Raw genomic sequence first — 112,409 nt, forward strand, 5'->3', positions numbered from 1 at the left:
CGAAAGTCGGCTTCTGCCGCGCGCGCGTCGGGGTGGTAGCGAAACGCACCGCCGGGGCGGAAAGGGAAATACGACAGCACCCCGAGGCTGGCCACGCGGATCAGCAGGAGCGGCACGGGAATGGCGCTCTCCCAGGGCACGAAGGGCACGGCGGCAATCGGGGTGACGCCCGAGGTCAGGCTCAGGCTCTCGACCGCCAGTGGCGGCCCGCTGCCATCGAGCGAGGCGGTGAGGCTTGCGTACACCGTTTGCGTCAGGCCGTTATGCGCGCGGTTGCGCCAGGCGTCCAGGGCATCGAACTGCAACAGGGCCTGCGCTGCCACGCCCATCAAGCGGCGCAGCGTACCCTGCTGATCGAGGGTGGCCTTGATCTTCACTTGCAGTTGGTGGCCCAGGTCCAGCTCGCGGGCGATGGCGATAAACTCCCGGGCCTTGAGGCTGCGATCGCCGTCGGGGCCCACCACTTTGCTGGCGTCGACGAGGCTGTAGCCGGAGTCCTGGCGCAGGCCTGAGGTGAAGCCGAAGTTCACACAGGCTGCTTCCCACAGGGACATGCTCTTGACGTGTTCGATTTCGCGGTAATCGATATCGGAGCGGCGCGGCGTGCGGATGTGGCTGCCGGGCTGGCGATCCCAGGGTAAGGGTTGCTCGATTTTTTCAATGTAGGTGGTGTCGAAGCGGTACTGCTCGGGATCGCGCCCGCCGATCCGGCTGCGCAACTGCGCCAGGCCATCGGCCTTGAAGGAACGCACCACCCGTTCTTTTTCGCTTTCAACGGCCGCCAGCGCCGCGTGGGCCTGGCGTTGCAGTTGCACGAAACGCTGTTGTTCTTCGGTGTCCAGGCCCTGTAGGGCTTGGGTCACATTGCGCTGGATCAGCTCCAGCGCCTGTTGCTGGGCCCAGGAGGTGCTCGATTGCAGATTGCCGGACAGGCCGTTGAGTAAATGATGAGTCGGCATGCGCTCTACCTTTCACGATAAGTGGAAGGCAGATGGAAGCACTGCGCATGCGCGCCCGGGGCCTAACTATTTAACGGGCGGCCCTCACTGCGTTGGGCCTGGTTCAACTGCTTGTTGAACTCCAGCCACGCCGCCAGCCCGGCCATCAACACCAGGCCCAGCAGCGCACTGAATATCTGCATCGGCCAGGCGTCGTCGACCTGAGCGTTGAGCATGTCAGCCAGCGGCGCCAGCAGCACCCCCAGGCAGAACACCTCCAGGGAGTAGCGCCCCATGCGGCAGCTTTGTTGCGCCAGCCAGTTTTGCGTCCAGCCCCTGCCGGGCAGCAGCTTGGCGGTGACATAGGCCAGGGCCAGGAAGTGCAGCAGGCGTACCGGCGACAGGTCGGTCTTGCTGATGGGGTACAGCAGCTCGCTCAACACGGCCGGCATCACGGCATCGTGGATTTCGGGCCAGCGCCAGGACAGGGTGATCACCCCAGCCAGCAGCGTATAGGCCGCCGCGCCAAGAAACAGCGGCTGCCTGTGCAATGGCCGGGTTTGCGGTGCGCGGGGCATACCTGCGCGGATCGCCGCCGCACCGCCGAGGACGAACAGGAACTGCCAGGTCACCGGATTGAAGTACCACACGCCATCGGCAATCGCCGCCAGGTTCCAGCCCAGCCGTGGCGCCAGCAGGTACACCACCATCGACACCACTACCACCGCCAGGGGCTTGCGTACCAGCACCGGCAGCACCAGCGGCAAGCCCAGCAGCAACACGATATACAGCGGCAACGGGTCCATCAGGTTGGGCTTGAAGCGCAGCAGCAATTCATCGGTCAGGGCTTGTTGTGGGTTGGTGATGAAGTGGGTCAGGCCCATTTCCTGCACCAGGTCGCGGGTTTCTACCTTGCTGTTGGCGAAGAACACGATGCCCATCAGCATCGCCAGCAAAAAGATATGCACCACATACAACACCCAGGCGCGGCGCAGGATTTTCAGGCAGGCCATCGGGTAGCCTTCGCGCTGCAACACCTTGCTGTAGGCCAGCACCGAGGCGTAGCCGGCGAGGAACACAAAGACCTCGGCGGCGTCGCTGAAACCGAAATTGCGCAGGGTGATCTGACCGAGCGGGTTGTGGGGCACGTGATCCCAGAAAATGAAGATCAACGCCAGGCCCCGAAAAAAATCGATGCGCGGGTCGCGTCCGTTAAGCATGGCTGCGGGCTCTTGAACAAGTCGTTAAGTAATGACCCGGGATGGTCGGCAATGGTACGCGCCGTACGTCGGGCCGGCGCAGGTTGGCGGTATTTGTAAGCAATTGCAAAGGTTGGGTATTACTGAATGTCTCAATTGCCCGAAAGGGTCATGCCGTTGGTCGTATAAGCGCTGCTACCTGTTATTTCTGACAGTAGACGGGCTTTTGTGAGCATGGCTTGCTTGCCTATCGGCTGCGATAGGCAACGAGGCGTGATGGTGGCATGAGCAGACTATGGATAGGGTTCTCCAGCTATACGGTGATTGGCATCGCCAACACAGTGATCCACTGGCAGCTTTTTTTCGTGCTCCGGGCAGCGCTTGACCTGAGCCAGGCCGTGAGCAATTTCCTGGCGTTTTGCGTGGCGGCGAGCTTCTCGTTTTTTGTGAATGCCACGTTCACCTTTGGGGTATCCGCTTCGCTTGGCCGCTACCTGTTATTCATGCTGTGCCTGGGCAGTTTGAGTCTGGTGGTCGGCTGGATGGGTGACTATTGGCGATTGCCCGGCCTGGTCACGGTGGCGGTGTTTTCCCTCAGTAGCCTGTTGTGTGGCTTCCTGCTGTCCAAGTACCTGGTGTTTCGCAGGCCTGAATCATGAGGCTTTCGCTGATCGTGCCGTTGTTCAATGAAGAACTGGCGATCGAGCCGTTCTACCAGGCCATACGCCGCGAACCATCGCTGCTGGAGCATGAGGTCGAGATCGTCTTTATCAACGATGGCAGCACCGACCGCACGCTGGAGATCGCCAGGGATATCGCGCTGCTTGATCGCAACGTGGTGCTGATCAACTTTTCGCGCAACTTCGGCAAGGAGCCGGCGTTGTTTGCCGGCCTTGAGTACGCCAGTGGCGAGGCGGTGGTGCCGATGGACGCCGACCTGCAAGACCCGGTGGAGGTGGTTGCTTGCCTGATCGAGAAATGGCAGCAGGGCGCCGATGTGGTCCTGGCCAAACGCCGCGACCGCTCCAGCGATGGCTACCTAAAACGCCACAGCGCCTCGCTGTTCTACCACCTGCTCAATCGCATCGCTTACACCCATATCGAAGAAAACGTCGGCGACTTCCGCCTGATGGATCGCAAGGTGGTGGACGTGATCAAGGCGCTGCCAGAGCAGCAACTGTTCATGAAGGGCGTGTTGTCCTGGGCAGGGTTCACCGTGGCGATTGTCGAATATGACCGGGCCTCACGGGTGGCTGGCCAGAGCAAATTCAATGCCTGGAAGTTGTGGAACCTGGCGCTGGAGGGCATCACTTCGTTCAGTACCTTGCCGTTGCGGTTATGGAGTTATATCGGTGCCGGTATTTCGTTATTGGCACTGGGGTATGCGGGGTACCTGATTGTCGACAAGTTGCTGTTTGGCAATGAGGTGCCGGGGTATCCGTCGTTGATGACGGCGATCCTCTTTCTGGGCGGTGTGCAACTGATCGGAATAGGCATATTGGGGGAGTATGTGGGGCGGATCTATATGGAGGCTAAGCATCGGCCGAGGTATGTAGTGAAAGAAGTAGTTCGGAACATGGCTCGGAGGTAGGTGCGATGTGGAATCAAAGGGAGTTGAGCCGAAAAGAAATAATGATAGTGTTTGTAGTGCTTTCCTTCGCTTATATTTATCCACTTGTTCATGCGGACTATGCCTATGTCGATGATAATTGGCGAGCTTTGCATCAGGCGCAAGATGCGTGGAAAAATCAAGGCCGGATCTTGCTTGAAGTGTTGCATAGGGTCTTGACGTTTACCGGTGGTACAACCAATATATTTCCTCTGCCGCTGTTGATATCTGTATTCGCACTTGCATTGGCCATGACGCAGTTGACCCTGTGGTATTTTACTCGCCCCTGTATTTTAAGTTGCCTGGTGGTGTTGCCAATTTTATGTAACCCCTTTTTCTTGGGCAATCTGACTTATCAGTTTGATGGTCCAGGCATGGTGTTGGCGGTTGTTGCGATCATTTATGCAATTACCTGCACTATTGAGCATGTGGTTTATCGGGGTTTTGCATCCGCATTATTGATAGCTATTTCATTGAGCTTGTACCAGCCCACCCTGTCGCTGTTTGTTGGCTTGAGCATTGTTGAATTCGTCTGTGGAGTAAAAAATAGGATTTCTACCGTTAAAGCTTTGTCATTAGCTACGCAGAGGTTTGTGCAACTGACTGCAGGAAGCCTGATCTATGCTCTGACTGCCTACCAGTTGACTGTGGATGGGCGAGGAAACTTGAGTGTTTTTGACGCTAGATGGCTTGAGGTAGCGGGTCAAAAACTGATCTTCGCTATGGAACAGGTTGGTCTATTGGTTAACCCTGGGGCAATTTATTTTACTGTTTTGTTGCTGGTTGTCGCGACGTTTGCGTTTGTTTTATTTATGAAAAATATCGTTGATATGCCAGGAGGAGTACTCAGCAGAGTTATAGTGCTGGCTGTGTATTTGCTTGGTTTTCCAATATTGCTGTTAAGTATCCCTGGCGTCATGCTGTTTCTCGTGGAGCCAAATCTGGATGCAAGAAATTACATCGGATTTTCCGCTGTCTTGGTTCTTGTCTTGTATTTGAACTATGAGGTGCTGGGGCGAGCTTGGCTAGCCGCTCGATGGGTGTTGGTAGTTCCAGTGTTGTTCATGTTTGCCTTTTGTTATGCCTATGGTCAGGTAATTATCGCGAAAAAAGAGCTTGAGATGGCGATGGCTCAATACATTGCAAAAGACATTGTTTCGGAAAAACAGCTGGGATTGGTACCGGTATTTTATTTTGTAGGTCCACAAACGGGGGGTAACTGGCTACCTCGGGGGCACGATGCCATGACCTATATGCCAGCACTGAGGTATATTTTGAGTAATGCTAACGTCTTGCTGCATCCTCACTTTTTTCCTCGGTTGGGAATCAATAATGTTGTTGGCGGTAAGCGTGATGTTTTTAACAAGTTGGTTGCTTTAAATGGCGTGGGTTCGCCTGTGGTGGACAGTAAGTTCTATTCGATTTATGTGACCTCTGAAGGGGGATACATTGTCATGAAAGAAATACGCGATTCCGAAAACTACAATGACATCCCCTAGAGCCGCTGCCGAATCGATGATCGGCAGCGGGAGATTATTTAAAACCCATCCATCAACAACACCCGGCACGGCCTGGCCTGATACGCATTGATCTGCGGCACCAGGCGGGTGAAGTGTTCGGTCTGGCAGTGCGCATCCAGCGCGGCCTGGTCGGGCCATTGCTCGATAAAGATAAAGTGCCCCGGGTCTTTCTGGTCGATGAACAAGTCGTAGGCAATGCACAGCGGTTCCTGGCGGGTTTTTTCCACCAGTTCGGCGTACCAGGGGCGCACTGTGTCCAGGTGTTCGGGTTGGATAAAGTCTTCAGCAATAACTTTCAACATCAGATCGGTCCTTAGGCAGCTTCTACTTCATGGGGCTCGAAACTGTCGGCTCGCGCCATCTGCCACATACGCGAATAAAACTCGCCGTTCACTTCGCCGGTCAGCAGTTCCCCAGGCTTTAAGAACACATGCAACTGCGAAAACAGTTTGATCTCGGTGGCCGACATGCGCCGCACCAGGTGCTTGGCCGACAATTGCGACGGATGATCAAGGCCGGCCGCCGCGAGCATTTCCGCCAGGGCCTTGAGGGTGTTGCGGTGGAAGTTGAACACCCGCTGGGCCTTGTCCGGCACCACCAGTGCGCGTTGGCGCAAAGGGTCCTGGGTGGCCACGCCGGTCGGGCATTTGTTGGTGTGGCAAGACTGCGACTGGATACAGCCGATGGCGAACATAAAGCCCCGGGCCGAGTTGGCCCAGTCGGCGCCGATGGCCAGCACGCTGGCGATATCGAAGGCGCTGACGATCTTGCCGCTGGCGCCCAGTTTGATCTTGTCGCGCAGGTTCAGGCCCACCAGGGTGTTGTGCACAAACAGCAGGCCTTCGCGCAGGGGCACGCCGATGTGGTCGGTGAATTCCACGGGCGCAGCGCCAGTGCCGCCTTCCTTGCCGTCGACCACGATAAAGTCCGGCAGGATCCCGGTTTCCAGCATGGCCTTGGCAATGCCCATGAACTCCCACGGGTGGCCCAGGCAGAACTTGAAGCCCACCGGCTTGCCGCCCGACAGCTCACGCAACTGGGCGATAAAGTGCATCAGTTCAATCGGCGTGGAAAACGCGCTGTGGCGGGATGGCGAGATGCAATCTTCGCCCATCAAAATGCCGCGGGTCTCGGCGATTTCCTTGGTCACCTTGTGCTTGGGCAGAATCCCCCCGTGACCGGGTTTGGCGCCCTGGCTCATCTTGATTTCGATCATCCGCACTTGCGGGTTTTGCGCCTGCACGGCAAAGCGTTGCGGGTCGAAACGGCCGTCGCTGGTGCGGCAGCCGAAGTAGCCGCTGCCCAGCTCCCAAGTCAGGTCGCCGCCGTTTTCCCGGTGGTAGGCACTGATGCTGCCTTCGCCGGTGTCATGGGCGAAGTTGCCGAGCTTGGCCCCCTGGTTGAGGGCGCGGATGGCATTGGCGCTCAACGAGCCGAAACTCATCGCCGAGATATTGAACACCGACGCCGAATACGGCTGCGTGCACTGCGGGCCGCCGACCACCACGCGAAAGGCGCTGGGGTCGCTCAACGGGGCCGGGCGCATGGAGTGGCCGATAAATTCGAAGCCGGACTGATACACGTCGATCAGGGTGCCGAAGGGTTTGTCGGCGCTTTCATTCTTGGCCCGCGAATACACCAGCGAACGCTGGGCCCGGGAGAAGGGCAGGGCATCGCTGTCGGACTCCAGCAGGTACTGGCGGATTTCCGGGCGGATGCCTTCCACCAGGTAGCGGATATTGCCCAGGATCGGGTAATTGCGGCGCACCGCGTGGGGGCTTTGCAGCAGGTCGAACACGCCGATCAGGCTGAGCACGCCGGTCACCAGGGTAAAGGGCCACAGCCATTCGTGTTGGATAAAGGGGAGGCTGGCGAGGGTGAAAATCACACACACGGCAAAGAATGCATAACGGCTAAGCAACGACAGGCTCATACGGTTTCCTTGGGTTCGGACTCTTTCTAACCTGCGGGAGCCGGCTGGCCGGCAATGGCGTTTTCGATCGCGCTATCGCTGGCAAGCCAGCTCCTGCAAGGATCTCCAGGCTATGGATGCCTGTGCTCTCACGGAGTCCCAGCTTACGGGCGAGGTCCTTGCCGGGGCAACCACATAGAACCCGGGCGTCTATCGGTATTGCAATACGTTCTCGTTTGGGTGCATTATCTGTGTTACTGTATAACGTATTGATTCTGCCCAAACGCCCTGGAGGCCCTATGAAAGCTGGTATCCATCCCGACTACCGCACCGTGCTGTTCCACGATACTGCCGCCGATGTGTTTTTCCTGATCGGCTCCACAGTCGACACGGACCGCACCTACCAACACAGCGATGGCAACACTTACCCCTATATGGCCCTCGACGTGTCCAGCGCTTCCCACCCGATCTACACCGGCCAGCAGCGCAAGACCCAGGTCGAAGGGCGGATCGCTGGCTTCAACAAGCGCTTCGCCTCGTTCAGTTCGTCCGGCAAAGCAGCTGAGGCCTAAGGGGCTTAAGGCACACTGGTGGCAAATGGCATCATTTGGCCACTACCGACTGAAAACTGACTAAACTACTAGGTAATAGCCAGGAGGCTGTTACCTTGACCGTAGGAAGCGCACACCGACGCGACTAGATCCGAGGTGTCCCGTGGGAGAGTCAGTTACCTTTTCTGAAACCGATCGTCCCGTGGTGCTGTTGATCGACACCCACCCGGACGTGCATGACCGCCTCGCGCAGTTGCTGCGCCTGGAGCCCTTTGAACTGTGCAGCGCCACCACGGCGGCCGAGGCCCTGGCCATTCTGGCGCGCCAGCCCGTGGACCTGGTGATGAGTGCCGCACGCCTGCCGGATACGGACGGGGCCACGCTGCTGGCGCAGATCCATCACGCCTATCCCCAAACGGTGCGCCTGTTGTTGACCGGCGAGACTGACCTGACCCTGATCATCAAGGCGATCAACGAAGGGCAGATCTACCGCTACCTGAGCAAACCCTGGAAGGATGAAGAACTGCTGCTGGCCCTGCGTCAGTCCCTGGCCCACCAGCATTCCGAACGGGAGCGCCTGCGTCTTGAGCAACTGATCCGCCAGCAGAACGAGGAGCTCAAGCAACTCAATGCATCCTTGGAAAAACGCGTGGTTTCGCGCACCAGTGAATTGCAGCAGACCGCCGACATGCTCGACCTGGCCTACGAAGAACTCAAGCACAGCTACGCCACCGGCACCGAGGTGTTCTCGCTGCTGGCCAACCTGCGCCTGCCGCGCAGCAAGCAGACCAATCGGCAGATCATCGAGCTGGTCCGCACCTGGTGCGTGCTCCATGGCCTGGACGATGCCAGCAGCCGCGACCTGACCATGGCTGCGGCGCTGTACAACATCGGCAAGTTGAGCTGGAGCGACAGCATGATGGTCGCGCCCTCGGACTTGCTGCACAGCACCGACCGCGAGCGCTTTCGCGAGTACTCCACACAGAGCGAGTCGCTGTTGATGACCCTGGAGCCGATGAAGGACGCCGCGCGGCTGATCCGCCATCACCAGGAACGCTGGGACGGCAGTGGTTTCCCCGACCATCTCAAGGGCGAGGCAATTCCCTTTGGCTCGCGCCTGCTAAAGCTGGCGGTGGACTTTATCGAACTGCAGCGCGGCCTGATCCTTGAGCGGCAGATGAACAGCGACGAGGCGCTGCTGTACATCCGCAAATACGCCGGGCGCCTGTATGACCCGGACATGGTCGAAGACTTCGTCCAGGCCTGCGCGGCCTTCCTCAGCGACGTGACCCTGGGCGACCCGATGGTCAAGGTGCTTGGCACTCGCGAACTGGCCGAAGGCATGGTCTTGGCGCGCAACCTCAATGCCGACAACGGCATGCTGCTGCTCAACGCCGGCAAGGTGCTGAACCTGCCGCTGGTGGACAAGTTGATCGCCTTTGAAGCCATGGAGGGCGCCAAGTACAGCGTGTTCATCAAGGAAGCCGAGTAACCCGAAACTCTGTAGGAACCGGCAAGCCGGTTCCTACATTCATTGCGAGGAACAGGGCAGCCGTGTGATCCTTTGCGCCCTTTACTCCAAGGCGTTTTTTTCATGTCCAAGACCATCCGTATCGCCGCCGCCCTGTTGATCGGCAGCGACGGCCAGACTCTACTGGTGCGCAAGCGCGGCACCCTGGCCTTCATGCAGCCGGGCGGCAAGATCGACGCGGGCGAGCAACCGGCGCAGGCCCTGGCGCGTGAGCTGCACGAAGAACTTGGTCTGCGGATCGACCCGGCAGCGGCGCAGTACCTTGGCCACTTCTCGGCGCCAGCGGCCAATGAGCCGGGGTTTACCGTGGAGGCCGAGTTGTTTGAAGTACGGATCGATGTGCCGGTGACACCCGCCGCCGAGATCGAAGAAGTGCGCTGGATCGACCCGGCCGGCGATGGCGGCCTGCAGTTGGCGCCCTTGACACGTGACCTGATCCTGCCGTTCTATCGCGCATCGCTGACTACCACTGCCTGAACTGTCGGGCGCAAAGGACTGAGCCGTGATCCCCCTCAATGACCTGCTGATTTTTGCCGCCGCCTCGCTGCTACTGGTGCTGACACCCGGCCCGAACATGATCTATTTGATCTCGCGTTCGATCTGCCAGGGCCGCAAGGCTGGGGTGACGTCGTTGCTGGGGGTGGTCGCGGGTTTTTTTGTACACCTGTTTGCCGCCGCTGCCGGTTTGACCGCGGTGTTTCTTACGGTGCCGGTGGCCTATGAAGTGCTGAAGTGGGTCGGCGCGCTGTACCTGCTGTGGCTGGCCTGGCAGGCGGTGAAACCGGGCGCGCGTTCGCCGTTCGAGGCCCAGCAACTGCCCGCCGACTCACCGCGCAAGCTGGTGACCATGGGCTTTTTGACCAGTGCGCTGAACCCGAAAATCGCGGTGTTCTACCTGTCGGTATTCCCGCAGTTCATCACCCCGGAGCACGGCTCGGTCTTCACCCAGAGCCTGATGCTGGGCTTTACCCAGATCAGCGTCAGCTTTGTGGTCAACCTGCTGATCTCGCTGTGCGCCGCCAGCATCGCCGCCTGGTTTATCCACAACCCCACGTGGCTGGCGGTGCAGCGTTACTTCATGGGGTTTGTGCTGGCCGCCCTGGCGGTGCGCCTGATGCTGGAGCAACGGCGCAGCGCGTGAGCAATCAACGGACTGCGCTGACCCCATCCAGGGTCGAAAACGACGTGTCCTTGGCCGTCAGCAAAAAGTCGCGCATGTACGGCGCATCCAGCATATCTGCGCGGATCCCGGCGTACAGCGTGGCAAACAGACCCTTCTCCCCCAGCCGCTTGGCCTTCACATAACCCCGCGAGCTGTACTCGTGCAGCGCCCAGTGGGGCATGCCACACACGCCGCGTCCGCTGGCCACCAGTTGCATCATCATCACCGTCAGCTCCGAGGTGCGCACCTGGGCGGGTTCGACGTCGGCCGGTTCCAGGAAGCGAGTGAAGATGTCCAGGCGGTCGCGCTCCACCGGGTAGGTGATCAAGGTTTCGCTGAGCAAATCCTCGGGCACGATGTATGGCTTGTTCGCCAGGGCATGCTGGTTGGCCACGGCGAGCATCGCTTCATAGGTGAACAACGGCACATAGGTGATGCCCGCCAGCTCTAGCGGGTCGGAGGTCACCACCAGGTCCAGGTCGCCACGGGCCAGGGCTGGCAGCGGGGCGAAGGCAAAGCCGGAGGCCAGGTCCAGCTCGACTTCCGGCCAGGCATCGCGGAACTGGTCGATGGTCGGCATCAGCCACTGGAAGCAGCTGTGGCATTCGATCGCCATATGCAGGCGCCCGGCAGTACCGCCGGCCAGGCGCGCAATATCCCGTTCGGCACCGCGCAGCAGCGGCAGGGTGGCATCCGCCAGTTGCAGCAGGCGCAGGCCGGCGCTGGTGAAGCGCACCGGCTTGGTCTTGCGCACAAACAGCGGCATGCCCATGCGCTCTTCCAGCTCCTTGAACTGGTGGGACAACGCCGACTGGGTCAGGTGCAGGCGCTCGGCGGCTTCCACCAGGCTGTCGGCTTCGCGCAAGGCGTGCAGGGTCTTGAGATGACGGATTTCGAGCACGGGCTCTCCATGAAGACAATTTGTGACAAGTTCGGATAGCGTGAGTTTGTCTCATGTTGGCAAATCTGTCGACCATGACCGCTGGGCGCTCTTCATCAAACTGTCACGTAACTGTGGCAGCGCGCTTGAACAAACTTCATCAGACTTGCGCTCTACTGGGGTTCTGCGTTTCGGTGTTTTTCATGCGCGTGTTGCTTTTACTGGCTACCTTACTGGTCGGCCTGCCGTCTTTTGCGGCGTCTCGATGTGATGTCAATGTCCTGACTGAGCGGGTCGACCTGGACCAGGTGAGCCTGGCGTACCAGAGCATTGGCCGTGCTTCTGACCCAGCGTTGCTGCTGGTGATGGGCTTGGGCGGGCAGTTGATCCATTGGCCGGACGAGGTGGTGGTCGCCCTGTGCCAACAAGGTTTTCGGGTGATCCGCTACGACAACCGCGACGTCGGCCTGTCCACCTGGCGCCAGGCCCCGGCCAGCGCCAACCTGACCTTTGAAGTGTTGCGCTACAAACTCGGCCTGCCGGTGGCCGCGCCCTACACCCTGACCGACATGGCCGACGACGCCCTGGGATTGATGGATGCGTTGCAGGTGCGCCAGTTCCATGTGCTGGGCGCGAGCATGGGTGGGATGATCGCCCAGCACCTGGCGGCCATGGCCCCGCAGCGCGTGGAAAGCCTGACCCTGATCATGACCAGCTCCGGTGCCGAAGGCCTGCCTGCGCCGAATGCCGCGCTGGTACAACTGTTGTCACGGCGCAGTGCGCCCAACCGCGAAGTGGCCCTGGAGCAGCAGGCCGACTTGCTGGCGGCCCTGGGCAGCCCCGAGGTCAAGGATGATCGCCAGGCGTTGTTGCAGCAGGCTGCGCAGTCCTATGACCGGGCGTTCAATCCCGAGGGTGTGAAGCGCCAGATCATGGCGATCCTTGCCGAACCGAGCCGCGTGCCGCTGCTCAACCAACTGCGGGTGCCGACCCTGGTGGTGCATGGCACGGCCGATCCATTGCTGCCGGTGATGCATGGGGTGCACCTGGCGGCGCATATCCAGGGCAGCCAGTTGCGGCTGATCCCGGGTCTGGCCCATCGGTTCCAGGAAGCGTTCAAGGCGCCGTTGCTGGCGGCGGTGTTGCCGTACCTGCAAGCCCACCGCGAAGAGGCGGCGCATTGGGCGCAGGTTGATCCCGCGCCGCCTTCCAAGGTTTTATGAGCGGCGCGTAGGGGTGTATGGTGCGACATTTATGGCGTGTAATGCCTGCGAGGTTGCCTGAATGAGTACTTCCCTGAAAATCGATTTCGTCAGCGACGTGTCCTGCCCCTGGTGCGTCATCGGCCTGCGCGGCCTGACCGAGGCCCTGGACCAGATGGGCGCCGAAGTGCAGGCCGAGATCCACTTCCAGCCGTTCGAACTGAACCCGAACATGCCTGCCGAAGGGCAGAATATCGTGGAGCACATCAGCGAGAAATACGGCTCCACTGCCGAAGAGTCCCAGGCCAACCGCGCGCGCATCCGCGACCTGGGCACCGCGTTGGGCTTTGCGTTCCGTACCGATGGCCAAAGTCGTATCTACAACACCTTCGACGCCCATCGCCTGCTGCATTGGGCTGGGCTTGAGGGCTTGCAGTACAACCTCAAGCACGCGTTGTTCAAGGCTTACTTCAGCGATGGCCAGGACCCGTCCGACCACGCCACGCTGGCAATCATTGCCCAGAGCGTTGGCCTGGACCTCAAGCGCGCAGCCGAGATTCTGGCTTCGGACGAGTACGCCGCAAAGGTGCGCGAGCAGGAGCAACTGTGGGTATCGCGCGGGGTGAGTTCGGTGCCGACCATCGTGTTCAACGACCAGTACGCGGTCAGCGGCGGACAGCCGGCTGAAGCGTTTGTGGGGGCGATCCGCCAGATCATCAACGAAGCCAAAAGCTAACAAACACCACCGGCCAAAGGTGGGAGCGGGCTTGCCCGCGAAAGCGGTATATCAGCTAAGTATCTCTTAACTGACCCGCCGCCTTCGCGGGCAAGCCCGCTCCCACATTGGCTCCTGGCCCATCCCTTGCATTACCCCCCTAAAGCCCAGCCGGCATGCGGTTGGGCACTGCCAAGGGGTGAAACATTACCTTGAATATTCTCGATCTCGACCACAGCCTCACAGCCCAGGCACCCATTGCCCGGCGTCTGGCCAGTGGTCAGGCCACGCGCCTGGATTTGCTCGACCTGGGTCCGAAACTGCGCCTGTGGTCCACCGAAAAAACCTGGAAACGCTTTGCCCAGCGCCTGGCCCAACGGCCCCGGCCAAGCACGGCGCGGCCGGAAATCTTCTTTGTCGGCTCCGGCGACTACCACCACCTGACCCCGGCCTTTCTCGCCGAAGTGCAAGAGCCGATCAGCCTGATCCACTTCGACAACCACCCCGACTGGGTACGCCTGGCCCCGCGTCGGCACTGCGGCTCGTGGGTCAACCAGGCCCTGAAGATGCCGGCGATCAAGCGCATCGTCACCCTCGGCCCGTGCAGCGATGACCTGCACAACCCGCAACTGCGCGGCGGCAATCTTGGCGCCCTGAAGCGCGGGCACCTGCAGTTGTTTCCCTGGCAGCACGCGCCGTCGAAAGTCTGGGGCCGGGTTGGGGATGGCGCCGGCCATGCACAGCAGGAAAACCACCTGCACTGGCGCAACCTCGCTGAGCTCGACTGGCCTGCATTCCTTGAGCAAATGATCGCCAGCCTGCCCACCGAGGCGGTATGGATCACCCTCGACAAGGACGTGCTAGCCAGCGAAGACGCGGCCACCAATTGGGACCAGGGCGGCATGCGCCTGACGCACCTGTTGCAAGCCCTGCGTGCGTTGGCGGCGAGCAAGCGGATTATTGGCATTGACGTGTGTGGCGAGTTTGCCCGGCCTGCGTTCAGCAACGCGTTCAAACGCTGGGAAGCCAAGTCCGACCAGCCACCGGCCGAACGCTGGAGCGACGACGACCTGCTGCGTAACGCGACCACCAATGAAGCGTTGATCAACCTGTTCGAGGAGCTGTTTCCGTGACCCTGACCGTGGTGTTGTTGGTGGCCTTTTCCATCGTGCTCGATGTGATCGGCCAGTTGTGTTTCAAACTGGGCCTGGACCGCTTGCCGGAGCTTTCCGGCGGGTTTCGCCTGAGTGCCTTCTGGGGCCAGGTGTTCAATGCGCCGTTGCTGTGGGCGGGCATCGGCGCCTATGTCATCGAATTTTTCGTCTGGCTCGAAGCCTTGTCCCGCGCGCCGTTGAGCCTGCTGTTCCCGGCCGCCGCGCTGGCCTATTGCGGGGTGGTGCTGGCGGGCAAAGTGGTGCTGGGCGAAACCGTCAGCCGCCGGCGCTGGTTGGGCACGATGGTGATTACCGCCGGCGTGATGTTGGTGGCTGTAGCAGGAGCACAATCATGAGTGCGCAAGAGATGACTATCCGTCCGGAAGGCTGGCTGCATGGGCGCCTGGGCACGGTCGTGTTATGGGCGCTGTTGATCCTCACCGAAAGCGCCGGGCAGCTGTTTACCAAGGTGGCCGGCGATCAAATAGGGCAGATGGATTTCAGTTGGCAGTGGTTGGCGGCGGTGGCGGTCAACCCGGGGATCCTGGCGGCGATTGCCTGCTATATCGGCGCGTTCTTTGTGTGGATGCTGATCCTGCGGCGCAGCAGCCTGTCCCTGGCCTTCCCCTTGAGCTCGCTGGTGTTTGTGGTGGTGTTGCTCGGCTCCTGGCTGGGGTTGGGCGAGCACATCAGCTTGCTGCATTGGGTGGGCGTGGTGGTGATTATTGGCGGGATTGCACTGCTGGCCGAGGGCGAAGAAAACTGAGTTCCCTGTGAAATACGGACTAAATGTGTGAGCGGGCTTGTGTGGGAGCTGGCTTGCCTGCGATGCAGGCGCCTCGGTGTCTCAGTTACACCGCGGTGATGCTATCGCAGGCAAGCCAGTTCCCACATTTTGATGGGTGTCGCCCTTGAGACAATCAATCGAAGGTATAGCTGATCGCCGTCTGCACCTGTCCCTGGTTGACCTCGCCGGTCTGGCGCACGATGCTGCTGTCGGCCGCCGATCCCAGCAGATGCACCCAACTGGCACTGGTCAGTAACGTCCACTTCGGTGCCAGGGGGATCTGCAAGCTCTGGGTCAGGGTCAGGTTCTGGAACCCGCCGCTGGCGCTGTACGGACGGATCCCGGAGTCTGTCGCCTCATGCTCATCCACCCCGAAAAACGTCTGGGCCTGGCGGCCGTCGGCAAAATGCGCGACCAGGCCCGTGCTGCCAATCACTGCGCCGCCCAGCGGGTAGCCCAACTCCCCACCCAACTTGCCGAGCACGCCGCTCTGCTCGCGGGCACCGCCCACGGCCCGGCCCAGTTGCGCATAGACCCGCCAGAAGTCGGCAGGCGCGTACTGGATAAACCCGCCGACCTCGGCCATGTCCGACACATCCCGCAAGCCCTGTAGCGGCCCGTTGGCCGTGCGTCCCGGCAAGTAATTGAGGTACGGCCCGGCACTCAAGCCATTGCTGTTGAGCGCGCGCCAGGTCAGGCCGTCATCGGTATCGAGGCTGACATCTCCCCAATCCAGGTCGAAGTAGGGCACAGGCACAGTCTGATAACGGCTGGCGGCGGGTTCCCGTGGCTGATAGCTCAAGCCCAGGCCCACCTCGCCGCTGATGCCGGCCGCCGCTGCCGAGTCCATCCACAGCCCCAGGACGCCGGCGAATACCAGCGAAGTCACCCTGAACATATTGCTTGCTCCTCTTGCAAAACATGCGCGCATGAACGCGCAGGCGCGGGGGCTTGTGCAAGCACTCATGTTGTTTGTAGCGACCTACAAAATTTGTAGCTTCGCCGCAGCCTTTATCACCCATCCATGCCCGCTAGCCCCAGCCCTGCTGGGTTTCGCCCACTTGGCACAGTCCCTGCTCTATCCCTGGTAACGGCGCATCAGCGCGCTAGCATCCAAGGTAAACGCAGATGAATGACTGGCATATCGTGTGTGACTTCGATGGGACCATCACACCCACCGATGTCATCGACAATGTTCTCCAACGCTTCGCCGGCCCCGAATGGGAAACCATCGAGCAGCAATGGCTGGATGGCCATATCGGTTCGCGCGAATGCCTGAGCCGCCAACTGGCGCTGATCAAGGCGAGCCCGGCCGAACTGCTGGCGTACTTCGACACCGTCGAGATCGACCCGGACTTCCCGGACTTCGTCGACCATGTCCTGGGCCAGGGCGCGTCCCTTGAGGTGGTCAGCGACGGCATCGAGCAAGGCATCGCGCGGATCCTTTCGCGCAACTACGTGACCTTGCTGCCGATCATCGCCAACCGCCTGCGCCAGGTTGACCAGAACAGCTGGCGCATCGACTTCCCCCATGCCAGCGACGCCTGCCGCGCGGCCTCGGGCAACTGCAAATGCAAGTCCACCCCGCGTAACAAACGGGTGTTGGTGATCGGCGACGGCAAGTCCGATATGTGCGTCTCGACCACCGCCGATTTTGTCTTCGCCAAGGGCAGCCTGGCGCAGTACTGCCAGGCCCACGAGATCCCCCATCTGCGCTTCGACACCTTTGCCGAACTGCCGGCCTTGCTGGCCAAGCTGCCCCAGGGCATCGCCGCCAACGCCACCCATTTCACTTTTGAAAATCAGGAACTCTTTCATCATGTCTGATATCCGTATCGCTACCGCCGAAGACCAGGTTCTGCTGGATAAAGAAGCCAAATACTGCTCCTACGGCGACACCGTCCACTACATCGACCCTCCGCGTATCTTCAGCCGTTGCGAAGGCTCCTACGTGTGGGACACCGAAGACCAGGCCTACCTCGACCTGCAAATGTGGTACTCGGCGGTCAACTTCGGCTACGCCAACCCGCGCCTGAACAATGCGCTGAAACAGCAGATCGACACCCTGCCGCAAATCGCCAGCCAGTACCTGCACAAGGGCAAGATCGAGCTGTCGGAAATGATCGCGGTGGACGCCAAGAAAAAATTCGGCCTCGATGGCCGGGTGCATTTCAACGTCGGCGGTTCGCAGTCCATCGAGGATTCGCTCAAGGTCGTACGTAACGCCACCAACGGCAAGAGCCTGATGTTCGCCTTCGAGGGCGGCTACCACGGGCGCACCCTTGGCGCGTCGTCCATCACCTCCAGCTACCGCTACCGTCGTCGCTACGGCCACTTTGGCGAACGCGCCAACTTCATCCCGTTCCCGTACCACTTCCGTGGTCCCAAGGGCATGACCAAGGAAGAATACGGCAGCCACTGCGTGCAGCAGTTCGCGCGCCTGTTCGAGACTGAATACAACGGTGTGTGGGACCCGAAAGTCGGCCAGAGCGAGTACGCAGCGTTCTACGTCGAGCCGATCCAGGGCACCGGCGGCTACGTGATCCCGCCGATGAACTTCTACAGCGAACTCAAGCAGGTGCTCGACCAGCACGGCATCCTGATGGTGGTCGATGAAATCCAGATGGGCTTCTGGCGCACCGGCAAGTTGTGGTCGATCGAACACTTCGATGTGCAGCCGGACGTGATCGTGTTCGGTAAAGCCCTGACCAATGGCCTCAACCCCCTGGGCGGCATCTGGGCCAAGGAAGAGTTGATCAACCCGAAAGTCTTCCCGCCGGGTTCCACCCACTCCACCTTTGCCTCCAACCCGCTGGGTACGGCGGTGGGCCTGGAAATGTTCAAGATGACCAGCGAAGTCGACTACGGCGCGATGGTCATGGCCAAGGGCAAATACTTCCTGGAAGGCCTGCAAGAGTTGCAAAAGCGCTTCCCGATCATCGGCGACGTCGATGGCCTGGGCCTGGCCCTGCGCTGCGAAATCTGCGGCCCCGATGGCTTCACCCCGGACAAGGCGACCCTGGACTACATGGTTGACGAGGGCATGAAAGGCGACATGCTGGTCGACGGCCAGAAACTCGGGTTGATCCTCGATGTGGGCGGCTACTACAAGAACGTGATCACCCTGGCGCCGTCCCTGGAAATCAGCTACCCGGAAATCGACCTGGGCCTGAAGCTGCTGGAGCAACTGCTGACCCGAGCGATGAAGCGGTGAGCCTGGCCGATATCGATCTCGGTGAAGGCAACGCCGGCTTCGTTCTCGGCAACGGTCCGGTCGGGATCCTGTTGATCCACGGCCTGACCGGCACCCCGACCGAGTTGCGTCGGGTCGCCCAGGGCCTGGCCAAGGCGGGCAACTGCACGGTGTACGTGCCCACCCTGGCCGGGCACTGCGGGGGCAACGAAGACCTGCAGGCCACCGGCTGGCGCGACTGGTACGAGGGTGTGCGCAAGACCTTTGTCGGCGTGCAGCAGCGCCATGCGCAGGTGTTCGTCGGTGGCTTGTCCATGGGCGCGGTGATGTCGATGTACCTGGCCTCGGAGTTTGCGGGCCAGGTCGCCGGGTTGCTGATGTACTCCACGACCCTCAAGTACGACGGCTGGAGCATCAACAAATTTGCCTTCATCACGCCGTTGCTGATCCGTATTCCGTTCGGCGTGCGCCTGTTCCGTTTTACCGAGAAGCCGCCCTACGGCATCAAGAACGAACGCCTGCGGGCCATCGTCGAGCGGCAGATGAAAGAGGGCGAGAGCAGCGAGGCGGGGTTGTTGACCATGGAGGGCGTCACCGTACGCGAGCTGCACTGGATGAACGCGGTGGTGAAAAAACGCATGCCGTCGATCAAGACCCCGGCGCTGGTCCTGCACTCCATCGAGGACGACATCACCAGCCGCTGGAACGCCGACTACGTGGAACGCCACCTGGGCGGCCCGGTAACCAAGATCCTGTTGGATAACTGCTACCACATGATCACCGTTGACCTGCAATACCGGCGGGTGATCGAGCTGAGTGCGGACTTTATTGAACAACACACCACCCCTGTGGACGAATATCTCCGGGCTTGACACCGCCCCCTGTGGGAGCGGGCTTGCCCGCGATGGTCGTGAACGATGACGCATATGGCCCGGTTTACGCGGTGTTTTTAGATGAAGGAAACGCTGTGATCAGCACTAAAGCCTATTCAACTATCCAAGCCATCGACCGCAGCGCCTGGAACGACTGCTTTCCCCAGGCCCTGGAAGATTGGGACTACTACGTTGCCGTGGAAAACGCCGCCATCGAGGATTTCCAATGGCGCTACCTGGCCCTTTATGAGGATGGGCAACTGCTGGCCGTTGCCCCGGCGTTCATCACCCATTACCGCCTCGACACCACCGTGTCGGGCATCGCCAAACGCTTTACTCAACGCCTGGAGCGCTGGCGGCCCGGGGTTTTGCGCCTGGGCCTGTATGCGATCGGCTCGCCGGTGGCCGAGCAATGCCATGCCGGTGTCGCCAGCCACGTGCCCGCTTCACGCCGTGGCGCGTTGTTGGCACACCTGCTGGCCGCCGCGCGCCGGGATGCCGATGCCTTTGGCATCGGCTTGCTGGCCGTCAAGGACGCCCCAACCCTGGACCCGGACTGGGCCGACAGCTGCAAGGCTGCCGGCCTGCACGGCATGCCGAGCCTGCCTACCGGGCTGTTGCCGCTGCCCTACGGTTCGGTGGATGCCTACCTGGGCTCCCTAGGCAAATCCACGCGCAAGGACTTGCGGCGCAAGATGCGCGCGCCGGGGCCGCAGGTGGAGTGGCGGGACAATATCGATGATGTGCTGCCGGATATCATGCGCCTCTACGAGGCCACGCTGGCCCGCGCTGACTTGCAATTCGAACGCCTGCCCGCCGGGTATTTCAGCCAGGTGCTCGCCCAGCTTGAACAACGGGCGCGCTGTGTACTTTACTGGGTGGACGGGCAACTGGTGGCGTTCAACCTGGTGCTGCTGGACCAGCACCGGCTGATCGACAAGTTCTTTGCCCACGACCTGGCCCACAGCCGCGAACATAACCTGTACTTTCGCAGTTGGCTGACCAACGTCGACTACTGCATCGCGCACAATATTGCGTTGTATGAGTGCGGGCAGGCCGGGTATGCCAGTAAGCTACGCCTGGGCTGCGAGTTCGCGGGTAATGCGCTGTTCTTCCAGCATCGCAACCGCCTGCTCGACACCCTGCTCAAGCTGGTAAGAATGTTTATTCGCCCGGACCGATCCGACCCTGCCATGGCTGCTGCAATAAGCGAAACCCGATGATTGCCAAAACCCGCCAGAAAGCCCGCCCGTTTGCCATTTCCCGCTGGAGCCTGCAGCGCAAGCTGGTGTTGGCGTTCTGGCTGGTGACGGTGATCCCGACGATGATCGCCGCGGAGCTGGCAGCCACCACCCTGTCGCAGATTTTCGACAGTAACGTACGCATCTGGCTGCAAGAGTCGACCCGCATCGTCAAGGATGAAGTCAGCGACATCCTGCACGACAACGCCCGTGTGGCGCAGATCTTCCTGCGGTATGTGCGTCCGCCCTCCAGCCATGAAGCGATGCGTCATGACCGTTTGATCGCGGACATTGCCAGCGCCACTGATATTGACGTGGTGACGCTGATTCGCAGCAGTGACAGCAAGGTGATGTTCAGCACCGTGGGCGATGATGTGGTGAAACAAATCAGCCTCGCCCCCAATGCCGTACTGCAAACCGTGCAGGTCGGCGGCGTGGCCACCGGGGCCGTGATTTCGTCGTTCGAGACCAGCCAGGATGGCGTCGACTATGAACTGCTGGTCGGCACCTACCTGGACAGCAGCTTCCTGACCAGTGTCGCCGAGGTGCATTCCCTGGACTTGCGCCTGTACCTGGCCAATACCGATGGTTTCTCGGAGATCTTCTCTACCCAGCGTTTTGAAGACCACCCGACCCGCGTGCCGAAATCCGTGGAAACCCTGCTGCGCAGCACCAAGCAGCCCAGCGAACAGTTCACCAGCAACTACAGCGGCCTGTACTGGCCGATCTTCAATGACACCGGCGAGTTGCAGGGTGTGATCTTCAGTGGCCTGCTGCGCCACACCAGCCTGGTGGGGCTGGTGAACCAGAGCAATCTGTTCGTGCTGATCTTCCTGCTCAGCTCTGCCTTGTCCCTGGGCGCCGGGGTGCTGGTTTCCCGGCACCTGACGCGGCCGCTGCGCGAGTTGTCCCAGGGCGTGAGCGCGGTGATCAGCGGCAACTACCAGCACCGCGTGGCCGTCACCGGCGGTGACGAGCTGGCGCAACTGAGCAGCACTTTCAACCACATGACCGAACGCCTGGGTGAGTTGCATCACCTCGAAGCGCAACTGCGGCGCCGCGATCGCCTGCATGCCCTGGGCGAAGTGGCGATGGGCCTGGCCCATGAAATCCGCAACCCCCTGGGCATCATCAAGACGGCGACCCAACTGCTGCACCGCCGCGCCGATCTACCGGAGACCGACAAGCGCCACCTGGAATACGTGATCAGCGAAGTCAGCCGGATCAATGACCTGATCACCGACTTCCTCGACTTTGCCAAGCCCAGCGAACCGCTGCGCAGCCAGCAACTGGCGCGGCCGCTGGCGCAAGAAATCCTCGGTTTCTGCGCGCCGGAGCTGGCCAGTCATGCCATCGACGCGCACCTCGACGACCAGGCGCCCGGCGCGACCCTGTATGTGGACGCCAAGCAAATCAAGCAGGCGTGCCTGAACCTGATCCTCAATGCCGTCGATGCGATGCCCGAGGGTGGGCGCCTGACGTTGGGTATCAGCCGCGTCGAACACTTCACGGTGATCAGCATCAGCGACAGCGGCCCGGGCATCGCGCCGGAAATGATCGAGCGGATCTTTACCCCCTTCGTCACCACCAAGGCCTCGGGCACCGGCCTGGGCCTGGCGAAAGTCTACTCAATCATGGAAAGTCACGATGGCCGCATCGAGTGCACCAGCGAGAAGGATGCGGGTGCTACCTTCAGCCTGTACATACCGGCCAACGGTGAAGATGACGGCGACGACGAGGACAGTCATGACGCATAACATATTGGTGGTCGACGACGAGCCCAAGCTCTGCGACTTGCTGGCGTCGGCCCTGAGCCAGAACGAGATCCAGGTGTTTATCGCCGGCAACGGCCTGCATGCCCTCAAGTTGCTGGAGCAGGAAGACATCGACCTGGTGATCAGCGACTGGCGCATGCCCGGCATGGACGGCCCGCAACTGTTGGCCGAGATCAAGGTGCGCTACCCGCAGTTGCCGGTGATCGTGATGACGGCCTACAGCACGGTGAAAAATGCCGTGCAGTCGATGCGCAATGGTGCCTACGACTACATTGCCAAGCCCTTCGATATCGACGAGCTGGACATCACCGTGGCCAAGGCCTTGCAGTTTCGCGACATCATGCGCGACAACGCACGGCTGCGCGCCGAGCTTGATGAGCACGCCCAGTTCGACAGCCTGGTGGGTGACAGCCCGGCGTTTCGCCGGGTGTTACAGGCGGTGGATTCGGTGCGCGAGAGCAATGCCACCATCTTGCTGACCGGCGAAAGCGGCACCGGCAAGGAAATGGTCGCCCGCGCCATTCACAAGCATGGCAACCGTGCAGACAAACCCTTTGTGGCGGTCAATTGCGCGGCGATCCCCGAAGGCTTGCTGGAAAGCGAAATGTTCGGTCATCGCAAAGGCGCGTTTACCGGCGCCGTGGCTGACCGGGTAGGGCGCTTCATGCAGGCGGACAAGGGCACGCTGTTTCTCGACGAAGTAGGCGATATGCCCTTGGCGTTGCAGGCCAAGATCCTGCGCGCCTTGCAGGAGCGGGTGATCGAGCCGGTGGGTGACCCGCGTGAACGCAAGGTGGATGTGCGGGTGATCGCCGCCACCAACAAGAACCTTCTGGATGCGGTGGCGAACAAGGAGTTTCGCGAGGATCTCTACTACCGTCTCAACGTCTTCCCGATCCCGCTGCCCGCCCTGCGCGAGCGTGTCGAAGACATCGCCCCCCTGGCCCGGCACTTTGCCCGCAGCCTGAGCGCCACAGCCGGCAAACGCATCACCGGCTTCAGCGCAGATGCCTTGCAGGCCATGGCCGCCTACAACTGGCCGGGCAATATCCGCGAGCTGCAAAACTGCGTGGAGCGCGCGACCATCGTGGCGGCCAGCCCGGTGATCGAGGACATTGACCTGCCGGCCTATCTGTTTGCGTCCCAGCCGACGGCGGGTGATGTGACGACGATTCTCAGCGAAGGCCCGGGCGTGCCTCGGGACCTGGATGCGGCGCTGGCAGAAGTGGAGAAGGCGTACATCCTGGCGGCGTTGCAGGAGAGCAATGGGGTGCAGGCGGCTGCGGCGTCAAGGATCGGGATCTCCGAGCGCAGCTTCTGGTACCGCTTGAAAAAGCTCGGCATCCAGATTGACAAGATCGTGCGCTGAGCCCTGGGAGTCACACAGCTCCCACAAGGGATTGGGGAAGCACACTGAGCAAATGTAGGAGCTGTCGAGCTTTAGCGAGGCTGCGATGCGGGCAACTGGGTTTTGCAGGTGTACCGAGTCGATCCCATCGCCGCCTCGCCGGGGGCTCGACAGCTCCTACAAGGGATTGGGGAAGGACACGGAGCAAATGTAGGAGCTGTCGAGCTTTAGCGAGGCTGCGATGCAGGCAACTGGGTTTTGCAGGTGTACCGAGTCGATCCCATCGCCGCCTCGCCGGGGCTCGACAGCTCCTACAAGGGATCGGGGATACACACTGAGCAAATGTAGGAGCTGTCGAGCTTTAGCGAGGCGGCGATGCAGGCAGCTCGGTTTTGTAGGTATACCGAGTTGATCCCATCGCCGCCTCGCCGGGGCTCGACAGCTCCTACAAGGGATTGGGGAGGCACACGGAGCAAGTGTGGGAGCTGTCGAGCTTTAGCGAGGCGGCGATGCGGGCAACTGGGTTTTGCAGGTGTACCGAGTCGATCCTATCGCAGCCTCGCCGGGGCTCGACAGCTCCTACAAGGGATTGGGGAGGCACACGGAGCAAGTGTGGGAGCTGTCGAGCTTTAGCGAGGTGGCGATGCAGGCAGCTCGGTTTTGTAGGTATACCGAGTCGATCCCATCGCCGCCTCGCCGGGGCTCGACAGCTCCTACAAGGGATTGGGGAAGGACACGGAGCAAATGTAGGAGCTGTCGAGCTTTAGCGAGGCTGCGATGCAGGCAGCTCGGTTTTGCAGGTGTACCGAGTCGATCCCATCGCCGCCTCGCCGGAGCTCGACAGCTCCTACAAGGGATCGGGGAAGCACACTGAGCAAATGTAGGAGCTGTCGAGCTTTAGCGAGGCTGCGATGCGGGCAACTGGGTTTTGCGGGTGTACCGAGTCGATCCCATCGCCGCCTCGCCGGGGCTCGACAGCTCCTACAAGGGATTGGGGAAGGACACTGAGCAAGTGTGGGAGCTGTCGAGCTTTAGCGAGGCTGCGATGCAGGCAGCTCGGTTTTATGGGGGTATCGAGTTGGTCCAGTTCCCACAGGGGAGCGGTGGAGTGTCAGGCGTGGATTCGAATCCACACACTCACCAGCACCGTCGCCGCCATCAACCACGCCACTGCGGCCACCGCCAGTGAGGCCTCCAGGCGCATGCGATCGACCATCACGTACAGCGTCGCCAGGTACACAAAGTACGGAATGATCGACCACATGCCGAACACAATGGTGGTCTTCAGATCGTCTACCGACCGGCCCTTGCCGACGATGTAGTGGGCGATCAGGGCAAAGGTCGGAAACAGCGGCACCAGGCCGGCGATGTAATAGTTCTTGGTTTTGGCCAGCACCGCCAGGAGCAATACCACCGCCGCACCGAGGGCGGCCTTGAAGATTAGGTCCACGCACGACTCCTTAATGGCTCAGCCCGTATTTCTTGACCTTGTCGAACAGGGTGGTCTTGGCCATTCCCAGTTCCAGGCTGGCCTGGGTCAGGTTGCCGCCGCTGCGTTGCAGGGCGTCGCTGAGCAGGTTGCGTTCAAAGGCTTCCACCGCCTCGGTAAAGGCCAGGCCATGGTTGTCGGGGCTGGTGCCGCTTTTCTTGAAGGCCGGCAGGCCCAGGGCAAAACGTTCAGCGACGTTGCGCAGTTCACGTACGTTGCCAGGCCAGTCATGGCTCATCAGGCTGGACAGGGTCTGGTTGTCCAGTTCCGGGGCGATGCGGTCAAAGCGCAGGGAGGACTGCTGCAGAAAGTGTTCGAACAGTTGCAGGATATCTTCACGACGCTCGCGCAGCGGCGGCAGTTCCAGGGTGACCACGTTCAGGCGGTAGTACAGGTCGCTGCGGAACTGGTTGGCGCGACTCAATTCGTCGAGGTCGGACTTGGTGGCGGCGATCACCCGGCAATCCACGGCCACGCTCTGGTTCGAACCCAGGCGTTCCAGGGTGCGCTCCTGCAAGACCCGTAGCAGTTTGATCTGCAGGTTCATCGGCATGCTTTCCACTTCGTCGAGGAACAGCGTGCCCTCGTGGGCATGTTCGATCTTGCCGATCCGCCGTTTGCCCGCGCCGGTAAAGGCGTTGGCTTCGTGGCCGAAAATCTCGCTTTCGAACAGGTTTTCCGGCAGGCCACCGCAGTTCAGGGCGACGAACTGGTGGGCGTGGCGGCGGCTGAAGTCGTGCAGGCAGCGGGCGACCAGCTCCTTGCCGGTGCCGGTCTCGCCTTCGATCAGCACGTTGGCCGAGGTGTCGGCGACGTTGGCGATCAGCTCGCGCAGGTTCTGCATCGCCGGCGAGCGCCCGATGATCCGGCCTTCCAGGGAGTCACGCTCGGCCAGTTGGCGGCGTAGCGCCCAGACCTCCCGAGCCAGGCCGCGCTGTTCGAGGGCGCGGCGCACCACGTCTACCAGGCGCTCCGGGGAAAAGGGTTTTTCCATGAAGTCATAGGCACCGTTGCGCATCGCGCCCACGGCCATGGAAATATCGCCGTGGCCGGTGATCAGCACCACCGGCAGGCTTTTATCCAGGGCCTTGAGGCGGGTCAACAGCTCCAGGCCGTCGATACCGGGCAGGCGGATATCGCTGATCACAATGCCGGCAAAGTTCTCGCCGACACGTTTGAGAGCCTCTTCGGCGCTGGCCACGCCGACGCTGGGAATATCTTCCAGGGCCAGGGCTTGCTGGCAGCCGAGCAACACATGGGGATCGTCTTCGACGATCAGCACGGTCAGTTCGGTATTGGGTTGGCTGTTCATATCGATTCGCCGGGTTGATGGCCTGCCAGGGGCAGGCTCAGGACAAAGGCCGTACCACCAACGGCCGGGTGCTCGACGGCCAGGTTGCCGCCGGTGGCCGCTGCAAGGCTGGCCGACAGGGTCAGGCCCAGGCCCAGGCCTTGCTCGCCGGGTTTGGTGGTAAAAAAGGGTTCGAACAGATGCTTGCGGGTCTCAGGGTCGATGCCGTGCCCGTTGTCCCGCACCCGCAGGCGATATTTTCCGTCGCTGATATCGCTTTCCAGCCACAACTCGGGGGCGGGTTGGGCGTGCATCGCATCCAGGGCGTTGCCGATCAGGTTGACCAGGATCTGCTCCAGGCGTGTCTGGTCGATCTGCAACAGGGCCTGGCTAAAACCACGGTGGACGGTCAGCGGCAGGCTGTCGAGGCGGCTGCCCAGGACCTGGAACGCCGCATCCACGGCCTTGCCCAGGCTGGCTTCGCCCTGGTCGTCGCCGCGTCGGGCAAACGAGCGCAGGCTGGCGGTGATGCGGCCCATGCGGTCGATCAGTTCGTTGATGGTCTTGAGATTGGTGCTGGCAGTATCCAGGGCCCCGCGTTCCAGGAAGCGCACGGTGTTGCCGGACAAGGTGCGCAGGGCCGCCAGGGGCTGGTTCAGTTCATGGGCGATGCTGGTGGACATCTGGCCGATGGCCGCCAGTTTGCCGGCCTGGACCAATTCGTCCTGGGCCCGGCGCAGGGTTTCTTCGGCCTGGCGGCGTTCGCGGATCTGCGCCTTGAGCCGTTCGTTGCTGGCCCGCAGGTCGGCGGTGCGCTCGGCAATCCGCCGCTCCAGCTGGTTGTTGGCTTCTTGCAGGGCCTCGCGGGCAGCCAGGCGCGTGGCGATCACCTTGCGTCGCTCGTTCCAGGCAATCAGCAGGAACGCCACCAGGGCAAAGGCCACGGCGACGAGGATGCCCTGGTTGATCGCCGCCTGGCGCAGGTCGTTGAGCGGGGTGAGCAGGGTGAAGTTCCACGGCGTGTCGTTCAGCGGTCGGGTCTGGGCGAGGTAGGTGACTTCCTGGTCGTCGGTCACCACTTCACTGTTGGCCGGGAACGTCAGCTTCTCGGTACCAGCATCCAGCTGTTCGCGGGCCAGGGGTTGCAGTTCGTTGAGGGTCGCCCAGTAATATTGCAGGCTGCGAGCCAGGCGCTCCTTGGTATCGTCGCTCAGCGGGCGCACGGCCTTGAGCCGGCGCGCCGGGTCGCTGGAGAGGATGATGATGCCGTTCTCATCGCTGACAAAAGCTTCCAGGCGCGCGCGCTGCCAGCGTTCTTCCAGCGCTTCGAGGCGCACTTTGACCACCGCGACGCCAATGATCTTGCCGCGTTCTTCCAGGCCATGGGCCAGGTAGTAGCCGGGTTCGCCATTGGTGCTGCCGATGCCATAGAAACGGCCGGGCTGGCCACGCACGGCGTTCTGGAAATAGGCGCGGAACGACAGGTCTTCACCCAGGTAGCTGTCAACATCGCGCCAGTTGCTGGTGGCCATCACACGGCCGGTGGTGTCCATCACATAAATCGCCCGACTGCGGCTACGCCGGTTCAGGCCTTCGAGGTATTCGTTGACGGCTTGCCGGTGTTCCGGGCTTGGCTCGGCCAACAGCCTGGAGACGCTGGATTCCAGTTCCAGCAGGCTGGGCAGGTAGGTGTATTTGCTGATCTCACTCTCGACCGTGCGCGCATGCAGCTCCAACTGACGCTCGCCGTTCTCGCCCAGGGTGCGGATGCCGTAGTGCTCGCTGGTCCAGAAGCCGATAAAACCCAGGCCGATCATCAACAGGATGATCAGGGGCGGCAGGAACAACTGGCGAATCAGACGAGGCTTCACGGCAAGTGATGGCGGCGCGGCGCGATAGAGGGTGGGGTCGCATTTCATCACAGATGCCTTGGGTCAACCAGCGCTTGCCTGGACCGGTGTGGGAGCAGGCTTGCCCGCGATGACGGTAGGTCAACCACAGACAGGTTGACTGATACGCCGCAATCGCGGGCAAGCCCGCTCCCACAGGGCCCGGTTTCTACAGTGGACGCTGTGTTGTGCTTAGTGCTGCAGGATTTTCTCGAGGAAGTGCTGCGCACGTTCGGAACGGGCGCTGATATCGCCGAAGAACTCATCTTTAGGGCAGTCTTCGATGATCTTGCCGGCATCCATGAAGATCACACGGTCGGCCACTCTGCGGGCGAAGCCCATTTCGTGGGTCACGCACATCATGGTCATGCCTTCCTGGGCCAGTTGCACCATCACGTCCAGCACTTCGTTGACCATCTCCGGGTCCAGGGCCGAAGTCGGTTCGTCGAACAGCATGACGATCGGGTCCATGGCCAGGGCACGGGCAATCGCCACGCGCTGTTGCTGGCCGCCGGAAAGCTGGCCTGGATGCTTGTCCTGGTGCGCCGACAGGCCCACGCGTTCGAGCAATTGCAGGGCTTTCTTCTTGGCCTCTTCTTCGCTGCGGCCCAACACTTTCACCTGTGCGACGGTCAGGTTCTTGATGATGGTCATGTGCGGGAACAGTTCGAAGTGCTGGAACACCATGCCCACGCGCGAGCGCAGTTTCGGCAGGTTGGTCTTCGGGTCGGCAATCGAGGTGCCGTCGACCACAACGTCACCTTTCTGGAATGGTTCCAGGGCGTTGACGCACTTGATCAGGGTGGACTTGCCCGAGCCGGATGGCCCGCACACCACGATCACTTCGCCTTTTTTGACATCAGTGCTGCAATCGGTCAGCACCTGGAAGTCGCCATACCACTTGTTGATGTTCTTGATAGAGATCATACGGCAAACCTTTTTTGCAGACGCTTGACCAGCAGCGAGGCGGCAAAGCTGATGATGAAGTAGACGACACCGGCAAAGATCAGGAACTCATTGGAGCGGCCGATAATGTCGCCGTTGGAGCGGGCGGAGTTGAGGAAGTCCACCAGGCCCACGGTGTAGACCAGCGAGGTGTCCTGGAACAGGATGATGCTCTGCTGCAGCAGCAGCGGGGTCATCTTGCGAAACGCCTGGGGCAGGATGATCAGGCGCATGGTCTGGCTGTAGGTCATGCCCATCGCTTGTGCCGCAGCCATCTGGCCCTTGGGGATCGACTGCACGCCGGCCCGCACGATTTCGCAGAAGTACGCCGCCTCGAACATCATGAAGGCCACGACGCAGGAGGTGAATGCACCGATTGGCGTGTCTTCGCCAGTGATCCAGCGCAATACGAATGGCACCGCCAGGTAGAACCAGGTGATCACCAACAGCAGCGGGATCGAGCGGAAGTAGTTCACATAGGCGCCGGCCACGCGCGACAGCAGTTTGCTGGAGGACAGGCGCATCAAGGCCAGGATGGTACCGAGGAAGATACCGCCGACCACGCCCATGACCATCAGCTTCAAGGTCATGACCATGCCGTTCCACAGGCCGGGCATGGCCGGGATAATGCCGCTGAAATCGAAGTCCATTATTTGCCCCCCACGGAAATCAGGCCAGGCACCGCGACTTTCTTCTCGACCAGGCGCATCAGCAGCATCAGGCTCATGTTCAGGGTGAAGTAGATCAGCGTAGCCAGGGTGAAGGCTTCAAACAGGTTGGCCGAGAATTCAGCGGTCTGCTTGGTTTGTGCCAGCAATTCCATCAGGCCGATCAAGGACGCCACGGAGGAGTTCTTGAACACGTTGAGGAATTCCGAGGTAAGCGGCGGGATGATGATCCGGTAGGCCTGGGGCAGCAGCACGTTCCAGTAGATCTGTGACAGGCTGAAACCCATGGCACGTGCGGCGGCTTCCTGGCCGCGAGGCAGCGCCTGGATACCGGTACGCACTTGTTCACATACGCGGGCGGCGGTGAACAGGCCCAGGCACACGACAACGCTCAGGTAGGCCGAGGTGGTCGGGTTCAAGTCTTGTTTGTACCAGTCCTGCAGGTTTTGTGGCAGCAGGTCAGGTACCAGGAAGTACCAGATGAACAGCTGAACCAGCAGCGGCACATTACGAAACAGTTCCACGTAGCAGGTGGCGATGCCGGCTACGAGGCGGTTAGGCATCGTGCGCATCACACCCAGCATCGAGCCCAGCAGCAAGGCGACGATCCATGCCACGACGGCGATGGCGATGGTCCAGCCCAAACCGGAGATGAACCAGTCGAGATAAGTCTCGCTGCCCACGCCGGTGGACTTGAAGAATACGCCCCAGTCCCAGTTGTAATTCATTAGGGTCTCCCCCGAAATCGATCGATGTACAAGCACCCGCTTGGGGAAGATCCATTCCCGCCTGACGGTGAACGTCAGACACACACGATCGGCTCGCAAACCGCCAGGTCGAGTGTTCCAAATAATGCCAGCAGGTAGTAACAGGCACCTGAGGGAGGGTTGGCTCCCCCAGGGGATAAGGTTAGTTCGGAATCAGGACTTTTTTTCAGCCGTTTTGTCGTCGGCTGCTTTGTCGGTCGGATTGGCGATCAGGGCCTTGAGTTCGTCGCTCATCGGGAACATCAGGTTCAGGCCTTTTGGTGGGATCGGCTTTTGGAACCAGGTGTCGTAGATCTTGTTGATCTCGCCCGACTTGTAGGTAGCAACGATTGCATCGTCGACTGCTTTCTTGAACGGTGCATCGCCTTTGCGAACCATGCAGCCGTAGATTTCGTAGGACTGTGCAGTCCCCGTTACAGCCCAGTCGTCTGGCTTCTTGGCCTTGGCCATTTCACCGGCCAGCAGCGCATCGTCCATCATGAAGGCAACGGCGCGGCCGCTTTCCAGCATCTGGAAGGACTCACCGTGGTCCTTGGCGGAGATCACGTTCATGCCCATCTGCTTATCAGCGTTCATGGACTTGAGAATGCGCTCGGACGTGGTGCCGGCGGTGGTCACGACGTTCTTGCCCTTGAGGTCAGCGAAATCCTTGTAGGTCGAGTCCTTTTTGGACAGCAGACGGGTACCGATTTCGAAGATGCCGACGGAGAAGTCGACTTGTTGCTGACGCTCAACGTTGTTGGTGGTGGAACCACACTCAACGTCCACGGTGCCGTTCTGCACCAGCGGGATACGAGTTTGCGACGTGACCAGGTTGTATTTGACCTTCAGCTCGCCTTCCTTCATGCCGAGGTCTTTCTCGACAGCTTTGACGATGGCCAGTTGAATGTCGTGGGAGTAGCCCACTGGCTTGCCCGAACCATCCGCAATGTAGGAAAACGGAATGGAGGCGTCGCGGTGGCCCAGGGTGATGGTGCCCGACTCTTTGATTTTCTTCAGCGTGCCGGTCAGTTCGGCGGCGAAGACTGGAGTGCTAATCAGAGCGGCAGCAATGGCTGCGCCCAAAATATGGGGAACGATACGCATCAATACTTCCTCGACATTTGTTTTTTTTATGAAGCCTGGACGGCTCTTTCGATACAGCGAATGCCTGTGACGGCTCCTGAAGCATCTCAGGCAAACACGTCCCAAGTGTAGAGCATGAGTCGTGCCAGACTGCTAATAAAGATCTAACTATATGATTTATATGGTGATTAACTTTATGTGACGATGTTTATCCGGTGTTTAAGTCCGGCAAACCGAATAGGGGGAGGTATCGCGTTCGGAAAACCGAATTTGTAGGAGTCTGCTTACGATGTGCGAGCCAAAAAAAGCCCCTGGACCTTTCGGTGCAGGGGCTTTGTCACTCAGGCCGCTTCGATCTTGTTGCGGTTCTGCTCGACCTTGACCAGGTAGCGCTGCAGGTTTTCCTGCTCCTCGGAGGTGGTGAACAGCCCCAGTTTGGTGCGGCGCCACAGGATGTCGTAGGCCTGGGTCGCCCATTCCTCGGCGCACAGGTAGTCGACTTCCCGGGTGTACAGGCCACCACCCAGGTGCTCGCCCAGGTCGGCCAGCGATTGCACGCCTTCGAGCAGGCGCCAGGTGCGGCTGCCATAGGTGGTCGACCAGCGGCGGGCGATTTCGCTGGGGATCCACTCGAACTTGCTGCGAATGTCCGAGGCCAGGGCTTCCGGGGTGCTCATGTCTTCGCCGCCGGGCAGGCTGGCCTTGGCCGTCCAGCTTGGCTTGATATGCGGGAAGTACGGGGCCAGTTGCGCCAGGGCCGACTCGGCAAGCTTGCGGTAGGTGGTCAGCTTGCCGCCGAACACCGACAGGATCGGCGCTTCCTCGCCAGTACCGGACAGCGCCAGGGTGTAGTCGCGGGTGATGGCCGACGGGTTATCCGACTCGTCGTTGCACAGCGGACGCACGCCGGAATAGGTGTGCACGATATCGTCGCGGCTCAACTGCTGCTTGAAGTGGGCATTGACCACCTTGAGCATGTAGTCCGTTTCACCTTCGGTGATCGCCACTTTCGCCGGGTCGCCGGTGTACTCACGGTCGGTGGTGCCGATGATGGTCAGGTGGTTGAGGTACGGAATGGTGAAGACGATACGCCCGTCCTCGTTCTGCAGGATGTGCGCATGGGCGCCTTCGTACAGTTTTGGCACGATCAGGTGGCTACCCTGGATCAGGCGGATGCCGTAGGGCGAATCGAGCTTCAAGTCATCCTTGATGAATTTGGCGACCCACGGGCCGGCCGCATTCACCAGGGCCTTGGCGCGGATCGACAACAGGCTGCCATCGGCGCGTTCCAGGTGCAGGTGCCACAGGCCCTTGCTGCGACGGGCGCTGACGCAGCGGGTCTGGGTGTGGATATGCGCACCTTTTTCCCGGGCGGCCATGGCATTGAGTACTACCAGGCGTGCGTCGTCGACCCAGCAGTCGGAGTATTCGAAGCCCTTGGTGATCTCGCTTTTCAGCGGGCTGTCGGCACCGAACTTCAGGCTCTTGGAACCTGCGAGTTTTTCGCGCTTGCCGAGGTGGTCATACAGGAACAGGCCGGCACGAATCATCCAGGCCGGGCGCAGGTGCGGGCGATGGGGCAGCACAAAGCGCATCTGCTTGACGATGTGCGGAGCCTTGGCCAGCAGCACTTCGCGTTCGGCCAGGGCCTCGCGGACCAGGCGGAATTCGTAATGTTCAAGATAGCGCAGGCCGCCGTGGATCAGCTTGCTGCTGGCGGACGAGGTGTGGCTGGCCAGGTCGTCCTTTTCACAAAGGAATACCGACAGGCCGCGACCGGCTGCGTCTGCCGCGATGCCCACGCCATTGATCCCACCACCGATAACGGCAACATCATAGACTTCGGCAAGGGGTGGAGCAGGCAAGGTAGAAGGGGTCATCGGCTGGCCTCGCGATCTTTATTTATATTTGAATTCGAACATTAATGTTCATTTGCGAAAATGGTAGCCTATAAACGCGGGCACAGCCAGTCGACTTCGATTGAAAAAACTCATCGAAGGGCGGGGAAAGGAAAAATTGTGAACATTGAGCCTGCTGCTGGCTCAAGAGGGTTGTTGCTCTTTAGGCCGCCATCGCGGGCAAGCCCGCTCCCACAGGTTGATCGCATTCCAACTGTGGGAGCGGGCTTGCCCGCGATGACGGTGGTCCAGGCGCCAGAGATCTCAGCGCCAGATCAGACGACTTCCAGGCGAATCTTGTTCTGGCTCAACAACTGCACCAGCGCCGGCACCGGCTGCTGATCGGTGACCAGGCAATCAATCAAGCTGATCGGCCCCAGGCGAATCATGGCATTGCGCCCGAATTTACTCGAGTCCGCCGCCAGGATCACCTTGCGTGCATTGGCAATGATCGCCTGGGAAACCCGCACTTCCTGGTAATCGAAGTCGAGCAGGCTGCCGTCCTCATCGATGCCGCTGATACCCACCAGGGCGAAGTCGACCTTGAACTGGTTGATGAAGTCCACGCTGGCCTGGCCCACCACGCCGCCGTCACGGCGCACATTGCCGCCAGTCAGCAGCACGTCAAAGTCGTCCTTGGCGCTGAGCATCATGGCGACGTTGAGGTTGTTGGTGATGATCTTCAGGTGGCTGTGGTTGAGCAGCGCCCGGGCGATGGATTCGGTGGTGGTGCCGATATTGATGAACAACGAGGCATGATCGGGGATCTGTGCGGCAATGGCTTCGCCGATACGCTGTTTTTCATCGCGCATCTGGTCGGCACGCATGGCGTACTCGGTGTTTTCGACGCTGGAGTCATAGGCGGCGCCGCCGTGGTAGCGACGCAGCAGGTTGGCTTCGGCCAGTTGGTTGATGTCGCGGCGGATGGTTTGCGGGGTCACAACGAACAGCTGCGCCATTTCCTCGATACTGACGTAGCCGCGTTCGCGGACCAGTTCGAGGATTTGCTGCTGACGGGGAGGCAGATTCATGGGGCGTCCTTTGGGCTGCCGTACAAAAAAGTGGCCCATGATGACGCAGGAATCTGCTCCCTGCCAGTTACAACCCTAAGTGGGTCCGGCGCGTGGCTTATTCGGCGCCTTCGTGGGGTTCCCAGTCGCGGGTGCGGCTGACCGCTTTTTTCCAGCCGGCGTAGAGTTTTTCTTTGGCGGCCTCGTCCAGTTGCGGTTCGAATTCGCGCTCGATCACCGCCTTGCCACGCAACTCATCCAGGCTGCCCCAGAAGCCACAGGCCAGGCCGGCCAGGTAGGCGGCGCCCAACGCCGTGGTCTCGCGCATTTGCGGGCGCTCGACCTGGGTGCCGAGGATATCGGCCTGGAACTGCATCAAGAAGTTATTGGCCACCGCACCGCCGTCCACCCGCAGGGATTTGAGGCGTTCGCCGGAGTCCTGCTGCATGGCGTCGAGCACGTCGCGGGTCTGGTAGGCAATCGACTCCAGGGCTGCACGAATAATGTGATCCACGCGTACGCCACGGGTCAGGCCGAACAGCGCGCCACGGGCATAGGGGTCCCAGTACGGAGCGCCCAGGCCGGTGAACGCCGGCACCAGGTATACACCGTTGCTGTCCTTGACCTTGTTGGCGAAGTATTCGGTGTCGTGGGCGTCGTTGATGATCTTGAGCTCGTCGCGCAGCCACTGCACGGTGGAGCCGCCGTTGAACACCGCGCCTTCGAGCGCGTAGGCCACTTCGCCACGGGGGCCGCAGGCGATGGTGGTGAGCATGCCGTGCTGGGACTTGACGGCCTTGTCGCCGGTGTTCATCAGCAGGAAGCAGCCAGTGCCGTAGGTATTTTTCGCCTGGCCCGGCTCGACGCACATCTGGCCGAACAGGGCGGCTTGCTGGTCACCGGCAATGCCGCCGATGGCAATCCCGCTTTTGGTGCGGCCATAGATTTCCGAGGAGGACTTCACTTGCGGCAGCATTTCCCGCGGGATGTCCAGCACCTCGAGCATCTTCGCATCCCACTCCAGGGTGTGGATGTTGAAGAGCATGGTGCGCGAGGCGTTGGTGTAGTCGGTGACGTGGGTCTTGCCGCCGGTAAATTTCCAGATCAGCCAGCTGTCGATGGTGCCGAACAGCAGTTCGCCGTTGCGCGCGCGTTCGCGGCTGCCTTCGACGTTATCGAGGATCCACTTCAGCTTGGTGCCGGAGAAGTACGGGTCGGTGACCAGGCCGGTGGTGTCGCTGATGTATTGCTCATGGCCGTCGCGCTTGAGCTGCTGGCAGATCTCGGTGCTGCGTCGGCACTGCCAGACGATGGCGTTGTAGATCGGGCGACCGGTGATCTTGTCCCAGACCACCGTGGTTTCACGCTGGTTGGTGATGCCGATGGCGGCAACCTGGTCGTGATGCAGGCCGGCTTGTGCCAGGGCCTCGACCATCACGGCACTTTGGGTGGCGAAGATTTCCATCGGATCATGCTCGACCCAGCCGGCTTGCGGGTAGTGCTGGACGAATTCGCGTTGGGCGGTGCACACCACGTTGGCGTCACGATCAAAGATGATCGCCCGGGAACTGGTGGTGCCCTGATCGAGGGCAATGATGTAGTTCTTATTCTGTGTGTCGGTCATGTCGATTGCCTTGGACGGAAAAAGGGAATGGGTAAGTAGCCTGGGCCGCAAAGGGGCAGAAGGGCCCAGGCTACCGCTTTCAGGAAGTTCGGGTGTTACCGCTGGCGGCGGTTTCGGCTGCATCAGTTGTAGCGGCTGTGGCGTTGGGCAGATGGCGGGCAATCAACCCGCGATAGGCCGCAGCGCCGAGGCAGGCACCGACAATCGGTGCAAAGATCGGAATCAGGAAATAAGGAATATCGCGCCCGCCGGTGAAGGCCATTTCACCCCAACCGGCGAAAAACGTCATCAGTTTAGGGCCGAAATCCCGTGCCGGGTTCATCGCAAACCCGGTCAGCGGGCCCATGGCGCTGCCGATCACCGCGATCAGCAAACCGATCAGCAGCGGGGCCAGCGGGCCACGGGGCAAGCCATTGTTGTCGTCGGTCAAGGCCATGATCACGCCCATGAGGATGGCGGTGATGACCATTTCCACCAGGAACGCCTGGGCTGTATTCAGCAAGGCGTGGGGGTAGGTAGAGAACACCGAGGCCAGCTCCAGGCTGGCTGCGGAGCCGCGGACCATCTGGTGAGTTTGTTCGTAATCGAAAAACAGGTTGCTGTAGAGCGTGTAGACCAGCGCGGCCGAGCAAAAGGCGCCGGCAACCTGGGCAATGATGTAGAAGGGCAGTTTGCGCTTGTCGAAATCGGCAAAGATGCACAGCGCGATACTGACGGCTGGATTGAGATGAGCCCCGGAAATGCCGGCGCTCAGGTAGATCGCCATGCTCACGCCGATCCCCCAGATGATGCTGATTTCCCACAAGCCAAAGCTGGCACCCGCGACCTTGAGCGCAGCGACACAGCCGGTGCCGAAGAAGATCAGCAGCGCTGTGCCGAGGAACTCGGCCATGCATTGGCTTGAAAGAGAAGGCTGTTGAAGAGCAGTTGTCATTGAAAACCTCGATTTTTTTTCTTGTCTGGCGCGGTGCCACAACGGGCGGTGCGCGATTTTCACCGTGACGAGGATCCCCATCCTGGTCACGGCTTACTGCTCGGACACTGTGGATAGATTCCTACAGTATTCGGAAACGAAAAAATATAGACAAGAAACACCGCTGTCAAAGGTCGAAAGTGAACGGTCGGTCATTTTCAAACTATTAACACGGTGAATGATCGCCGCAACAAGGCGACGCAATGGGCGGCGAGCGTGGCCAGGATCTGCGCGGATTCGTCGCACAGCGCCCTGCACTAGAGCGTTTTGCCTGGGTTTGTCCTAGAATCGGTGGCCTGCTTTTCCACGTTTCCCCCGAGCCTGGAGCCCCTATGACACCCGCATTGGACTTGTTGAAAAAAGTTCGCGCCGAACATCGTATCCACAGTTACGAACATGACCCCAAGGCCGCCTCTTATGGCCTGGAGGCCGCGGAGAAGTTGAGTCTCGACCCGGCGCGGGTGTTCAAGACCCTGCTCGCCAGCAGCGAAAAGAGCGAGTTATTGGTGGCGGTGGTGCCGGTCGTCGGAAGTCTGGATTTGAAGGCCCTGGCGCATGCGGCAGGGGTGAAGAAAGTCGAGATGGCCGACCCCGCTGCGGCGCAGCGTTCTACCGGCTATTTGTTGGGCGGGATCAGCCCGCTGGGGCAGAAGAAACGCTTGCGCACCTTCATCGATGAGAGCGCACAGCCTTTTGCGACAATTTTTGTCAGTGCGGGTAGGAGGGGCTTGGAAGTGGAGTTGGCGGCGGCGGTGTTGGCCGAGCAGACCCAGGGCAAATTTGCGCCGATTGGCCGGGCTTGATTTCAAGAACGGTGGGATCAAATGTGGGAGCGAGCCTCTGTGGGAGCTGGCTTGCCTGCGATAGCATCACCTCGCTGTAGCTGACAACCCGAGGCGCCTGCATCGCGGGCAAGTCAGGCTCCCACACAAGCCTGCACACATTTTGGATTCGGTTTCTTCAGCTGGCAGTGCTGTAGCGCCGCACGCCGGACTCCACCTGCGGAATCTGCGCCGCCGTGCTCCCCGAGGCCTGGAACAGCACCAGGTGTTCGGCCGCCACGCGGATCCCCACCTGCGCACCCACCTGATGATCGGCATGGCTGGGGAAAATCGATTCCAGCTGGGCGCCGGTCGGCAACTGTAAGCGGTACAAGGTCGAGGCACCCAGGAAGGTCTTGCCGACAATCTGCGCTTTCAAGGCGCTGTCCGGTGCATACACGATGTCATCCGGGCGCAGCAAAACGTCTACCGCAGAGCCAGTCGGCCAGGTATAGGCACGATTACCGCGCAACTCGCCCAACTCGGTGCTGACCGACTCCGGCGTGCTCAACTGGCCACGGATGAAATAACCCTGGCCAATAAAGCTCGCGACATAGGGTGTCAGCGGTTCGTGATAGAGGTTGTAGGGCGTATCCCACTGCTCCAGCCGGCCTTCCTTGAACACGCCGACGTGATCGCTCACGGCAAACGCTTCTTCCTGGTCATGGGTGACCAGGATCGCACTGGTGCCACGCGCCTTGAGGATGTCGCGCACTTCATGGCTGAGCTTGCGCCGCAGTTCACCGTCAAGGTTGGAAAAGGGTTCGTCCAACAGCAGCAATTGCGGCTCCGGCGCCAACGCACGGGCCAGGGCCACGCGCTGTTGCTGGCCGCCAGACAGTTCGTGGGGGAAGCGCTTGCCCAGGTTCTTCAGGTTGACCAATTCCAGCAGCTCGGCGACCACGCGCTCTTTGTGCGGGTGTTTGCGAATGCCGAAGCCAATGTTGTCGGCCACGCAGAGGTGCGGAAACAGCGCGTAGTCCTGGAACACCATGCCAATGCGACGTTTCTCCGGTGCCAGGGTAAAGCCGGCGCTGGAGATCACTTCGCCGGCCAGGTTGATCTCACCTTCGTGCACCGGTTCGAACCCGGCAATCGCCCGCAGGGTAGTGGTTTTGCCGCAGCCCGAGGAGCCCAGCAGGCAACCGATATCGCCGGCGTTAAGGTGCAGGTTGAGGTTCTGCACCACCCGTTGGTCCTGATAGCCGCATGCCAGATTGCGTAGATTCAGCAGAAGTGGCTGGCTCATGCGTGGTGGTACGCCGGTGGGACCAGGAACTCCAGCAAGGCCTTCTGGGCGTGCAGGCGGTTTTCTGCCTGGTCCCAGGCGACGGAGCGCGAGTCGTCCAACAGGTCGAGGCTGATTTCTTCGCCGCGATGGGCCGGCAGGCAGTGCATGAACAGCACATCCGGCGCGGCGAGGTCGAGCAATTCGCGGGTGACTTGATAGGGTGCGAACAAGGCCAAGCGCTTGGCGGTCTCGTCTTCCTGGCCCATGGAGGTCCAGACGTCGGTACTCACCAGGTGCGCGCCGATCACCGCGTCCTTCGGGTCGCGCACGATTTGTACGCGGGCGTCGGCCTTGGCCAGGAATTCGGCGCTCGGCTCATAGCCCTCGGGGCAGGCGATGCGCAGATGGAAGTCGAACTGGATCGCCGCTTCTATATAGCTGTTGCACATGTTGTTGCCATCGCCGATCCAGGCCACGGTCTTGCCCTGGATCGAGCCGCGATGTTCGAGGAACGTCTGCATATCGGCGAGCAACTGGCAGGGATGCAGGTCATCGGACAGGCCGTTGATCACCGGCACCCGCGAGTTGGCGGCAAATTCGGTGAGGGTGCTGTGGGCGAAGGTACGGATCATCACCGCATCGAGCATGCGCGACATGACGATGGCGCAATCGCTGATCGGCTCGCCACGGCCCAGTTGGGTATCCCGTGGCGACAGGAAAATGGCCTGGCCGCCGAGCTGGATCATGCCGGCTTCGAAGGACAGGCGGGTACGGGTGGACGATTTCTCGAAAATCATCCCGAGTACGCGGTTTTTCAAAGGCTCGAACAGTACGCCGCGATTACGCAGGTCTTTAAGCTCAATGCCTCGACGGATCACGCTGACCAGCTCTTCGGGCGTGCAATCCATCAGGGAGAGAAAGTGCCTTGCGCTCATCATTAACTACCTTTTTGCAACAGACCGCAGATACTCAAAGCCTTGTTTATTGTGACAACGGGCGAGACCTGCGGCGAAAGCCGCACGGGGCGACGAAATAGGGGAAGGCGCGATATTGACACTAAATGTCGCGTCTTACCAATAGGCTACGGTTTTTTAGGGGTGTTCAAAGGGGCGGGAATTGCACTTTTGAGGCCTGTTTACGGACAGCAGCGGGTCATTTGTACACTGGCGCCGCGACCTTTTGCAATGTGTGATGGCGGCCCCGGGCCAGGTTGGGTCGGTTTCCTGGGCGGTGTGGGAGGTTTCTGAAACATTTGCTCATGCTTACCCATGGCCTGGCCTGATGCCCGTTGATTCACGGGGCGAACGTTGCTGGCGCCGCCGATGGGCGCGGCTCATAGTCGGGCCAAAGCCCTAATAAAGAGACTGGCCATGACCAAGACTCTCCATCACCGTGCCTGCCACCTGTGCGAAGCCATCTGCGGCCTGACCCTGGAAACCACCACCTCGGATGATGGCAGTATTGCCATCACCTCGATCAAGGGTGATGCACAGGACACCTTCAGCCGCGGCCATATCTGCCCCAAGGCCGTGGCCCTACAGGATATTCAGAACGATCCCGATCGCCTGCACCAGCCCATGTTGCGGGTGGGCAGCGAATGGCAGCCGATCCCCTGGGACGAGGCCTTCGCCCTGGTGGCCGAACGGCTGGCGGGGATCCAGGCGCGGCATGGGCACAATGCGGTGGCGGTGTATCAGGGCAACCCCAGCGTGCATAACTATGGCTTGATGACCCACAGCAATTACTTCCTCGGGCAGTTGAAGACGCGCAACCGCTTCTCTGCGACATCGGTAGACCAGTTGCCCCATCACCTTTCCAGCCACCTGATGTACGGCCATGGCCTGTTGCTGCCCATCCCGGATATCGACCAGACCAACTTCATGCTGATCCTTGGCGGCAATCCACTGGCCTCCAATGGCAGCATCATGACCGTGCCGGACGTGGAGAAACGCCTGAAGGCCATTCAGGCACGTGGCGGCAAAGTGGTGGTGGTCGACCCCCGGCGCAGTGAGACGGCGGCCATGGCCGACCAGCATCTGTTTGTGCGCCCCGGTGGCGATGCGGCGTTGCTGTTTGGGTTACTCAACACATTGTTCAGCGAGCACCTGACCCGCGACAGCCACTTGCCGGTGGATGGCCTGGACGAGGTGCGCCGCGCTGTCGCGGGCTTTACCGCCGAGGCCATGAGCGCGCAATGCGCGGTGCCGGCCGAGCAGATTCGCCAGTTGGCGCGGGATTTTGCGGCGGCAGACAAGGCTGTCTGCTACGGGCGCATGGGGGTGTCGACCCAGGCGTTCGGTACCTTGTGCCACTGGCTGGTGCAGTTGATCAACCTAGTTACCGGCAATCTGGACCGGGTCGGCGGTGCCTTGTGCACTGAGCCTGCGGTAGACCTGGTGGCGGCCACGTCCGGCGGGCACTTCAATCGTTGGCAGAGCCGGGTGTCCGGGCGTCCCGAGTACAGTGGCGAGTTGCCGGTGTCGGCCCTGGCCGAAGAAATGCTCACCGAGGGCGAAGGACAAATCCGCGCACTGGTGACAGTGGCTGGCAATCCGGTGCTGTCCACGCCCAATGGGCGGCAACTCGAGCAGGCGCTGGACGGCCTGGAGTTCATGGTCAGTGTCGATCTGTATATCAACGAGACCACACGCTATGCCGACCTGATCCTGCCATCGACCTCGGCCCTGGAAAACGATCACTACGACACCACCTTCAACATGTTTGCAGTGCGCAACGTCACGCGCTTCAACCGGGCGATTCTGCCCAAGCCCGAGGGTGCACTGCACGACTGGGAGATTTTCGTCGGCCTGGCCCAAGCGTTTGCGGCCCGCACCGGCAACCCGCTCAAGCCGACCCTGGCGCCGGCGCAGATGATTGACCTGGGCCTGCGGGCGGGAGCCTATGGCGACGCCTCCACGCACAAGTTGTCAGTGGCGATGTTGGCCGAGCATCCCCACGGCCTGGACCTGGGGCCGCTGAAGGCCAACCTGGCCGCGCGCTTGAAAACCGCCAATGGTCGGGTGCAGGCGGCGCCAGCAGTGATCCTCGCGGACCTGGCGCGGTTTGCCGCATTGCCGTTGCCCAAGGTCGATGAGTTGCTGTTGATCGGCCGCCGGCACGTACGCAGCAATAATTCATGGATGCATAACTATCACCGGCTGGTGAAGGGCAAGCCGCGGCACCAGTTGCTGATGCACCCGGATGACTTAGCCAATCGCCAGCTCAGTGACGGGCAGCGTGTGCGGGTCAGTTCGCGGATCGGCATGATCGAGGTGCAAGTGCTGGCCAGCCTGGAGATGATGCCCGGCGTGGTCAGCCTGCCCCACGGTTGGGGTCATGATCGGCCGGGCGTGCACATGAACATTGCCAGCGCGCAGCCGGGGGCCAGTGCCAACGACCTGACGGATGAGCGGCAGTTGGATGAGTTGTCGGGCAACGCGGCATTGAATGGCGTGCCGGTGCAGGTCGCGGCGGCGTGACGCAGTGAGTCTGTCGGGGAGCCCGAGCACCACGCTGGGATTTTGCGTTACAATGCGCCACCGTGCCGACCTGTGAGTCGCAAAGTTCCAGCCGAGGTGTTCCATGGATATCATCGAAACGATTAAAGAGCAGATTGCTAACAACACCATTCTGCTTTACATGAAGGGCGCGCCGAATGCCCCGCAGTGCGGCTTCTCCGCGAAGGCCTCCCAGGCTGTCATGCAGTGTGGCGAAAAGTTCGCTTACGTCGATATCCTGCAAAACCCGGAAATCCGCGCCAATCTGCCCAAGTACGCCAACTGGCCTACTTTCCCCCAACTGTGGGTGGCCGGTGAGCTGGTCGGCGGTAGCGACATCATCACCGAAATGGCGGCTGATGGTTCGTTGCAAGCGCTGATCAAGGATGCTGCTGAAAAAGCGGCGGCCAAGACCGAAGCGTAATCGGCGCTCAATAAAAAGCCCCGCTTCTCATTCGAGAGCGGGGCTTTTTTGTGCCTGATGTTTACCGGCAGGCGATGGGTTATTCACCCATTTGCGATTGCAGGTAGTTCTCCAGGGTCACTTTGTCGATCAGGCCAACTTGGGTTTCCAGCCAGTCGATATGTTCTTCCTGGTCTTCGAGGATGTCTTCCAGCAGTTCGCGGCTGCCGAAGTCGCCCTTGGTTTCGCAATGGGCGATGGCGGCCTTGAGGTCGGCATGGCTCTTGCGTTCGAAGCCCAGGTCGCTGTTGAGCATTTCCAGGGTGTGCTCGCCGATGTTCAGCTTGCCCAGGTCCTGGACGTTCGGCAGGCCTTCGAGGAACAGGATGCGCTTGATCAGCGCGTCTGCGTCCTTCATGGCCTTGATCGATTCCTTGTACTCACGCTTGCCGAGCTTTTCCAGACCCCAATCGTCATACATGCGTGCATGCAGGAAGTACTGATTGATCGCGACCAGTTCATTGGCAAGGATTTTGTTGAGTTGCTGGATGACTGAGATGTCGCCTTTCATGATTGGGGTCCTGCCCTGTATTCGTTGTATATAGGGCGGAGTTTGAGCTGCGCAATTACTGGTGTCAAACCTAAGTTATTGAATAATAAATGAAAATTAATCGGAATAAGAATGTTTGTGTTCCGCGTCTTGGCCCTAACTATTTGAATTACAGGCATAAAAAAACCGGACACTAAGTCCGGTTCTTTAAAATAGGCTGTTTCAGGCGTGTGTAAATTCTGCCGAGTAGGGGATCGCCGCCTGGGCTACCTGCAGTTTTGTCAGGGTTTCCCGTACCACTTGCTTGGCAAGGCAGGCACATTTGCCACATTGGCTGGCAACGCCGGTGGTTTCACGCACTTCCTTGTAGCTGCAGCAACCTTCATAGATCGCTTCGCGGATTTGTCCGTCGGTGACGCCAGTGCAGAGGCAGACATACATAAGGGAGAACCATCGCGGTTTAAGGCTTAAGTGCGATGGATCTTAATGTTAACGAGAATGATTGTCAAAGTGCTTTCTCAAACCGTTGCCCGCCCTGGCCCCCACACTGACGAACGGCTTTTTTCAGGTATGATGGTCGGTCTTTACGAAGCGTGATCGCGTCACAGGCCTGTCGTCAATTCGCGGCAGACTCAAGGGCGGTCCATTTACTTCAATTACCATCAGGAGATAACCAATGAGCGTACTCGTCGGCAAACAAGCCCCGGATTTCGACGTCCCAGCCGTCCTCGGCAATGGCGAAATCGTTGACAGCTTCAAGCTGTCTGAAGCCATCAAAGGCAAATACGGCCTGGTGTTCTTCTATCCGCTGGACTTCACCTTCGTCTGCCCGTCCGAGCTGATCGCCCTGGATCACCGCATGGACGATTTCAAGGCGCGTAACGTTGAAGTGGTCGCCGTTTCCATCGACTCCCATTTCACCCACAACGCCTGGCGCAACACCGCTATCAATGATGGCGGCATCGGCAAAGTCAAATACACCATGGCTGCCGACATGAAGCACGACATCGCCAAGGCCTACGACGTTGAGTCCGAAGGCGGCGTGGCTTTCCGTGGCGCGTTCCTGATCGACGACAAGGGCGTTGTGCGCTCGCAGATCATCAACGACCTGCCGCTGGGCCGTAACATGGAAGAGCTGATCCGCCTGGTCGACGCTCTGCAATTCCACGAAGAGCACGGCGAAGTCTGCCCAGCCAACTGGAAAAAAGGCGACAAAGGCATGAACGCTTCGCCAGCAGGCGTTGCGGCTTACCTGACCGAGAACGCTGGCAAGCTGTAAGCCAGGTTCGCGGTGAAAAAAAACCGGCCTGAGAGGGCCGGTTTTTTTATGCGTGGGATTTGGCGATTCAATCAGTCGCTGAAATCTTCCCAGCCGCCCATCTGCTTCCAGCGGTTGACGATGCCGCAGAACAGATCGGCAGTCTTCTCGGTGTCGTAGCGAGCTGAGTGGGCCTCGCGACCGTCGAAGTCGATACCGGCTGCCTGGCACGCCTTGGCCAGTACGGTCTGGCCATAAGCCAGGCCAGCCAGGGTGGCGGTGTCAAAGCTGGAGAACGGGTGAAACGGGTTGCGCTTCATGTCCAGGCGCGCCACGGCGGCGTTGAGGAAGCCCAGGTCGAAGCTGCTGTTGTGGCCGACCAGGATCGCGCGTTTGCAGCCGTTGGCCTTCAAGGCCTTGCGTACGCCACGGAAGATATCGGTCAATGCCGCTTCTTCGCTAACGGCCATGCGCAACGGATGGTCGAGCTTGATCCCAGTGAATTCCAGGGCTGCGGCTTCGATGTTGGCGCCTTCAAACGGCTCGACGCGGAAGAAATGGGTGTGTTCTGGATACACAAAGCCCTGTTCGTCCATGCCGATGGTGGTTGCGGCAATTTCCAGCAGCGCATCGGTAGCGCAATTGAAGCCGCCGGTTTCTACGTCGATAACGACAGGCAGATAGCCGCGAAAACGCTCGGCCATCGGATGGCGCGAACCGCCGCCACCGTGTTCCTGTTCGTCGTCGTAATGGTCTTCACTCACTTGTGTTCCTCCAGCAGGCGCCAGCGCAGTGTTTCACCGGCGCGCAGCGGGATAACGGTCAGCTCGCCAAATGGCAGGCTGGTGGGGGCGGTCCAGTCTTCACGGACCAGGGTAATACGGTCGGTATTCGCCGGCAGGCCGTAGAAACGCGGGCCATTGAGGCTGGCGAAAGCCTCGAGTTTGTCCAGGGCGTTACGCGCCTCGAAGGCCTCGGCGTACAGCTCGATCGCCGCATAAGCGGTGTAGCAGCCGGCACAGCCGCAGGCCGCTTCCTTGGCGTGCTGGGCGTGGGGCGCCGAGTCGGTGCCGAGGAAGAACTTCGCACTGCCACTGGTAGCCGCATCGAGCAACGCCACCTGGTGGGTGTTGCGCTTGAGGATCGGCAGGCAATAGAAGTGCGGCCGGATCCCGCCCACCAGCATGTGGTTGCGGTTGTACAGCAGGTGATGCGCGGTGATGGTCGCGCCGACGTTGGCCGACGCCTCGGTGACGAACTGCACGGCGTCTGCGGTGGTGATGTGCTCGAACACCACCTTGAGGGTCGGGAACAGTTCGACCACACGGCGCATGTGTTCGTCGATGAAGATCTTCTCGCGATCGAACACATCGACATCGCCACGGGTGACTTCACCGTGGATCAGCAGCGGCATGCCCACTTCGGCCATGGCTTCGATGGCGGGCAGGATCTTGTCGATACTGGTCACGCCTGAGTCGGAGTTGGTCGTGGCGCCGGCCGGATACAGCTTGGCGGCGTGTACGAAACCGCTGGCCTTGGCCTCGCGGATTTCGGCGGGCTGGGTGCGGTCGGTCAGGTAGAGCACCATCAACGGTTCGAAGCGGCTGCCGGCCGGCCGCGCAGCGAGGATGCGCTGGCGATAGGCGTCGGCTTCTGCGGCATTGCGCACCGGAGGTACCAGGTTAGGCATGATGATGGCGCGGCCAAACGTGCGCGCAACATCGGCCACGGTTTGGGGCAACGCAGCACCATCGCGAAGATGAATATGCCAGTCGTCGGGACGCAGCAGGGTCAGGCGGTCGGACATTGGGGATTCCAGGCGGGTCAATCTGGTGGGAATGCTACCGGAAAAGACTCTTGCAGGCACTCGCTATCAAGTTTTGCAGGACGCGACCGATATCCCTGGGTATGCCTTAACGATGTATGACGCCTTGTTGTGTTGTAGAAACCAGTGGAGCCGCCCGTGCGCCAGCAATATCTAGCCCTGCTCAGCGTGTTCGCCAGCCTGCCTGCGATGGCCCTGACGTTCCAGACGCGCCTGGAAAATATTGAGTGGAAGGTGGAAGGCGACAAGTTCGAGTGCCGCTTGAGCCAGCCGATCGCCGATTTTGGTTCGGGTGAGTTCGTGCGCCGGGCCGGCGAGCAGGCGACATTTCGTTTGAAAGCCTACAACGGTGCGTTGGGCGTCGGCTCTGCAACACTATTGGCGGCGGCCGCGCCGTGGCAGCCTGGGCGCGGTGATATCAACCTCGGCGCCGTGCGGGCCGGCAGTGGTGATGTGCTGTTCAACAGTTCCCAGGCCCAGGCCGGGCGCCTGTTCAATGGCTTGCTCGATGGCCGCAGCCCGACCGTGCGCCACTATTCGCGGGATGGCGGTTATTCGGAGATCCGCCTGCTGCCGGTACGTTTTAACAAGGCCTACAGCGACTACCAGTTGTGTACCGCGAAGTTGCTGCCGATGAACTTCGAGCAGGTCAAGCAGGCTGAAGTCGGCTTTCCGGGCGGCGGCATCGACCTGGACCCAGCCGCCAAGGCCAAGTTGATGGTGATGCTTGAGTTCATCAAGGCCGACCCTACGGTCAACCATATCGAACTGGACGGCCATTCGGACAACAGCGGCAACCGCCTGACCAATCGTGACCTGTCCCGACGCCGGGGCTTGGCCGTGATGGACTTCTTCAAGGCCAACGGCATCCCCGAGTCGCAGATCGTGCTGCGTTTCCACGGTGAACGTTATCCACTGGTACCCAATACCAATCCGGCCAACCGGGCGAAGAACCGACGGGTGAATATCCACCTCGACCGCGTGCCCGCCCCAGAAAAACCGGCGCCTCAGGCTGCGGGCCCGGCTAACGCAGCAGCGACCTCTTAGGTGCGGCCATTCGTCGCTCGCCCGACATAATCTGTCGCTTTATCTTCATTTGCTGTCGCGCCCCTGTAATTTCACGGTTTTGATCGGTAGAATCGACGCCTTTCCGTAAAACCCCGTGGAGTGATGGCATGGCCGACGTAAACAAGGTCGTTCTCGCGTATTCCGGCGGCCTGGACACTTCGGTGATCCTCAAGTGGCTGCAGGATACTTATAACTGTGAAGTGGTGACCTTTACCGCTGACCTGGGTCAGGGCGAAGAGGTCGAACCTGCACGAGCCAAGGCGCAAGCCATGGGCGTCAAAGAGATCTACATTGACGACCTGCGCGAAGAATTCGTCCGCGATTTCGTTTTCCCGATGTTTCGCGCCAACACCGTCTACGAAGGCGAGTACCTGCTGGGTACTTCCATCGCACGTCCTCTGATCGCCAAGCGCCTGATCGAAATTGCCAATGAAACCGGCGCAGACGCCATTTCCCATGGTGCCACCGGCAAGGGCAACGACCAGGTGCGTTTCGAACTGGGCGCCTATGCCTTGAAGCCAGGCGTGAAAGTGATTGCTCCTTGGCGTGAGTGGGACCTGCTGTCCCGTGAAAAGCTGATGGATTACGCTGAAAAGCACGCCATCCCGATCGAGCGCCACGGTAAGAAAAAGTCCCCGTACTCGATGGATGCCAACCTCCTGCACATCTCCTATGAAGGCGGCGTACTGGAAGACACCTGGACCGAGCACGAAGAAGACATGTGGAAATGGACCGTCTCCCCGGAGAACGCTCCTGACAAGCCGCAATACCTGGAACTGACCTACCGCAACGGCGACATCGTTGCGCTGGACGGTGTCGAAATGACTCCGGCCACCGTACTGGCGACCCTGAACCGTATCGGTGGCGAGCACGGTATCGGTCGTCTGGATATCGTCGAAAACCGCTACGTGGGCATGAAGTCCCGTGGCTGCTACGAAACCCCGGGTGGCACCATCATGCTGCGCGCTCACCGCGCCATCGAGTCCATCACCTTGGACCGTGAAGTAGCTCATCTCAAGGACGAGCTGATGCCCAAGTACGCCAGCCTGATCTACACCGGCTACTGGTGGAGCCCTGAGCGCCTGATGCTGCAACAGATGATCGACGCGTCCCAGGTCCATGTGAACGGCGTTGTGCGCCTGAAGCTGTACAAGGGCAACGTGATTGTCACCGGTCGCAAGTCCGATGAGTCGCTATTCGACGCCAACATCGCGACCTTTGAAGAAGATGGCGGCGCCTACAACCAGGCCGACGCCGCTGGCTTCATCAAGCTCAACGCTCTGCGCATGCGCATTGCGGCCAACAAGGGCCGCAAGTTGTTCTGATGTCGTCCAGGCTGGATAAAAAGTGGTCCCTCGAATGAGGGGCCATTTTTTTTGACTGTAATTTTGGGCGTCGTTGTTTAATTATGTTTAATATTTTTTCTGATGTTGAGGGTGTTGCTGTTTATTATGGGTTGCTTGTGATTTTTGTATCTGGAAGTTGGTGGATTAACCGTATGTGAGTATTTATGTTTAAATTCATTCGGTTAATTAGTAGGACGGATCAGATATCTGGTTTTATCTTAGGAATTATCTGTCAGATGGTTCGGTACATAGTTAGTGGTGAATTTTTCCATGGAACTTTTCCGAGAGGTGTTTTTCTGTAATGGTCCCTGCCGGTACAACCCTGGCAAGGGGCATTTCCTGAAAGTGGCGTGCGTCGTGTTTACTTTTGCTGGTTCGGCAGGCGTTTTTTTGCTCAAAATATGTTTGCTCACGGAAAGTTCTGAAAGGCCAAACAATAACCCACACATCCATATAGGCGTTTTTTTGTAGGCCTATTCTCATAACTTTGTGGGTTGGGTCTCTGCTTGTCGTTACTTGGGGGGGAGTGCTATGCCAAGGAGGAAACGACTAGGCTATTGTGCTGGTTCTGAATAATTCGAACAGCGAAATTGGACTTGCCCATGAATAAAGTGCTGATCGTGGATGATCATCCCGTCATTCGCCTTGCTGTACGCATGCTAATGGAACGTCATGGTTATGAGGTCGTTGCAGAGACCGATAACGGAGTCGACGCGTTGCAACTAGCGCGGGAGCATATGCCGGATATTGTCATCCTGGATATTGGAATCCCCAAACTTGACGGTTTGGAAGTTATTTGTCGCCTGTCTTCCACCAAGCAGGCGCAACCCTTCAAGGTATTAGTGTTGACGTCGCAGGCGCCGGGCCACTTCTCCATGCGCTGCATGCACGCGGGCGCGGCTGGCTACGTGTGCAAGCAACAGGATCTGACCGAGTTGCTGAGCGCGATCAAGGCGGTGCTGTCCGGCTACAGCTACTTCCCCAACCAGGCACTCAACTCGGTGCGTTCCAGCCAGGGTAATACCTGCGAAGCCGACATGGTCGAGCGGCTTTCAGGCCGGGAGATGATGGTGCTGCAGCAACTGGCCCAGGGGAAGACCAACAAAGAGATCGCTGATGGCATGTTCCTCAGCAACAAGACTGTGAGCACGTACAAGACGCGCTTGCTGCTCAAGCTCAACGCCCGGTCCCTGGTGGACCTGATCGAGCTTGCCCAGCGTAACGGCCTGGTTTAAGAAGCAGGGAGCAACAGGCAGAAAAAAGCCTCCATGGCGGAGGCTTCTGTGTGATCGTTTGGCTAGAGATCGAAATCGTAATCGGCCAACTGTTTTTGCAAGCGTCGCTCTTCCAGAAGGTTGTCGATGGTGCGGCGTTTGCTCAAATTGGTCTTGGCAACTTCTACAGGCGCCTCGGCTGCCTCGTCCGTGTCTGCGGCCACAAAGTCTTCTTCTACATCCAGTTGTTCTTTGCCAGTGCTCATAAGGTTAACTCCAGGCTAAGACTGCCGTTGGCGCTCCTTATATCGACAATCGTGCACCGGGTAAAAAAGATTTTTTCAATCGACTGATCAATAAAACCAATGATTGCTCAATCGTCCGACGTCTTTTCCTTGTATTCGCACAAGTCTTCGATGCGGCAGCTGCCACAGCGCGGCTTGCGGGCCTGACACACATACCGACCGTGCAGGATCAGCCAGTGGTGGGAGTCGAGCAGGTAAGGCTTTGGCACAAACTTCATCAATTGCTTTTCGACCTCCACCACATTCTTGCCCGGCGCGATTCCCGTGCGGTTGCTGACACGGAAAATATGGGTGTCCACCGCCATGGTCAATTGGCGAAACGCCGTATTGAGCACCACATTGGCCGTCTTGCGGCCAACGCCGGGCAGGGCTTCAAGTGCTTCGCGGGTCTCTGGCACTTCACCGTCATGCAACTCGACCAGTAGTCGGCAGGTTTCAATGACGTTTTTCGCCTTGCTGTTGTACAGGCCAATGGTCTTGATGTACTGCGACAACCCTTCGACCCCCAGGGCATGGATCGCAGCCGGGGTGTTGGCCACGGGAAACAGCTTGGCCGTGGCCTTGTTGACGCCTACATCCGTCGATTGCGCAGACAGGATCACGGCAATCAGCAACTCGAACGGCGATGAGTAGGCCAGTTCGGTCTTGGGCTCGGGGTTATCCTCGTGAAACCGACGAAAGATCTCCAGGCGTTTTGCGGCGTTCATTGGGCGAGCGGTTCCTTCAATGTGGTGTGTGGCGTTGGGTCCAGGCCTGCCACCCGGCGAGCAGCAACCCGAGCAGGATAAACCCTGTGGGGGCGAGGGTGGCGATGCTACTGCCGAGTAAAAAGCGCGAGAGGGTGATTGCAGCCAGTAGCCCGGTTACTAGCGCGAACAGTTTAAGTTGTGCCCTGCGCGGGTGGGCGGCGAACAGGCCTTCGTGCTCAAGCAGCACGCATTGTAGGCCGATCAAGGCCAGGTATGCCCCCAGGCCCGTAGACGGGGCAAAGGCCACTGCCTGCGCCACTAGGTTGGCGCAACTGACCCAGGTGGTGGCCAGTAATACATTGGCCATCAGCTGCCACTGGCCACTGAGGCGATTGCGCACCCAGCCGCAGCTCCAGCCATGGAGCATCATGATCAGCGTCCACATAACCCAGAACGTTGCAGCACTCGCCGGCGTGTCACTGACACCCAGCAGCGCCGGTAGCAGCAACAGGTTGCCGAGGACCAATGGCTTAGTCATGGTCGGTGCGCTCCAGCAGGGCCTGGCGGTGCTCGTCAAAATACCGCAGGGCATCGTGGATCGCGTTGATCACGGCGCGGGACGTGATGGTCGCACCGGCCATTTGGTCGAACTGGCCGCTGTCTTTCTTCAGCGCCCAAGCCTGTGGATTTTCCTGCGACAGCCCCTTGAATGAGGCAAGCCAGGGATTGCCGGGTTCGCCGATATGCCCGCCCAGCGTGGGCGTTTCCGTGTGTGCCAGGGTCTTGACCCCGAGCAGCTTGGCGTTGCGGTCGATGGCAATCAGCAATTGGATGCGGCCACCATAACCCTCGACCTGGGAGCGCAGCACCACGGAGCTGGGTTTGCCGGCCAAGGTCGCGAGGTAAGCTCCCAGCAGTTGGCTGTTGTCCAGCATTGCCGAAGTAACGTCCAAGGGGCGTTCCAACGGTTGATTGTCATAACTGCCAGCAGGCAGTACATCCAGCAACGCCCGGCTTTGCATTTCACGCTGCTGCGCGGCAATGGGCTTGGCGGTCAGCTGTTGCAGGCCAAGGGTCAGGCCTACCGCGCCGGCGGCGATCAAAAGCACGCTCAAGGCTTGCGAGGTGCGCTTCATGCTTCCACCGCCTGCGGCCGCGTCCAGCGCTCCAGTGCCGGCACTGCCAGGTTCATCATCAGCACCGCGAACGCCACGCCATCCGGGTAGCTGCCCCAGGTGCGGACCAGATAGGTCAGCAATCCCACGCCCACCCCAAACAACAAGCGCGCCCGCGCACTTTTTGCACCCGACACCGGCTCGGTGACGATAAAGAAGGCCCCGAGCATAGTGGCTCCGGTCAGCAGGTGAAACAGCGGCGAGCCATGGGAGTCCGAACCCGAGCCGTTCCAGCACAGCAGGCTGATGACAAACAGGCTGGCGAGCATGCCCACCGGCGCATGCCAGCTGAAGACCCGTTGCTGCAGTAAATAGAGGCCGCCAGCGAGAAATGCCAGGTTCACCCACTCAGTGCCTTTACCTGCGAGCTGGCCGAAAGCCGGGTGGCGGGCAAACAGCTCGTCGACAGTCAGGCTGTTATTGATGCGCAAGGCGTCCAACGCAGTGGCCCGGGCCCAGGCATCGGCGGTCTCGCCGTGCAGGCCGAACACTTGTTGCAGGCCGGCCAGCAGGTCCAGGCCGTGGGACGCCGGCCAATGGGTCATTGGCTGGGGAAAGGCCAGCAGCATCAACGCATAACCGAGCATGGCCGGGTTGAAGGGGTTTTGCTTGCCGCCATACAGGTGTTTGCCCAACAGCAAGCCACTGCTGACAGCGCCCAGGCATAACCACCACGGGCAATAAGGTGGTAGCGCCAAGGCCAGCAACACCGCGCTGACCAGGCCGCCCAAGTCGCGGGAATCATGGCCGCGCACTTGGCGCACACCGGCTTCGACGGCCCATGCACAGCTGCCGGCCAGCAACAGATTGATCAGCACGCCCCAGCCATACAGCCAGAACAGCACCAGCACGCCGGGCGTTGTGGCCAGCAATAATCGCTGCATGGCGTGTTGCTGGCGATCAACCACCTCAGGCGCTGACATGACTATCTACTTGCCGTTGGGCTTCATCCACGCGCAGCCTGGCATCCGTCAGCTCGGCGGCACTGCTGGTGGGCTGGCGCTCAAGTTTGCTCAGGTCGGCGCGGGCATAGGCCAGGGCGGTCTTCAACTGGCGCAGGTGACGGTCGATGGGCCGTTTCTCGATACGTTGCAGGTCCGGCCGGGGCTGCTCGGATTTTTCTTCGGCTGCGTGCAACACCTGTTCGGCGGCGGCCAGGGCTGCGCCGAGTGTGGTCAGTTGCTCTGCATCGGCCAGTGCGTCCTGGGCCTTTTTCAGCTCGGCGCGACGCATGGCCAGCTGGATTTTTGCGCGCTTGAGCTCAGGGTCTTTACTGGCCTGGGGGGACGCCACTGTGGGGGCGTTCGCTTCGAGGGCGGTCAATGCCTGTTCGGCGGACTCAAACTGCTGCTGCAGGATGATCAACTGCGACTGCTGCTCAAAGGTCGGCGGATGGCCAAAGGCTTTCAGGGATTTGTGCAGTTGCGCCCGGCTCATTGCCAGGTTGACCTTGGCTTTTTTTAACGCTGTGTCGATCTCTGCGGCTTTTTGTGCGCGCATGCGTTCGATGGCGGCCTGCAATGGGTCGCTATTGGCCTGCACGATGGGGGCCGGGCGTTTGCTGCGGGCCAGGCGCTCCGCCAGCTTGTGTTCTTCCTCGCGTTGCAGCCTTGCGTTGCGTTGCTCGAAGCGACGGCGGGCGCGATCACGCTTGGTCCCGCGCGCCTGGCGCTCCTCGGCAGTAATCGCGTAGCCCGCGACAATCGGCAGCACCGCGGCCAGGGGCAGCGGCAGCATGTCGATGCAGTCCACCGGGCAGGGAGCCACACACAAGTCGCAGCCGGTGCATTCATCCACGATCACGGTATGCATCAGCTTGGCCGCGCCGACAATCGCATCCACCGGGCAGGCCTGGATGCACTTGGTGCAGCCGATGCACTCGGCCTCGCGGATAAAGGCGATCTGCGCCGGGGCTTCACCACGGGAACTGTCCAGCTCCAGCGGTACCAGGTTCAACAACTGCGCCAGTTCGGCAATGGTTTCGGGGCCGCCCGGCGGGCACTTGTTGATGGCCTCGCCCTGGGCGATGCCTTCGGCGTAGGGCCTGCAACCGTGGTGCCCGCATTTGCCGCATTGGGTTTGGGGCAGCAGGGCGTCGATACGTTGAATCAGGCTCATGGTTTGATCATTGCGTTTAAGCCCAGGAATGCCACGGCCATCAGCCCGGCACTGAGCAGGTCCACGGGCAGGCCTTTAAAGGGCTGGGGGATATCGTTTTCATCTATTCGCTGGCGCAAATCGCTGAACAGGCTGAAGGTCAGCCAGAACGCCGGGCCGATGCCCAGGCTGTAGATCAGTTGGCTGGCGTTGCCCGGGCCCAGGAGTACCACGCTGAGCACGCCGGCGTTAGCCAGCAGTGGCACCCATAAGCCATCGACGGGCAGGGCGGGCACGTGGCGCGAAAGCCCATTCAGCAACGGCTGGCTCAACAGGATTGCCACGGGCACATAGGCAAACAGCCATAACGCGTCCAGCGCCAAGGGTTGCAACACGAAATGAACAAGCAGGTAGCTCGAAACACCCGTCAGCACCATCAACAGCGTGGTCGCCAACCCAAGGGCGTGTACCCGCAGTCGCTCCACCCCGGGATCTCCAGGCAGCGCCAGACGCAGCAGGTAATGGCTGATCAGGGCGGCGCAGAGAAGGGCGACAAGCAGTTCGGTCATGGTCGAGCCGGTTAAGCAAACAGGGCCTGATTATCCGGCAAGCAGGGAGAGGGTACTAGCGCAAACCGCCCTGTCGCGGCCAATCACCGCGACAGGGCGCTTCGGGTTACTTGATGCGCTGGCCAGGCTTGGCGCCGCTGTCGGGGCTGAGCAGGTAGATTTCTTCACCGCCAGGGCCGGCTGCCATCACCATGCCCTCGGAGATGCCGAACTTCATTTTTCGTGGCTTGAGGTTGGCGATCATCATGGTCAGTCGACCATCGAGCTTGGACGGGTCCGGGTAGGCACTCTTGATCCCGGAGAACACGTTGCGTTGCTCGTCGCCGATATCCAGGGTCAGGCGCAACAGCTTGTCGGCACCTTCCACGGCTTCGGCCTTGATGATCAGTGCAACCCGCAGGTCCACGGCGGCAAAGGCGTCGAAGTCGATTTCCGGTGACAACGGATCCTTGGCCAGCTCGCCATTGCCGGCCGGGGCGGCTTCGCCGGTGTCGGTCTGGCTAGCGGTCAGGTCTTCCTTGGACGCGTCCGTCATGGCCTGCACCTTGACCGGGTCGATACGGGTCATCAGCGGCTTGAACTCGTTGAGCTGATGGTTGTTGAGCAGGCTGGCGTGGTCATTCCAGGTCAACGGCGCAACGTTGAGGAAGGCCTCGGCGTCAGCGGCCAGCAACGGCAGCACCGGCTTGAGGAAGATCACCAACTGGCGGAACAGGTTGATGCCGGTGGCGCAGATGGCCTGGACTTCATCGTGCTTGCCTTCCTGCTTGTTCAGCGACCACGGCGCTTTGTCGGCGATCCAGGCGTTGGCGCGGTCGGCCAGGCCCATGATCTCGCGCATGGCGCGGGCAAAGTCGCGGGCTTCATAGGCGTCGGCAATGCTTGGCGCGGCTGCCAGGAAGGCATCGGTCAGCTCCGGTGCGGCGTTGACCGGCACCATCACGCCAGCATTGCCCTTGTGGATAAACCCGGCGCAACGGCTGGCGATGTTGACCACCTTGCCCACCAGGTCCGAGTTGACCTTCTGCACGAAGTCTTCCAGGTTCAGGTCCAGGTCGTCGACGCCGCGGCCCAGCTTGGACGCGTAGTAGTAGCGCAGGTACTCCGGCGACAGGTGGTCCAGGTAGGTGCGCGCCTTGATAAAGGTGCCACGGGACTTGGACATTTTCTGGCCATTGACCGTCAGGTAACCGTGTACGGCGATGCCGGTCGGCTTGCGGTAGCCCGAACCTTCGAGCATCGCCGGCCAGAACAGGGCGTGGAAATTGACAATGTCCTTGCCGATGAAGTGGTACAGCTCGGCGGTGGAGTCCTTGCCCCAGAACGCGTCGAAATCCAACTCTGGCGTGCGGTCGCAGAGGTTCTTGAAGCTGGCCATGTAGCCGATCGGCGCGTCCAGCCACACATAGAAGTACTTGCCCGGCTCATCGGGGATCTCGAAGCCGAAATACGGCGCATCGCGGGAGATGTCCCACTGTTGCAGGCCAGCATCCAGCCATTCGGCGATCTTGTTGGCTACGGCGTCCTGCAGGGTGCCGCTGCGGGTCCAGGCTTGCAGCATTTCCTGGAAATCCGGGAGCTTGAAGAAAAAGTGCTGGGAATCCTTGAGCACCGGGGTGGCGCCCGAAATCGCCGATTTCGGATCCTTAAGGTCGGTCGGCGCGTAGGTGGCGCCGCATTTTTCGCAGTTGTCGCCGTACTGGTCTTCGGTGCCGCACTTGGGGCAGGTGCCCTTGATGAAACGGTCGGCCAGGAACATTTTCTTTTCCGGGTCGAAATACTGGGTGATCGAGCGGGTGGCAATGTGCCCGGCGTCACGCAGCTTGAGGTAGATCTGGCTCGACAGCTCGCGGTTTTCTTCGGCGTGGGTCGAGTGGAAGTTGTCGAAATCCACCAGGAACTCGGCAAAGTCGGCGCTGTGTTCAGCCTGGACGTTGGCGATCAGTTGTTCCGGGGTGATGCCTTCCTTTTCGGCGCGCAACATGATGGCCGAACCGTGGGCGTCGTCCGCGCAGACATAAATGCATTGATTGCCGCGATGCTTCTGGAAGCGCACCCACATATCGGTCTGGATGTACTCAAGCATATGGCCAAGATGGATGGAACCATTGGCATAGGGCAGGGCGCTGGTGACGAGGATCTTGCGTGGCTCGGACATGGGGCTCGGCTACTTGATGAAACGGAGGTCGGCCACTATAAAGCGCCGGGAAATTTATTTCACCCCGTGAGGCTGTTTCAGGGTTTTCCAATGTCGCGAAAGCATGCCCCTCACGCCTCGGAACGGTTAGGATAGCCGCCTGTTTTAGTCTGTCTTTTCCGGGAGTAGCCCATGAGCGCCGTCAATCGCGCAGCGGTGGAAGCCGTTCTTCGCCAGTACACCGACCCCTATCTGAACCAGGACCCGGTCAGCGCCGGCTGTGTCCGTGCCATTGATGTGCAGGGCGACCAGGTTTCGGTCCAGCTTGAACTGGGCTACGCCGCAGGTCTGTTCAAGAGTGGTTGGGCACAGATGCTGCAAATGGCCATTGAAGGCCTGGATGGCGTGCGCTCGGCCAAGGTCGACATCCAATGCGTGATCGCTGCGCACAAGGCCCAGGCGCAGATCCCGGGCCTGGCCAACGTCAAGAACGTGGTGGCCGTGGCATCCGGCAAGGGCGGCGTGGGCAAGTCGACCACGGCGGCCAACCTGGCCCTGGCCCTGGCCCGTGAGGGCGCGCGGGTGGGCATCCTCGACGCCGATATCTATGGCCCCAGCCAAGGTGTGATGTTTGGCATCGCCGAAGGTTCGCGGCCCAAGATCAAGGACCAGAAGTGGTTCGTGCCGATCCAGGCCCATGGCGTGGAAGTGATGTCGATGGCCTTCCTCACCGATGACAACACCCCGATGGTGTGGCGCGGGCCTATGGTATCCGGGGCCTTGATGCAGTTGGTGATGCAGACCGACTGGGGCAACCTGGACTACCTGGTGATCGATATGCCACCAGGCACCGGCGATATCCAGCTGACCCTGGCGCAGAAAGTACCGGTGGCAGGCTCGGTGATCGTCACCACGCCCCAGGACCTGGCGTTACTGGATGCGCGCAAAGGCGTGGAAATGTTCCGCAAGGTCAACATCCCGGTGCTGGGCGTCGTGGAAAACATGGCGGTGCACATCTGCTCCAACTGCGGTCACGCCGAGCATTTGTTTGGTGAAGGCGGCGGCGAAAAGCTTGCCACCCAATATGATGTTGAATTGCTGGCGTCGTTGCCGCTGTCGATGGGCATTCGCGAGCAGGCCGATGGCGGCAGGCCGACGGTAGTTGCCGAACCCGATGGACAGATCGCCATGATCTACCAGGAACTGGCCCGTCACGTCGGGGCGCGGATTGTCTTGCAGGAAGCCAGCACCCAGGCAATGCCGACCATCACTGTCAGCGACGACTGATCGGCCTGAAGGCAGAAAAGCCTCGACCCTGTCGGGGCTTTTTCTTGCCTGGCGTAAACCTTTTGGGCGGTCGGGTGTGCATTTTCCTAATGGGCGTTGTAAGCATTCGCTTACTTTTAGGTAAGTGTTTGGTTTTTTAAACGCGCCGGGACGTCTCGAATTACCTGTGCATATTTATAACTATTTGAAAAGTAAGGTTTATTTATTTCTGTTTGAGGGCCGTGGCAGGTTGTGCTTGCGAATGGATCCCGTTGAACTTGTTCGGGAAGTCTCTAATATCAGCCCTGTGTCCACGGATTGACACAGTCATCAAGGAACGATGACTCAGGGAAGTTCGCAGGATGCGATTCATCAGGACGATGAAAAGGAACACAGGGACTAGGGAAAAAATGTGGGCGGGTCAAACCGCCCCTTTTTTTGCCTGTAGAAAAGTGAAATCCACCCCGTAGAAATGCAAAAAGGCCCGCAAGGGGCCTTTTAGAGGACATCGGCGCGATCAGCGCTCGAGGTCTGCGATCTTGCCTTTTTTGCCATCCCACTCTGCCGCATCCGGCATCGGGTCTTTGCGCTCAGTGATGTTGGGCCAGATTTCCGCCAGCTCGACGTTCAACTGAATAAATTCCTGCATCTCTGCCGGGACTTCATCCTCGGAGAAAATCGCAACGGCCGGGCATTCTGGCTCACACAGGGCGCAGTCAATGCACTCATCCGGGTGGATTACCAGGAAGTTCGGCCCTTCGTAAAAGCAGTCCACCGGACACACTTCTACGCAGTCGGTGTACTTGCACTTGATGCAGTTGTCGGTGACGACGAAGGTCATTTCTAATTTTCTCCTCAGGCGGCGGCAGCGAAACCCCTTGTGGCAGGGCTCGCGAGGTTTGGGAGCGATAGTCTGCAGGCCAGGCTAAAAGCCCGCAGCATCCCAAACCGCGCGAGATTCTATCAGCTTGCAAGCGTCTGCGTTAGACCCGTGTCTTCAGTGCATAGAGCAATTCCAACGCTTTTCGTGGAGTCAAGTCGTCCAGGTCAAGCTTTGCCAACTCATCCAGCACGGGGTGAGGCAGGCTGGCGAACATATCACTCTGCATCGGCACACCCGGTTTACTGGCGGCCTTGGCTGGGCTGGCCACCACGGTTTCGTGGGGCAGGGCGGTGGTTTCCAGGCGGCTGAGGTGCTCGCGGGCGCGCAGGATCACATCGTTCGGCACACCGGCCAACTGGGCCACGGCCAGGCCGTAACTCTGGCTGGCCGGCCCTGGCAGCACGTGGTGCAGGAACACGATGCGTTCGTTGTGCTCGGTGGCATTGAGATGCACGTTGGCCACCAATGGCTCGCTTTCCGGCAGCACGGTCAATTCGAAGTAGTGGGTGGCGAACAGCGTATAGGCCCGTAAGTGTGCCAGGCGCTCGGCGGCCGCCCAGGCCAGCGACAGGCCGTCGAAAGTGCTGGTGCCGCGCCCCACTTCATCCATCAGCACCAGGCTGCGGTCGCTGGCGTTGTGCAGGATATTGGCGGTTTCGCTCATTTCCACCATAAAGGTCGAACGGCCACCGGCCAGGTCATCGCTGGAACCGATACGGGTGAAGATGCGGTCCACCAGGGACAACTCGCAACTGGCCGCCGGCACGAAGCTGCCGATATGCGCCAGCAGCACGATCAATGCGGTCTGGCGCATGTAGGTGGATTTACCGCCCATGTTCGGACCGGTGATCACCAGCATGCGCGTATCGTCGTCCAGCGACAGGTCGTTGGCCACGAACGGGGTGGTCAGCACTTGCTCCACCACCGGATGGCGGCCCTGGACAATGCGCATGCACGGCTCGCTGACAAAACGCGGGCAGTTCAGGTCAAGGTTCAGCGCGCGCTCGGCAAGGTTGCTCAATACATCCAGCTCGGCCAGGGCCGCAGCGGTGTCCTGCAACGGCGCGAGCTGACCGATCAGGTCTTCGAGCAAGGCCTCATAGAGCATTTTTTCCCGGGCCAGGGCGCGGCTCTTGGCCGACAGCGCCTTGTCTTCGAACTCTTTGAGCTCAGGGGTGATAAAGCGCTCGGCACCTTTAAGGGTTTGGCGACGCTGGTAATCAATCGGGGCCTGCTCGGCCTGCTTGCTCGGCAACTCAATAAAGTAGCCGTGCACGCGGTTGTAGCCGACCTTCAGGTTGGCCAGGCCGGTGCGGGCTTTTTCGCGGGCTTCCAGGTCGATCAGGAACTGCCCGGCGTTTTCGCTCAAGGCCTGCAGCTCATCCAGCTCACTGTCGTAACCGGTCTTCAGCACGCCGCCGTCGCGGATGATCGCGGGCGGGTTGTCGATAATGGCTTTTTCCAGCAGCGCAGCCAGTTCCGGGTAAGTGCCGGCCGTGACAGCAAGTTGTTGCAGGTGCGGCGCTTCCAGCTCGGTCATCGCCTGTTGCAGCTCGGGCAGCACACCCAGCGCGTCACGCAGGCGCGCCAAGTCACGCGGGCGGGCATTACGCAGGCCGATCCGCGCGAGAATCCGCTCGATATCGCCAATTTCCTTGAGCTGCGGTTGCAGCTTTTCAAAGCGGTAGCCGTCCAGCAGGCAGGTAATAGAAGACTGGCGCGCCTGCAGCACGGTCAAATCGCGCAGCGGGCGGTTCAGCCAACGGGTCAGCAAACGGCTACCCATGGCGGTCTGGCAACGGTCGACGACCGACTGCAGGGTATTGTCGCGCCCGCCGGCCAGGTTGGTGTCCAGTTCCAGGTTGCGCCGGCTGGCACCATCGAGTACTACCGTGTCGTCCAGGCGCTCATGGCGCAGGCTGCGTAAATGCGGCAGGGCGGTGCGCTGGGTTTCCTTGGCGTAATTGAGCAGGCAACCGGCAGCGCCGATGGCCAGGGTCAGGGTCTCGCAACCAAAACCTTTCAGATCCTGTACGGAGAATTGCTGGCACAGGCTTTTCAGCGCCGAATCGCGCTCAAAATCCCACGGCGCGCGACGCTTGGCCCCACGGCGTTTTTCCGCCGGCAGATCCTTGGGCCAATCATCCGGGATCATCAACTCCACCGGATTGATACGCTCCAGCTCCGCCAGCAGGTTCTCCCAGCCCTTGATCTCCAGGACGGTGAAATTGCCACTGGTGATATCCAGCACCGCCAGGCCGAACAGCCGCTCATCCCCCAGCACCGCAGCGATCAGATTGTCGCGCCGCTCATCCAGCAGCGCCTCATCACTCACCGTCCCCGGCGTAATGATCCGCACCACCTGACGCTCCACCGGCCCCTTGCTGGTCGCCGGGTCGCCGATCTGCTCACAGATCACCACCGACTCACCCAGCTTGACCAGCTTGGCCAGGTAACCTTCCAACGAATGATAGGGAATCCCGCACATCGGAATCGCCTGCCCAGCCGACTGCCCGCGCGCGGTCAGGGTGATATCCAGCAACTTGGCGGCCTTCTTCGCGTCCTCATAGAAGATCTCGTAGAAGTCGCCCATGCGATAAAACATCAACTGATCAGGGTGCTGGTTTTTCAGGCGCCAGTACTGCTGCATCATCGGGGTATGGGAGGACAGATCGGACGTATTTTTACTCATTGGGTAGTAGGCAAATTCGTTGAAAGTGGTGGGGCAAAGGGGGCGCTTGGCCCAGCATTTTTTGCGATGGCGGCAAGGTTAACATGTGAGGTCAGTGCTTCGCAGTTCACAAACGGCCAGGTACAACCGCATGCACCATGCACAAAATATGCAAATTAGCATTTGCCAACCCCAAAAACTCCCGTCACTATCCCATTTATGCAAAAACGCAACGTTTCTATCGTCTTAAGAGAGCTGCTCGCTCGCGACGGGATCTCCCCCACGGAGCTTCACCGGCGTACCGGCGTGCCTCAATCCACTCTGTCACGGATTCTCAGCGGCAAGATCGTTGATCCGTCGGACAAGCACATCTCGCGTATTGCCGATTACTTCCGGGTGAGCACCGACCAGTTGCGCGGGCGCGCGGGGCCGGCGTGGCAGGATGAACGCGATCCGATGCATTCGGAGCTCAAGGATATAAGCCTGTGGGACGACGACACGCCCGTTAATGATGACGAGGTGTCGATCCCCTTTTTGCGCGAGGTTGAATTGGCTGCTGGATCAGGAAGATTCGTCATCGAGGAAAGCGAGAAGGCCAGCCTGCGTTTTGGTAAGCGCAGCCTGCGGCATAACGGTGTGCAGTTCGACCAGGCCAAGTGTGTGACGGTGCGTGGCAACAGCATGCTGCCGGTGTTGCGCGACGGGGCGACGGTGGGGGTGAATGCCGGCAAGAGCGGGATCGGCGATATCGTGGATGGTGACTTGTATGCCATCAATCACAACGGTCAATTGCGGGTCAAACAGCTCTATCGCCTGCCATCGGGGATTCGCTTGCGCAGTTTCAATCGTGACGAGCATCCGGATGAGGACTATAGCTTCCAGGATATCCAGGAGGAGCAGATCAGCATCCTCGGTCACGTTTTCTGGTGGGGCATGTACGCCCGTTAACCTCGCTCCGTAAGAAACAGCCCGCCCACGAGCGGGCTTTTTTTCGTCTGTGCAAAACCGCAAGTGCCCGCTATATAAGGGTTTTATGCGTTAACGCATTTTTGGTGGCGATATAAATGCATTTATGCATTGACTGTATATGCATACATGCATATTCTCCATCTCAAGCCAGCCAACAAGGCCTGGTGGAGGCGGCAAGGATGCTGCCAAGGAAGACAAGGAAGGCACGCAACACTGGCATGGACGCCACCGAGTGATGGCAAGGACGCCAGGCAACACCGGCAAGGATGCCGACGCTCTTTAGTTTCACGGTTTTACAACAGGCAGCGATGAACCGGCCTTGACGGTTCAGAGGGTTGGCAACTGACCCGGGTGTGCAGCGTAAAGCACCACAAGCAGTTATCCGGCAGACAGGGATCGTGGTCGGAAAAACATCGAGGAAAGATCCGTACCGCGCCAGTAGCGCCGAAAGATCCAAGGACCGCATTACTGAAAAGCCCGGGCCACCGGGCTTTTTGGAATGCCTACCGACCCCCCCATCCATCTATTTAACAAAGCACCGGCCATCTGCCGGTTTTACGCATTCCAGGAGGCGTGACATGACAAACGAGCAGCAAGCGTTGGCAGAAATGCCTATCTGGCTGGTGATTATTCTGGCCCTGATTGGCGGTGTATCCGGGGAGATGTGGCGCGCCGACAAGGAGGGCGCCCGCGGTTGGTCACTGGTGCGCCGCCTGGCCCTGCGTTCCGGGGCGTGCATGGTGTGCGGGGTATCGGCGTTGATGCTGTTGTACGCCGCCGGCATGTCGATCTGGACGGCCGGTGCCCTGGGTTGCTTGACCGCCATGGCCGGCGCCGATGTCGCTATCGGCCTTTATGAGCGCTGGGCCGCCAAGCGCATCGGGGTCAACCAGCCCCCGGACTCAAAGTGATCGTTGCAAGGAAGCCACACCATGACCCTCATTGAAAAACCTTCACAACTGCCGATAGCCATCGGCCAGGCCCTGCGTGCGGCGTTTCCCGAGCTACGGGTGGGCAGCCCGCCGAGCATCCTCGCGGCGGATGAACCCTGCGTGGCAATCACCGTCGAGCGTAATGGCCCGGGCGTCCGTTCCCTGGAGGGGCGCAAGGCCCATGTGCTGTCGATCTCGCTCAAGGTCATGTCCGCCCAGGGCGCGCAGCCCTTTGACGCCTGTGACCTGGCAAGCCGGCTGATGGACCTGGTGCTGGATAACCGTTGGCAGTTGCCGGCGGCCCAGTGCGATGTGCCCGTCAATATCGTTGCGCTGCCGTTGACCCTGGTGGGGGCCGACACTCACTACGACAGTTGGACCGTGTCCTTCAACCAAACCCTCTATCTCGGCCCGCCGCTGCTTGACGACCCTATCGGCAAGCCGCTGTTTGCCTGCACCTGGGAGGTGTCGAATATCGACGACCCCGATCAATACCGGCCATTGCAGGAGTAGCCCATGTTCGATGCACTGTTACGCCTGCAACTGGCGCCCATCGTCGAGCGCCTGGCGCAGATGGAAACCCAGCTTGAGGACCTCTATCGGCGCGCCGAGAGTTTTTGCCGGATCGGCGTATGTCAGGAGGTCGACGCGGCCAGCAATACCTGCAAGGTCAGGCATGGCGAATTGCTGACCCCGGCGATTCGTTTTTTCAACCCCAGCGCCGGGGCGCAGACGGAAACGCGGATTCCCACCGTGGGTGAGCAATGCCTGCTGCTCAACTACGGTGGCGGCGAGGGCGGCGGGCAGTCGGTGGCGCTGTTTGGCCTCAACAGTGATCGCTTCCCGCCGCTGTCCAGTGTGGCCAGCCTCACGAGCCGGCGTTATCCGGACGGCACGCAAAGCGCCTACGACGCCGCCGGTCATGTACTGGATTGGAGCAACGGCCCCACGGCATTCAGTGGCTCCCGCGAGCAGGTGGAAATGAGCCTGGGTGCCGCCCGTTTGGTCATGACCGCCGCAACCATCAGCGTGCAGGTCGGTGCAGTTGGCCTGCTGCTGGATGCGTCCGGCGTGCACTTGAGTGGCCCGGTGGTGGACCACCAGGGCCGAGTTATCAGCACGGCATAAGGACTTGCCATGATCGGAATAGAGAGAAACACCGGGGCCGTGGTGGACGACTGGCCGCAATTTGTCCAGCGCGCCACCCGGGCCCTGACCACACCTTTGGGCACACGGCAGAAACGCCCGCTGTACGGTTCGCTGATCCCGCAACTTCTGGGGCAGAACCTGGGCGATGACCTGTTGATCCTCGCCCAAAGCCACGCCGCCCAGGCTTTTTACAACCCACAGAACGGCATCGCCGATTTTGATCCGCAAGTCATCGTCGCCAATCGCCAGGGCGCTGGCCTGTTGCTGCGGTTTGCCGGGACCTGGAAAAACCGCAAGCAATCCTTCGAGGTGGTGACATGAGCATGTTGATCCCCGGGCAGAACCAATTGGCGCCGCCCGACCTGATCGCCGTCGACGAATTCGAGCCGTTACTGGCGCAGTTCAAGGCGTTTGTCGTCGACTATGTCGCCGCCCGCGCCCCGCAAAGCGCGGCCAAGCTCAAGGTCAGCCTGGACAATGAGAGCGAGTTGCTGACCCTGGCCCTGGAGGCGTTTTGTGTGCGCCTGCAAACCCATGAGCGCAAGTACAACGCGCGCATCCAGCAGATGCTGGCGTGGTGGGCCAACGGCAGCAACCTGGATGCGCGCCTGGCCGATATGGGCCTGGAGCGCCAGGTGCTCGACCCCGGCGACCCGGCGGCGTTCCCGCCGGTGCCGCCGACCCTCGAAAGCGATGACGATGCCCGGCTGCGCTACTACCTGGCACCCCACGCGCCGGCCGCTGGTTCGCGCATGCAGTATCGGCGCGAGGTCTTTACCCTCGGTGAACGGCCGGTGGTGAAAGTCCACGGTACTGCGGCGGGGGTGGTCACCGTCAGCTATACCTTCGACCCGGATGGCTATGTCGCCCAGGTCAAGGACGGCAACGCCCGGCGCACCGCACCTGGGCAAGTGATGGTCACCGTGCTGTCTCGTACCGGCAATGGCACGCCGTCGGCAGATTTGCTTGAAGGGGTGCGGCGTCATTTCGCCCGGCCCGATGTACGTCCGGAAACCGATTGGGTGACGGTGCAGGGCGCGCAGATCGTGCCGTACAAGATCCGCGTGGTGGCCAAGATCAACGCCGGCCCCGACTCGGGGCTGACGCAAGTGGCGGCCCAGCAGCTACTGCAAACCTATGCCGAATCCTGCCACTGCCTGGAAGGGCGCGTGGACCCGAGCTGGATCGACTACACCATCCACACCGCCGGGGCGGCGCAGTTGGAGATTCTCGAACCGCTGGCGCCGATTATCACCACGGCATTCCAGGCCCCGTATTGCATGGGTGTCGAGGTGGAGGTGCGCAGCTTATGACTGAACAATCTCCCAGCCTGTTGCCCGCCAACAGCTCACCGCTGGAGACGGCGCTGGACCTGGGCTTTGGCCGACTGCTTGAACGGATCGCCCCGCCATTCCCGGCGTTGATGAACCCGCTGCAAACGCCCGCGCCGTTCCTGCCTTACCTGGCGGCCGACCGTGGCGTCAGCGAATGGAATGCGTCTGCCAGCGAAACCGAAAAACGCCTCACGGTGGCACTGTCCTGGCAAATCCAGCGCCAGGCCGGCACACCCAAGGCGTTGAGCCACGCGGTCGAATCCCTGGGGTTCACCCCCAATATTCTGGCCTGGCACCAACAGCGCCCGCAGGCCCAGCCCTACACCTTCGACGTGCAGGCGATCATCGGCCGCAGTTGGTCCAGTGGCGACCACAACCGCCTGATCCGCCGCATCAACGCGGCCAAGAGCGAGCGCGACCTGGCCACCATCACCCTGGTGCACGAAGTGTTCGGTGGGCTGCCGATGACCGGCGCCGCCCACCGTGCACTGAGCGACGGCGAGTTGTCGTTGTGGGGCGCGCTGCCGGAACTCGCATTGAGTTCAAGGCTAAACAGTGCGGGCATCGCCCAGCACTACACCATTAACGACTACGACCTCAGGGCGCAGCCATGACCGATGACATCACGCGCCTGGTGCGCTTCACCTCCAAGGGTTTGGATGAAGTGCTGCAGGCAAAGAACCAAGGCTTGAAAGGCGAAATCACCCACATCGCCGCCGGCACCGGCCGCTACAACCCCACCGGCAACGAAACCTCCCTGCGCAATGAGCGCCAGCGCGTAGCCATTGTGGACTACGAAGACCTGGGCCAGCGCCAACTGCGCATGGCCGCGCTGTTTGATGGCGATGGCGAATATGAGATTGGCGAGTTTGGGTTTTATCTCGCCAGCGGGACGCTGTTGGCCGTGTATTCGGTGGCGGGGCAGTTGCTGACGTATAAGGCGGCGGGGGCGCGGGTGCTGCAGAAGTTCACGTTGGATATTTCGCCGTTGCCGGCGGATAGCGTGACGATTGTGGTGGGGAGTGAAAACTTGAACGTGTTGTTGATCGAGGAGATTGCAGAGCTTGCTACGGCCAGCGTTGACAATATGGCTCGGCATGTTGGTGTGCTATTTCGAGTCATGGCTCTGGAAGCCAAGTGACGAGCGGATTAGCAAGATAAGTCATATAGGGAGTTGAATATGAGTATGGAAACTACGATCACTAGTTTGGTCGCGGCTGCAAATAAGTTAACCAGCGTAGTCAATGGGAAAGTCGCAGAAATAGATGCCTCTGTATTGGCGGCTGTTCGAGCTATTCCTGACATGTCCAGATTGCTTCATGTCGACGCGATAGCCGGTAGCGATCTCGCGTTGGGTACGGTTGAAGCACCGATTAAAACAATCAAAGAGGCGATGAGCCGGACTAAAACAACCCCTTTTGTAATGATCGCCCTGAAGGCTGGTCAGACGCATGAGTATGCAGCGCCTACTGATCAGACTCCATATTGGTCAGTCTCTAATAAGCTGGTTTTTTACAAATATGGAGGGGGAAGTAATCCGGTTTTCTATCCAAAAGTTGGCGAGTATATGGCCGGCCGTTCCAACATTCATTTTTTGTCGCTTGAAGGTGGAAGTGTCTACTTTCGCAGCGTTGATGTCGTTATGCCTACTGTATTGAAGGCAGAAACGTCCGATTGGTATTCCTTCGGCTCATCTCTGTTTTATCGTGCGCATGGTGCTGACTCTTCGGTACAGGGTTCGGTGACTTTTTCAGGGAACAAGGTGAAGCTGGGGGCGCTTAATATTTTTCACTCAGGGTATTCTGCGAACTATAGGGTGGATCTTACGTATTCCGTTGTAGATGCTGAACTTTCAACAAAATTTGCGGATCTGTCCGGCGGTACGATGGTGCTGTCGGTGTTTGCTTCGTCAATCACCCAAAATCGGACTTGGGCACATCTTGTTGGTGGTGTAGTCAAGGACTCCGGAGGGAGTCTGTCCAATTTGCTGAGCAATGTTGGCAACGTCGTAGCTGCTGGAGTTTGATGATGATTAAAGAATTCAGAAATAAAGATCAGACTTTCTACAATGTGACTGTAGAGCAGTTGCTTGAGATGGGTTTTTCTAAAGCCGAAGTCGACACCGCTTTGCAGATCGAACAGGCTGCTGATTTGGCTTTCAATCGTCGCCAGGCCTACCGAGTAGATGCGGACCCGCTCTATATGGAGTGGCAGTACGATCAGACCGAGGCCAAGGAGAAAGCATGGCGGGCTAAAGTCGCCGAAATCAAGGCTCGTTACCCACTGCCGGGTGAGTAAACCGGCAGCAATCACAAACACCGCGAAAGCGGTTTTTTTTCGCATCCAAGAAAGCCCCATCGCTGGGGCTTTCGCGTTTCTGGAGTCTCCCATGGCCAACCGCCAAACCTACACCGTCCTCATCCCATTCCCCACCGGAGGTGGCCACTGGTCCACCGTCGGCCAGGAACTGGACCTGCTGGACGTCGAAGCAACCGCCCTGCGCACCGCCGGCCGCCTGGAACTGACCAGCGTGCTGGCTGCCGCCCAAGACACCCCACCGGCCAAGAAGGCCGTCACCAAGAAGGCTGAATAATCATGGCTGAGGTTTTGAACTTCGAGCATAACGGCATCACCGTCAATGCCAGCGAATCCCCCGAGGCTATGGGTGGCCTGGGTGACAACGTGATCGGTCTGGTCGGCACCGCGCCCAATGCGCACCTGTCGATCCCGAAAAACGCCCCATTCCGTATCAATAGCTTCACCGCCCAGGCGCTGCTGGACCCGACCGGCGCCGAGTCGGGCACGTTGTTTCATGCGGTGTACCAGATCCTCAAAGTGGTCAAGGTGCCGGTGTATGTGGTGATCGTCGAAGAGGGCGCCACCCCGGCCGATACCCTCAACAACGTGATCGGCGGCAATGAGCCGGTGACCGGTCGCAAACTGGGCCTCGCGGCGCTTGGCAGCGTGCCCGAAGACCTGACCATCATCGGCGCCCCGGGCTTTACCGGGACCAAGGCTGTTGCCGGTGAATTTGCCGCGTTCGGCAAGCGCATCAAGGCCCGTGTGGTGCTGGACGGCAAAGACGCCAGCGTCGCCGACCAAGTGACCTACAGCGGCGAGCTGGGTGGCGAAGGCCTGGGTTTCGACCGCTGCCTGCTGGTGCACAACATGCCGTCGGTGTACTCCAAGGCTGCGAAGAAAAACGTGTTCCTCGCGCCGTCGTCCCTGGCCATCGCCGCATTGGCCAAGGTCAAGCAGTGGGAAAGCCCGGGCAATCAGGTGACCTTCGCCGAAGACGTTTCCCGCGTGGTCGAGTACAACATCCTCGACACCTCCACCGAAGGCGACCTGCTCAACCGCTACGGCGTGAGCTACTACGCGCGCACCGTCCTCGGCGGCTTCTCGCTGCTGGGTAACCGCTCCGTCACCGGCAAGTTCATCAGCTATGTCGGCCTGGAAGACGCCATCAGCCGCAAGCTGGTCAAGGCCGGGCAGAAAGCCATGGCGCACAACCTGACCAAGTCGTTCATGGACCAGGAGGTCAAGCGCATCAACGACTGGCTGCAAACCCTGGTGGCCGACGAAACCATCCCCGGTGGCAGCGTGTACCTGCACCCGGAACTCAACAGTGTCGAGAAGTACAAGAACGGCACCTGGTTCATCGTGATCGACTACGGCCGCTACGCGCCGAACGAACACATGGTTTATCAACTCAATGCCCGCGATGAAATCATCGAGCAATTCCTGGAGGACGTTCTCTAATGTTTACCAACCGAGTAAGACAGGCCATTGCGGCCACCCTCCAGGGCCTGCCGCTGTCGGCGACCGTCGAGGAATTCACCCCGCCGAAGATCGAGTTCGACATGGAGCCCATGTCCGGCGGGCGCTTTATCGCCGAGGAAATGGCCAAAAGTGCCAAGGTGCTGAACGCCAAGCTGGTGCTGCAAGGCGCCGGTCCCGAAATCATGCTGGCCCTGGGCGTGCGCCTGGGCGAAGACATCCTGCTCAACGTGCGCGAAGCGGGCCAGGACCAGGACGGCAAGACCTACTTCACCTACCACACCGTCGGCGGCAAGCTCAAATCCCTGGAGGAAGCCAAGCTGAAGATGGGCGAAAAGGCGACCACCACCCTGGATCTGTCCTGCCGCACCTACCATCGCCTGGACAACGGCGTGCCGGTGATCGACATCGACGTGCGCACCCAGAAGTTTGTGCTCAACGGCGTCGACATCCTCGGCGATGCCCGGCGTGCGGTGTTGATGCCGTAAACCTTTCCACGAATCGGAAATAGGCACGGCCAGTGTGGGAGCAGGCACGCCAGCTCCCACATTGACCGTGTCCACGTGTTCAACATTGTTCATCAAGGAATTTCGCCCATGGCCTGGAAGCCACCCCTGCATATTCTGCTGGCGCCCATCACCGCCGACAGCGGTGCGACGATCGAGCAGATCCAACTCAAACCCTTGTTCTACGCCCCACAAAAACAGGCGCTGGCCCGTGCGGGTGATGACGAGGACGATCAATTCTTCGAACTGGCCAAGCTGGCCACCGGCCTTTCGGAAAAAGAACTCGACCAACTCAAGCGCCCGGACTACGTGAGCATCGTGCAGTACGTGCACGACCTGTCGACGCGCCCGGCTTCGTTCTTCCTGGAAGGTTCCACCGAGCCCGGCGAACAGGTGCAACTGCTGCTGCCACTGGACGTGGCCGGCCGCGTGTTGACCAGCGTCACCCTGGAAATGCCCGCCCTGCGCGCCACCAAGGTGATGAAAAAGCTCGCCACCAACAAAGAGCGCGCCGAGTTCATTACCTCGCACTGCACCGGCCTGATGATCCCCGACCTGGACGGCCTGACCGTGCCGGACTGGACGGAGCTGCAGGAGCGCATCGACGATTTTTTAAACAAACCGGCGGACTTCTTTCGCAGCGCGATATCGAAGTAATCCTCGATGTTGTACCGCTGGTTTACTCGGTAAACGAAGCGGAAATTCTTGAATGGAATGCCGCAAAAGCATTGCGCCGCTACGACATCGCGATCAATCGCCTTGGCGTCAAATAGGAGTAGAGCGAGATGCAAGACACTCGATATACGCTCAAGCTCGCCGACGAAGACAAACGCTGGATGACCTTTCCCGCATTGGCCGAAAGTGGAGCCTTGCAACTGCCGGGTCTGCTTAAAGCACAGGACGAAAGTCTGGTTGGCGCCACCAGTGTGGGCGGCGCAACAGAACCGCCGTCTGAGCTGAGCCTGGCCCTGGCCAATGCCAGCCTGCATATCCACGCGTTGACCGAAGAACAGGTGCGCCTGCGCGAGAGCCTGGAAACCCTTAATGGCACCCTGTTTATCACGGGCGGCTCCCTGCTCGGTGGTGTCGCTGCAAGCTCTGTCCCTGTGGCTCCAGAGGCCACCCAAGACAAGGAGCCGGCAGCGGACTCCTGGTACACCAAGGGGGCAAAGTGGTTGGGGGAGGGCTATCTCGAGACGGCCAGGAGCCGGTTAACGGGCAAGGCTGTCGATGTGACGCTTGGCAAGTTGCCCGGCGTGGGGAAACTGTTTCGCGACGATAGCAAGGATTGCTGCTGCCCAGGGGCGACCGAAACCTTGAAGGGACGTGCGCGTTTTCTGCCGAAAAAAACGCTGCGCGAGAGACTCACGGAGCGGTCGTCGTCGAAAAAAACCACCCGCGTCGGCAGCAGCATTGTTGGGTCAATGGCAACGCTGCAGCGTATTTTTGGACAGGCCAGCAAGGCGTTTGACGGGCCCAAAGTGGGTTTTCATGGTGCGTCGTTTCAAGCTGATCGGCCCGCTCCGCGCCTGGGCGAGCGTTCATCCAAGGCGCTTGTTTCACCCGTTCGTGGGCCGCTGTTGCTCAGCGCTCCAGCGCTGGTTTTGCCCAAGACTATCCCCTCCAGCCTGGTTTCAACGATGACCAAACTGGAGTCCGTCGGCACTCGATCCCTTGCGCCGCTGCGCTACGCCGACACCGCCGTCAACCTCGTCCAAGGTGTGCGCAATGGCGACCTGCAAGCGGTTGGCAGTAGCCTCGGCACTGCCGGCGGCGCATGGGCCGGCGCCACTGCCGGCGCAGCCCTTGGTACCCTGGTTTTGCCAGGCGTTGGCACTGCCGTCGGTGGCCTGATCGGCGGCCTGTTGGGCGGCGAAGCGGGCACCTGGCTGGGGGAGAAACTCTTCCCTTCCAGCAATCGCCTGCCATCGCCCGATACAGTGAGCAAAGAGCTCAACAGCGCCCGCTCGGACAACGTCCAGGTCACCCTGGCACCGAGCATCCAGATCACCGGCGTCAACCCCGCCGACGCCCAGCAGGTGGTCGACCGGGTCCTGCAAACCCTGCAAAACCAATGCGTGCCGATGCTCACCGATTCACTGGCGGTTCGGCGCAACGCGGCACTGACCGATGGAGGTGATTAATGCGACAGCAGATGGTGCTGGGCGACTTTATTTTCGGGCTGTCTCGAGGGTTCGCCTATTCCACGCTCCAGCGCAGCAGTGATGGCGGCTGGGGTGACCTGGAGATTATTGCCAGCAAGCCCCAGTCGCGGCAAAACGGCCAGAAGCTGGAAAAACTGACCTTCGCCGGCACCGCCATGGCGGCCGTTGGCATGCAGCGCCTGGACCAATTGCGCGCCTTGCAGGATGCACGGGCACCGCTGCCGTTGGTTGATGGCATCGGCCGCAACTGGGGCCTGTGGCGCATTACCGGGCTCACGGAAAACCAGGCCAATGTGATCGACGACGGCACTGCCATGTTGATCAATTGGTCGCTGGTGCTGGAGGAGTTCGTCAATGCGTAGAGTACGAAGTATTGCCGGTGATTCGGTCAACCTGCTGCTCTACCGCGAGCTGGGGCGGTGCGATGACGCGGCCGAAGAAACCCTCTGGCGCTTGAACCCCGGGCTTGCCGAGCATGGCCCGGTGTTGCCGGCGGGCGTAGGGGTGATCGTGCCCGAGATGGACGCGCAACCGGGTGTTGCAAAGCCCGTTTCGGCCTGGGATTAAGGAGGCAGCATGGCAATGGGATTTACCCCGGTCGTGGAGATTTATGGCGCCAACGCAGCTCTGATCAACCCGCGGCTGATGCAGTGGAAGCACACCGATGCGGCCGGGATCGAATCCGACCGCCTGGAACTGACCATCAATATCGAGGGCCTGGAAGGCCTGCCGAGCCTGGGCGCCAAGATCGGTTTGCGCGTGGGTTACCGCGAGTCGGGCCTGGTGGAAAAAGGCGAGTTTGTGATTACCCAGCGCACCCCCTACCTGTTTCCCATGCGCCTGGCGCTCGTGGCCACGGCGGCGCCGTTCAGCGTGATGGACCAGAGTGGCTACCGCCAGCGCCGTTCCGCCAGCCATGGGCCCACGACCCTCGGTGCGCTGTTTCGCCAACTGGCGACGCGGCATGGGTTTTCGCCCAGGGTGGCGCCGTCGCTGGATGGGATTGCGATTGATCATATCGACCAGTCCAACGAGACCGACATGGGCTTTATCACCCGCCTGGCCGGGCGTTACAACGCGGTGACCAAGCCGGTCAACGAGCTGTATGTGCTGGCGGAAAGCGGCCAGGTCAAGTCGCTCTCGGGCCAGCAACTGCCGGATGTGCGGCTGTCGGTGACCCATGACAACCGTCCCGGCGAGCAGGCGTTTATCAGTGCCCGGGTTGATGAAAATGCGCGGGCCAAATACCAGGGTTGCCGTGTCAGTTGGTGGGATGCCGCGGCCTCTCGCCAGCGCGTGGTCGAGGTGGGGATCGCACCGTTCAAGACGTTGCGCCAACGGTGCCAGAGTGAAACCGAAGCGCGCTCAGTGGCACAGGGCGAGTTGCGCCGGGTGGGGCGTGAAGGTTTGAGCATCACTATCGACTGCCCTGGTAACCCGTTGCTGTCCGCCGAAGGGCTGTTGCTGCTGGATGAAACCTGGCCGGGGTATATGCAGGGGCGTTGGTCGATTGACAAGGTGACCCATGTAGGCGACACGACGACGGGGTATCGCAGTTCGATCATGGCCCGTGGATTGGCCTCTTAAATGGTTGGAGATCAAGGATGATCACGCTGACGCAGTTGCAACAGATCCTGCCTAACGCCCGCGCCCAAGCGGGTGTTTTTATTTTGGCGTTGAACGCCGCCATGCTTCATCGACACATCACCGGCTCCAAGCGGATGGCGGCCTTTATCGCCCAGGTCGGGCATGAGTCCGGCGAACTGCGTTACGTGCGTGAACTGGGCGGCGAGCACTACCTGAGCAAATACGACACGGGCACCTTGGCTGCACGCCTGGGCAACACTCCCGACGCCGACGGTGACGGCCAGAAGTACCGGGGCCGCGGCTTGATCCAGATTACCGGGCGGCGCAATTACCTGGCCTGCAGCCGGGCGCTGTTTGGCGATGAACGTCTGCTGCATTTCCCCGAACTGCTGGAACAACCGCAATGGGCGGCCGAATCCGCCGCCTGGTTCTGGCACAGCAACGGCTTGAATGAATTGGCGGACCAGGACCAATTCACCACCATCACCCGCCGTATCAATGGTGGCCTTAACGGACTGGAGCACCGCCAACAGTTGTGGGAAAAGGCGAGGGCAGTGTTATGCCGTTGAGCGGGCGCATATGGGCGGTTGCCCTGCTGATGGCTATCTCGGCGGCAGCCAGCTGGCAGGTCCAGGTCTGGCGCCATGGCCTTGCCTTTGAACGCCAGGCTGCGCGGCATTCAGAGGTGCTCAACCGACAAAGCCAGGCGGCGCTGGGCCAATACCGGGCCGAACAGCACAGGCGTCAGGCGTTGGAGCAACAGCTTCAGGCCAGCGATCAACAACACACCCGGGAGTTGAACGATGCACAGCGTCACCAGGTTTATCTGCGCGACCGGCTGGCCACTGCTGATGTGCGCTTGTCAGTCCTTCTCGACGCCGCCGACCCCGCCAACAGCCACGCAATGCCAGCCACCGCCGCCGGCGGCGTGGTTCATGGAGCCACGCGAGGCCGACTTGACCCGGCGCATGCTCAACGAATTATCGGCATCACCGATGCCGGCGATGACGGATTGATCGCGTTGCGGGCCTGCCAGGCCTATGTGCAGGTCATCTCCCGGTAAGTCGATGAACCCGTCTGCACCTTGCGTGGCCGATGGGCTCCTGTAGGGTAGGCAAACCCCCGCACTTTCCTGGAGACGACCGTGAAGGAAATTACCCAACTCGCCGCCGAACTTGGCCGGCGTTTGCAGGTGCTCAATGCCCACGTCACCACCGCCGAGTCCTGCACCGGTGGTGGTATTGCCGAAGCCATCACCCGTATTCCGGGGAGTTCGGCCTGGTTCGAGGCCGGGTACGTGACCTATTCCAATCGGCAGAAGACCCGCCAGCTGAATGTGCCACAGGGTTTGTTCCCCAAGGTCGGCGCGGTCAGCCGTGAAGTGGTCGAGGCCATGGCCCGGGGCGCCCAGGAAAAAAGCCTGGCGCGGTTTGCCGTGGCGGTCAGTGGTGTGGCGGGCCCCGATGGCGGCTCGCCGGACAAACCGGTGGGCACCGTATGGCTGGCCTGGGGCGTCGGCGAAGAGGTTACGGCCGAGTGCCAGCACTTCCCCGGCAACCGCGACGAGGTCCGCCGACAAACGGTAAAGGCCGCATTAGAGGGGCTGTTGCGACGAGCTGCAGCAGAAATAGAAAATCAGGGGTAGGCGATCCCCGATCTTTATGGAACAATACTGTCTACTTATACAGGTGTTGGCCGTCAGGCCTTATTGATTACGTGAGGACTTTAATGGACGACAACAAGAAGAAAGCCTTGGCTGCGGCCCTGGGTCAGATCGAACGTCAATTCGGCAAGGGTGCCGTAATGCGTATGGGCGATCACGACCGTCAGGCGATCCCGGCTATTTCCACTGGCTCTCTGGGTCTGGACATCGCGCTCGGCATTGGCGGCCTGCCAAAAGGCCGTATCGTTGAAATCTACGGTCCAGAGTCTTCTGGTAAAACCACCCTGACCCTGTCGGTGATTGCCCAGGCCCAAAAAATGGGCGCCACCTGCGCGTTCGTCGATGCCGAGCACGCCCTGGATCCTGAATACGCGGGCAAGCTGGGCGTCAATGTCGACGACCTGCTGGTTTCGCAGCCGGACACTGGCGAACAAGCCCTGGAAATCACCGACATGCTGGTGCGCTCCAACGCCATCGACGTGATCGTGGTCGACTCCGTGGCGGCCCTGGTGCCGAAGGCCGAGATCGAAGGCGAAATGGGCGACATGCACGTCGGCCTGCAAGCCCGTCTGATGTCCCAGGCCCTGCGTAAAATCACCGGTAACATCAAGAACGCCAACTGCCTGGTGATCTTCATCAACCAGATCCGGATGAAGATCGGCGTAATGTTCGGCAGCCCGGAAACCACCACCGGTGGTAACGCGCTGAAGTTCTACGCTTCGGTCCGTCTGGACATCCGCCGGACCGGCGCGGTGAAGGAAGGTGACGAGGTTGTCGGTAGCGAAACCCGCGTCAAGGTGGTGAAGAACAAGGTAGCCCCGCCATTCCGTCAGGCTGAGTTCCAGATTCTCTACGGCAAGGGTATCTACCTGAACGGCGAGATGATCGACCTGGGCGTGCTGCACGGTTTTGTCGAGAAGTCCGGTGCCTGGTATGCCTACAACGGCAGCAAGATCGGTCAGGGCAAGGCCAACTCGGCCAAGTTCCTGCAGGACAACCCGGATATCGCGGCGACCCTTGAGAAGCAGATCCGCGACAAGCTGCTGACCCCGGCGCCAGACGTCAAGGCTGCGGCTAACCGTGAACCTGTTGATGACATGGCAGAAGCCGACGCTGATATCTGAGTCCAACGATGACAGTTGTACTCGATACGCTGGTTGCCGTACGGCGTACGGCAATGGACCTGCTCGCACGACGCGAGCATGGTCGTGTCGAGCTGACGCGTAAATTGCGTCAGCGTGGCGCCCCTCCTGAAATGATCGAAACAGCCCTCGACCGCCTGACGGAAGAGGGGCTGCTTTCCGAAGCTCGATATCTCGAAAGTTTTGTTTCCTACCGGGCACGCTCGGGCTACGGGCCTGCGCGGATTCGCGAGGAGCTGAGCCAGCGGGGCTTGCAGCGCGCGGATATCGATCTGGCACTGCGCGAGTGTGGCATCAGTTGGCAAACACAACTGGAAGACACCTGGCGCCGCAAATTTGCTGGCCATCTGCCTATTGATGCCCGTGAGCGTGCCAAGCAAGGGCGTTTTTTGAGTTATCGCGGGTTTTCGATGGAGATGATCAACCGGCTGTTGAGCGGTCGAGATCTGGACGACTGATTCTTCGGCAAGCGACGATCAAAGGTGGGAGCTGTCGAACTCCTGCGAGGCTGCGATGGTGGCCTCACAGCGAATAGTGTATTGCCTGACACGCCGCCATCGCAGCCTCGCAGGGGCTCGACAGCTCCCACATAAAACAGCACTAAAAAAGGCCCGCTATGAAAATAGCGGGCCTTTTTTGTGTTTTACGGCATCACGCCGGTTCCGGCGCTACCCGTTGCTGTGCTTTACCCTGAGCCTCAGCCCAGTTCTCTGGCAGGTTGATGTAATCCACCAACTCCCGCAATCGCCCCTGGTTCCGCCCGGTGAAGTTGAACACCAGGCGCGTCAGGTGGCTGAAGCGTGCTTCATCGTGCTCTTCGCCCCCGTAGGGCAGTTGCTGGAAGTCATCACTGAGCCGCAGATCAGCGAAGGCCGTCTGTATATGCGCCATTGCCTGCTCGCTGAGCGGATGGTTCATGCGCACCACGAACTGGCGCTTCAACCAGCGAGTGGAATGGAAGTTGGCATAGAACTGGTTGATTTCGTTCACTGCCTCTTCGGCGCTGTGCACCAGGCGCACTAGCTTGAGGTCGGTGGGCAAGATGTAGCGGTTGGCCTCCAGTTGGTTGCGAACAAACTCCAGGGCACCTTTCCAGAAACCGCCGCCAGGCTCGTCCAGCAGCACCACAGGCACCAACGGGCTCTTGCCGGTCTGGATCAGCGTCAGGACTTCCAGCGCTTCATCCAGCGTGCCGAAGCCGCCGGGGCAGAGCACCAACCCATCAGCTTCCTTGACGAAAAACAGCTTGCGGGTAAAGAAGAAGTGAAATGACAGCAGATTTTCCGTGCCATCAATGGTCGGGTTGGCATGCTGCTCAAAGGGCAGGGTGATATTGAACCCCAGGCTGTGTTCCAGGCCCGCCCCTTCGTGGGCCGCGGCCATGATGCCGCCGCCGCCGCCGGTGATGACCATCAGATCCGAGCGGGCCAGGGCTGCGCCCACTTCCCGGGCCAGGGCATAGAGCGGGCTTTCCACTGGAGTGCGGGCCGAGCCGAAGACGGTGACCTTGCGTCGGCCCTTGAACTGTTCGAGCACGCGAAACGCATGGTCCAGTTCATTTATCGCCTTCAGTGTGATCTTGGCGTTCCAGCGGTCGCGGTCGTCCTGGGCCATGCGCAGCACGGTGAGGATCATGTCGCGATACAGAGAGATATTCGGGCTGCTGGGGGCAATCAGCTTGAGTTGCGCTTCGACCAGTTGTGTAAGGTCGGTCCCGTTTTCTGGAAAATGACGGGACAGCAGGTCGTTCGGTTGATCAGGCATTCAGCTTCTCCTTCGTTACAGAGCCCTGGCGTCTTGCTTGCAGGCTGCTGACGGCGACGAAACAGGCTCTGTATGTTCCTTGTGGTTAAAAACCTTTGCACTGCAAGTCACGCGAGGGCAACCTTTTTTGCCCTGGAAATGTTACCGGATCGCTCGATCATGAGCCCCTAAAGTCTTGTCTGGCAATAACTTAATGGGCATTGATCGAGGTTTTGCGGGCGGGAGCTGTCGCGCCGTTGACCAACGGCGCGTGGGAGAGGGGGCTTACTTTTTCTTCTTGGCCGGGGCCGGGCAATCAGTCTCGACGAACTTGACCGAGGCCACTGGCCGGTTGGTTTTGTTTTCGGTGATTTCGTAGCGCATCACGGCGCCCTTGGCCATCAACTCGCGATAGCCTTTGTTCAGGCAAACGCTTTGTCCCAGTTGGAAATACACGGCTTTGGGGTTGGCGCGCATTTGCTCGGCGCGCTCGGGCAGCACGCTCAAGTGGTCAATCAGTTGCATGCCTTCGACGGTGTAGGCCACTTCCAGGGTTTGTTCATCAATTTCCCTGGGCAGGTCTTTGTTGCTTTCTGCCGCGACGCTTTGCAGTTTCTTGTTCATTTGCAGCTCCACCAGGGAGGCTGCCTGGGCGCCCAAGGGCAATACCAGCGCCAGGGCGACGGTCGGGGCGGCAAGACGCAACATAAGACGCAGCATGAAACTCTCCTGATTCGGTTACTGGTCCATAGACCCATCACTGCGCTATGCGTTCAGTGGCGCAGGATTATAGGTGACCTGTCGCCGCGACGGCCAGGCGTATTGGCGGGGCGGCTCTGGTAAACTGCTGGCACTTTTGCCTGCCCCCGAGTTTTGTCCGTGTCGATTTTCATCGCTTCACAACGGCACCCGCTATGAGCCACGCGGTGTTCCGTCTGCGCACCCAGCGCCTGGCCCGTGCCGTCAGCCCCTTTGTCGCACGCGGCTCGCGTGCCGAACGTTGCCCCAGATGCCGAGTGATCCCCCAATACTGCCTGTGCGCCTGGCGTCCCAAGGTCCAGGCCAGGTCGGCCATGTGCCTGTTGATGCACGATGTGGAGCCGATGAAGCCCAGCAATACCGGTTGGCTGATCGCTGATGTGATCGAAGACACCAGCGCCTTCCCCTGGACGCGCACGGCCGTCGAACCTGAGTTGCTGGCGCTGCTGGCCGACCCGCAATGGCAGCCCTACATCGTCTTTCCCGGCGAGTTTGTGGCGCCGCAGCGGGTGGTCAGCGAGGTGAAGGTGGCGCAGGGCAAGCGCCCGTTGTTTATCCTGCTGGACGGCACCTGGAGCGAAGCGCGCAAGATGTTTCGCAAGAGCCCGTATCTGGAGCACCTGCCGGTACTGAGCCTGGAGCCGGAGCAGCTTTCGCGCTACAAATTGCGCCGCTCCAAGCGTGATGACCACTTCTGCACCGCCGAAGTGGCCGCGTTGTGCCTGGAACTGGCCGAGGACCAGCAGGCCAGCGAAGTGCTGGACGCCTACCTGGATGTTTTCAGTACCCATTACCTGGCGGCCAAGTTCCAGTTGGCGCTGGATCCGACGGACAGTGTCCACACCCGTCTGGCACCTTATCTGTAGGACTTCGGGGTCAGATGACCTTTGCATGATGGCACTGCATCGCCTGAGCCGGCTAAAATGCCATCAAGCGTAACTGTTCGTGACAGCCGCTGGCTGGCACCTTGTACGTTGGCGAGCACCGAACCCATCGGTGCTCCCATAAAAAACAGGATCATTTAATAAATGGCCACATACGAAATCCTGATTGCCGATGACCACCCGCTTTTTCGCAGCGCGCTGCACCAGGCCGTCACACTGGGCCTGGGCCCGGACGTCCGCCTGGTGGAAGTGGGCAGCATCGCTGAGCTGGAAGCCCGCCTGACTGACAAGACCGATTGGGATCTGGTGCTGCTGGACCTGAACATGCCCGGTGCCTACGGGTTTTCCGGCCTGGTGCTGTTGCGCGGGCAATACCCGCAGATTCCGGTGGTGATGGTGTCGGCCCAGGAAGAGGCAGACGTCGTAGTGCGTTCCCGCGAGTTCGGGGCCAGTGGTTTTATCCCCAAGTCCAGCTCCATGGAGCAGATTCAAGCAGCGGTGCGCACGGTGTTGGACGGTGATGTCTCATGGCCGCCGCAGGCATTCGAAGAAATCAACGTGTCCGCCGAAGCCAAGGCCGCTCAGGAAGGGCTCGCCAGCCTCACGCCACAGCAGTTTCGTGTGTTGACCATGGTCTGCGAGGGCTTGCTGAACAAGCAGATCGCCTATGAGCTGAGCGTGTCTGAAGCAACCATCAAGGCACACGTTACCGCGATCTTCCGTAAGCTGGGCGTGCGCACCCGCACCCAGGCGGCGCTGCTGTTGCAACAACTTGAGTCAATTTCCCACTCATAGGCCTGCTCGATTCACGCTTTTTTGACTTGGCGTGCTCTAGCTTCCTTCCATCTTTTTTGCTCAGTTGCCTACCTATGTCGCCTTTCAAGGGTCAAACCGGTATCAAACGTATCTTCAACGCCGGGGGCTATTCCCTCGATGGCCTGCGTGCCGCTTTCACCGGCGAGGCGGCTTTTCGTCAGTTGGTGTTGCTCAACGTTATCCTGATTCCGTTGAGCTTTTTCATCAGCGTCAGCCGTGTAGAGCGCGCACTGTTGATTGCCGTGTGCTTGCTTGCGTTGATTGTCGAGTTGCTCAACTCGGCGGTGGAAGCGGCCATCGACCGGATCTCCCTGGATCGCCACCCCTTGTCGAAAAACGCCAAGGACATGGGCAGCGCCGCGCAATTCGTCGCGCTGACCATGATTACCGTGGTGTGGGCCGTGATCCTGATCTAGGCGATATTCGGCAGCACGATCTCGTCGCTGCGCTGCACCCCGGCGGTAAAGGCGCGGCACAGTTCGAGGAACTCGCGCATGGCCGAGGTCTGGTACTTCTGTTTATGCCAGATAAAGTAGAACTGCCGGGCCAGGTCCAGGTCCGGGGTCTCGACGGGCACCAGGCTGCCGCGCCGGAACGCATCCCGTAGCGCCAGGCGGGAAATGCAGCCAATCCCCAATCCCGACTCCACGGCGCGCTTGATCGCCTCGGTGTGCTCCAGCTCCAGGCGGATATTCAGCGCGCTGCGATGATGGCGCATGGCCTGATCAAACGTCAGGCGCGTCCCGGAGCCCTGCTCCCGCAGGATCCAGGCTTCATGGGTCAACTGCTCCATGCTCGCCTGGCCACGCAGGGCCAGGGGATGCTGGGGCGCACAGAACACCACCAGTTCATCCTCGACCCAGGTTTGCACCTCAATGTCCGGGTGGCTGCAGTCACCTTCGATTAGACCCAGATCAATTTCGTAATGCGCAACCTGATGCACGATATGCGCAGTGTTCTGTACATGCAGCTTCACCTGGCTCTCGGGATGCTGCTGCATGAAACTGCCGATCAGCAGTGTGGCCAGGTAATTGCCGATGGTCAGGGTCGCGCCGACTGCCAGGGAGCCGAAGCCGGACTTGCCGTTGAGCAGGTCTTCGATTTCCTTGGCCTGGTCCAGCAGCGCCACCGCCTGGGGCAGCAACTGATGACCCAGGGCGTTGAGGCTCAGGCGTTTACCGGCGCGGTCGAACAATTGGCAGCTGGATTGGCGCTCCAGCTCGGTGATCGAGGTGCTGGCGGCGGATTGAGATAAGGCCAGAAGGCCAGCAGCGCGTGACACACTTTCCTGCTGGGCGACGGCGACGAAGACTTGCAGTTGACGGAGAGTAAATCGCATATCGATATAACCGATAACCCTTATCTTAATAATCCAGTTAACAGATATTGTCGCCGCCATTAGAATACTGTGCAATTGCGCACCTATCATTTTGGCGCAGACCCATTTCCAGGAGTTCCCCGTACATGAGCAACATGAACCACGAGCGTGTCCTCAGTGTTCATCACTGGAACGACACTCTGTTCAGCTTCAAGTGCACCCGCGACCCGGGCCTGCGCTTTGAGAACGGTCAGTTCGTGATGATCGGCCTGCAGCAGCCCAACGGCCGCCCGCTCATGCGTGCTTACTCCATTGCCAGCCCGAACTGGGAAGAGCATCTGGAGTTCTTCAGCATCAAGGTCCCGGATGGCCCGCTGACTTCCCAATTGCAGCATTTGAAGGAAGGCGACGAGATCATCATCAGCAAAAAACCGACGGGCACCCTGGTGCTCGACGATCTGAAGCCGGGCAAACACCTGTATCTGCTCAGCACCGGTACTGGTCTTGCGCCATTCATGAGCGTGATCCAGGACCCGGAAACCTACGAGCGCTTTGAAAAAGTGATCCTGTGCCACGGCGTGCGTTACGTCAACGAAGTCGCTTACCGCGAATTCATCACCGAGCACCTGCCACAGAACGAGTTCTTCGGCGAAGCGCTGCGTGAAAAGTTGATCTACTACCCGACCGTGACCCGCGAGCCGTTCGAAAACGAAGGCCGCCTCACCGACCTGATGCGCAGCGGCAAGCTGTTCAGCGATATCGGCCTGCCGCCGATCAATCCTGAAGACGACCGCGCCATGCTGTGCGGTAGCCCGAGCATGCTCGACGAGACCAGCGAAGTGCTGAACAGCTTCGGCCTGAAGGTTTCGCCACGCATGCGTGAGCCGGGTGACTACCTGATCGAACGTGCGTTCGTCGAGAAATAAACGCGGTCAAAAAATGTGGGAGCTGCCCGGTGTAGGAGCTGGCTTGCCTGCGATATAGGCACCTCGGTGTATCAGTTACACCACAGTGATGCCATCGCAGGCAAGCCAGCTCCTACACCGGCCAGCTCCCATATTTGTTTTTGGCGTTTATTCGGCCGCAACCACTTCAAGCACACAAATCATCCCAGCCTCGGGATAGTGCCAACGCACATCCACATCCCAGAAGCGCACACCATATTCGCGCTCCGGCCCTGGCGTCTGATACGCCGGCCGTGGATCCTGCGCCAGACACTGCTCAATCAGCTCTACCAGCGGCTCGTCCAGGCGCTGGGCGTGGCTGTGAGCCTGGTGCAGGGCGGTCTTGAGCCACTGCACAGGAATCAGCGGTGGTGCGCTGCTGGCGATGCTGTTGGTGGCGGTGTCGATGATGTCGGCATAGGGCACATACGGCTTGATATCCAGGACCGGCGTGCCATCGAGCAGATCGATCCCGGAAATCCACAGCCGGCCCGGCTCTACCTTGTCCAGCTTGACCACTGACTGGCCAATGCCATTGGGGCGATGGGTCGCGCGGGTGGCAAATACGCCCATGGACGTGTTGCCGCCCAGGCGTGGCGGGCGCACTTTCAAGCGCGGCTTGTCTTCCAGGGCCTGATGAAACAGGAACAGCAGCCACACATGGCTGACCTGCTCCAGGCCCTGTACTGCCTCACCCTGGTCGAACGGCGCGACCAACTCCAACACGCCGCGGGCGGCGGGCGCCAGTTGAGGCTGGCGCGGGATGGCGAACTTCTCCTTGAAGCAGGAGCGTACGAAGCCGACGGGCGAGACGTTGTAACTCATGGTTTACGCGCGAACCCGCAGGGTCAGGCCCTTGAGGAAGTTACGCAGCAACTGGTCGCCACACGGGCGATAGTTGGTGTGGCCGAACTTGCGGAACAGCGCGCTCAGTTCCGGCTTGGACACCGGGAACTCGGCTGCCTTGAGGATGGCGTGCATGTCGTCTTCCTTGAGTTCGAAGGCCACGCGCAGTTTCTTGAGGATGATGTTGTTGGTCACCGGGGTTTCGATCGGCTGCGGTGGACGGCTTTCGTCCTTGCCGCGCTTGAAGATCACCAGGCCATCGAGGAAGTGCGCCATGACTTCGTCCGGGCAGAACACGAAGCCTTCTTCCTCGTCTTTCTTGAGGTAGGTCAGCAGGTCGTCCTTGGACACTTCCATGCCGCCGATCTTGATGATCTCGACCATCTTGTTGTCGCTGATGTCGAGCATGTAGCGCACGCTGCGCAGTACGTCGTTGTGAATCATGGTGGGCAATCCTGGTATTCGACTGTAGACCTCGCCCGGGCGGGCGAGGTCGAGAGATAGGGTGGCTTAGAACTTTTCTTTGCCGGACATGTAGCGCCACTGGCCGACCGGCACCTTGCCGATAGACACGCCGCCAATGCGGATGCGGCGAATGGCCACAACCTTCAGGCCAATGGCTTCGCAGAACAGGGCAATGATGCCGGGCTGCGGGTTTTTCAGGGCAAAGCGCAGGCGGTTCTCGTTCTGCCAGCTGGCTTTGACCGCAGGCAACTCCTTGCCTTTGTACATCAGGCCGTGGGCGAGGCGGTTCAGGCCGTGCGCGGCCACGTCGCCTGAGACTTCAACCACATACTCCTGCTCGATCTTGGCGGCGTCGGCCGTCAGCTTGCGCAGGATCTTCCAGTCCTGGGTAAACACCAACAGGCCGCTGGCCTTGGCTTGCAGGTCGGCGCTGGCGGTCAGGCGCAGGAAGTGGCCCTTGAGCGGGCGCTTGCTGAAGCGGTGCTCCTCGGACAGGGTCTCGGCGCTGAGGGACTGCATCGCGCTGTCGACGTCCACGCCGGCCGGCGCATGAAACAGGATAGTCACCGGCTCTGGAGCGGTGGCCTTGGCCTCGGGATCAAGTTCGACTTTTTGTGTCGTGACCTTGAACTGCGGTTCATCGATCACTTCGCCATCCACCGAGACCCAGCCGCCTTCGATGAACAGCTCGGCCTCCCGACGGGAGCAACCGACCAGTTCGATAAGGCGTTTGGAGAGGCGTATGGGGTCAGTCATGACAAGGGCCGTAACAAAAGGGGGCAGCTATTGTACCTGCCTGGAGCCGGTTAATCCCGGCCCCATTTCGCCGCAGTTGCTTTTTGTGGGAGGTGTCAGCCACTGCGTGTTTGCTGGGCCTGGCGCAAACGCATATGCAGCAACGGATAAGGCTGCCCCATGCCGTCATGCTCGGTGCGCCCGATCACTTCAAAACCCTGCTTGATATAGAAGCCCAGGGCCTGGGGGTTTTGTTCGTTGACGTCCAGCTCATCGGCATTCATCGAGGTAATGGCATAGTGCAGCAACTGCCGGCCCAGGCCCTGGCCCCGGTAGTGCGGGTCGATGAACAGCATTTCCACCTTGCCCGCCGCAACGCCGGCAAACCCGGTGATCCGTTGGCGGGCGTCCTTGGTGCAGATCAACATCACGGCATCCAGGTAGCGCGTCAGCACCAGGTGCCTGAGGCGTTCGATGTAGCTTTGCGGCAGGAAGTCATGGGTGGCGCGCACCGAGGCCTCCCAGATCCGGGTCAGTTCCGGGTAGTCGCTGGTTTTTGGGGTGTGGATGACCGAGTGCTGGCCCATGCCTGCTGCTCCTTGCTGCTTGTTGGCGTTGATGGGGCAAACGATAGACCTAAAAAAGCCCCGCATCTTGTTCAGAAGCAGGGCTTTTTCAATTTTTTACAGCTTAGTCGCGTTTTTGCGCCCAGAGGTCGTACTCGTCGGCGTCGGTGACCGTGCACCAGACCTTGTCGCCTGGCTTGAGGCCGCTGGCGTCATCGATAAATACATTGCCGTCGATTTCCGGTGCGTCGAAGAAGCAACGGCCGACCGCGCCTTGCTCGTCCACTTCGTCGATCAGCACTTCGATTTCCTTGCCGATACGCAGTTGCAGGCGGGCCGAGCTGATGGCCTGTTGATGGGCCATGAAGCGCTCCCAGCGGTCTTGCTTGACGTCATCCGGCACCACGGCCAGGTCCAGCAGGTTGGCCGGGGCACCTTCCACCGGCGAGTACTGGAAGCAGCCGACGCGATCCAGCTGGGCTTCAGTCAGCCAGTCCAGCAGGTACTGGAAGTCTTCTTCGGTTTCGCCGGGGAAGCCGACGATAAAGGTCGAGCGGATGATCAGCTCGGGGCATATCTGGCGCCAGTTCTTGATGCGCGCCAGGGTCTTGTCTTCGAAGGCCGGGCGTTTCATGGCCTTGAGCACTTTGGGGCTGGCGTGCTGGAACGGGATGTCCAGGTACGGCAGGATCTTGCCGGCGGCCATCAACGGGATCAATTCGTCGACGTGCGGGTATGGGTACACGTAGTGCAGGCGCACCCACACACCCAGGCTGCTCAGGGCTTCGCACAGTTCGGTCATGCGGGTTTTCACCGGCGCGCCGTTCCAGAAACCGGTGCGGTACTTCACATCGACGCCGTAGGCGCTGGTGTCCTGGGAGATCACCAGCAGTTCCTTGACGCCAGACTTGACCAGGCGCTGGGCCTCGTCCAGTACATCGCCCACCGGGCGGCTGACCAGCTTGCCGCGCATCGACGGGATGATGCAGAAGCTGCAGCTGTGGTTGCAGCCTTCGGAAATCTTCAGGTACGCATAATGACGCGGGGTCAGCTTGATGCCCTGGGGTGGCACCAGGTCGATCAGCGGGTTGTGGTCCTGGCGCGGCGGCACTACCTCGTGCACGGCGTTGACCACCTGCTCGTACTGCTGCGGACCGGTCACGGCCAGCACGCTTGGGTGCACGTTGCGGATATTGCCTTCTTCCACACCCATGCAGCCGGTGACGATGACCTTGCCGTTTTCCTTGATGGCTTCGCCGATCACTTCCAGGGACTCTGCCTTGGCCGAGTCAATGAAGCCACAGGTGTTGACCACCACCACATCGGCGTCCTGATAAGTGGACACGACGTCGTAGCCTTCCATGCGCAGTTGCGTGAGGATGCGCTCGGAGTCGACGAGCGCCTTCGGGCAACCCAGGGAAACAAAGCCAACCTTGGGGTTGGCTTTTGCGATGGTGGTGGACATGTCTAACCTCGGTATTGAATGACGCCGCCAGTCGGGCACGACAGGGCAGCGGACGGGCACTTGATGTGCCTCTGATCAAAAAGTGCGCAATTCTAGCGACGGGAAACGCACTTGACCAGCTTTATGCAGGGAAATACGACGAGTGCTGCGCTATGCTGCGCGCCGTTGCACCGGGGCTAGGTTGGTAGTCAACAAATAATCTGTTACCAGAAGTACAGCGGCACATGCTGTGTATAGCTTAGCTTTGGGCTTAAGTGTATAGCTGGGCTGTTTATAAAAGACCTCAGGTCAAAAGGGCAGGAGTGGTTGATGGGTCAGGTAAATAGTCAGGCGGCGGGTGCCGGGCATTCCAGCGCAAAGCCAATCGGCATGTTGGTGGCGGCGGTCGGGGTGGTTTATGGCGATATCGGCACCAGCCCGCTCTACACCCTTAAAGAGGTGTTTTCCGGCAGTTATGGGGTGCAGGTCAATCATGATGGGGTGCTGGGGATCCTGGCGCTGATCTTCTGGTCGTTGATCTGGGTGGTGTCCATCAAGTACATGTTGTTTGTGCTGCGCGCCGACAACCAGGGCGAGGGCGGCATCATGGCGCTGACGGCGCTGGCCCGACGGGCGGCGGGCAATCATCCGCGGCTGCGCAGTTTCCTGGTGGTGTGCGGCCTGTGTGGCGCGGCGCTGTTCTATGGCGACAGCATGATCACCCCGGCGATTTCGGTGTTGTCGGCCATCGAGGGCCTGGAACTGGCGTTCGACGGCCTTGAGCATTGGGTCGTGCCCGTGGCGTTGGTGGTGCTGGTGGGGCTGTTCCTGATCCAGAAACATGGCACCGACCGCATCGGCAAGCTGTTCGGGCCGGTGATGGTCACCTGGTTTTTGGTGCTGGGCGGCCTGGGCGTCTATGGCATCGTCCAGCACCCCGAAGTGCTCAACGCGATGAACCCGATGTGGGGTGTGCGTTTCTTCATGGTCCATCCGGGTATCGGCGTAGCAATCCTCGGCGCCGTGGTGCTGGCCTTGACCGGCGCCGAAGCGCTGTATGCCGACATGGGCCACTTCGGCCGCAAACCCATTGCCCGGGCCTGGTTCATCCTGGTGCTGCCGGCGCTGGTGCTCAACTATTTTGGCCAGGGCGCGATGTTGCTCGGTGACCCCGAGGCCGCGCGCAACCCGTTCTACCTGCTGGCGCCAAGCTGGGCCTTGCTGCCGCTGGTGGGCTTGTCCACCCTGGCCACGGTGATTGCTTCCCAGGCAGTGATTTCCGGTGCGTTCTCGTTGACGCGCCAGGCGATCCAGCTCGGCTACATCCCGCGCATGCATATCCAGCACACTTCCAGCGCCGAGCAGGGCCAGATCTATATCGGCGCGGTGAACTGGTCGCTGATGGTCGGCGTGATCCTGCTGGTGCTGGGCTTCGAGTCCTCGGGCGCCCTGGCCTCGGCCTACGGGGTAGCTGTGACCGGGACCATGTTGATGACCACCATCCTGGTTTCCGCCGTGATGCTGCTGTTGTGGAAATGGCCGCCGGTCCTGGCCGTGCCCGTATTGCTGGGCTTTTTGCTGGTGGATGGCCTGTTCTTTGCGGCCAACGTGCCGAAAGTGGTGCAGGGCGGTGCATTCCCGGTGTTGGCGGGGATTGTGCTGTTTGTGCTGATGACCACCTGGAAGCGCGGCAAGCAATTGCTGGTGGAACGCCTGGATGAGGGCGGATTACCGCTGCCGATCTTTATCAGCAGCATCCGCGTCCAGCCGCCTCATCGCGTGCAGGGCACGGCGGTGTTCCTCACCGCCCGCCCGGACGCGGTGCCCCACGCTTTGCTGCATAACCTGCTGCACAACCAGGTGCTGCACGAGCAGGTGGTGCTGCTGACGGTGGTCTATGAAGATATCCCGCGCGTCCCGGCCCAGCGCCGCTTCGAAGTGGATTCCTATGGCGACGGTTTCTTCCGGGTGATCCTGCATTTTGGCTTTACCGATGAGCCGGACGTGCCCGAAGCCCTGAAGCTTTGCCATCTGGACGACCTGGACTTCAGTCCTATGCGTACCACCTACTTCCTCAGCCGCGAGACGGTCATCGCCTCCAAGCTCGAAGGCATGGCGCGCTGGCGCGAGGGGTTGTTTGCTTTCATGCTGAAGAACGCCAACGGCAACCTGCGTTTCTTCAAGTTGCCGGTGAACCGGGTGATTGAGTTGGGGACCCAGGTAGAAATGTAACTCCAACAAAAAGCCCCCGTTGCCATGCGGCAGCGGGGGCTTTTTTGTGCCTTGGGAAACTGGCTGATCACCTTGAGGAGCCGGCAAGCCAGATCCTACCGTGATGGGGTATTACTCGGTCTTGACCTGGCGCTTCTCGATGATATCCACCAGGCGCTTGGCCAGTGCCGGGTAGTTCTCGTCGAAGTGATGGCCGCCCGGTAACTTCATGGCTTCGCCCACGGCGCTCTTGTCGGTGCAGCCGCTCTCGTCGACTTCTTCCTCACCGTAGATGCACACCACCTTGGTCGCCGGCAGCTTGGCCATTTCCGGGCCGGTGGCGGCTTCCTTGCCGGCATTGCCGAGCCAGCCTTCCACTTCGATCTCAAAGCTGCCCGTGCGGGCAAAGGCCAGCAGGATTATCGCGTCTACCCGTTGCTGTTCGGCTTCCGGCAGGCGGTTGTAGATGGCCGGCAATACATCGGCGCCGAACGAGTAACCCGTCAGCACAAAGCGCTTGGTGCCCCATTTCTGCCGATAGTGCTGCATCAGCTCGGTCAGGTCCTTGGCGCTCTGCTCCGGGCTTTTGTGCTGCCAGTAATAGCGCAGGGTATCGATGCCGACCACGGGGTAGCCGATCTTGGCCATCTCGCCAGCCACGTCGCGGTCGAGGTCGCGCCAACCGCCGTCACCGGAAAGGAACAGGGTCACGGTGTCCTTGGCCTGGCCGGCCGGCACTTCCACCACCGGGATCGCCAGGCCGCCATTGTCCGAGCCCACCAGTTGCTTGCGCAGCTCGTTGTTCAGCACTTGCGGGTAATTGATGTCGTAGTCGCTGATGCTGGTGGTGGCGCGCGGGGTATCGCGTACGAAACTGGCGCTTTCGTCGTCAGGGTTATCGTTCCAGGCGACCAGCCAGTTGCCGTGGGCGGCGGTCTTGGGCAGTGGGTCCTTGCAGCCTTCCTGGACCAGGGCGAAGCCCACGGAGATGGCATTGGCCTTGTCGTCGTTCTGTGTCGCCAGCCAGCGCCAGGCGAGTGCCGCGCCAGGGCCGATGCCGCTGACCAGGGTGGCCGGGCCCTTGAGCTGGCCCAGGGCTGCTTGCAAGGCCTGCTCCTGCAGCTTGCAGTCGTCCTTGGGCAGGATCACTTGCACGATCTGTGCGCTGCCGCCCTGGCTCAGGGCAATCAGTTGGCTGTCGCTCAGGCTGGCGTCGGACAGCACGGCGACGGCTACGCGAGCCTTGGGAGTGGTGCCAGGGGTCACACGGGTCAGGGTCGAGCCGTCGGCCTGGGGCAGTTGCTCCAGGGTCGGTTGGGGGGCGGGGCGATTCCAGTACCAGTAGCCGCCACCCAGGATCAGGGCCAGCACCACCAGACTTGCCAATACATACCGCCAGGAGCGTCGAATCATCAGCGTTTCACCAATCCAGTCAAGCCGCCCGCGATCAGGGCGGCGGTATCGGCCAGTGCCACCAGCGGATCAAGTCCTGCGGGCACGGCCATGTAACGAGGTTCCCAGTCAGGCTGGAACTTGTCTTTGAAGCGGCGCAAACCTTGGAAGTTATACAGTTGCTCGCCACGGCGGAACACCATCGAGCCCAGGCGCTGGGTCAGCGGTGCGCCACGGCGCGGTTGCAGGCCCGACAGCGGCACCATGCCGAGGCTGAAGCGTGCATAGTTGTGGCTCTTATAGTGCTGGATCAAGCCGACCATCATGAACTCCATGGTCAGCTTTGGCGCATCCGGGTGCGCACGCATCAGGTCCAGGCTGGCCAGGTCATGGCTGTAGGTCTCAAGCAGGTTGGCGAAGGCCACCGGCTGCCCCTCGAAGCGAATCACCGCAATGCGAAAATGCTTGAGGTACTCGTCGCTGAAACGGCCCAGGGAGAAGCCCTTCTCGCGCACGTTCTTGCCGGTCAACCAGGCATCGGAGATGACTTTCAAGGCATCCATCGGCGCCTGGCCCGGCTCGAAGATTTCCAGGGACAGGCCATCCCGGGTCCCGCGGTTCCAGGTGTAGCGCAGGTCCTTCATCTCCTTGCCCTTGGCTTCCAGGTCAAAGCGCTTGAGATCGACCCGGGCTTCTTCGCCCAGCTTGATCGCGGTCAAGCCGATATCCATATAGAAGGGCAGGTTCTCCGCACGTACCTGGTAGAACACCGGGCGGGCGTGGTGGATGTCGCACAGGTCGCGAAACTGCCAGATCATCTCGGCCCGTGGCTGGGTCGGGCCGATCGGGTCGTACAGGGCCACCAGGCTGCGGCCGCGCCGGGCGTACATCAGGAACGCTTCGTCGTTGGGGTGAAACAGCAGGGCCTTGTCGCCGGTCAGTGCCAGGCCGCCGTCGGGTTGCGAGGAGGCCATCAGGATCTTGGTGGCACGCTCCAGCTCATCGGCGGTCGGCAGGTGGATCACCGGGCGGGCGGTGCGCAACAACCAGGTCAGCGACACAATCACCAGCAGGATGGCGGCGCCCAGCAGCGAGCGCAGGCCACGCGGGGCGTTGGCGTCGAGGGTGAACTGCCACCACAGTTGATGGCTGTAAGGTACGTCCTGATAGGCGAACAGCAGCAGCCAGATCGACGCCCCCAGCACGCACACGCTGGCCACCAGATACAGCGGGGAAAACGGGAGTTCGGTCAGGCGGCTGGCGCGGTAGAACGAGCGCCGGAAGATTGCCAGCAGCACCGCAGTGATGGTCATCAGGCTGGCTTCTTCCCAGTCGAAGCCTTTGAGCAGTGAGAGCAGGGCGCCCACCAGCAACAGCACCATGGTCAGCATCCAGGCTGCCGACAGGCGTCGACGCAGGCCCTGGGCCAGCAACAGGCACAACACGCCGATCAGGCTGGCGCCAAAGTGCGAGGCGTCAATCAGGCGGTGGGGAATCAGGAAGCCGATGTTTTCCAGGCGTGAGTCGATTTCCGGGGTGGCGCCGGAGAACAGCAGCACCACCCCGGACAAAAAAACCAGCACGGCCAACACCGGTGCCGCGAGGCCTGAGGCCACCCGCAGGCTTTGTTGGGTCTGGAACAGGCGCTGGGCTTCGTTGATCAGCAGGAAGATGCACGCGATCAGCAATGGCAGCACCACGTAGATCATCCGGTACAACAGCAGCGCGGCGGCCAGTGGTGCGGCGCCGAGCTTGTCGGCAAACGCGGCGAGCAGGATCGCCTCGAATACGCCGACACCGCCAGGCACATGGCTGAGCACACCGGCCGCGAGCGCCAGCAGGTACACCAGCAGGAACGGGCCAAAGGGCGGGGCTTCTGGCAGCAACATATAAAGAACGGTAGCGGCGGCGGCGACATCCAACGCGGTGATGATCAGTTGCAGGAACGTCAGGCGGCGCCCAGGCAGGCGCAAGGTGCGGCGGCCGGCCTTGACCAGCAGGTTGTCGGGGTAGGGCTGCTCTGGCAGGCGCCGACGATAAATCCCGATACACAATACGGCTGACAGCAGCAGCACCGCGCCTGCGATGCCGCCGAGCAGCGCTGCGGGCAGATGCAGGGCGTTGGAGGCGGCGGGCAGGTTGCTCAACGTGGCCAGGGCGGCGAGCGGTGGCAAGGCGCAACCCAGTGCCAGGCTGGCAAACACGGTCATATGGGCCACTTCCGAAGCCCCGATGCCATGCCGTGCATAAAGGCGGTAGCGCACCGAACCACCGGACAGCATCGACAGGCCAATCGCATTGCCGATGGCGAATGCTGTAAAGCCGCCGTAGGCCAGGGTCTTGGCCGGCAGTTTTACCCCGGCGTAGCGTGCGCCGGAAAATTCGTAGCCCAATAGAATGATGAAACCTGCGATCGCGGCGGCAAAGGCGCCCAGCAAGGCGGGCTTCGGTACTTCCAGGATCGAGTCGTGCAGGGCGTATAGATCCAGCTCTAGCAGCAGGTGGCGGCAGGCGATCAAGGCAATTGCAAACAGCAGCAGAGTGACCGCCAGCCCAATGGGTTGGCGATACTTGCTCAACAGATCCAGCCAGCGCAGGCGAGTGGGGGCGATCGGTTGTGTGGCTGTGACAGTGTCTTGTGGTTCAGACGAATTGGCGCGCATCAATCACCTCGTGGATTGTGCGCGACAGGATGGGGGTATCCAGCCAAGTTACCAATCCCTATGTACAAAATAATTACAAATAGTAACGCGGATCACCGGTCCCGGCGACAGCGTCCATTGGTCGCGCAAGGACGCGCTCGACACTTGAGCATAGCTTGCAAATGGATGGACTCTGAAACCCGCGGGCGGTTTCATGAAAGATGCCATGCCATTGTTTCAAAAGAACTTTTTCTGCGGATACAAAAAAGGCCACTCTTTCGAGTAGCCTTTTTTGATGTTTGGTTGCGGGAGCCGGATTTGAACCGACGACCTTCGGGTTATGAGCCCGACGAGCTACCAGACTGCTCCATCCCGCGTCTGTGGGCGGCATTCTACAGCGCAACGACGAGGTGTCAACCGTTAATGACATAAAGCGCAAAATAACTGCAAATTAGCCTAAGTGCTCGATTGAAAAAGACTTTTCACTGCCCTGGCGCATCGCCGGGGGTAGCAGGGCAAAAACCTGCACGCACAAAAAAGGCCACTCTTTCGAGTAGCCTTTCTTGATGTTTGGTTGCGGGAGCCGGATTTGAACCGACGACCTTCGGGTTATGAGCCCGACGAGCTACCAGACTGCTCCATCCCGCGTCTGTGTGTCGGCATTCTACAGAGGAATGGCAGTGTGTCAACTGCTGATTCCAAGAAAAGCGCTTGTGCTTCAATCGGTTAGCTCTCCAAGGCAAGGGCAGTATGGGGTTGCGGCCAGTCTAGCCGTGGCTTCCAGCTCTATTGGAGGGTGTTGTTCGATTGAAAAAATGAATTCATCCAGGTTTTTTCCTACCACTTTGTCAGATGATTCAAAGTACTGGTGCTATATACAGGTGTGAATGCGATACTGGCGATCCGTCTACTTATGTCCTGACCACGCCTCTCTTTATATGACGCAGCGCAAAATCATCCACGTCGACTGTGACTGCTTCTACGCTGCCATCGAAATGCGGGATAACCCGAGCCTGGCGCAAAAGCCCCTGGCGGTAGGTGGCTCGGCGGACCGGCGCGGGGTGATCGCCACCTGCAACTATGAGGCGCGGGCCTACGGTGTGCGTTCGGCGATGTCATCGCGCCATGCATTGAAGCTGTGCCCCGACCTGACCATCGTCAAGCCGCGCATGGATGCCTATAAAGAAGCATCGAAGGAAATCCACACGATTTTTTGCGACTACACCGATCTGATCGAGCCGCTGTCGCTGGACGAGGCTTACCTGGATGTTTCCGATTGCGCGCATTTCGGCGGCAGTGCCACGCGTATTGCCCAGGATATCCGCCGGCGCGTCTCCAACCAGTTGCATATCACGGTTTCGGCGGGGGTGGCGCCCAACAAGTTCCTGGCCAAGATCGCCAGCGACTGGAAAAAGCCCAATGGGCTGTTTGTAATCACCCCCGACCAGGTGGAAGATTTCGTATCGCAACTGCCGGTAAGCAAGCTGCATGGCGTCGGCAAGGTCACTGCCGACAAACTGGCGCGCCTGGGGATCGAGGACTGCCTGCAATTGCGCGAGTGGAACAAGCTGGCGCTGGTGCGGGAATTCGGCAGTTTCGGTGAGCGGTTATGGAGTTTGGCGCGTGGGATTGATGAGCGTGCGGTACACAACGACAGCCGCCGGCAATCGATCAGTGTAGAAAACACCTACGACGTCGACCTGCCGGACCTGCCCAGTTGCCTGGAAAAACTCCCGGAACTGATGGCGACCCTGGCCGGGCGCATGCAGCGCATCGACAGCAGTTATCGGCCGGGCAAACCCTTTGTCAAAGTGAAGTTTCATGACTTTACCCAGACCACCCTGGAGCAGGCGGGGGCGGGGCGGGATCTGGAGAGTTACCAGCAGTTGCTGACCCAGGCGTTCAATCGTGGGGGCAAGCCGGTGCGGTTACTGGGGATTGGCGTGCGCTTGCTCGACTTGAGCGTGGGGAATGAACAGCTGGAGCTGTCCTGGTAGATGGCTGGAGGTGGGCCTTATGTGGGAGCGGGCTCCTACATCTAGTGTTGCCTCAGCGGGTACCCGGATCCGCCACCAGCCGGCCGCCATCCTTGGTCAGCGCCTTGAGAAATTCCTGCTGCAATTCCGGATCATTGCGGGTCAGTTCAATCAGGCTCTGTTCCAGTTCGCTGGCTTCTTCTTCCAGGCCCAGTTCCGACAAGCGCTTGACCCGATGCACCCATTGGCTGACTTCGTCATCCTCCAGGTCGTCGTAGATCAAGGCGTGGGCTTCCAGCAGCTTGCCGCGCAAGGTCGTGCTGATGGCCAGGGATGAGTCCGAATGCACATCATCCTGGGCATCTTCAATGCTGATCCGCAAGGTGCGGACCTGGCTCAAATCCTGTTCGGCAAACGGGCTGTCCAGCAGGTTCAGGCGCAGGACGCCGTTGCGATCGGTGGTCATTTCGTGGGTCTGCTTGCCGGCCTTGACCTGCACCGGTCGCTCACTCCACGGCAGGCTGGTGTACTCCAGGCGGCGGTCACGCTGGATTTCATCGATACCCGCCAGGTTCTGTTGCGCCCGGCCGTGGGATTGCACGTTCATGAACGGGTTGAGCCCGGCCACGCCATAACTGATCCAGTCATGGGTCATGCTGTCCGGGAGGTTGCCCAGGGCAAAGATGTTCGCCACGTTGGCCCCGGCGCCCGCCACCACTGCCACCGCACCCAGCGGGATCTCGTAGAGTTCGCGCCAGGGTTGGTAGGGCGTGTAGCGATCATAGTGGCGCGTGACTTCAAATTCAGTGACTTCGAAAGTCCGCTGTTCATGAATGCGCACGCGGCGTTGCGGCAGTTCGAGCACCTTGGGTTCGCCGACATCGATCTGCAGGCTGTGGTCGAGCAACTTGCGCTCGATCCGTTCCTCGTGCTCGCTACGCTGCGACATCTGATTGGCGCAGCCGCTGACCAGCAGGGCGCCGCACAAGGCGGCGCCCCCCAGGGCTTTGGTGTTTCGCTTGAACATGACTTCTCTTGATCTGGTTTTCAGCGACGAATACGCGCCTGAAGGAAGGGCAGCACGTCAGCCACCGGCAACGGTTGGGCTTGGGCTTCGGTCCGGCTCTTGTATTCCAGATTGCCATCGGCCAGGCCGCGGTCACTGACCACGATCCGGTGAGGGATGCCAATCAGTTCCATGTCGGCAAACTTGATGCCCGGGCTGGTCTTCTTGTCGCGATCATCGAGCAGCACTTCGAAACCGGCGGCCGTCAGTTCGGCATACAGTTTGTCGGTGGCTTCGCGAACCTGCTCGGTTTCGTAGCGCAGCGGTACCAGGGCGATCTGGAACGGCGCCAGGGTGTCGCTCCAGATAATGCCTTTGTCGTCGTGGTTCTGCTCGATGGCAGCCGCCACCACGCGGGAAACGCCAATGCCATAGCAGCCCATTTCCAGGGTCACCGGCTTGCCGTTTTCGCCCAGCACTTCGCACTTCATCGCCTTGCTGTACTTGTTGCCCAGCTGGAAGATGTGCCCCACTTCGATGCCGCGCTTGATTTCCAGGGTGCCCTTGCCGTCCGGGCTTGGATCGCCGGCCACCACGTTGCGCAGGTCGGCCACGGTCGGCACCGGCAGGTCACGCTCCCAGTTGACGCCAAAGTAGTGCTTGTCGTCGATATTGGCGCCGATGCCGAAGTCGCTCATCAGCTCGACGGAACGGTCGATGATGATCGGCAATGGCAGGTTCAGCGGGCCCAGGGAACCAGCGCCGGCGCCAATGGCGTCACGCAGTTCGGCGTCCGAAGCCATGACCAGCGGGCTGGCCACGCCAGGTTGCTGGGCAGCCTTGATTTCGTTGAGCTCGTGGTCGCCACGGATAACCAGGGCGATCAGCTTGCCTTCTTCCTCGGCATGCACGATCAGGGTCTTGATGGTCTTTTCAATCGGCAGATTGAATTTTTCGACCAGGGCCGCGATGGTCTTGGTGTCTGGGGTGTCGACCAGGCGCAGCTCTTCAGCCGGCGCAGGACGGGAAGTTTCCCGTGGCACCGCTTCGGCTTTCTCGATGTTGGCGGCGTAGTCGGAGCCGTCGCTGAAGACGATATCGTCTTCGCCGGACTCTGCCAGCACGTGGAACTCATGGGAGCCCGCGCCGCCGATGGAACCGTTGTCCGCTTCAACTGGGCGGAATTTCAGGCCCAGGCGGGTGAACACGTTGCAATAGGCCTGGTGCATGCGGTCATAGGTGACCTGCAGCGAAGGCTGGTCGGCATGGAACGAATAGGCGTCCTTCATGATGAACTCGCGGCCACGCATCAAGCCGAAGCGTGGGCGGATTTCGTCACGGAACTTGGTCTGGATCTGATACAGGTTGAGGGGCAGCTGTTTGTAGCTGCTCAACTCGTTGCGCATCAGGTCGGTGATCACTTCTTCATGGGTCGGGCCTGCGCAGAAGTCGCGGCCATGACGATCCTTGAAGCGCAGCAACTCAGGGCCGTACTCTTCCCAGCGCCCGGATTCCTGCCACAGTTCAGCCGGCTGAGTGCTCGGCATCAATACTTCCAGAGAGCCGGCGGCGTTCATTTCTTCGCGAACGATCGCTTCGACCTTGCGCATCACCTTCAAGCCCATGGGCAGCCAGGTGTACAGGCCAGAGGCCAGTTTGCGGATCATACCGGCGCGCAGCATCAGCTGGTGGCTGATCACGACCGCATCGGAAGGCGTTTCTTTCTGTGTGGCGAGCAAATATTGACTGGTACGCATGGTAGGCCGTTGTCGGTTGCTTGGACTTGAAGTGACCTGGGATTGTACGGGCGGTCGCCGCCAGAGTACAGGCATCAGGTGCTGACGGGATTTCTGTGGGAGCGGGCTTGGCCGCGATGCCGGCGCCTGGCTGTGTCAGGCAAACCGCAGTGATGCTATCGCGGGCAAGCCCGCTCCCACAGGTATCAGCCTTCTTCGGGCGGGTTCAAACGGATCCGCCGGCTTTCCTGGTACCAATGCAAGGCAATCAGCAGCAGTGTCGGCACGCCGAGCAGCGCGGTGATCAGGAAGAAGTTGTGATAGCCGAACTTTTCCACCATGACCCCCGAGTACCCGCCGATCAACCGTGGCAACAGCAGCATGATCGAGCTGAGCAGGGCGTACTGGGTGGCGGAGAACTTAAGGTTGGTCAGGCTCGACAGGTAGGCGACGAACGCCGAAGTCGCCAGGCCCGAGCTGAAGTTGTCCAGGGAGATGGTGAAGATCAGCATCTGCAGGTCGGCGCCCATGTCGGCGAGCATCAGGAACAGCAGGTTGGTGCCGGCCGAGGTGATACCACCGATAAACAGGATCGGCAGGATGCCGAATCGCACGATCAACAGGCCGCCCATGCCGGCGCCGACCAGGGTCATGATCAGGCCGAAGATCTTACTGACGCTGGCGATCTGGTCCTTGGTGAACCCCTGGTCGATATAGAACACGTTGGCCATCACGCCCATCACCGTGTCCGACATCCGGTAGGTGGCGATCAACCCCAGCAGCAGCAGGGCCTGCCAGCGGTAGCGCAGGATAAAGTCGTTGACCGGCGTCAGCACCGGCGCCAGGCCCCGGCGGCCCATGGCCGAAAGGCACAGGGTGGTGAGGGTGATATAGAGGATGGCGCGCAGGAACGCGCGGTCTTCGAGCAGCAGGTCGAACAGGCTCACGCCTTCGAACAGCACGCTGGCAAAGTCGGTGTTGTAGAGCTGGGTGAACATCGCCGGGACCGACACCAGCAGGACGATCAACACGAATACCGACATCAGTTGGTGGGCAAAGGTATAGCGCCCGGCCTGCAACTGGGTGCGCAACGGCACATCGGGTTCGCGCATGAAAAAGCTGGTGAGCAGGGCGGGGATCATCAGTACGCCGAACAGCACATAGGTGCCGGTCCACGCCGAATGTTTGTAGTTAAAGCCGGTGGAGCCAAAGCCCTCGGCAAAGAACAGCGCGCCGGCGGTGGCCAGCAGGGCGGCGATCCGGTAGCCGGACATATAGCTGGCGGCCAGTGCGGCCTGGCGACTGTCGTCGGCGATTTCCAGGCGATAGGCGTCTACCGCGATGTCTTGGGTGGCGGAGGCAAATGCCACGATAACGGCAATGGCGATCAGCCAGGACAGGTGTTTCTGCGGGTCGCAGAAGCCCATGCCGATCAAGCCGAGAATTACCAGGGATTGGGACAGCACCAGCCAGGAGCGACGACGCCCCAGCTTGCCCAATAGCGGCAGGCGCCATTGGTCCAGTAGTGGTGACCAGACCCACTTGAACGCATAGGCCAGGCCGATCAGGCTCGCATAGCCAATGGTTTCGCGCGCCACACCGGCTTCACGCAACCAGACCGAGAGCGTCGAGAACACCAACATGTAAGGCAGACCGGCGGCGAAGCCGAGCAGTAACAGCACTAACGTCGAGGGGCTGGCATAGGCAGCGAGCGCGGCGCGCCAGGTTTTACGGGGCATGGGCTGGAGTCTGCCTCAGATTTACGGAAACAAAGCGCGCACTCTAACCGCTGTGCTCTACCGGGCGCCAGCCATGACGCTGAATATCAACGCGATTGTTCAGGATACTGACACCTTCGCTGCGCAAACGCGCACGTTGTTCATCGCCCGAAGCGCTACCCACAGGCAGACTTATCCGACCGCCGGCGGCGACTACCCGGTGCCAGGGCAACTTGGAACCCTCGGGAAGCTGGCTCAGGGTGCGGCCCACGAAGCGTGCGGCGCGCCCCAGGCCGGCCAGGTGCGCCAGTTCGCCGTAGCTCACCACGCAGCCTTCGGGCACTTGGGCCAAGGTCAGGTACAGCGCGGTACGGCGCATTTCGGCCGGGTTTTGCGGGGTGTCGGCGGGCTCGTTCACTGTTCTGGCGGCTCGGTTGAAATTGGTCGTCGATATGTAAGAAACGTCTGTAAAAATGCCGTTGAGAATTGAACTCAATAGAAAACCTTGAGTCAGTCCTTGCTAAGACTTCAGCTACGCCGATAATGCCTCCTTTTTCGCCAAACTTGAGCCCCGTAACCGCTTATGTTGTCCAGAACCCTGTTGTGCCTCGCTGTCTTTACTGCTTCTACCCCTGTGCTGGCCGATACGGTCTGGTTGAAAAACGGTGATCGCCTGACCGGCAAGATCAAGGTTTTCGACGGCGGCAAACTGCTGATCCAGACTGAATACGCGGGTGCAATCCCGGTGGACTGGAAGCAGGTGAAAACCCTGGAAAGCGACCAGGAACTGCTGGTCAAGCAGGATGCCTACACCGGCGAGAAGGCCAAGTCCCTGCACCCGGCGGAGGATGGCAAGGTGGTCCTGGCCAACGGCGAGACGCCCAAGACGGTGGAGTTGGCCAGCATCCAGCAGATCATCAAGCCCAAGCCGGTGATCGAGGATCTGGTGTGGAAGGGCAACGTCGACGTGGCGCTGGACTACAAGCGTGCGGAAAAAGACACCGACGATTATGACATCGACTTCAAGACCACCGCCCGTCACGGCAAGTGGCGGCATATCGCTGAAGGCGAATACAACCGCGAATTCCAGAACGATGTGGTCACCACCGACAACTGGAGTGCCGAGTACGCGCTGGACCGCTTTATTACCGACCAGTGGTTCTGGCAGGGGCGCTTGACCTACAAGCACGACAGGGTTGAAGACCTGCGTCGCCAGCGCACCGTCGGTACCGGTCCGGGTTATCAGTTCTGGGATGATGAACTGGGCGCGTTCTCCCTCGGCTCGCTGCTCAACCGCACTGACTATGAATACCAGGACGGCGGCAAGGACAACTTCTATTCCCTGGCCATGAAGTGGGACTACAACCGCTACCTGATCGGCAAGACCGTGGAGTTCTTCACCAACGGCGAAGTGGGCAAGCCCCTGGCCGGTCCTGCCGACTACGCCCTCGATGCCGAAATGGGCCTGCGCTACAAAGTCACCGAATGGGCCTCGCTCAATCTCAAGGCCGAGCGCGACATCATCAGCGGCGGTTCGGACAGCGACTTGAGCAAGACCCGTTACACCGCAGGTTTTGGCGTGACCTGGTAAGCCTGCCACGGTACGAATGCGGACTTTTAATGTGGGGCGGGCTTGCTCGCGATAGCGATGTATCAGTCGACATATTCGTTAACTGACCAGTCTGCTATCGCGAGCAAGCCCGCTCCCACAGTTGTTTTTCGGCGTTGTTACAGGCGCAACCCGCCATCCAGCTCCAGGATGCGCCCGGTGTAATAGTCGCTCTCGAAGATATATCCCGCCGAATGGGCGATTTCTTCCGGGCGGCCCATGCGCTTGAGCGGGATCCCCGACGTCATCTTCTCCAGCGCCTCGGGCTTCATGCCCAGGGTCATCTCGGTCTCGATAAAGCCCGGCGCAATGCCCGCCACGCGAATGCCATAGCGCGCCAGTTCCTTGGCCCAGGTCACCGTCGCCGCCGCCACGCCGGCCTTGGCCGCCGAATAGTTGGTCTGGCCCACGTTACCCGCGCGGGAGATCGACGAGATATTGATAATGGCGCCCTGGTTTTTCAGCTCCACCATCTTCGCCGCCACTTCGCGGGTGCAGAGGAACACGCCGGTCAGATTGACGTCGATCACCGCCTGCCACTGGGCCAGGCTCATCTTGGTCATCTCGCCGTCCTTGACCTTGAGCAACAGGCCATCGCGCAGGATCCCGGCGTTGTTGATCAGACCGTGGATCGCGCCGAAATCATCGGCGATCCGTGCCACGGTGTAGGTCACCTGTTCTTCGTCCGCCACATTGCATAGATAGCTGCGCGCGGTGACGCCATGGGACTGGCATGCAGCCACTGCCGCATCGAGCTTTTCCTGATTGAGGTCCACCAGCGCCAGGTGGGCACCTTTACTTGCAAAATACTCGGCCATGGAACGGCCCAAACCCTGGCAACCGCCGGTGATAATGATTACTTTGTCGTTGAGATGCATTCGCATGTCCTGTGAGCAGATTTAAGCGGTTGCCCAAGTCCGTTTTTTGACGGAATTTATCGAAGGAGTCATAAGTTGAGCGTCCACGTCGCCAAGAATGCCCGAGAACTACTGCTCAAGGAATACCGTGGGGCGCTCGCCACACACTCCAAAGCCATGCCCGGCTTCCCCTTTGGTTCGGTGGTGCCTTACTGCCTGGACGCCGAGGGCCGGCCGCTGATCCTGATTAGCCGTATTGCCCAGCACACCCATAACCTGCAAAAAGACCCTAAATGTTCGTTGCTGGTGGGTGAGCGTGAGGCGGATGACGTGCAGGCCGTCGGGCGCCTCACCTATCTTGCCGAAGCCGAAAAGCTCGAGGACGAGGCGGCCATTGCTGCCGCCGCCGAGCGTTACTATCGGTACTTCCCGGATTCGGCGAACTACCACAAGGCCCATGATTTTGATTTCTGGGTCCTCAAGCCAGTGCGGCATCGCTATATCGGCGGTTTCGGGGCGATCCACTGGGTGGATCATCTGACCCTGGCCAACCCGTTCGCCGGCAAGGCCGAGTTGAGCATGATCGAGCACATGAACAGCGATCACACCAAGGCCATCGCCCACTATGTCGAACTGGCCGGCCTGCCGACCTTCGAGCCGGCGCAACTGGCCGGTATCGACGGCGAGGGCATGCATTTGCGCATCGGCCAGGGCCTGCACTGGTTGCCTTTTGCGGATACTTGCAACACTCCGACACAAGTGCGCGAGGCCCTGGTTTTCCTGGCCCATGCCGAGGCTTGGCCGAAAAAAGCCGTCACACACGCTTGAATTCACGAAAGGGCGACGTCATCTAAGGTCTAGTAGCAAGGCATTCTTGCGTTGAGGAACCATTTGATGCGCCCTTTTTTATTGCTCTTTCTGCTGTTTCCGGTGCTGGAGCTGTTCGTATTCGTCAAGGTCAGCGGGGCTATCGGGTTTTTCCCGGCGCTGCTGCTGATCATTCTCGGCTCGATGCTCGGCGTGTTCGTGCTGCGGATCGCCGGCCTGGCCACCGCACTGCGTGCTCGTGAAAGCCTGAACCGTGGCGAGTTGCCGGCCCAGACCATGCTCGAAGGCCTGATGATGGCCTTGGCCGGTGGCCTGCTGATCGTGCCGGGTTTTGTCAGCGATGTGCTCGGTTTGATCCTGCTGTTGCCATTCACCCGTCGGTTGCTGGCGGGCAAGCTGCGCCAGCGTGCCGAAGAAGCGGCGATCCGCCAGCGTGCCTTTGCCGACGACCTGCAACCCCGTGGCGGCCCGGCACCTCGCCAGCCGCTGGGGCGTGAAGGTGATGTGATCGAAGGCGAGTTCGAGCACCGCGACTCCAAGTAATACCCTCCCTGGCATGGCCCCTGCGGGTGCCTTGCCGGAGTAAAAATTTTCACCGCTGGCCCTTGTAATAAGCATATACGCCCTTATGTAACGGTCACCGCAAGGTTTCTGGTGGCGACACCAGACAGACTTCCGCGTTTCGCTTGGCGAACCGCGACCGGCACCGCCGGACTACCACCAGCCGGTACTGATACCGGCCGATGAAACTTACAATTAGGAGAGATCGACAATGAGCAAGCTTCGTCCTCTGCACGACCGCGTCGTTATCCGTCGCAGCGAAGAAGAAAAGAAAACCGCTGGCGGTATCGTTCTGCCAGGTTCGGCTGCTGAAAAAGCCAACCACGGTGTGATCCTCGCAGTTGGCCCAGGCAAGACGCTGGAAAACGGTCAAGTACGTGAGCTGGCTGTGAAAGTGGGTGACAAGGTTGTATTCGGTCCTTACTCCGGCAGCAACACTGTGAAAATCGACGGCGAAGACCTGCTGGTGATGGCCGAGAACGAGATTCTCGCTGTCCTGGAAGGCTGATTTTCCCGCTCATTTTCCCGTTACTACAAAGTATTTAAGGAATATCGATCATGGCTGCTAAAGAAGTTAAATTCGGCGATTCCGCCCGTAAGAAAATGCTCACCGGTGTCAACATCCTGGCTGACGCAGTAAAAGCGACCCTGGGCCCGAAAGGCCGTAACGTGATCATCGAGAAGAGCTTCGGCGCTCCGACCATCACCAAGGACGGCGTTTCGGTCGCCAAAGAAATCGAACTGGAAGACCGTTTCGAAAACATGGGCGCGCAGCTGGTCAAAGACGTTGCCTCCCGTGCCAACGATGACGCAGGCGACGGCACCACCACCGCCACCGTTCTGGCTCAGGCAATCGTCAACGAAGGCTACAAAGCCGTCGCTGCCGGCATGAACCCGATGGACCTCAAGCGCGGCATCGACAAGGCGACCATCGCCATCGTTGCTGAGCTGAAAAGCCTGTCCAAACCATGCGCTGACACCAAGGCTATCGCTCAGGTAGGCACCATCTCCGCCAACTCCGACAGCTCCATCGGCGACATCATTGCCGAAGCCATGGAAAAAGTCGGTAAAGAAGGCGTGATCACCGTTGAAGAAGGCACTGGCCTGGAAAACGAACTGTCGGTTGTAGAAGGCATGCAGTTCGACCGTGGCTACCTGTCCCCGTACTTCGTCAACAAGCCAGAGACCATGGTTGCCGAGCTGGACAGCCCGCTGATCCTGCTGGTCGACAAAAAGATCTCGAACATCCGCGAAATGCTGCCAGTACTGGAAGCCGTTGCCAAAGCCGGCCGTCCACTGCTGATCGTTTCCGAAGACGTTGAAGGCGAAGCCCTGGCGACTCTGGTTGTGAACAACATGCGCGGTATCGTTAAAGTCGCAGCCGTCAAGGCTCCAGGCTTCGGCGATCGTCGCAAGGCCATGCTGCAGGACATCGCCGTCCTGACTGGCGGTACCGTTATCTCCGAAGAGATCGGCCTGAGCCTGGAAAGTGCCACCCTGGAAAACCTGGGTAGCGCCAAGCGCGTGACCATCTCCAAGGAAAACACCATCATCGTTGACGGTGCTGGCGTGGAGCAGGACATCCAGGCGCGCATCACCCAGATCCGTGCCCAGGTTGCTGAAACCTCCTCGGACTACGACCGTGAAAAACTGCAAGAGCGCCTGGCCAAGCTGTCCGGCGGTGTTGCAGTGATCAAGGTTGGCGCTGGTTCCGAAGTTGAAATGAAAGAGAAGAAAGCCCGCGTTGAAGACGCCCTGCACGCAACCCGCGCAGCCGTCGAAGAAGGCGTGGTACCTGGCGGTGGCGTTGCGCTGATCCGTGCCCTGGAAGCCTTGGTCGGTCTGACCGGCGACAACGCTGACCAGGACGTGGGTATTGCTGTACTGCGTCGTGCTGTTGAAGCACCGCTGCGCCAGATTGCTGCCAACTCCGGCGACGAGCCGAGCGTTGTGGTCAACGAAGTCAAGAACGGCAAAGGTAACTACGGTTACAACGCTGCGACTGGCGTCTACGGCGACATGATCGAAATGGGCATCCTGGACCCTACCAAGGTGACTCGTTCCGCGCTGCAAGCGGCATCCTCCATCGGCGGTCTGATCCTGACCACCGAAGCTGCGATCGCTGATGCACCGAAGAAAGAAGGCTCGGCTGGCGGCGGTATGCCAGACATGGGCGGCATGGGTGGCATGGGCGGCATGATGTAAGCCAGCCTTACCCCTGATGCATAAAAGCCCCGCCTGAGTGATCAGGCGGGGCTTTTTTATGGGCGCTTATCGAGTCAGCGCGCACTCATTTGAGGGGCGGCGTCTTTCGCGCCTTTCCAGGCTAACAGGTGTTGCTTGAAGTCATGACTGGCTGCCTGGTAGTAAGTGATCGCACGTTGGATCAACGGGTCATTGCTGTCTACCCGGGACTCCTGGCTCGCGCCCAGGGCCTGGTCATGGCGCCGCAGGCCTTGGCGGGGGCTGAGGATTGCCAGGTTGGTGCCGTCAAACAAGCCCAGGTGCTGATAGTTGCCGATCACTACGCGAGGAGGCAGCGGGTTGTCTTGCAGCAGGTTGCGTCCGAAAAACGTCGATTCATAGCTCAGGTTCAACAGACCCAGGAGTGTCGGGGCGAGGTCGATCTGGCTGGCCAGTTGCGCGCTTTCCCGGGCCTCGATCAATTTCGGCGCATAGATAAACAGCGGAATCTGGTAGTTGGCGACGGGCAAGTCTTCCTTGCCCGCGCTGCCGGCGGTGTGGTCGGCGACAAACACGAAGATCGTATTGTCGAACCACGGTTTTTGGCGCGCAGCCTGTAGGAATTGGCCGATGGCGTAGTCAGTGTATTTCACCGCACCGTCGCGACCGTTGCCGGACTTGATGTCGATCCTGCCATCCGGGTAGGTGTAGGGGCGATGGTTGGAGGTGGTCATCAACTGCAGCAGGAACGGTTGCTGCTTGGCATAACCGGCATCCGCCAGCTTCAAGGTTTGCTTGAAGAGGTCTTCATCGGCCATGCCCCAGGCGTTTTTAAAGCTGATTTCGGATTCGGCGACACTGCTCTGATCAACCACCCGGTAACCGTTGCCGCTGAAAAACGCATTCATATTGTCGAAGTAGCCGCGGCCGCCATACACAAACACGCTGTCATAACCGATTGCACTGAGCTGCTGGCCCAGGCTGGCGAAGCCGCTTTCGCGACCAATCCGTTTGACGATGGAGCGCCCCGGAGTGGGCGGGATGGCCAGGGTAATGGCTTCCAGGCCTCGGTCGGTGCGGGTGCCGGTGGCGTAGAAGTTGCTGAAATACAGGCTGTGTTTGCGCAACTCATCAAGGTTGGGGGTCAGGTTGCGGTCGTCGCCATTGCTGCCCATGTATTTGGCGCTGAAGCTTTCGATGGTCACCAGCACGATATTGGGTTTGCGCAACGTGCCGGGGTTGTCGATGGCGCGGCGGATATCCAGTGGATCGGTGCCAATGAACCGGGCATTGGGTTCACTGAGTTCTGCCCGTAGCTGGCGGGCCACGATATCGCTCGGCAGGCTTTTGTAGAACTGGCTGTAGTCCAGTTCATTGTTGCGGAACGCGGCGAAGAATTGGTATGGGCCATTGCTGGCCAGTTCGTTGTTATAGGCGTTGCCACCCTGGGTACGCGGGCTGTCCTGGCTGACCAACTGCAGGCTCAGGCCGGCAACCACCAACAATCCCACGGCATTGAGTAAGCGCCCACGCATGGCCGGCAGCGGCGAGTCGAGTGCTGCGTTGAACAGCTTGCGCAAGGCCAGGCTCAGGACAATCGCCAGTATTGCCAACAGGCCCAACAGTTTGCCGATTGGGTAGGACTCCAGCAGGTTGTTCAACACCTCATCGGAATACACCAGATAGTCGACGGCGATAAAGTTGAAGCGCACGCCGAACTCATCCCAGAACAACCATTCGGCCACCGAGGTGAACAGCATGGCGAACAGGCTGACGGTCAGTACGCCTTGCAGGAACCAGCGGTGGCCGCGCCGCCGCCACAAAGCCGGTGGGCACAGCAGCAGGTACAGGCCCAGGGGCAGCGCGGCATAGGCCAGGAACCCCAGGTCGTAGAGCAGGCCCACACCGAACACCGGCAGCAGGTTGCCGCCGACTTCATCCAGGTGGGTAATGAGCAGTACGCTGCGGGTCAACAGAAAAATAACCAGCCAAGCGCCGGTCACCAACAGCAGATAGCGCATTGGCGCAGTTTTGATAAAACCCATATCCAAGTTCCTTATATCAATGGGGGGCGATTTTCACTCTGGTACTGTAGTCAAGCTGTGAACCGATAGTGAAAAACTCGTTGCACCAGTCAATCAGTTGAAAAGAGTAATAGGTCAGCCCCTCAGGCCTAGCGGTAAGCCCGGCTTGGCCTTAAGCTGCGCGAGCCAACACGGCCGTTACCGCGTACGGAGACACTGCCCATGCGAATTTTATTGGTTGAAGACAACCGCGATATTCTGGCCAACCTGGCGGATTACCTGGGGCTCAAGGGCTACACCGTGGACTGTGCGCAGGACGGTTTGTCAGGCCTGCACCTGGCCGCCACCGAGCATTACGACCTGATCGTGCTCGATATCATGCTGCCCGGCATTGATGGCTACACCCTGTGCAAACGCCTGCGTGAAGACGCGCGCCGCGATACGCCGGTGATCATGCTCACCGCCCGCGATCAATTGGACGACCGCCTGCAAGGCTTCAAATCGGGTGCCGACGACTACCTGCTCAAGCCGTTTGCCCTGTCGGAGTTGGCCGCACGCATCGAAGCGGTGCTGCGCCGGGCCCAGGGTGGCGGGCGGCGGGAGTTGCAAGTCGGCGATTTGTCCTACGACCTCGACACCCTGGAAGTGACCCGCGAAGGGCGCCTGCTCAAGCTCAACCCGGTCGGCCTGAAATTGCTCGCGGTGCTGATGCAGAAAAGCCCTCACGTCCTGCGCCGCGAAGTGCTGGAAGAAGCCCTGTGGGGCGATGACTGCCCGGACAGCGACAGCCTGCGCAGCCACGTCCACCAACTGCGCCAGGTGATCGACAAGCCATTTGCCAAGCCATTGCTGCAAACCGTGCATGGCGTGGGTTATCGCTTGGCCGAGGGCCGTGATGGAGTTTAAGCAAAGCCTTGCCCAGCGGATCATCATCGCCTTTGCGCTGATGAGCGCGCTGGTAGCGGGGGCCTTTGCCATGGGCATCGTTGCCACGGTGCACCTGGTGGAAGAAAAACTGATTTCGGCGGGCCTGGGCGGCGACCTGCAACGCCTGCTGTTGATGGACAGTGTCGAAGACTGGCGTCACCGCCCCGAGCCGGACCAGTTGTTCTACTTCAGCGGCGGGCGTGGGGATTTCCAGCTGCCCAAGGACTTGCGGCACCTGGACGCCGGCTTTCACGAAGTGTTCCGCGATGCGCTTTCCTACCATGCGATGGTCGAAATCGTCGACGGCCGTCGGTATGTCCTATTGCAAGACCAAAGCGATTTCGAAGAGCGCGAGCGCGTGCTGTTTGCGGTGGTGCTGGTGGGGTTTGTCCTCAGCCTCGCGCTGGCGGTATTCCTCGGCTGGGTCCTTGCCCGCAAGGTGATGGCACCGGTAGTACGCCTGGCGCGCCAAGTGCGGCATCGTGACCAGTTGTTGGGCCTGGCCCCACCGTTGGCCCCGGACTACGCGGCCGACGAAGTAGGCGAGTTGGCGGTGGCTTTCGATGCGACCCTTGGCCGTTTGCGCCAGGCCCTGACCCGCGAGCGCCTGTTCACCAGCGATGTCAGCCATGAGTTGCGCACCCCCTTGATGGTGCTGGCCAGTTCCTGCGAGCTGCTGCTGGAAAACCCGGCCATTGATTCACGGGGACGCAAACAGGTCGAGCGCATCGCCCGGGCCTGCGAGGAAATGCGCGAACTGGTACAGACCTTCCTGATGCTCGCTCGTGCCCAGCACGATGACACCACGATGTCGCCCCAGGTCAGCCTGGCCGAGGTCGCGGAGGGCTTGCTGGGGATCTGGCGCGAACCCATCGAGCGCAAGGGCATCGAGTTGTTCTACCAGCCGGGCAACCCACTCGATACCCGCTACAACGCCACCTTCCTGCATGCGGTCATGGGCAACCTGCTGCGTAATGCCCTGCACTACACCGAGCAGGGGTTTATCCGCCTGACCCTGGAACCCACCGGCTTTGTGGTGGAAGACAGCGGCGTGGGGATTCCCGAAGACAAGCGCGAGGCCATGTTTGAGCCGTTTGTGCGCGGCAACGAAAAGCGCGGTGATGGCCTGGGCCTGGGTTTGTCGCTGGTCCAGCGCATCTGCGAAAGCCAGGGCTGGGTGGTCAGCCTCAGCACCATGGAGCCTAGCGGCTGCCGTTTCCATGTTGAATTGAGCCACGTCAAATCCTGATCTCTTCCTGCCCCTATCCTGGGGCAGACTCCTTCCTGTTCGACGAAGATGGCTTCCTGCCATGCTTTTTCCCTGTAAAACCTTGTAATTCTTTAGGGTTAGACGGGACGTTTTTTTCACAAAGGGTTGACCTGCGGATGACGTGCGACTGCTTAAGGTTGTAGGCATCAGTCCAGGAGACTCGTTGATGGCTACTCCGATCAAGCTTGAATTTTCCGCAAAGTACGATGACCGGCACGCTCAGCAATATTTGCACAAGCACCAGGACACTTTGGCGCGCCGGCTGTCCCACAAACGCGACGAACAATTGGCCCGTGGTGCGCTGGCGATGGCCGGCGAGCCCGGCCTGGTATTGGACTTGCCGTGCGGCGCCGGGCGTTTCTGGCCGCTGCTGGCCGAAAAGCCCAACCGGATCATTATTGGGGCGGACAATTCCGAGTCCATGTTGAACATCGCCATGGGGGCGCAACCGGCGGATGTGGTCAAGCAGGTACGACCCTTGCAGACATCTGCGTTTGATATCGATTTGCCAGATAACGCCGTGGACAGCATTTTTTGCATGCGCCTGTTGCATCACATCGGCGAGCCGGCGCATCGCATGGCGATATTGAAGGAATTTCAACGAGTTACCCGCGACAGTGTGATTGTTTCGTTGTGGGTGGATGGCAATTTCAAGGCCTGGAAACGCAAGCGCCTGGAAGTGCAGCGCCGCAACAAAAGTGAGCAGGACAGTTACCGAAATCGATTTGTGTTACCGGCTGCTACTGTTGAGGCTGAGTTTGAGCAAGCAGGTTTCCGCGTCCAGGAGTGTTTGGACTTCATACCGCTGTATGCCATGTGGCGAGTGTACGTATTGCGCAAGAGGTAGCAGGATGGTGGTTGAGTACGTAGCAGGCAGTCACGTAGCTCCTGAGGAGCGGTTCGATTATTTCTGGCGGCAGCAGGGCGAGTGGGTCGAGGAACCCAATCGACGTCGGGGTGGCGAAAGCGGCGTACAGCGGGTGATCGGTACCAATGGGCGCTTGCTCTACAGCAAGCGCCAGACAGGCCATACCTACCGCAGCTGGCTGCATCCCTTTGGGCGGCCTACGGTGCTACGCGAGCGTGATGCGCTCAGGGGCCTGCGCTTGCTCGATGTAGGTGTTCCGGAGCTGGTGTTCTGTGGTGCCCGTCGTGATCCGGACCACCAGTGGAAGGCCTTGCTGGTGACGGCTTCATTGGACGGATTCGTGGAAATCGACAACTGGTACGCCGCCGGCGGTCGCGAGCAATGCGGGGAGCTGGTGCATGAGCGCCTGCTGGCTGAATTGGCGCAGACCCTGGCGCGCATGCACAAGGGGCGCTGGCAGCATGGCTGCCTGTACAGCAAGCATATTTTTGTGCGGGTCAGCGGGGCGGGTGAGGGCGCGACGGTCGAAGTGGCGCTGCTGGATCTCGAGAAGTGCCGCCAACGCTTGACCGCCCGCCGGGCCGCCGCCCATGACATGCAGCAATTGCGTCGCCATTCGTCGTGGAATACCGCCGACTGG

113 protein-coding genes and 2 tRNA genes (2 of these 115 running past the window's edge) are annotated in these 112,409 nt (G+C 60.3%); 64 read left to right on the forward strand and 51 right to left on the reverse strand.

The features are described 5' to 3' along the window. Positions 1 to 959, reverse strand: partial view of an NEL-type E3 ubiquitin ligase domain-containing protein gene (locus HBO12_RS07290; RefSeq protein ID WP_170041810.1) — the beginning only. The gene continues 5,524 nt to the left of window position 1, outside the view; only the first 959 of its 6,483 coding nucleotides appear in the window; the start codon lies at positions 957 to 959; the stop codon falls past the left edge of the window. A 62-nt stretch (positions 960 to 1,021) separates the two neighbouring features. After that, entirely contained in the window at positions 1,022 to 2,158 is a 1,137-nt protein-coding gene (locus HBO12_RS07295; protein ID WP_170041811.1) for an OpgC domain-containing protein, read from the reverse strand. Between the two features lie 263 nt (positions 2,159 to 2,421). Here HBO12_RS07295 and HBO12_RS07300 point away from each other — a divergent pair, with 263 nt between their 5' ends. From HBO12_RS07300 to HBO12_RS07310, 3 genes are read left to right on the forward strand one after another with little or no spacing between them, the layout of a single operon-like run. Continuing rightward, positions 2,422 to 2,796: a GtrA family protein gene (locus HBO12_RS07300; RefSeq protein ID WP_170041812.1), complete on the forward strand. Its 375-nt coding sequence runs from the start codon at positions 2,422 to 2,424 to the stop codon at positions 2,794 to 2,796. Further along, entirely contained in the window at positions 2,793 to 3,728 is a 936-nt protein-coding gene (locus tag HBO12_RS07305; protein ID WP_170041813.1) for a glycosyltransferase family 2 protein, read from the forward strand. The genes HBO12_RS07300 and HBO12_RS07305 overlap by 4 nt, the downstream gene beginning before the upstream one ends. Positions 3,729 to 3,751: 23 nt before the next feature. Beyond that, entirely contained in the window at positions 3,752 to 5,245 is a 1,494-nt protein-coding gene (locus tag HBO12_RS07310; protein ID WP_170041814.1) for a glucosyltransferase domain-containing protein, read from the forward strand. Positions 5,246 to 5,283: 38 nt separating this feature from the next. On the opposite strand, the gene HBO12_RS07315 is transcribed toward HBO12_RS07310, so the two are convergent. Then, a complete protein-coding gene (locus HBO12_RS07315) occupies positions 5,284 to 5,568 on the reverse strand; it encodes a putative quinol monooxygenase (protein ID WP_169954475.1) in 285 nt (94 codons plus the stop codon). 11 nt (positions 5,569 to 5,579) lie between these two features. Next, positions 5,580 to 7,199, reverse strand: a complete 1,620-nt coding sequence (locus tag HBO12_RS07320; RefSeq protein WP_170041815.1) for an FMN-binding glutamate synthase family protein — start codon at positions 7,197 to 7,199, stop codon at positions 5,580 to 5,582. A gap of 278 nt (positions 7,200 to 7,477) precedes the next feature. Between HBO12_RS07320 and HBO12_RS07325 the strand changes: the two genes are divergently transcribed. From HBO12_RS07325 to HBO12_RS07340, 4 genes are all read left to right on the forward strand, one after another. Further along, positions 7,478 to 7,750 carry a type B 50S ribosomal protein L31 gene (locus HBO12_RS07325; RefSeq protein ID WP_169954473.1) on the forward strand — a complete coding sequence of 91 codons (273 nt, stop codon included), beginning with the start codon at positions 7,478 to 7,480 and terminating at the stop codon, positions 7,748 to 7,750. Positions 7,751 to 7,892: 142 nt separating this feature from the next. Continuing rightward, positions 7,893 to 9,221, forward strand: a complete 1,329-nt coding sequence (gene nosR / locus HBO12_RS07330) for a response regulator c-di-GMP phosphodiesterase, NosR family (protein ID WP_170041816.1) — start codon at positions 7,893 to 7,895, stop codon at positions 9,219 to 9,221. Positions 9,222 to 9,323: 102 nt separating this feature from the next. After that, positions 9,324 to 9,737, forward strand: a complete 414-nt coding sequence (locus tag HBO12_RS07335; RefSeq protein ID WP_170041817.1) for an NUDIX hydrolase — start codon at positions 9,324 to 9,326, stop codon at positions 9,735 to 9,737. A gap of 25 nt (positions 9,738 to 9,762) precedes the next feature. Further along, entirely contained in the window at positions 9,763 to 10,401 is a 639-nt protein-coding gene (locus HBO12_RS07340; RefSeq protein WP_170041818.1) for a LysE family transporter, read from the forward strand. Positions 10,402 to 10,405: 4 nt separating this feature from the next. Here the strand turns inward: HBO12_RS07340 and metR are convergent, their stop codons facing one another. Then, entirely contained in the window at positions 10,406 to 11,323 is a 918-nt protein-coding gene (metR, locus tag HBO12_RS07345; RefSeq protein WP_032859924.1) for a transcriptional regulator MetR, read from the reverse strand. Positions 11,324 to 11,505: 182 nt separating this feature from the next. On the opposite strand from metR, the gene HBO12_RS07350 reads away from it, so the two are divergent. From HBO12_RS07350 to HBO12_RS07370, 5 genes are all read left to right on the forward strand, one after another. Further along, positions 11,506 to 12,525 (forward strand): alpha/beta fold hydrolase, encoded by a 1,020-nt coding sequence (locus HBO12_RS07350; protein ID WP_170041819.1) that lies wholly within the window; start codon positions 11,506 to 11,508, stop codon positions 12,523 to 12,525. Positions 12,526 to 12,586: 61 nt separating this feature from the next. Beyond that, positions 12,587 to 13,240, forward strand: a complete 654-nt coding sequence (locus HBO12_RS07355; protein ID WP_170041820.1) for a DsbA family oxidoreductase — start codon at positions 12,587 to 12,589, stop codon at positions 13,238 to 13,240. 191 nt (positions 13,241 to 13,431) lie between these two features. Beyond that, positions 13,432 to 14,352 (forward strand): arginase family protein, encoded by a 921-nt coding sequence (locus tag HBO12_RS07360; RefSeq protein WP_170041821.1) that lies wholly within the window; start codon positions 13,432 to 13,434, stop codon positions 14,350 to 14,352. Continuing rightward, on the forward strand, positions 14,349 to 14,729 hold the full coding sequence (locus HBO12_RS07365; protein WP_170041822.1) for a DMT family transporter: 381 nt from the start codon (positions 14,349 to 14,351) through the stop codon (positions 14,727 to 14,729). The genes HBO12_RS07360 and HBO12_RS07365 overlap by 4 nt, the downstream gene beginning before the upstream one ends. An 11-nt stretch (positions 14,730 to 14,740) precedes the next feature. Beyond that, positions 14,741 to 15,139: an EamA family transporter gene (locus HBO12_RS07370; protein ID WP_170041958.1), complete on the forward strand. Its 399-nt coding sequence runs from the start codon at positions 14,741 to 14,743 to the stop codon at positions 15,137 to 15,139. A gap of 154 nt (positions 15,140 to 15,293) precedes the next feature. Here HBO12_RS07370 and HBO12_RS07375 read toward each other — a convergent pair whose 3' ends face one another. Beyond that, entirely contained in the window at positions 15,294 to 16,058 is a 765-nt protein-coding gene (locus HBO12_RS07375; RefSeq protein ID WP_170041823.1) for a MipA/OmpV family protein, read from the reverse strand. Between the two features lie 230 nt (positions 16,059 to 16,288). On the opposite strand from HBO12_RS07375, the gene HBO12_RS07380 reads away from it, so the two are divergent. The 6 genes from HBO12_RS07380 to HBO12_RS07405 all read left to right on the forward strand — a co-directional run bounded on the left by HBO12_RS07380 (position 16,289) and on the right by HBO12_RS07405 (position 23,610). Then, entirely contained in the window at positions 16,289 to 16,987 is a 699-nt protein-coding gene (locus HBO12_RS07380; RefSeq protein WP_170041824.1) for an MtnX-like HAD-IB family phosphatase, read from the forward strand. Continuing rightward, positions 16,980 to 18,374 (forward strand): aspartate aminotransferase family protein, encoded by a 1,395-nt coding sequence (locus HBO12_RS07385; RefSeq protein ID WP_057958587.1) that lies wholly within the window; start codon positions 16,980 to 16,982, stop codon positions 18,372 to 18,374. Before HBO12_RS07380 ends, HBO12_RS07385 begins: the two co-directional genes overlap by 8 nt. After that, entirely contained in the window at positions 18,371 to 19,225 is an 855-nt protein-coding gene (locus tag HBO12_RS07390) for an alpha/beta fold hydrolase (protein ID WP_170041825.1), read from the forward strand. Before HBO12_RS07385 ends, HBO12_RS07390 begins: the two co-directional genes overlap by 4 nt. Before the next feature lie 95 nt (positions 19,226 to 19,320). After that, the gene (locus HBO12_RS07395; protein ID WP_170041826.1) at positions 19,321 to 20,448 is read left to right on the forward strand and encodes a GNAT family N-acetyltransferase; all 1,128 of its coding nucleotides are present in this window, start codon (positions 19,321 to 19,323) and stop codon (positions 20,446 to 20,448) included. Then, positions 20,445 to 22,223, forward strand: a complete 1,779-nt coding sequence (locus tag HBO12_RS07400; RefSeq protein WP_169954461.1) for a sensor histidine kinase — start codon at positions 20,445 to 20,447, stop codon at positions 22,221 to 22,223. The genes HBO12_RS07395 and HBO12_RS07400 overlap by 4 nt, the downstream gene beginning before the upstream one ends. Next, the gene (locus HBO12_RS07405; RefSeq protein ID WP_170041827.1) at positions 22,213 to 23,610 is read left to right on the forward strand and encodes a sigma-54-dependent transcriptional regulator; all 1,398 of its coding nucleotides are present in this window, start codon (positions 22,213 to 22,215) and stop codon (positions 23,608 to 23,610) included. The genes HBO12_RS07400 and HBO12_RS07405 overlap by 11 nt, the downstream gene beginning before the upstream one ends. A 1,090-nt stretch (positions 23,611 to 24,700) precedes the next feature. Here HBO12_RS07405 and HBO12_RS07410 read toward each other — a convergent pair. The 11 genes from HBO12_RS07410 to HBO12_RS07460 all read right to left on the reverse strand — a co-directional run bounded on the left by HBO12_RS07410 (position 24,701) and on the right by HBO12_RS07460 (position 37,169). Beyond that, entirely contained in the window at positions 24,701 to 25,030 is a 330-nt protein-coding gene (locus tag HBO12_RS07410) for a GlpM family protein (protein ID WP_169954564.1), read from the reverse strand. A 19-nt stretch (positions 25,031 to 25,049) separates the two neighbouring features. Further along, positions 25,050 to 26,390 (reverse strand): two-component response regulator AauR, encoded by a 1,341-nt coding sequence (gene aauR / locus HBO12_RS07415; RefSeq protein WP_170041828.1) that lies wholly within the window; start codon positions 26,388 to 26,390, stop codon positions 25,050 to 25,052. After that, positions 26,387 to 28,288: a two-component sensor histidine kinase AauS gene (aauS, locus tag HBO12_RS07420; protein WP_169954458.1), complete on the reverse strand. Its 1,902-nt coding sequence runs from the start codon at positions 28,286 to 28,288 to the stop codon at positions 26,387 to 26,389. The genes aauR and aauS overlap by 4 nt, the downstream gene beginning before the upstream one ends. A 162-nt stretch (positions 28,289 to 28,450) precedes the next feature. Then, the gene (locus HBO12_RS07425) at positions 28,451 to 29,185 is read right to left on the reverse strand and encodes an amino acid ABC transporter ATP-binding protein (RefSeq protein WP_170041829.1); all 735 of its coding nucleotides are present in this window, start codon (positions 29,183 to 29,185) and stop codon (positions 28,451 to 28,453) included. Beyond that, a complete protein-coding gene (locus HBO12_RS07430; protein WP_169954456.1) occupies positions 29,182 to 29,853 on the reverse strand; it encodes an amino acid ABC transporter permease in 672 nt (223 codons plus the stop codon). The genes HBO12_RS07425 and HBO12_RS07430 overlap by 4 nt, the downstream gene beginning before the upstream one ends. Continuing rightward, on the reverse strand, positions 29,853 to 30,599 hold the full coding sequence (locus HBO12_RS07435) for an amino acid ABC transporter permease (protein ID WP_169954455.1): 747 nt from the start codon (positions 30,597 to 30,599) through the stop codon (positions 29,853 to 29,855). Before HBO12_RS07435 ends, HBO12_RS07430 begins: the two co-directional genes overlap by 1 nt. 192 nt (positions 30,600 to 30,791) lie before the next feature. Beyond that, the gene (locus HBO12_RS07440; RefSeq protein WP_170041830.1) at positions 30,792 to 31,724 is read right to left on the reverse strand and encodes a glutamate/aspartate ABC transporter substrate-binding protein; all 933 of its coding nucleotides are present in this window, start codon (positions 31,722 to 31,724) and stop codon (positions 30,792 to 30,794) included. 320 nt (positions 31,725 to 32,044) lie between these two features. After that, on the reverse strand, positions 32,045 to 33,583 hold the full coding sequence (gene glpD / locus HBO12_RS07445) for a glycerol-3-phosphate dehydrogenase (RefSeq protein WP_170041831.1): 1,539 nt from the start codon (positions 33,581 to 33,583) through the stop codon (positions 32,045 to 32,047). Positions 33,584 to 33,876: 293 nt separating this feature from the next. Further along, complete coding sequence (locus HBO12_RS07450) at positions 33,877 to 34,632, reverse strand: DeoR/GlpR family transcriptional regulator (RefSeq protein WP_038443004.1); 756 nt, start codon at positions 34,630 to 34,632, stop codon at positions 33,877 to 33,879. A gap of 97 nt (positions 34,633 to 34,729) precedes the next feature. Continuing rightward, positions 34,730 to 36,235 (reverse strand): glycerol kinase GlpK, encoded by a 1,506-nt coding sequence (gene glpK, locus HBO12_RS07455; protein ID WP_169954452.1) that lies wholly within the window; start codon positions 36,233 to 36,235, stop codon positions 34,730 to 34,732. Between the two features lie 79 nt (positions 36,236 to 36,314). Beyond that, complete coding sequence (locus tag HBO12_RS07460; RefSeq protein WP_169954451.1) at positions 36,315 to 37,169, reverse strand: MIP/aquaporin family protein; 855 nt, start codon at positions 37,167 to 37,169, stop codon at positions 36,315 to 36,317. Positions 37,170 to 37,540: 371 nt separating this feature from the next. Here HBO12_RS07460 and ybaK point away from each other — a divergent pair, with 371 nt between their 5' ends. Continuing rightward, positions 37,541 to 38,011: a Cys-tRNA(Pro) deacylase gene (gene ybaK / locus HBO12_RS07465; RefSeq protein WP_170041832.1), complete on the forward strand. Its 471-nt coding sequence runs from the start codon at positions 37,541 to 37,543 to the stop codon at positions 38,009 to 38,011. 157 nt (positions 38,012 to 38,168) lie between these two features. On the opposite strand, the gene HBO12_RS07470 is transcribed toward ybaK, so the two are convergent. Both HBO12_RS07470 and argF read right to left on the reverse strand, forming a co-directional pair. After that, positions 38,169 to 39,278 carry an ABC transporter ATP-binding protein gene (locus HBO12_RS07470; RefSeq protein ID WP_169954449.1) on the reverse strand — a complete coding sequence of 370 codons (1,110 nt, stop codon included), beginning with the start codon at positions 39,276 to 39,278 and terminating at the stop codon, positions 38,169 to 38,171. After that, positions 39,275 to 40,195 carry an ornithine carbamoyltransferase gene (gene argF, locus HBO12_RS07475; protein WP_169954448.1) on the reverse strand — a complete coding sequence of 307 codons (921 nt, stop codon included), beginning with the start codon at positions 40,193 to 40,195 and terminating at the stop codon, positions 39,275 to 39,277. The genes HBO12_RS07470 and argF overlap by 4 nt, the downstream gene beginning before the upstream one ends. Before the next feature lie 435 nt (positions 40,196 to 40,630). Here argF and HBO12_RS07480 point away from each other — a divergent pair, with 435 nt between their 5' ends. Both HBO12_RS07480 and grxD read left to right on the forward strand, forming a co-directional pair. After that, on the forward strand, positions 40,631 to 42,739 hold the full coding sequence (locus HBO12_RS07480; RefSeq protein ID WP_170041833.1) for a molybdopterin oxidoreductase family protein: 2,109 nt from the start codon (positions 40,631 to 40,633) through the stop codon (positions 42,737 to 42,739). A gap of 103 nt (positions 42,740 to 42,842) precedes the next feature. After that, positions 42,843 to 43,181 carry a Grx4 family monothiol glutaredoxin gene (gene grxD / locus HBO12_RS07485; protein WP_032858447.1) on the forward strand — a complete coding sequence of 113 codons (339 nt, stop codon included), beginning with the start codon at positions 42,843 to 42,845 and terminating at the stop codon, positions 43,179 to 43,181. A 79-nt stretch (positions 43,182 to 43,260) separates the two neighbouring features. Here grxD and bfr read toward each other — a convergent pair whose 3' ends face one another. Together bfr and HBO12_RS07495 are read right to left on the reverse strand one after the other, a co-directional pair. Continuing rightward, a complete protein-coding gene (gene bfr / locus HBO12_RS07490) occupies positions 43,261 to 43,731 on the reverse strand; it encodes a bacterioferritin (RefSeq protein ID WP_038442996.1) in 471 nt (156 codons plus the stop codon). A gap of 201 nt (positions 43,732 to 43,932) precedes the next feature. Beyond that, a complete protein-coding gene (locus HBO12_RS07495; RefSeq protein ID WP_038442994.1) occupies positions 43,933 to 44,151 on the reverse strand; it encodes a bacterioferritin-associated ferredoxin in 219 nt (72 codons plus the stop codon). Positions 44,152 to 44,386: 235 nt separating this feature from the next. Here HBO12_RS07495 and HBO12_RS07500 point away from each other — a divergent pair, with 235 nt between their 5' ends. Then, positions 44,387 to 44,989: a peroxiredoxin gene (locus tag HBO12_RS07500; RefSeq protein ID WP_032858443.1), complete on the forward strand. Its 603-nt coding sequence runs from the start codon at positions 44,387 to 44,389 to the stop codon at positions 44,987 to 44,989. A gap of 71 nt (positions 44,990 to 45,060) precedes the next feature. Here HBO12_RS07500 and rnt read toward each other — a convergent pair whose 3' ends face one another. After that, entirely contained in the window at positions 45,061 to 45,732 is a 672-nt protein-coding gene (gene rnt, locus HBO12_RS07505; protein ID WP_029295237.1) for a ribonuclease T, read from the reverse strand. After that, positions 45,729 to 46,775: a dihydroorotase gene (gene pyrC, locus HBO12_RS07510; protein ID WP_032858441.1), complete on the reverse strand. Its 1,047-nt coding sequence runs from the start codon at positions 46,773 to 46,775 to the stop codon at positions 45,729 to 45,731. The genes rnt and pyrC overlap by 4 nt, the downstream gene beginning before the upstream one ends. Positions 46,776 to 46,931: 156 nt before the next feature. On the opposite strand from pyrC, the gene HBO12_RS07515 reads away from it, so the two are divergent. From HBO12_RS07515 to HBO12_RS07525, 3 genes are all read left to right on the forward strand, one after another. Then, on the forward strand, positions 46,932 to 47,840 hold the full coding sequence (locus tag HBO12_RS07515) for an OmpA family protein (protein WP_169954445.1): 909 nt from the start codon (positions 46,932 to 46,934) through the stop codon (positions 47,838 to 47,840). A gap of 128 nt (positions 47,841 to 47,968) precedes the next feature. Further along, positions 47,969 to 49,186, forward strand: a complete 1,218-nt coding sequence (locus HBO12_RS07520) for an argininosuccinate synthase (RefSeq protein ID WP_029295244.1) — start codon at positions 47,969 to 47,971, stop codon at positions 49,184 to 49,186. A gap of 623 nt (positions 49,187 to 49,809) precedes the next feature. Continuing rightward, positions 49,810 to 50,442: a response regulator transcription factor gene (locus HBO12_RS07525; protein ID WP_169954444.1), complete on the forward strand. Its 633-nt coding sequence runs from the start codon at positions 49,810 to 49,812 to the stop codon at positions 50,440 to 50,442. A gap of 62 nt (positions 50,443 to 50,504) precedes the next feature. Here the strand turns inward: HBO12_RS07525 and HBO12_RS07530 are convergent, their stop codons facing one another. The 8 genes from HBO12_RS07530 to metG all read right to left on the reverse strand — a co-directional run bounded on the left by HBO12_RS07530 (position 50,505) and on the right by metG (position 57,414). Next, a complete protein-coding gene (locus HBO12_RS07530; protein WP_169954443.1) occupies positions 50,505 to 50,687 on the reverse strand; it encodes a PA3496 family putative envelope integrity protein in 183 nt (60 codons plus the stop codon). 107 nt (positions 50,688 to 50,794) lie between these two features. Then, positions 50,795 to 51,433, reverse strand: a complete 639-nt coding sequence (gene nth, locus HBO12_RS07535) for an endonuclease III (RefSeq protein WP_170041834.1) — start codon at positions 51,431 to 51,433, stop codon at positions 50,795 to 50,797. 16 nt (positions 51,434 to 51,449) lie between these two features. After that, positions 51,450 to 51,953, reverse strand: coding sequence for an Rnf-Nqr domain containing protein (locus HBO12_RS07540; RefSeq protein ID WP_170041835.1), 504 nt, complete (start codon positions 51,951 to 51,953; stop codon positions 51,450 to 51,452). Next, positions 51,946 to 52,551 carry an RnfABCDGE type electron transport complex subunit G gene (locus HBO12_RS07545; protein ID WP_169954440.1) on the reverse strand — a complete coding sequence of 202 codons (606 nt, stop codon included), beginning with the start codon at positions 52,549 to 52,551 and terminating at the stop codon, positions 51,946 to 51,948. Before HBO12_RS07545 ends, HBO12_RS07540 begins: the two co-directional genes overlap by 8 nt. Continuing rightward, positions 52,548 to 53,513, reverse strand: coding sequence for an RnfABCDGE type electron transport complex subunit D (locus tag HBO12_RS07550; RefSeq protein WP_170041836.1), 966 nt, complete (start codon positions 53,511 to 53,513; stop codon positions 52,548 to 52,550). The genes HBO12_RS07545 and HBO12_RS07550 overlap by 4 nt, the downstream gene beginning before the upstream one ends. After that, complete coding sequence (gene rsxB, locus HBO12_RS07555; RefSeq protein WP_170041837.1) at positions 53,500 to 54,708, reverse strand: electron transport complex subunit RsxB; 1,209 nt, start codon at positions 54,706 to 54,708, stop codon at positions 53,500 to 53,502. Before rsxB ends, HBO12_RS07550 begins: the two co-directional genes overlap by 14 nt. Next, positions 54,705 to 55,256 (reverse strand): Rnf-Nqr domain containing protein, encoded by a 552-nt coding sequence (locus HBO12_RS07560; protein ID WP_170041838.1) that lies wholly within the window; start codon positions 55,254 to 55,256, stop codon positions 54,705 to 54,707. Before HBO12_RS07560 ends, rsxB begins: the two co-directional genes overlap by 4 nt. A 106-nt stretch (positions 55,257 to 55,362) precedes the next feature. Next, positions 55,363 to 57,414, reverse strand: a complete 2,052-nt coding sequence (metG, locus tag HBO12_RS07565; RefSeq protein ID WP_170041839.1) for a methionine--tRNA ligase — start codon at positions 57,412 to 57,414, stop codon at positions 55,363 to 55,365. A 171-nt stretch (positions 57,415 to 57,585) separates the two neighbouring features. On the opposite strand from metG, the gene apbC reads away from it, so the two are divergent. Next, entirely contained in the window at positions 57,586 to 58,680 is a 1,095-nt protein-coding gene (gene apbC / locus HBO12_RS07570) for an iron-sulfur cluster carrier protein ApbC (RefSeq protein ID WP_169954435.1), read from the forward strand. A 496-nt stretch (positions 58,681 to 59,176) separates the two neighbouring features. Here the strand turns inward: apbC and fdxA are convergent, their stop codons facing one another. Continuing rightward, positions 59,177 to 59,500, reverse strand: coding sequence for a ferredoxin FdxA (fdxA, locus tag HBO12_RS07575; RefSeq protein ID WP_003208688.1), 324 nt, complete (start codon positions 59,498 to 59,500; stop codon positions 59,177 to 59,179). Between the two features lie 142 nt (positions 59,501 to 59,642). Then, positions 59,643 to 62,234: a DNA mismatch repair protein MutS gene (gene mutS / locus HBO12_RS07580; protein ID WP_170041840.1), complete on the reverse strand. Its 2,592-nt coding sequence runs from the start codon at positions 62,232 to 62,234 to the stop codon at positions 59,643 to 59,645. Between the two features lie 198 nt (positions 62,235 to 62,432). Between mutS and HBO12_RS07585 the strand changes: the two genes are divergently transcribed. From HBO12_RS07585 to recX, 23 genes are all read left to right on the forward strand, one after another. Next, positions 62,433 to 63,161, forward strand: a complete 729-nt coding sequence (locus HBO12_RS07585; RefSeq protein WP_169954574.1) for a LexA family transcriptional regulator — start codon at positions 62,433 to 62,435, stop codon at positions 63,159 to 63,161. Positions 63,162 to 63,760: 599 nt separating this feature from the next. Continuing rightward, positions 63,761 to 64,093 carry a phage holin family protein gene (locus HBO12_RS07590; RefSeq protein ID WP_032858418.1) on the forward strand — a complete coding sequence of 111 codons (333 nt, stop codon included), beginning with the start codon at positions 63,761 to 63,763 and terminating at the stop codon, positions 64,091 to 64,093. A gap of 21 nt (positions 64,094 to 64,114) precedes the next feature. Continuing rightward, the gene (locus HBO12_RS07595; RefSeq protein WP_170041841.1) at positions 64,115 to 64,627 is read left to right on the forward strand and encodes a hypothetical protein; all 513 of its coding nucleotides are present in this window, start codon (positions 64,115 to 64,117) and stop codon (positions 64,625 to 64,627) included. Between the two features lie 3 nt (positions 64,628 to 64,630). Further along, on the forward strand, positions 64,631 to 65,242 hold the full coding sequence (locus HBO12_RS07600; RefSeq protein WP_169954576.1) for a phage baseplate assembly protein V: 612 nt from the start codon (positions 64,631 to 64,633) through the stop codon (positions 65,240 to 65,242). Between the two features lie 9 nt (positions 65,243 to 65,251). Next, positions 65,252 to 65,584: a hypothetical protein gene (locus HBO12_RS07605; RefSeq protein ID WP_057439347.1), complete on the forward strand. Its 333-nt coding sequence runs from the start codon at positions 65,252 to 65,254 to the stop codon at positions 65,582 to 65,584. Next, positions 65,581 to 66,576, forward strand: coding sequence for a baseplate J/gp47 family protein (locus tag HBO12_RS07610; protein ID WP_170041842.1), 996 nt, complete (start codon positions 65,581 to 65,583; stop codon positions 66,574 to 66,576). The genes HBO12_RS07605 and HBO12_RS07610 overlap by 4 nt, the downstream gene beginning before the upstream one ends. Then, complete coding sequence (locus tag HBO12_RS07615; protein ID WP_170041843.1) at positions 66,573 to 67,211, forward strand: phage tail protein I; 639 nt, start codon at positions 66,573 to 66,575, stop codon at positions 67,209 to 67,211. Before HBO12_RS07610 ends, HBO12_RS07615 begins: the two co-directional genes overlap by 4 nt. Beyond that, positions 67,208 to 67,738 (forward strand): phage tail-collar fiber domain-containing protein, encoded by a 531-nt coding sequence (locus tag HBO12_RS07620; protein WP_170041844.1) that lies wholly within the window; start codon positions 67,208 to 67,210, stop codon positions 67,736 to 67,738. Before HBO12_RS07615 ends, HBO12_RS07620 begins: the two co-directional genes overlap by 4 nt. Before the next feature lie 39 nt (positions 67,739 to 67,777). Then, positions 67,778 to 68,623, forward strand: coding sequence for a hypothetical protein (locus tag HBO12_RS07625; RefSeq protein WP_170041845.1), 846 nt, complete (start codon positions 67,778 to 67,780; stop codon positions 68,621 to 68,623). A gap of 2 nt (positions 68,624 to 68,625) precedes the next feature. After that, positions 68,626 to 68,895, forward strand: a complete 270-nt coding sequence (locus tag HBO12_RS07630) for a UBA domain-containing protein (RefSeq protein ID WP_262376937.1) — start codon at positions 68,626 to 68,628, stop codon at positions 68,893 to 68,895. Between the two features lie 91 nt (positions 68,896 to 68,986). After that, positions 68,987 to 69,190, forward strand: coding sequence for a hypothetical protein (locus HBO12_RS07635; protein WP_170041847.1), 204 nt, complete (start codon positions 68,987 to 68,989; stop codon positions 69,188 to 69,190). Between the two features lie 2 nt (positions 69,191 to 69,192). Beyond that, positions 69,193 to 70,359, forward strand: coding sequence for a phage tail sheath protein (locus tag HBO12_RS07640; RefSeq protein WP_169954582.1), 1,167 nt, complete (start codon positions 69,193 to 69,195; stop codon positions 70,357 to 70,359). After that, on the forward strand, positions 70,359 to 70,865 hold the full coding sequence (locus HBO12_RS07645) for a phage major tail tube protein (protein ID WP_170041848.1): 507 nt from the start codon (positions 70,359 to 70,361) through the stop codon (positions 70,863 to 70,865). The genes HBO12_RS07640 and HBO12_RS07645 overlap by 1 nt, the downstream gene beginning before the upstream one ends. 108 nt (positions 70,866 to 70,973) lie before the next feature. Next, entirely contained in the window at positions 70,974 to 71,540 is a 567-nt protein-coding gene (locus HBO12_RS07650; RefSeq protein WP_170041849.1) for a phage tail assembly protein, read from the forward strand. 128 nt (positions 71,541 to 71,668) lie between these two features. Beyond that, entirely contained in the window at positions 71,669 to 73,027 is a 1,359-nt protein-coding gene (locus HBO12_RS07655) for a tail tape measure protein (RefSeq protein ID WP_170041850.1), read from the forward strand. Beyond that, the gene (locus tag HBO12_RS07660; RefSeq protein ID WP_169954585.1) at positions 73,027 to 73,410 is read left to right on the forward strand and encodes a phage tail protein; all 384 of its coding nucleotides are present in this window, start codon (positions 73,027 to 73,029) and stop codon (positions 73,408 to 73,410) included. Before HBO12_RS07655 ends, HBO12_RS07660 begins: the two co-directional genes overlap by 1 nt. After that, on the forward strand, positions 73,403 to 73,615 hold the full coding sequence (locus tag HBO12_RS07665; RefSeq protein ID WP_169954586.1) for a tail protein X: 213 nt from the start codon (positions 73,403 to 73,405) through the stop codon (positions 73,613 to 73,615). Before HBO12_RS07660 ends, HBO12_RS07665 begins: the two co-directional genes overlap by 8 nt. Positions 73,616 to 73,624: 9 nt before the next feature. Next, a complete protein-coding gene (locus HBO12_RS07670; protein WP_170041851.1) occupies positions 73,625 to 74,635 on the forward strand; it encodes a contractile injection system protein, VgrG/Pvc8 family in 1,011 nt (336 codons plus the stop codon). Positions 74,636 to 74,652: 17 nt separating this feature from the next. After that, a complete protein-coding gene (locus tag HBO12_RS07675; protein WP_170041852.1) occupies positions 74,653 to 75,204 on the forward strand; it encodes a glycoside hydrolase family 19 protein in 552 nt (183 codons plus the stop codon). After that, complete coding sequence (locus tag HBO12_RS07680; protein ID WP_170041853.1) at positions 75,195 to 75,698, forward strand: lysis system i-spanin subunit Rz; 504 nt, start codon at positions 75,195 to 75,197, stop codon at positions 75,696 to 75,698. Before HBO12_RS07675 ends, HBO12_RS07680 begins: the two co-directional genes overlap by 10 nt. Before the next feature lie 81 nt (positions 75,699 to 75,779). Beyond that, complete coding sequence (locus HBO12_RS07685; protein ID WP_169954590.1) at positions 75,780 to 76,280, forward strand: CinA family protein; 501 nt, start codon at positions 75,780 to 75,782, stop codon at positions 76,278 to 76,280. Between the two features lie 83 nt (positions 76,281 to 76,363). After that, entirely contained in the window at positions 76,364 to 77,422 is a 1,059-nt protein-coding gene (gene recA / locus HBO12_RS07690; protein ID WP_029295312.1) for a recombinase RecA, read from the forward strand. A gap of 8 nt (positions 77,423 to 77,430) precedes the next feature. Beyond that, positions 77,431 to 77,898: a recombination regulator RecX gene (gene recX, locus HBO12_RS07695; RefSeq protein WP_170041854.1), complete on the forward strand. Its 468-nt coding sequence runs from the start codon at positions 77,431 to 77,433 to the stop codon at positions 77,896 to 77,898. A gap of 193 nt (positions 77,899 to 78,091) precedes the next feature. On the opposite strand, the gene HBO12_RS07700 is transcribed toward recX, so the two are convergent. Then, positions 78,092 to 79,204, reverse strand: a complete 1,113-nt coding sequence (locus HBO12_RS07700) for an LOG family protein (protein ID WP_170041855.1) — start codon at positions 79,202 to 79,204, stop codon at positions 78,092 to 78,094. 264 nt (positions 79,205 to 79,468) lie between these two features. Then, a complete protein-coding gene (locus HBO12_RS07705; RefSeq protein ID WP_169954592.1) occupies positions 79,469 to 79,903 on the reverse strand; it encodes a PA3611 family quorum-sensing-regulated virulence factor in 435 nt (144 codons plus the stop codon). Positions 79,904 to 80,097: 194 nt separating this feature from the next. Between HBO12_RS07705 and HBO12_RS07710 the strand changes: the two genes are divergently transcribed. From HBO12_RS07710 to HBO12_RS07720, 3 genes are all read left to right on the forward strand, one after another. Further along, on the forward strand, positions 80,098 to 80,808 hold the full coding sequence (locus HBO12_RS07710; RefSeq protein WP_169954593.1) for a tRNA-uridine aminocarboxypropyltransferase: 711 nt from the start codon (positions 80,098 to 80,100) through the stop codon (positions 80,806 to 80,808). A 162-nt stretch (positions 80,809 to 80,970) separates the two neighbouring features. After that, entirely contained in the window at positions 80,971 to 81,621 is a 651-nt protein-coding gene (erdR, locus tag HBO12_RS07715; RefSeq protein ID WP_169954594.1) for a response regulator transcription factor ErdR, read from the forward strand. Positions 81,622 to 81,695: 74 nt separating this feature from the next. Next, positions 81,696 to 82,058 carry a diacylglycerol kinase gene (locus tag HBO12_RS07720; protein ID WP_170041856.1) on the forward strand — a complete coding sequence of 121 codons (363 nt, stop codon included), beginning with the start codon at positions 81,696 to 81,698 and terminating at the stop codon, positions 82,056 to 82,058. On the opposite strand, the gene HBO12_RS07725 is transcribed toward HBO12_RS07720, so the two are convergent. Beyond that, the gene (locus tag HBO12_RS07725; protein WP_169954596.1) at positions 82,055 to 82,981 is read right to left on the reverse strand and encodes a LysR family transcriptional regulator; all 927 of its coding nucleotides are present in this window, start codon (positions 82,979 to 82,981) and stop codon (positions 82,055 to 82,057) included. The two genes, HBO12_RS07720 and HBO12_RS07725, sit on opposite strands and share 4 nt — an antisense overlap. A gap of 125 nt (positions 82,982 to 83,106) precedes the next feature. Here HBO12_RS07725 and fpr point away from each other — a divergent pair, with 125 nt between their 5' ends. After that, positions 83,107 to 83,886, forward strand: coding sequence for a ferredoxin-NADP reductase (fpr, locus tag HBO12_RS07730; RefSeq protein ID WP_003172178.1), 780 nt, complete (start codon positions 83,107 to 83,109; stop codon positions 83,884 to 83,886). Positions 83,887 to 84,033: 147 nt separating this feature from the next. Here the strand turns inward: fpr and tsaA are convergent, their stop codons facing one another. The 5 genes from tsaA to rimO form a co-directional block, all read right to left on the reverse strand. Beyond that, positions 84,034 to 84,729, reverse strand: coding sequence for a tRNA (N6-threonylcarbamoyladenosine(37)-N6)-methyltransferase TrmO (gene tsaA / locus HBO12_RS07735; protein ID WP_170041857.1), 696 nt, complete (start codon positions 84,727 to 84,729; stop codon positions 84,034 to 84,036). A gap of 3 nt (positions 84,730 to 84,732) precedes the next feature. Next, a complete protein-coding gene (locus HBO12_RS07740; RefSeq protein ID WP_057439364.1) occupies positions 84,733 to 85,194 on the reverse strand; it encodes a YehS family protein in 462 nt (153 codons plus the stop codon). A 66-nt stretch (positions 85,195 to 85,260) separates the two neighbouring features. Then, positions 85,261 to 85,971 carry an rRNA pseudouridine synthase gene (locus tag HBO12_RS07745; RefSeq protein WP_170041858.1) on the reverse strand — a complete coding sequence of 237 codons (711 nt, stop codon included), beginning with the start codon at positions 85,969 to 85,971 and terminating at the stop codon, positions 85,261 to 85,263. Between the two features lie 95 nt (positions 85,972 to 86,066). Further along, positions 86,067 to 86,537, reverse strand: a complete 471-nt coding sequence (locus HBO12_RS07750; RefSeq protein WP_169954599.1) for a GNAT family N-acetyltransferase — start codon at positions 86,535 to 86,537, stop codon at positions 86,067 to 86,069. Positions 86,538 to 86,640: 103 nt separating this feature from the next. Then, positions 86,641 to 87,981 carry a 30S ribosomal protein S12 methylthiotransferase RimO gene (gene rimO, locus HBO12_RS07755; protein WP_029295337.1) on the reverse strand — a complete coding sequence of 447 codons (1,341 nt, stop codon included), beginning with the start codon at positions 87,979 to 87,981 and terminating at the stop codon, positions 86,641 to 86,643. Positions 87,982 to 88,290: 309 nt separating this feature from the next. Between rimO and HBO12_RS07760 the strand changes: the two genes are divergently transcribed. Continuing rightward, complete coding sequence (locus tag HBO12_RS07760) at positions 88,291 to 90,192, forward strand: potassium transporter Kup (protein ID WP_170041859.1); 1,902 nt, start codon at positions 88,291 to 88,293, stop codon at positions 90,190 to 90,192. Between the two features lie 111 nt (positions 90,193 to 90,303). On the opposite strand, the gene HBO12_RS07765 is transcribed toward HBO12_RS07760, so the two are convergent. The 4 genes from HBO12_RS07765 to HBO12_RS07780 form a co-directional block, all read right to left on the reverse strand. Continuing rightward, positions 90,304 to 91,584 (reverse strand): virulence factor family protein, encoded by a 1,281-nt coding sequence (locus HBO12_RS07765; RefSeq protein ID WP_170041860.1) that lies wholly within the window; start codon positions 91,582 to 91,584, stop codon positions 90,304 to 90,306. After that, positions 91,584 to 94,226, reverse strand: coding sequence for a bifunctional lysylphosphatidylglycerol flippase/synthetase MprF (gene mprF, locus HBO12_RS07770; RefSeq protein ID WP_170041861.1), 2,643 nt, complete (start codon positions 94,224 to 94,226; stop codon positions 91,584 to 91,586). Before mprF ends, HBO12_RS07765 begins: the two co-directional genes overlap by 1 nt. Before the next feature lie 279 nt (positions 94,227 to 94,505). Beyond that, positions 94,506 to 94,582: transfer RNA gene (locus tag HBO12_RS07775), tRNA-Met, on the reverse strand. A gap of 194 nt (positions 94,583 to 94,776) precedes the next feature. After that, positions 94,777 to 94,853 (reverse strand) — tRNA-Met (locus tag HBO12_RS07780). Between the two features lie 290 nt (positions 94,854 to 95,143). Between HBO12_RS07780 and dinB the strand changes: the two genes are divergently transcribed. Then, complete coding sequence (dinB, locus tag HBO12_RS07785; protein WP_170041862.1) at positions 95,144 to 96,202, forward strand: DNA polymerase IV; 1,059 nt, start codon at positions 95,144 to 95,146, stop codon at positions 96,200 to 96,202. Between the two features lie 52 nt (positions 96,203 to 96,254). Here dinB and HBO12_RS07790 read toward each other — a convergent pair whose 3' ends face one another. From HBO12_RS07790 to HBO12_RS07805, 4 genes are all read right to left on the reverse strand, one after another. Further along, the gene (locus tag HBO12_RS07790) at positions 96,255 to 97,208 is read right to left on the reverse strand and encodes a hypothetical protein (protein WP_169954604.1); all 954 of its coding nucleotides are present in this window, start codon (positions 97,206 to 97,208) and stop codon (positions 96,255 to 96,257) included. Positions 97,209 to 97,228: 20 nt separating this feature from the next. Beyond that, positions 97,229 to 98,944, reverse strand: coding sequence for a proline--tRNA ligase (locus HBO12_RS07795; protein WP_029295351.1), 1,716 nt, complete (start codon positions 98,942 to 98,944; stop codon positions 97,229 to 97,231). A gap of 185 nt (positions 98,945 to 99,129) precedes the next feature. Continuing rightward, positions 99,130 to 100,662: an AmpG family muropeptide MFS transporter gene (locus HBO12_RS07800; RefSeq protein ID WP_169954606.1), complete on the reverse strand. Its 1,533-nt coding sequence runs from the start codon at positions 100,660 to 100,662 to the stop codon at positions 99,130 to 99,132. Between the two features lie 43 nt (positions 100,663 to 100,705). Continuing rightward, a complete protein-coding gene (locus HBO12_RS07805; protein WP_169954607.1) occupies positions 100,706 to 101,059 on the reverse strand; it encodes an MGMT family protein in 354 nt (117 codons plus the stop codon). A gap of 165 nt (positions 101,060 to 101,224) precedes the next feature. Here HBO12_RS07805 and HBO12_RS07810 point away from each other — a divergent pair, with 165 nt between their 5' ends. Beyond that, entirely contained in the window at positions 101,225 to 102,232 is a 1,008-nt protein-coding gene (locus HBO12_RS07810) for a DUF481 domain-containing protein (RefSeq protein ID WP_169954608.1), read from the forward strand. Positions 102,233 to 102,369: 137 nt separating this feature from the next. Here HBO12_RS07810 and HBO12_RS07815 read toward each other — a convergent pair whose 3' ends face one another. Then, positions 102,370 to 103,128: an SDR family oxidoreductase gene (locus HBO12_RS07815; protein WP_170041863.1), complete on the reverse strand. Its 759-nt coding sequence runs from the start codon at positions 103,126 to 103,128 to the stop codon at positions 102,370 to 102,372. Positions 103,129 to 103,203: 75 nt separating this feature from the next. On the opposite strand from HBO12_RS07815, the gene HBO12_RS07820 reads away from it, so the two are divergent. From HBO12_RS07820 to groL, 4 genes are all read left to right on the forward strand, one after another. After that, on the forward strand, positions 103,204 to 103,935 hold the full coding sequence (locus HBO12_RS07820) for a HugZ family pyridoxamine 5'-phosphate oxidase (protein ID WP_170041864.1): 732 nt from the start codon (positions 103,204 to 103,206) through the stop codon (positions 103,933 to 103,935). Between the two features lie 66 nt (positions 103,936 to 104,001). Further along, positions 104,002 to 104,478, forward strand: coding sequence for an FxsA family protein (locus tag HBO12_RS07825; protein WP_057439377.1), 477 nt, complete (start codon positions 104,002 to 104,004; stop codon positions 104,476 to 104,478). Between the two features lie 229 nt (positions 104,479 to 104,707). Beyond that, on the forward strand, positions 104,708 to 105,004 hold the full coding sequence (locus tag HBO12_RS07830) for a co-chaperone GroES (RefSeq protein ID WP_170041865.1): 297 nt from the start codon (positions 104,708 to 104,710) through the stop codon (positions 105,002 to 105,004). A 50-nt stretch (positions 105,005 to 105,054) separates the two neighbouring features. Continuing rightward, positions 105,055 to 106,701, forward strand: a complete 1,647-nt coding sequence (groL, locus tag HBO12_RS07835; RefSeq protein WP_169954612.1) for a chaperonin GroEL — start codon at positions 105,055 to 105,057, stop codon at positions 106,699 to 106,701. Positions 106,702 to 106,775: 74 nt separating this feature from the next. Here the strand turns inward: groL and HBO12_RS07840 are convergent, their stop codons facing one another. Next, a complete protein-coding gene (locus HBO12_RS07840; RefSeq protein WP_170041866.1) occupies positions 106,776 to 108,725 on the reverse strand; it encodes an LTA synthase family protein in 1,950 nt (649 codons plus the stop codon). A gap of 201 nt (positions 108,726 to 108,926) precedes the next feature. On the opposite strand from HBO12_RS07840, the gene colR reads away from it, so the two are divergent. From colR to HBO12_RS07860, 4 genes are all read left to right on the forward strand, one after another. After that, positions 108,927 to 109,610: a two-component system response regulator ColR gene (gene colR, locus HBO12_RS07845; RefSeq protein WP_029295378.1), complete on the forward strand. Its 684-nt coding sequence runs from the start codon at positions 108,927 to 108,929 to the stop codon at positions 109,608 to 109,610. Next, positions 109,600 to 110,880: a sensor histidine kinase gene (locus tag HBO12_RS07850; protein WP_169954614.1), complete on the forward strand. Its 1,281-nt coding sequence runs from the start codon at positions 109,600 to 109,602 to the stop codon at positions 110,878 to 110,880. Before colR ends, HBO12_RS07850 begins: the two co-directional genes overlap by 11 nt. Positions 110,881 to 111,067: 187 nt before the next feature. After that, positions 111,068 to 111,748, forward strand: coding sequence for a class I SAM-dependent methyltransferase (locus HBO12_RS07855; RefSeq protein ID WP_169954615.1), 681 nt, complete (start codon positions 111,068 to 111,070; stop codon positions 111,746 to 111,748). Positions 111,749 to 111,752: 4 nt separating this feature from the next. Continuing rightward, positions 111,753 to 112,409, forward strand: the 5' portion of a protein-coding gene (locus HBO12_RS07860; protein ID WP_169954616.1) for a lipopolysaccharide kinase InaA family protein. 60 nt of this gene lie beyond the right edge of the window; 657 of the gene's 717 nt are visible here — the first part of the coding sequence; the start codon lies at positions 111,753 to 111,755; its stop codon lies beyond the right edge, outside the window.

This window comes from Pseudomonas sp. WS 5059 (assembly GCF_012985525.1).
Classification (GTDB): domain Bacteria; phylum Pseudomonadota; class Gammaproteobacteria; order Pseudomonadales; family Pseudomonadaceae; genus Aquipseudomonas.

Coding starts and splice junctions, on each gene's coding strand:
- grxD (WP_032858447.1), top strand. CDS start 42,843: ATGGATATCATCGAAACGATTAAAGAGCAGATTGCTAACAACACCATT.
- recX (WP_170041854.1), top strand. CDS start 77,431: ATGACAGTTGTACTCGATACGCTGGTTGCCGTACGGCGTACGGCAATG.
- mprF (WP_170041861.1), bottom strand. CDS start 94,226: ATGCGCGCCAATTCGTCTGAACCACAAGACACTGTCACAGCCACACAA.
- fpr (WP_003172178.1), top strand. CDS start 83,107: ATGAGCAACATGAACCACGAGCGTGTCCTCAGTGTTCATCACTGGAAC.
- HBO12_RS07495 (WP_038442994.1), bottom strand. CDS start 44,151: ATGTATGTCTGCCTCTGCACTGGCGTCACCGACGGACAAATCCGCGAA.
- rsxB (WP_170041837.1), bottom strand. CDS start 54,708: ATGAGCCTGATTCAACGTATCGACGCCCTGCTGCCCCAAACCCAATGC.
- HBO12_RS07815 (WP_170041863.1), bottom strand. CDS start 103,128: ATGCATCTCAACGACAAAGTAATCATTATCACCGGCGGTTGCCAGGGT.
- HBO12_RS07300 (WP_170041812.1), top strand. CDS start 2,422: ATGAGCAGACTATGGATAGGGTTCTCCAGCTATACGGTGATTGGCATC.
- HBO12_RS07710 (WP_169954593.1), top strand. CDS start 80,098: ATGAGCCACGCGGTGTTCCGTCTGCGCACCCAGCGCCTGGCCCGTGCC.
- HBO12_RS07525 (WP_169954444.1), top strand. CDS start 49,810: ATGAATAAAGTGCTGATCGTGGATGATCATCCCGTCATTCGCCTTGCT.
- ybaK (WP_170041832.1), top strand. CDS start 37,541: ATGACACCCGCATTGGACTTGTTGAAAAAAGTTCGCGCCGAACATCGT.
- HBO12_RS07705 (WP_169954592.1), bottom strand. CDS start 79,903: ATGCTGCGTCTTATGTTGCGTCTTGCCGCCCCGACCGTCGCCCTGGCG.
- bfr (WP_038442996.1), bottom strand. CDS start 43,731: ATGAAAGGCGACATCTCAGTCATCCAGCAACTCAACAAAATCCTTGCC.
- HBO12_RS07545 (WP_169954440.1), bottom strand. CDS start 52,551: ATGAAGCGCACCTCGCAAGCCTTGAGCGTGCTTTTGATCGCCGCCGGC.
- erdR (WP_169954594.1), top strand. CDS start 80,971: ATGGCCACATACGAAATCCTGATTGCCGATGACCACCCGCTTTTTCGC.
- HBO12_RS07625 (WP_170041845.1), top strand. CDS start 67,778: ATGAGTATGGAAACTACGATCACTAGTTTGGTCGCGGCTGCAAATAAG.
- HBO12_RS07375 (WP_170041823.1), bottom strand. CDS start 16,058: ATGTTCAGGGTGACTTCGCTGGTATTCGCCGGCGTCCTGGGGCTGTGG.
- HBO12_RS07750 (WP_169954599.1), bottom strand. CDS start 86,537: ATGGGCCAGCACTCGGTCATCCACACCCCAAAAACCAGCGACTACCCG.
- HBO12_RS07615 (WP_170041843.1), top strand. CDS start 66,573: ATGACTGAACAATCTCCCAGCCTGTTGCCCGCCAACAGCTCACCGCTG.
- HBO12_RS07700 (WP_170041855.1), bottom strand. CDS start 79,204: ATGCCTGATCAACCGAACGACCTGCTGTCCCGTCATTTTCCAGAAAAC.
- HBO12_RS07595 (WP_170041841.1), top strand. CDS start 64,115: ATGACCCTCATTGAAAAACCTTCACAACTGCCGATAGCCATCGGCCAG.
- groL (WP_169954612.1), top strand. CDS start 105,055: ATGGCTGCTAAAGAAGTTAAATTCGGCGATTCCGCCCGTAAGAAAATG.
- HBO12_RS07725 (WP_169954596.1), bottom strand. CDS start 82,981: ATGCGATTTACTCTCCGTCAACTGCAAGTCTTCGTCGCCGTCGCCCAG.
- HBO12_RS07460 (WP_169954451.1), bottom strand. CDS start 37,169: ATGACAACTGCTCTTCAACAGCCTTCTCTTTCAAGCCAATGCATGGCC.
- HBO12_RS07650 (WP_170041849.1), top strand. CDS start 70,974: ATGGCCTGGAAGCCACCCCTGCATATTCTGCTGGCGCCCATCACCGCC.
- HBO12_RS07765 (WP_170041860.1), bottom strand. CDS start 91,584: ATGATTCGACGCTCCTGGCGGTATGTATTGGCAAGTCTGGTGGTGCTG.
- nth (WP_170041834.1), bottom strand. CDS start 51,433: ATGAACGCCGCAAAACGCCTGGAGATCTTTCGTCGGTTTCACGAGGAT.
- HBO12_RS07295 (WP_170041811.1), bottom strand. CDS start 2,158: ATGCTTAACGGACGCGACCCGCGCATCGATTTTTTTCGGGGCCTGGCG.
- HBO12_RS07435 (WP_169954455.1), bottom strand. CDS start 30,599: ATGAATTACAACTGGGACTGGGGCGTATTCTTCAAGTCCACCGGCGTG.
- HBO12_RS07405 (WP_170041827.1), top strand. CDS start 22,213: ATGACGCATAACATATTGGTGGTCGACGACGAGCCCAAGCTCTGCGAC.
- HBO12_RS07800 (WP_169954606.1), bottom strand. CDS start 100,662: ATGCCCCGTAAAACCTGGCGCGCCGCGCTCGCTGCCTATGCCAGCCCC.
- HBO12_RS07855 (WP_169954615.1), top strand. CDS start 111,068: ATGGCTACTCCGATCAAGCTTGAATTTTCCGCAAAGTACGATGACCGG.
- HBO12_RS07790 (WP_169954604.1), bottom strand. CDS start 97,208: ATGTTCAAGCGAAACACCAAAGCCCTGGGGGGCGCCGCCTTGTGCGGC.
- HBO12_RS07630 (WP_262376937.1), top strand. CDS start 68,626: ATGATTAAAGAATTCAGAAATAAAGATCAGACTTTCTACAATGTGACT.
- HBO12_RS07305 (WP_170041813.1), top strand. CDS start 2,793: ATGAGGCTTTCGCTGATCGTGCCGTTGTTCAATGAAGAACTGGCGATC.
- tsaA (WP_170041857.1), bottom strand. CDS start 84,729: ATGAGTTACAACGTCTCGCCCGTCGGCTTCGTACGCTCCTGCTTCAAG.
- glpK (WP_169954452.1), bottom strand. CDS start 36,235: ATGACCGACACACAGAATAAGAACTACATCATTGCCCTCGATCAGGGC.
- HBO12_RS07425 (WP_170041829.1), bottom strand. CDS start 29,185: ATGATCTCTATCAAGAACATCAACAAGTGGTATGGCGACTTCCAGGTG.
- HBO12_RS07655 (WP_170041850.1), top strand. CDS start 71,669: ATGCAAGACACTCGATATACGCTCAAGCTCGCCGACGAAGACAAACGC.
- HBO12_RS07590 (WP_032858418.1), top strand. CDS start 63,761: ATGACAAACGAGCAGCAAGCGTTGGCAGAAATGCCTATCTGGCTGGTG.
- HBO12_RS07620 (WP_170041844.1), top strand. CDS start 67,208: ATGACCGATGACATCACGCGCCTGGTGCGCTTCACCTCCAAGGGTTTG.
- rimO (WP_029295337.1), bottom strand. CDS start 87,981: ATGTCCACCACCATCGCAAAAGCCAACCCCAAGGTTGGCTTTGTTTCC.
- HBO12_RS07480 (WP_170041833.1), top strand. CDS start 40,631: ATGACCAAGACTCTCCATCACCGTGCCTGCCACCTGTGCGAAGCCATC.
- HBO12_RS07670 (WP_170041851.1), top strand. CDS start 73,625: ATGGCAATGGGATTTACCCCGGTCGTGGAGATTTATGGCGCCAACGCA.
- HBO12_RS07600 (WP_169954576.1), top strand. CDS start 64,631: ATGTTCGATGCACTGTTACGCCTGCAACTGGCGCCCATCGTCGAGCGC.
- HBO12_RS07440 (WP_170041830.1), bottom strand. CDS start 31,724: ATGCGTATCGTTCCCCATATTTTGGGCGCAGCCATTGCTGCCGCTCTG.
- HBO12_RS07605 (WP_057439347.1), top strand. CDS start 65,252: ATGATCGGAATAGAGAGAAACACCGGGGCCGTGGTGGACGACTGGCCG.
- HBO12_RS07355 (WP_170041820.1), top strand. CDS start 12,587: ATGAGTACTTCCCTGAAAATCGATTTCGTCAGCGACGTGTCCTGCCCC.
- HBO12_RS07550 (WP_170041836.1), bottom strand. CDS start 53,513: ATGTCAGCGCCTGAGGTGGTTGATCGCCAGCAACACGCCATGCAGCGA.
- fdxA (WP_003208688.1), bottom strand. CDS start 59,500: ATGACCTTCGTCGTCACCGACAACTGCATCAAGTGCAAGTACACCGAC.
- HBO12_RS07540 (WP_170041835.1), bottom strand. CDS start 51,953: ATGACTAAGCCATTGGTCCTCGGCAACCTGTTGCTGCTACCGGCGCTG.
- HBO12_RS07380 (WP_170041824.1), top strand. CDS start 16,289: ATGAATGACTGGCATATCGTGTGTGACTTCGATGGGACCATCACACCC.
- HBO12_RS07675 (WP_170041852.1), top strand. CDS start 74,653: ATGATCACGCTGACGCAGTTGCAACAGATCCTGCCTAACGCCCGCGCC.
- HBO12_RS07825 (WP_057439377.1), top strand. CDS start 104,002: ATGCGCCCTTTTTTATTGCTCTTTCTGCTGTTTCCGGTGCTGGAGCTG.
- HBO12_RS07470 (WP_169954449.1), bottom strand. CDS start 39,278: ATGAGCCAGCCACTTCTGCTGAATCTACGCAATCTGGCATGCGGCTAT.
- HBO12_RS07530 (WP_169954443.1), bottom strand. CDS start 50,687: ATGAGCACTGGCAAAGAACAACTGGATGTAGAAGAAGACTTTGTGGCC.
- metG (WP_170041839.1), bottom strand. CDS start 57,414: ATGTCCGAGCCACGCAAGATCCTCGTCACCAGCGCCCTGCCCTATGCC.
- HBO12_RS07500 (WP_032858443.1), top strand. CDS start 44,387: ATGAGCGTACTCGTCGGCAAACAAGCCCCGGATTTCGACGTCCCAGCC.
- HBO12_RS07450 (WP_038443004.1), bottom strand. CDS start 34,632: ATGAATCTGCCTCCCCGTCAGCAGCAAATCCTCGAACTGGTCCGCGAA.
- HBO12_RS07385 (WP_057958587.1), top strand. CDS start 16,980: ATGTCTGATATCCGTATCGCTACCGCCGAAGACCAGGTTCTGCTGGAT.
- apbC (WP_169954435.1), top strand. CDS start 57,586: ATGAGCGCCGTCAATCGCGCAGCGGTGGAAGCCGTTCTTCGCCAGTAC.
- HBO12_RS07795 (WP_029295351.1), bottom strand. CDS start 98,944: ATGCGTACCAGTCAATATTTGCTCGCCACACAGAAAGAAACGCCTTCC.
- mutS (WP_170041840.1), bottom strand. CDS start 62,234: ATGAGTAAAAATACGTCCGATCTGTCCTCCCATACCCCGATGATGCAG.
- HBO12_RS07350 (WP_170041819.1), top strand. CDS start 11,506: ATGCGCGTGTTGCTTTTACTGGCTACCTTACTGGTCGGCCTGCCGTCT.
- HBO12_RS07585 (WP_169954574.1), top strand. CDS start 62,433: ATGCAAAAACGCAACGTTTCTATCGTCTTAAGAGAGCTGCTCGCTCGC.
- aauR (WP_170041828.1), bottom strand. CDS start 26,390: ATGAACAGCCAACCCAATACCGAACTGACCGTGCTGATCGTCGAAGAC.
- HBO12_RS07850 (WP_169954614.1), top strand. CDS start 109,600: ATGGAGTTTAAGCAAAGCCTTGCCCAGCGGATCATCATCGCCTTTGCG.
- dinB (WP_170041862.1), top strand. CDS start 95,144: ATGACGCAGCGCAAAATCATCCACGTCGACTGTGACTGCTTCTACGCT.
- HBO12_RS07665 (WP_169954586.1), top strand. CDS start 73,403: ATGCGTAGAGTACGAAGTATTGCCGGTGATTCGGTCAACCTGCTGCTC.
- HBO12_RS07720 (WP_170041856.1), top strand. CDS start 81,696: ATGTCGCCTTTCAAGGGTCAAACCGGTATCAAACGTATCTTCAACGCC.
- HBO12_RS07830 (WP_170041865.1), top strand. CDS start 104,708: ATGAGCAAGCTTCGTCCTCTGCACGACCGCGTCGTTATCCGTCGCAGC.
- argF (WP_169954448.1), bottom strand. CDS start 40,195: ATGAGCGCAAGGCACTTTCTCTCCCTGATGGATTGCACGCCCGAAGAG.
- HBO12_RS07520 (WP_029295244.1), top strand. CDS start 47,969: ATGGCCGACGTAAACAAGGTCGTTCTCGCGTATTCCGGCGGCCTGGAC.
- HBO12_RS07760 (WP_170041859.1), top strand. CDS start 88,291: ATGGGTCAGGTAAATAGTCAGGCGGCGGGTGCCGGGCATTCCAGCGCA.
- HBO12_RS07840 (WP_170041866.1), bottom strand. CDS start 108,725: ATGGGTTTTATCAAAACTGCGCCAATGCGCTATCTGCTGTTGGTGACC.
- HBO12_RS07745 (WP_170041858.1), bottom strand. CDS start 85,971: ATGACTGACCCCATACGCCTCTCCAAACGCCTTATCGAACTGGTCGGT.
- HBO12_RS07315 (WP_169954475.1), bottom strand. CDS start 5,568: ATGTTGAAAGTTATTGCTGAAGACTTTATCCAACCCGAACACCTGGAC.
- HBO12_RS07430 (WP_169954456.1), bottom strand. CDS start 29,853: ATGGACTTCGATTTCAGCGGCATTATCCCGGCCATGCCCGGCCTGTGG.
- HBO12_RS07610 (WP_170041842.1), top strand. CDS start 65,581: ATGAGCATGTTGATCCCCGGGCAGAACCAATTGGCGCCGCCCGACCTG.
- HBO12_RS07660 (WP_169954585.1), top strand. CDS start 73,027: ATGCGACAGCAGATGGTGCTGGGCGACTTTATTTTCGGGCTGTCTCGA.
- HBO12_RS07400 (WP_169954461.1), top strand. CDS start 20,445: ATGATTGCCAAAACCCGCCAGAAAGCCCGCCCGTTTGCCATTTCCCGC.
- HBO12_RS07640 (WP_169954582.1), top strand. CDS start 69,193: ATGGCTGAGGTTTTGAACTTCGAGCATAACGGCATCACCGTCAATGCC.
- aauS (WP_169954458.1), bottom strand. CDS start 28,288: ATGAAATGCGACCCCACCCTCTATCGCGCCGCGCCGCCATCACTTGCC.
- HBO12_RS07325 (WP_169954473.1), top strand. CDS start 7,478: ATGAAAGCTGGTATCCATCCCGACTACCGCACCGTGCTGTTCCACGAT.
- HBO12_RS07370 (WP_170041958.1), top strand. CDS start 14,741: ATGACTATCCGTCCGGAAGGCTGGCTGCATGGGCGCCTGGGCACGGTC.
- HBO12_RS07740 (WP_057439364.1), bottom strand. CDS start 85,194: ATGATTCACAACGACGTACTGCGCAGCGTGCGCTACATGCTCGACATC.
- HBO12_RS07320 (WP_170041815.1), bottom strand. CDS start 7,199: ATGAGCCTGTCGTTGCTTAGCCGTTATGCATTCTTTGCCGTGTGTGTG.
- HBO12_RS07680 (WP_170041853.1), top strand. CDS start 75,195: ATGCCGTTGAGCGGGCGCATATGGGCGGTTGCCCTGCTGATGGCTATC.
- pyrC (WP_032858441.1), bottom strand. CDS start 46,775: ATGTCCGACCGCCTGACCCTGCTGCGTCCCGACGACTGGCATATTCAT.
- HBO12_RS07810 (WP_169954608.1), top strand. CDS start 101,225: ATGTTGTCCAGAACCCTGTTGTGCCTCGCTGTCTTTACTGCTTCTACC.
- colR (WP_029295378.1), top strand. CDS start 108,927: ATGCGAATTTTATTGGTTGAAGACAACCGCGATATTCTGGCCAACCTG.
- HBO12_RS07560 (WP_170041838.1), bottom strand. CDS start 55,256: ATGACCGAACTGCTTGTCGCCCTTCTCTGCGCCGCCCTGATCAGCCAT.
- HBO12_RS07335 (WP_170041817.1), top strand. CDS start 9,324: ATGTCCAAGACCATCCGTATCGCCGCCGCCCTGTTGATCGGCAGCGAC.
- recA (WP_029295312.1), top strand. CDS start 76,364: ATGGACGACAACAAGAAGAAAGCCTTGGCTGCGGCCCTGGGTCAGATC.
- HBO12_RS07635 (WP_170041847.1), top strand. CDS start 68,987: ATGGCCAACCGCCAAACCTACACCGTCCTCATCCCATTCCCCACCGGA.
- glpD (WP_170041831.1), bottom strand. CDS start 33,583: ATGACCCCTTCTACCTTGCCTGCTCCACCCCTTGCCGAAGTCTATGAT.
- HBO12_RS07645 (WP_170041848.1), top strand. CDS start 70,359: ATGTTTACCAACCGAGTAAGACAGGCCATTGCGGCCACCCTCCAGGGC.